Genomic DNA, 88,174 nt, shown 5'->3' with positions numbered 1-88,174 from the left:
GCCATCGTGCGGTGTCGTCTTTCTGTGTGAGTTCTTGGTCGTTCTCACTGACCATCGCACGATGGCTCACCCCGTCGCGGTCACGACGCCGCGGGCCCGAAAGACCACCACCCCGCGGGACTCCAGGGGGCGAGCAGCCCGGCCCGATCGCCGCCGAGTACGTGGATGGCTGGCGACTCCTCGCCCGTGAGTCGGCGACCGATCCGGTGCCACAAGTCGCGATCGGTAATGTGCCGACGGCTCTTTGATGCTTGTTGAGCGACGACCTGCATGTCTGTCTGTCGAGCTCCCGGGGCTGGCCCGCTTGCCGCCTTCGAGTGCCACATCTCTAGTCTGACGCGCCCCACTGTGCTGATCTCGATCACGAGGTGGTCGGCGATCTCACCGCCGCCGTCGTTGAACAGGACCCACCGCCGCCGGTCACTTGGTGACGGGTGAGCGAGCAAACGCGACTCGACTGCATCGTGGATAGAGTCGTGGCGACCTGCTCTTTTCGTTTCGCGTTGAATATCGATGCCCGTCCATTCCCAGGGGAGGAAATTGATCGCGTCAGGAAAGAATGTTTCGACGTTGCTCGGATGGTAAGTCACTCCGCCGGCCGCAGTCGTTCCATCTAGGAAGTAGATGGTGGGAGGGTTGATGGTTAGGAGATCGCCGAGAGCAGACTCCACTCCCGACATTCGTCTGGCCGCCGCGGATTCGAAGTGTGTGGTGAACCGGCCCGTGACGTCCTGCGCCCCTTCCCAGATCGTATTTGACTCATCGCGGCGGTCGATCACCCGCAGATGCACGTGGTCGACAGTCGCCGGCCGCGCGGGGTCAATCTGGAGCTCAAGTGTTTCGATCGGTCGACCGTCGGTCAACGTCCAGCCGCGGTTGAGGATGCTCGGACTAAATTCGGCCTGGATTGCCTCGACACTTGGAAACTCCTCAGTCCGCATTGCTCTGGCGACGTTGGGTAGTAGTGGCCCAGACATGGTCGAACGTGGAAACCAATAACGACTGGCGAGTTCGGTGGAGAATGCCTCGTACTCCCTCAATCCGAGGTAGCGCGTCTCCCAGTACTTGGACTTTCCGGCCGCCATGCCCGCGGTAACTGGGCGGCCGCTTGCCGCTGCTTCCACTTGTGCCATGGCGTGCCCGAGTGCCCGACTGTTGGTATCGGCCTCGCTGATTCCTCGTTCGATGCCGCTCCCGGCGAACATGGCGTAGGAGGGCGTGCCCGCCGTTCCTGCATACGTGTTTCGCACGCCCACCGATGAAACGGAGATGCGCTCCAGACTGTCGAACGCATCTTGCAAGAAAGCCGGATTGCTGTTGCGAAGCTGACTGGTAGGGTCGAGCAATTTCATCAGCGCGGACATCACTCGTTTGTCCTGGCTGTTGATAAACAGGAGATCTCTGCGGTCGGTTTGTGGTCTTTGATGCCAGCTAACGACATGCAGATCGAACACCGGGCGAGTGAGGCCGTCGTCATTGATGTACCACGAGGGTGTTTCGAGTCGACGTGTCAATACCACGAGTTGGGTTGACGCGGCGTTGAGCCCCGAGTAGACGACGGTTTGGGCCGCGAAGACGGCACCGACCTCGAGTTCTTCCGGAACCGCCCCCAGGGTGAACGAGGGGACCCAACCACCACCCTCGGGCGCCTCGTACAGTACTGCCCTAGCGAGCGGGTTGATAGCTGTCAGCGAGATGTTCGCGGGAGACTCCGGGAACTCCGAGAGATATTCTGCGTCAAGTCTTCGGGCGCGTACAGGCTCGTCAATCAACTCCGGTAGCACCTCGGCCCAGTCCGCGTCTTCCTTGTAAAGTTCGCGTAGCGCCCCCTGGAGTGCGGGATAAACGTCCTCGTCGTGCACCGTCACGAGGACGGATTCTTGAGGATGGCTGCCGCTCGCTCGTGCTAGGCGACCAATGAACTGCATGGTCGCTGGCACCGATTTATGCTTGTCGTGATACCCCACGATGCGAAGGCTCGGAAGATCGAAACCTTCGGCAAGCATGTCGACGGTGATCACAGCCCGAAGGGACTCGTCGCGCCAGGCGTCGATGATGCGTCGTCGATCCGTTTCTCCAACTCCGTTCGTCAAGATCTCGCTAGCCAACCCGTGGGTTGCGTAAAGGGTCTTCAGCTTCTCGGCGCGGAGCACGCTCTTGGCGCGAATCAGAATCGCGCTGTTCGCGTGCTCCGGTCGATTCGCGGCGGCGACTACCTCGACAGCAATCGCAGCGTCTCGTGAATCGATAGTCGATTGCGGGCCGGCGGCGAGGATGCGTGGCTCGATCCGCTGGTAGATGCCGTCTGCCATTGCTAGGCGGAGCGGGTAGTGGAACGCATGCGTTCCCGGCAGCGGCTTGCCGTCGGTTCGTCTAGGGGTTGCAGTCAGTAGGACGGCTCGCGCGTCTGGGTAATGCTCCAGGATTGACTGCCATGTTTTCGCCGGTGAGTGGTGGGCTTCATCGATGATGATCAGATCGAAGAAGCCCGAAGGGGGAGCTTCTCCTTCCGCGAAGTGTGACGGGCTGATCGAATTGGGGAGTGCGACCACGACGTCTGCCGTCTCGAGCGCACTCCAGTCGATCGACCGTCCTTTAAGTTCCTCTACGATCGGGCGGAAGGATGCGGTGACCGCACCGATCCGACGCAACACGTCTTCGCTCCGGAAGTTCGCCGCAAGTTGAGACCTCAGTTCGGTGCTTGGTACGACGACGAGCACGCGGTGTGCTCTCGCCAGGTACGGTAGCGCGGTCGCAACCCCGGTCTTTCCTGATCCAGTGGGCATCGAGACCAGCAGCCGCTCCACGGGGCTCAACGTCCAATGAGCAATGACGGCGGAGATAGCGCCCAGCTGTGGATTCCTCCACGCCGGCTGCTCGGGCCGCCCGATGAACGAGAACGTCGAATGCTGGGTTTCGTAATGCGACTCCCTGGGCATGGCCAAACAGTAGCGGTGGTGGCCGTCAGTAAGCGGCATTGTCGCCTCATTGCCCTGGCTCTAGCCCCTATCGTGACACCGCCCAAACTGTCGTAGCTGCTACCGTCACCGCATGGGGAGCGCGCACGAAGAGATGGTGGTGTGCCTGAAGGTCGATTTTGACGGCAGCGGATATGGGGCTGTCGTCAATTCGCGCAGAGTGAACATAGTAGGTGGGCCCGCGGAACTGTTCGAAGGCGCGCTCGTCCGCGCCCTTGGGCGACCTGATCATGGCGCGAAGTTTCACGTGATCGTGCGGGGGGCCGATGGCCGTTCGTCGCGCTGGCTTGGCGCAATCGATGAGCACGTGACGCTCGGCGACATGGTGAGATTCGCTGACGGGGACGTCGTTCACATCGACCTCGGTGGGCGTGGCGGCGGTGGGCTTCCGCTGCTGTGGGACGTCATTGGAGGGGTTTCGACGCTCGCATGGCTCGTGCAGCTAGGGCTTGGCGCGAACGACCGGATAGAGGCCGCGCGATACCGTAACTCGAGGACCGCGGCACGCGAGTGGGTGGATGCAGGCGTCGACGCCGAGCCCTCGATGGCTCTGAGGGTGTTCGTCTGCGAAGAACGGGACTGGGATCGTCGTGCATTCGACCGTCGGTTCGCGCTTGATCACGCATCTGGCTCTGCCCTCCTGCGGAAGTTGGGCTACCGGAAGGTGGGCAACGATCCCGAGGTGTGGTCCGAGGGAGATTGATGCCCACGCGAGGCACCGTCGCTGCGGCGTCTCCGTCCGGATGGTCTCGCGCTGGGGATCGGTGAATCCCGGAGTCGCAGGGTGCTGCGGCCTTCGGCGGGATCGAAATCCACCTCGCCGGTGTCGCGCGCGAGGTCGCGAATCGCCTGCGCGGAACGTCAACCGTCGAACTGGACCCGCCTCGAACTGGACGTTTCACGACGAGCCAGGCTCTCACTCGCGACCCACGGATCGAGTAGCCGTCACAACTGTGGGCCCCGTGGGGCTCGAACCCACGACCCGCGGATTAAAAGTCCGATGCTCTACCGACTGAGCTAGAGGCCCGTGGCATCCAGCCTACCGGCCCGTGCGGGATGGGTCGTGCAGCCGCCGGGGCGCGGGATGTAGGTGGGGTGCACCAAAGAGCGACGGCCGGACCCCCTCGCCTGGGGTCCGGCCGTCGCCGTCAGATCCGATCGTTCATCGATCGGTCGGATGCGTGATGATCACGCTCCGAGGATCACATCGGGGGCATCAGCACCGAGTCGATGAGGTACACGGTGGCGTTGGCGGTCTGGACGCCTCCGCAGATGACGTTGGCGTCGTTGACCTTGATCGCGTCGCCCGAACCCGAGACGGTGACTTCCTGGCCCTCGACCGTGGCCTGCGCGCCGTCGATCTGGTCCGGGGTCAGCTGGCCGGGGATCACGTGGTACGTGAGGATCTTGGTGAGCAGGTCGGTGTCGGTCTTCAGCGTCTCGATCGTGGCGGGGTCGATCTTCGCGAACGCGTCGTCGACCGGAGCGAAGACGGTGAACTCGCCACCGTTGAGGGTGTCGACCAGGTCCACGTTGGGGTTGAGCTGGCCGCTGACGGCCGCGGTGAGCGTGGTCAGCAGCGGGTTGTTCGAGGCGGCGACGGCGACCGGGTCAGCGGACATTCCCTCGACCGAGCCGGCACCCGAGGGGACGGCGGCGGCGTAGTCGGCGCAGCCGGGGCCGACGAGGTTGGCGGCCGGGTCCATCATGTTGGACGACGCCGAGGGCGACGCGGCCATCGAGGGAGCCGAGGACTCCTCGGTCATGGAGCCACCCGAGGTGGTGCCACCCGAACATGCGGTGAGAGCGAAGGCCGAACCCAGAACGAGGGCGAGACCGGCGACGACAGGCTTCTTCTTGATGAGCATGACATTCCTCCGAAATCGTTCGGACCGCGGCTGCGACCCGTTTAGGACACCCCGGTGCGGGGGGTGGTTCGCCGTGTTGCGGCGTACACAGGGTCTTCGGGACCCCGCGCCGTTCGGATTGCGAGTCGTCGCGAGATAGCGGCCGATCCGCACGCTGTGACGGAGGAAAAGCCTGGTCAGAGGGTTGTAAATATTCTTCAGAATGTTTTCTGGATGCCGTTCGGCGTCGCCGGGACGCCCACCGCGGGGGCGGCCGATCACGGTTGCGTACCTCATGCGCGCCACGCGCGCACGGGGAAGGGAAGAGTTCTTCTCGTACGGCATGCTGGGGTTCATGGTGATCGACGGTTTCTCTCTCCCCGATGACGGGGCGGACCACGTCGACCACGTCGGAGAATTGCTGCAGAAGGTCGCCTCGGGTGACCGGAACGCCTTCGCCGAGCTCTACGACACACTGTCTGCTCGCGCGTTCGGTCTCATCCTGCGGGTGCTCGTCGACCGGTCGCAGAGCGAAGAGGTGCTCCAGGAGGTGTTCCTGGAGATCTGGCAATCCGCCGCGCGCTTCACTCCGAACAAAGGTCAAGGAAGATCGTGGGTTCTCACGATCGCTCACCGACGGGCTGTCGACCGCGTGCGGTCGTCGCAGTCGAGTGTCGATCGAGACGTGCGCGCGGGCTTCCGGGATGTGGACGTCGCATATGACGACGTCTCTGAGAAAGTAGAACTCAAGATCGAAGGGCGGCGCGTCGTCGATGCACTGGCGACGCTTCCCGACGCCCAGAGAGAAGCACTCACGCTGGCCTACTTCGGTGGGTACAGCCAAAGCGAGATCGCTACCCTCGTCAGGGCGCCGCTCGGTACGGTCAAGACCAGAATGCGTGACGGATTGTCGCGCTTGAGAATCGAGATGGGGGTGGACAAGTGAACGAGAGGGATTTCGCCGACCTCGCTGCCGGTCACGCGCTGAACGCGCTATCGGAAGCAGACGAGCGCGCATACCAGGAGGCACTGGCGGGCAATCCGCACTGGTCCTCCCATGTCCGGGATGCCGCTGACGCCGTCGCCGCGATCAGTGCGACGATCGATCCCGTAGAGCCCCCGGCATCCGTCCGAGACTCGCTCCTGGCTCGCATCACCGACCTTCCGCAGAACACGGCGCCCGAACCGGTGTTCGACACCGCAGCCCTCGAGGACTTCGCCGCCGCAGGCCCCGCGCCGGTGGATTCGGAGTCCGAAGCGGCCAGCGCAGGCTCGACCTCGGGTTCGGGCTGGGGACCGCGTCGCTGGTTCACGCTCGCGGCATCCATCGTCGCGGTTCTCGCGCTGGGCTTCGGGGCCGTCACGGTCAGTCAACAGCTCACGCGTCCCGCCACCCTGATCGCACTCGAGCAGGTCACGACGGCCCCCGACGCCCAGTCGGCGACCGCGACGATGCCCGGTGGAGCCGTCGCGACGGCGCACTGGTCGGCATCCACCGGTCAGAGCGTGCTCGTGACCGAGGGCATGCCCTCGCTTCCCAGCGACCAGACCTACGAGCTGTGGTTCGTCCGGGACGACACTCCGATCGCCGCCGGGATCTTCGAGACGGATGCCGACGGTCGCGCGACCGCGATCCTGCAGGGCGACTTCCACTCGGGCGACATCATCGCCGTCACGGTGGAGCCTGCGGGAGGATCGCCCGACGGTACGCCGAGCTCGGCCCCCGTCATCGCGGTGGCCACTGCCTGAACGTCGGCCCTGCCCGGCCCGGGGCGAATCGCTCACGCTCTAGCCTGGAACGATGAGCGATTCCCCTCGCGAGTTCCACAAGCCCGTGCGGCGCCCCGCCGAGCTGTTCGACCGCCTCTTCGCCGCCGAGGACCCGGCCGAAGTGTCGCGTGTCGCGCACAGCACGGCTCAGGCCCTGTTGTCTCGTGTGCGCGCCGACCCGACCGTCGACGTGGTCGAGAGACTGGTCGCGTTCACCGACGATCACGGCATCGACGACATCGCCGAACTGTGGTCGCGGTCTCCCGCGCGCTCGCTGCCGGGGGCGCTCTGGCGGCTGTATCTGCTGCAGTTGATGATCCACGACGACGCGCCCACCGCGGCGCTGCTCTTCGAGCGCGGGCGCGCGGAGATGGCCACGGTCGACCCGGTCGTGGTCGGAGCGCCCGCCCCCGCCGGACCCGAGGAGCTCGTGCAGCTGATCGACACGATCCTGCGCGGCCTGTTCGAGGGAGACTTCGCCGTCGCCCTCGACCGCGCGGCGGCGTTCTGCAGGGTCCAGGCCTCGGGCTCGACGCATCTCGCCGACGACTACGAGAACACCGAGTCCGAACGCGCCAGCGCCCTCACCACGCGTGCCTTGCGCCTGTCGACCTATGCCGACGACTTGTCGGCCGCGGCGGCGCTGTGGCGGCGCGACGCGCTGACCTGAGCCCCGCGTGCGTGCGCGGCCGGGATACCGGAGGAGCGGCACGATACGACGGGACGTCGGCGATGCGCGCCGGAAAGAGAAAGTGCCGGGCCGCAGAACGCCTCTCGGCGCAAGGCCGCTCACAGCGGCAGAAGATGGAGCCCGGGGTTACTGCGGCCCGGCTATGGAAGTGTAACAAGGGCTGCGCCGAGGCATTCCCTCGGCCGGGCCGGTTGGCGCAACCCGGGCGTGTCGGTGGCAGGGCATAGGGTCGTTGCATGGCTTGGCGTTTCGCGCTCGTGATCGATCCCGTGGCATCCGACGTCCGGCGGGACGACCACGCCGACACCTTCACCGTCATCGATCCGACGGCTCCCGCCCTGCCCGTCGGTGAGCTCAGCGCCCAGCGCGGCGACGGGGTTTTCGAGTCGATCGGCGTCGTCGACGGGCACGCGCAAGAGGTCGAGCCCCATCTCTCGCGCCTTGCGCATTCCGCGCAACTGTGCGACCTGCCGGAACCGAACCTCGACCAGTGGCGCGCCGCGATCCGCCGCGTCTCCGCCGAGGCCGGCACCGGTGAGAGCGTGATCAAGCTCATCCTGAGCCGCGGGCTCGAAGACGGAGCCGCGCCCACCGCGTGGGTGACACTGGCCACGGCGCCCGACAACGCCCGTGCCCGCAACGAAGGCGTGCGCGTCGTGACCCTCGACCGCGGATACCCCCTCGAGGTCCCGAATCGGGCTCCCTGGCTGCTGCTGGGGGCAAAGACCCTGTCGTACGCGGTCAACATGGCCGCGATCCGCGAAGCGAAGCGCCGTGACGCCGATGACGCCGTGTTCGTCACGACCGACGGGTTCGTGCTCGAAGCGCCCACGGCATCCGTCGTCCTGCGCTTCGGCGACCGATTCGTCACCCCGGCACCGAGCGCCGGCATCCTGCACGGCACCACGCAGCTGAGCCTGTTCGGCCATCTGGAGCAGCGCGGCTTCGCGACCGCGTACGAGACCGTGGCCGTGGCCGACCTCGCGCGCGCGGACGCCGCCTGGCTGCTCTCGAGCGTGCGCCTCGCGGCGCCGATCGCGGCGGTCGACGGCGTGGCGAAGGCGATCGACCGCGCGCTCACCGACGAACTCAACGCCTACTTGCTGTCTCCGCGCGACTGACGCCGGAAACGACGATGGCCCCGCCGAAGCGGGGCCATCGCGGGGGAGCGCTGCTTACCCGAAGCGTCCCGAGACGTAGTCCTCGGTCGCCTGCACGGTGGGGGCGGTGAAGATCGTCGCGGTGTCGTTGTACTCGATGAGCTTGCCCGGCTTGCCGGTGCCGGCGATGTTGAAGAACGCCGTCTTGTCGCTCACGCGCGACGCCTGCTGCATGTTGTGCGTGACGATGACGATCGTGTACTGGTTCTTCAGCTCGCTGATGAGCTCCTCGATGGCGAACGTCGAGATCGGGTCGAGAGCCGAGCACGGCTCGTCCATCAGCAGGACGTCGGGCGAGACCGCGATCGCGCGGGCGATGCACAGACGCTGCTGCTGACCACCGGAGAGGCCGCCACCCGGCTTGTCGAGACGGTCCTTGACCTCGTTCCACAGGTTCGCGCCCTGCAGGGACTTCTCGACGAGCGCGTCGCCGTCGCTCTTGGAGAGGCGCTTGTTGTTCAGCTTCGCCCCGGCGAGCACGTTCTCACGGATCGACATCGTGGGGAACGGGTTCGGGCGCTGGAACACCATGCCGACGTGGCGGCGCACGAGCACCGGGTCGACCCCGGGACCGTACAGGTCGTCACCGTCGACCAGCACGCGGCCCTTGACGTGACCGCCGGGGATGACCTCGTGCATGCGGTTCAGCGTGCGCAGGAACGTGGACTTGCCGCACCCCGACGGACCGATGAAGGCCGTGACGGTGCGGGGCTGGATGTCGATGGAGACGCCTTCGACCGCGAGGAAGTCGCTGTAGTAGACGTTGAGGTCTTCGACCTCGATGCGCTTGGACACGGATGCCTTCCTGGGATCAGCGGGACTTCGGTGCGAACACCGAGGCCACGATGCGGGCGATCAGGTTGAAGATGACGACGAGGACGACCAGCAGGAACGCCGCGCCCCAGGCCTGGGCCTGAGAAGCGTCGATGTCCTGTCCCGGGAAGCTGTACGCGGTGTACGCCATGACGGGGAGGGTCTGCATCGGGCCGTCGAACGGGTTGGAGTTGAAGTTGTCGGTGAAGCTGGCGGCGATGAAGATCGGCGCGGTCTCGCCGACCACGCGGGCCACGGCCAGCACCACGCCGGTGATGATGCCGCTCGCGGCCGTGCGCAGCACGACCTTCACGATCGTCGCCGAGCGGGGCACCCCGAGGGCGAGCGACGCCTCGCGCAGGTCGGCGGGGACCAGGCGCAGCATCTCTTCCGTGGAGCGGATGACGATCGGGATCATCAGCACGCACAGGGCGATGGATGCCGAGAACCCGCTGAACGCCTTCGGTCCGACGATCAGCGCGAAGAACGAGAACGCGAACAGACCCGCGACGATCGAGGGGATACCCGTCATGACGTCGACGAGGAACGTGATCGTGCGCCGCAGCGGGTTCGTCGGCAGGGCATACTCGACGAGGTAGACCGCGGCCAGAACACCGATCGGCACCGAGATGAGGGCGGCGATACCGGTGATGATGAGCGTGCCCACGATCGCCTGGAGGGCACCGGGGGTCGCGACGACCTCGAGCGTCTCGGGGTCGAACGCGCTGCCGCCGGTCTGGGTGATGAAGTTCCAGTTGACGACCGCGAGGCCCTTGGACACGACGGTCCACAGGGTCGAGATGAGCGGCGCGACCGCGAGGAGGAAGGCAGCCGTGACGAGCCCGCGCACGACGCGGTCGACCGCCTTGCGCCGGCTCTCGACGATCGAGGAGCCGACGCCGATCGCGATCAGGTACAGCAGGGCGGTCAGGATCAGCCAGCTCGGAAGGTGGAAGCCGCCCAGGAGCAGCTGCACTCCGGCGATGAGCACCGCGACACCGACGAGGATCGCCGGCTCGATGTAGGCGGGAAGGCGTCCGCTGGTCAGGGCGAGCGGTGCGGAGGCCGACGGCGCCTGCGGGGCGTTGGTGGTGGTCACGAGCGCTTCCCCTTCCGGCGACCCTTTGCCCCCGGGCCGGTCGCGCTGATGATGTAGCGGGCGAGGATGTTCACCGCGAGGGACACGACGAACAGCATCAGGCCCGTCCCGATGAGCGCGGAGCGCTGCAGGTCGGTGGCGATGGGGAAGTTCAGCGCGATGTTGGCGGCGATCGTCTGCGAGTTGTATCCGTCGGTGAGGACGAGCACCGAGTAGATCAAGCTCGGCGAGATGATCAACGCGATGGCCATCGTCTCGCCGAGGGCGCGACCGAGGCCCAGGAGCGTGGCTGAGACCATGCCGCTGCGGGCGTAGGGGAAGACCGACAGGCGGATCATCTCCCACCGCGTCGCGCCGAGCGCCAGAGCGGCCTCTTCGTGCAGTCGCGGGGTCTGCAGGAAGATCTCACGCGTGATCGAGGTGACGATCGGGAGGATCATGACCGCGAGCACCACGCCACCGGTCAGCATCGTCGAGCCGGTGCTGGACACGGGGCCCTGGAACAGCGGGATCCATCCGAAGTAGGTGTTGAGGAACTCGCCCAGCGGGATCAGCAGGGGGCGCATCACGATGATGCCCCACAGGCCGAACACGATCGAGGGGACCGCCGCGAGCAGATCGACGACATAGCCGAGCGCGCCGGCGATGCGGCGCGGGGCGTAGTGCGAGATGAAGAGGGCGATGCCGATGGCGACCGGCGTACCGAGCACCATGGCGATCAGAGCGGCCCAGATGCTTCCCCACAGGAGCGGTCCGACGTACTCCCCGAAGTTCGTCCACGAGCCGTTCTGGTAGCCGGCGAGGTCGCCCTCGGTCCAGTTACCCGTGATGGCGGGCAGGCCCTTGATGATCAGGAAGATCGCGACGCCCGCCAGGATGATCATGATCGAGACGGCGGCCGTCATGGACAGGCCCAGGAACGCCGTGTCTCCTGCGCGGCGCTTGCCGACGATGGTCGAGCGGGCCGCCGCGGGCGGCGCAGAGACGGTGTCAGCCACGGCTGACCTCGTGCTCGGCAGTGGTCATGGTGTGCTCCTCGGGTCGGGTTTCTCTCTGAGGATGATCGGGCTCAGCGGAAGCGTCGACGCGGACGTCGACGCTTCTGATCAGCCCGAACCGGCCCGCACGTGTGTGCGGACCGGTTCGGATCCGAGAGATGTTTACTTGATCGCCTCGAGGGTCTTCGCGGCGTCGGCGAGGACCGAGTCCGGCAGCGGAGCCGAACCGGCGTTCTTCGCCGCGACCGACTGGCCGAGCGTGCTGGTGACGAAGCCGAGGTACGACTTCACGAGCTCAGCCTGCTTGGTGTCCTTGAACTCGGTGCAGGTGATGGCGTACGAGACCAGCGGGATGGGGTAGGTCTCGGCGGTCAGCTTGCTGTAGTCGAACTTCTTCGACAGGTCGCCGGTCACGCCGTTGGAGGCGTCCACGGCCGCGGCCGCGAAGGTCGCGGTGACGGCCTCGGGGCTGTAGGGGATCGCGGTGCCGTCCTGGATGATGGCGGCGGCGTTGAGATCACCGATGGCCGAGTGGTCGGCGTAGCCGATGGTGCCGGTGCCGGCCTTGACGGCCTCGACGACGCCCGAGCCACCCTTCTGCTTCGACACGTTGCCCTCGATCGGCCAGTCCTTGCCCGCGGGAGCGGTCCAGACCGACGACTGGGTCGCGGCGAGGTAGTTGGTGAAGTTCTGCGTCGTGCCCGAACCGTCCGAACGAGCGACGGTGGTGATGGGGCCGGCGGTGAGCGCAGTGCCGTTGTCGGCGGTGATGGCCGGGTCGGACCAGTCGGTGATCTGCAGCGCGAAGATCTTCGCGATGGTCTCGCCGCTGAGCTTGAGCTCGGTCACGCCGGGGATGTTGAAGATGATCGCGACACCGTCGAGGTAGACGGGGATGTTGACGCCACCGTCGGTGCAGAGGGCCTGCGACTGCGTGGTCTGGTCCGCGTTGAGCGGCGAGTCCGAACCGGCGAAGTCGTACGCGCCGCTGAGGAAGTTGGTGACACCGCCGCCGGAGCCCTGCGACTTGTCGTAGTTGATCGTCACGCCCTTGGCGGTGGCGTTGTAGGCGGTGGTCCACGCGGCCTGCGCGTTGGACTGGGCGCTGGAACCACCGGCGGTGATCGTGCCGGAGAGGTTGGGGTCGATCGTGAACGCCACGTCCGAGGAGGTGGCGGACGGGGAGGACTCCGTGGTGCCGCCACTGGAGGAGGCGCAGCCGGCCAGAGCAAGAGAGGCCACGGCGGCCACGGTGCCCAGCTGGGCGAGTCGGGAGAGCTTCACTGTGTGAATCCTTCGCATGTCGGGGACACGAACCCGGTGCAGGGTTCTCCCGCACGTTAAACACCGACTCTTACCAGAGTGCGTTGCACGGGTGAACGGAAGGTGAACCAGGATGGCCCGTCCGGGGTGTTTTCCTGGCCGGTATACGCTTCACCTCCGTGACGACCCCCGCATTCTCCGGCCAGGAGCTGCTCGACCGCACGGGCGCCGCCGCGCCTCCGCGTACGCTCATCGACATCCTCTCCGACGTCGCTTCGCGGCATCCGGAGGCCTCCGCGATCGACGACGGCTCGGGTGCGCTCAGCTACCGCGAGCTGCTCGCGCGCGTGTGGCGGACCGCCGCTGCGCTGCACGGGGCGGGAGTGCGCCGTGGCGATCGCGTCGGGGTGCGGATGCCGTCGGGATCGAAGGAGCTGTACGTCTCGATCCTCGCCGTCATGGCCGCGGGCGCCGCGTACGTCCCGGTGGATGCCGACGACCCCGACGAGCGCGCCCGCCTCGTGTTCGGCGAGGCCGGGGTCAGAGGCATCATCGCGGGCAACGGTGAGTACGTCGGAGAGGACGACGATCTCGTCCGCCTCTATGACGGGGAAGCTCCGCACCCGAGCACGAGCGCCGTGCCGATCGTGGCGCCCCCGACCGTCGACGACGACGCCTGGATCATCTTCACCTCCGGATCGACCGGGGTGCCCAAGGGCGTCGCGGTGAGCCACCGGTCCGCGGCGGCCTTCGTCGAGGCGGAGGCGCGACTCTTCCTGCAGCCCGAACCGCTCGGTCCCGGCGACCGCGTGCTCGCGGGGCTGTCGGTCGCCTTCGACGCGTCTTGCGAGGAGATGTGGCTCGCGTGGGGGCACGGAGCCTGCCTCGTGCCCGCGCCCCGCTCGCTCGTGCGCTCCGGCGAGGATCTCGCGCCGTGGCTGCTGCGGCAGGGGATCACGGTGGTCTCGACCGTCCCGACCCTCGCGGCGATGTGGCCGGCCGATTCGATCGAGAACGTGCGCCTGCTGATCTTCGGCGGCGAGGCGTGCCCGCCCGAGCTCGCCGCGCGACTCGTCGCCGACGGACGCGAGGTGTGGAACACGTACGGGCCCACCGAGGCCACCGTCGTCGCCTGTGCCGCCCCGCTGGACGGGTCGCTCCCCGTGCGTATCGGCCTGCCGCTGGACGGCTGGGCTCTCGCGGTCGTGGACCCCGAGGGGCAGCCCGTGGCCGAGGGTGAGGTGGGCGAGCTCATCATCGGGGGAGTGGGCCTGGCCCGCTACCTGGATCCGGCCAAGGATGCCGAGAAATACGCGCCCATGCCGACACTCGGCTGGGAGCGCGCGTATCGCTCCGGCGACCTCGTGCGTTTCGAGAGCGCCGGCCTCGTGTTCCAGGGGCGTGCGGACGACCAGGTCAAGGTCGGCGGACGCCGGATCGAGCTGGGCGAGGTGGAGTCCGCGCTGCAGGATCTTCCCCGGGTCTCTGCCGCGACCGTCGCGGTGCGCACGACCGAGGCCGGAGTGCCCGTCCTCGTGGGCTACCTCGTGATGGAGGAGGGGGCCGAGCTCGACCGCGCGGCCGCCCGTGCGCTGCTGGTCGAGCGTCTCCCGGCCGCGACGATCCCCCTGCTCGGCGTCGTCGACGAGCTGCCGGTGCGGACATCGGGCAAGGTCGACCGTGCCGCGCTGCCGTGGCCGCTTCCCGGCATCGACGCTCCGGCATCCACCGATTTCTCGGACGACGAGGCGTGGCTCGCCGCGCAGTGGCAGGCGGTGCTCGGGCTGGCGGTCACCGACCGCAAGGCCGACTTCTTCGACCTCGGCGGAGGGTCGCTCGCCGCCGCGCAGTTGGTCTCGCGGATCCGCGCGCGCGTGCCGGAATTCTCGGTCGCCGACATCTATGACGTCCCGCGCCTGGGCGCGATGACCAAGGCGCTGGGACCGCAGCTGAGCGACGACGCTCCGGCGGCCTTCCACCGTCCGGCGCCGACGCCCCGGGCGACGCAGTGGGTGCAGACCCTCCTCGGTGTGCCGCTGTTCATCCTCTCGGGGGTGCGGTGGCTGCTGTACCTGCTCACCGCCTCGACGCTGCTGCAGCTCGTGCCGGGCTTCGAGGTGCTGCCTCGCGTCCCGTGGCCGGTTCTGGTGGTCGGTCTGCTGCTGTTCGCCACCCCCTTCGGCCGCATGGCGATCGCGGTGGTGTCGGCGCGGGTGCTGCTCGCGGGGCTCCGCCCGGGCGACTACCCCCGCGGCGGCTGGGTGCACGTGCGCCTGTGGCTCGCCGAGCAGATCGCCGCCCAGGTGGATGCCGTCGGCCTCGCCGGAGCCCCGTGGGTGTCGTACTACGCCCGGGCGCTCGGTGCCCGCATCGGCCGCAACGTCGATCTCCACGCCCTGCCGCCCGTGACGGGCATGCTCGTCGTGGGAGACGGCGCCTCGATCGAACCCGAAGTCGACCTCACCGGCTACTGGATCGACGGCGACCTCGTCCGCATCGGCGAAGTGCGCATCGGCGCCGAAGCCACCGTGGGTGCGCGCTCGACACTCGCGCCCGGCACCCGCATCGGTCGTCGTGCCGAGATCGCCCCCGGTTCGGCGGTGTTCGGTCGCGTCAAGGCGGACCAGGCCTGGGCCGGATCGCCCGCGGTCCGCGTCGGCGGCACCGCGAAGGGCTGGCCGACCGGTCGCCCGGCGGCACCCACCCGATGGCTGTGGGCCTTCGCCGCGTCGGCCGTCCTGCTCGCGCTCCTCCCGCTGTCGTCCTTCGCCGTCGGCGGTCTCGTCATCGCGCAGGGGATGCGCGGAGCGGACTCGCTCGCGGCGGCTGCCGGAGCGGCGTTCGCGTGGCTCGTGCCCGGGGTCGCCGCGACCGGCCTCGTGTTCGCGGCCTCCGTGCTGCTGCTCGTGCGCCTGTTCTCGATCGGCCTGGTCGAAGGGACGTTCCCCGTCCGCAGCCGCGTCGCGTGGCAGGCCTGGACGATCGAGCGCCTGCTGGACTCGGCGCGCACGATCCTGTTCCCGCTGTACTCGAGCCTGTTCACCCCCGTCTGGTTGCGGCTGCTGGGCGCGCGCGTGGGCCATGACGTCGAGGCATCCACGGTCCTGCTCCTTCCGACGATGACGCGCATCGAGGACGGGGCGTTCCTCGCCGACGACACGATGGTGGCGTCGTACGAGCTGCGGGCGGGGTGGCTGCGCGTCGGTCCCGTGCGGATCGGCAAGCGCGCGTTCCTCGGCAACTCCGGGATGGCCGCCCCCGGCCACCGGGTTCCCCGCGGCGGCCTGGTCGCCGTGCTGTCGGCGGCGCCGCTCAAGGCCAAGCCCGGATCCTCGTGGCTCGGTTCGCCCGCGGTCCGCCTGCGACGGCTCTCGGCCGAGGGCGACGCGTCGCGCACGTATCGCCCGACGCCCGCGCTGCGCCTGGCGCGCACCCTGTGGGAGCTGTGCCGGTTCGTGCCGGTCGTGGTGACGTGCGGAATCGGGCTCGGGGTGCTCTTCGCGCTCGCTGCCCTGTGGGAGACCGTCGGACCGGTCTGGACGCTCCTGCTCTCGGGCGTGGTGCTCCTGGCCGCGGGAGCGGTCGCGGCGGGCGTGTCGACGATCGCGAAGTGGGCGATCGTCGGTGTCATCCGTGCGGGGGAGCAGCCGCTGTGGTCGAGCTTCGTGTGGCGCACCGAGGTGTCGGACACGTTCACCGAGATGGTCGCCGCGCCCTGGTTCGCCCGGGCGGCGGCCGGGACGCCGGCGCTGGCGGTCTGGCTGCGGTCCCTCGGCGCACGGATCGGACGCGGGGTGTGGTGCGACAGCTACTGGCTGCCCGAGCCGGATCTGGTGACTCTGGGCGATGCATCGACGGTCAACCGCGGGTGCGTCGTCCAGACCCACCTCTTCCATGATCGAATCATGAGTATGGACACCGTCGAGCTCGAACCCGGTGCGACCCTCGGGCCGCACAGCGTGGTGCTGCCGGCCTCGACCCTGGGGGCGCACGCCACGGTCGGACCGGCGTCCCTCGTGATGCGCGGAGAAACCGTCCCCGTGGGTTCGCGGTGGAGCGGCAACCCCATCGGCCCCTGGCGCGCGGTGAAGGTGCGCGCCTACCAGTCGACCACGTGAGCGCGGTCGATCCGTACGCTCCGCACAGCGGCGACGCCGGGTACCGCGTCGAGTCGTACGACCTCACTCTGGGCTACCGCGTCCGCACCAACCGGCTCGAGGGGACGGCCCTCCTCGCGGCCGTCGCGGTGGAGGGACTCTCGGTCATCGCCCTCGACCTCGTGGGTCTCCGGGCATCGCGGGTGCGCGTGAACGGTGCGCCCGCGCGCTTCACGGCGGCGGCGGGGAAGGTGCGGGTGACGCCGGCGGCATCCCTCGCCGCGGGGGAGCCCTTCACCGTCGAGGTCGTGTACGCCGGGGCACCCGCCCCGCGGCGCTCGCGCTGGGGCGCGGTCGGCTGGGAGGAGCTCGCCGACGGTGCCCTCGTCGCCGGACAACCGATCGGCGCGCCGACGTGGTTCCCGTGCAACGACCGCCCCGACGATCGCGCCCGGATGACGATGAAGATCACCGTCGACGAGGGATACGCGGTCGCCGCCACGGGTGTGACGGGTGTCTCCACCCGCACCGGGGGGCGCGTCACCACGACCTTCACCTCGAGCGTGCCGACCGCGACCTACCTCGCCGCGGTGCACGTGGGCCGCTACCGGACGCGGCCGCTGGCCGGAACGGGAGTCGGCGTGGTGCCCGCCGTGAGCGTCACGGCTCCGGCGGCCCTCGCAACGGCCTCGGACCGGGCGTTCTCGACCGTGCCCGAAATGCTGCGGGTGTTCGACGGACTGTTCGGCCCCTATCCGCAGGAGGCGTGTTCCCTCGTGGTCACGGCCGACGAGCTCGAGATCCCCCTCGAGGCCCAGGGGCTCGCGGTGTTCGGCATGAACCACCTCGTGCCCGCCGCGCAGCGGCTGATCGCGCATGAACTGGCGCATCAGTGGTTCGGCAACAGCGTCGGCATCGGGCGCTGGAGCGACATCTGGCTCAACGAGGGGTTCGCCTGCTACGCGGAGTGGCTGTGGTCCGAGGCTTCCGGGGGGCCCACAGCGGACGCGTGCGTCCGCACCCACTACGCCCGCCTCGCGGCGAAGCCGCGCGACCTGCTGCTGGTCGATCCGGGCCCCGACGACATGTTCGACGACCGCGTCTACAAGCGCGGCGCTCTCGCGCTGCACGCACTGCGGAAGACGCTGGGTGATGCGGCGTTCTTCGACCTGCTGCGACGCTGGACCGCCGAGCACCGCCACGCCCTCGTGAGCACCGACGACTTCCGCGCCGCGGTGCGGACGGCGGGGGGACCGGATGCCGTCGAGGTGCTGTCGCGCTGGCTCGACCGCACCGAGCTGCCGCCGCTGCCCTGACATTCGGAGCCTGCGTCCTCCGGATGCCGCGCCGCGGAGCGCGCGCGAATCACCCAGGGTGTGTCAGCCTCGCGTGGGCAGCGCCACGGCGACGACGATCCCGGGCGGTCCGGGGACGTCCCACCCCGTCAGCGCGGGACCGTCGCCGACGCGGGCGCTCCAGTCCGCCCCGGCCGGGTCCGCTGCGAAACGGACGCGTGCGGGGTCGACGGTGAGCCCCCGCCCGTCGGCCTTGAGCACCGCCTCGACACGCGCCCACGACCGCGCGTCAGCGCCGGGGAGCACCCGTTCCAGACCCGTCACCGCGACCGGCACGGCATCCAGGCCCACGCGCGACGCCCCGGAGGCCGCCACCACGAGCGCCCATCCTTCGGCGTAGGACACCGAGACCGCGGCATCCGCCCCCGACACCCGGAGCCGGCCGTGGTCGCCCCCGCAGCGGGCGCACCGCGCGGCGAACGACGCCCCCGGGAGCAGCTCGGCCAGCAGGGCGCGGGAGACGGCGCGGCGGGCGGTGCCCTCGGGCACGCGACGCCACCGGACCTCGACCTCCGCGGGGAGGGTCACACGTGCGGCTCGTGCGTCTCGATCGCGACGATCCCCGACCCCGGGTGGGCGACCGGAACGTGCGCCACCGAGAACGCCGCCGGCTCGAGAGCCGACGAACTGCCCAGATACGAGCCCCGCATGGTCCCGGTGGCCAAGGCGAGCTCGTGCATGATGTCGGGCAGGACCGGACCGTGGCTGACCAGCACCACCGGCTTGCGGGCGCGTACGCGCTCGCCGACGATCGTCCGGGCGTCGCTGCGCCCGTTCTCCCACGCGTCCTGACTGATCGCCTCGGTCACCTGGATGCGTTGAGCGAGCGCCGCCGAAAGGGGAGTGACGGTGCGCACACAACGTTCGGCGGGGCTGGACACGATCCGCCGCACTCCGAAGGCCAAGAGCGGCCCGACGATCGCATTCGACTGACGGCGGCCGCGCGGGCTGAGCGGGCGCGCGGAATCCTCGGCATCCCACTCCTCTCGCGGCCGCGCCTTGGCATGCCGCAGGGCGACGATCGGGAACGTCGGGAGCGCCTGCTCATCGACGAGGCGGACGAATTCGTCGAGGATCTCGATGTCGACGGGGTAGCTGAGGTGCTTGCGCGCCTTCTTCAGGCCCACCCACTCGATCGCCGCGATCTCTTTGTTCGGCACGAACGTCGAGGTGCGCACCGCGGCGTCGGTGGCCTCGGCCGCCCAGTAGTGCACGATCTTCGTCCGCGAACTCGGCATCCGGTAGCGCGAGACGCCGACGGGCACCCCGAGCGAGACACGGATGCCGGTCTCTTCGCGGATCTCACGCACGGCGGTCTCGGCGAGCGTCTCGCCGGGATCGACCTTGCCCTTGGGCAGCGTCACGTCGCGGTACTTGGTGCGATGGATCAGCAGGACACGGAACTTGCCCTCGACCAGGCGCCAGACCACTCCGCCCGCGGCGTAGACGGCGGTTTCGGTCACCGGACCGCCCGCGAGCGCCGCTTGCGCTGGATCCGCGCCATCGTGTGCTCCTGCAGGTCGATCAGCGGCGTGCCGTCGGCCCCCACGCTGTGCCGGATCCACTCTCCTTCGGGGCGAAGATGCCACGAGCTCGTCGCGTCGTCCATCGCCAGATCGAACAGGTCGGAGAGCTCCTGGATCTGCTTCGGGTCCACCACGCGCACCAGTGCCTCGACGCGACGGTCGAGGTTGCGGTGCATCATGTCGGCGCTCCCGATGAACAGCTGCGGGTCGCCGTCGTTCGCGAACGCGAAGATGCGGGAGTGCTCCAGGTAGCGGCCGAGGATCGAACGCACCCGGATGTTCTCGCTCATGCCCTCGACACCCGGCTTGATCGAGCAGATGCCGCGCACCCACGCCTCGACGGGGACACCGGCCTGGCTCGCCCGGTACAGCGCGTCGATGATCTGCTCGTCGACCATGGAGTTGACCTTGATCCGCACGCCGGATGGCTTGCCCGCGAGTGCGTTCTGGCGCTCCTTCTCGATGTGGCGGAGGAGACCCTTGCGCAGGTGCAACGGGGCGACGAGCAGACGCTTGAACTTCTTCTCGATCGCGTAACCGCTCAGCTCGTTGAACAGGCGCGTCAGATCGCGGCCGACCTGGTCGTCGACGGTGAACAGGCCGAAGTCCTCGTAGATGCGGCTCGTCTTCGGGTTGTAGTTGCCCGTGCCGACGTGGCTGTAGTGCCGCAGACGGCCCTCTTCTTCGCGGATGACGAGAGCGAGCTTGCAGTGGGTCTTCAACCCGACGAGACCGTAGACGACGTGGACGCCGGCCTTCTCGAGCTTGCGCGCCCAGACGATGTTGTTCGCCTCGTCGAAGCGCGCCTTCACCTCGACCAGTGCGAGCACCTGCTTGCCCGCTTCGGCGGCGTCGATGAGCGCCTGCACGATGGGGCTGTCACCCGAGGTGCGGTACAGCGTCTGCTTGATGGCGAGGACGTTCGGGTCCTTCGCGGCCTGCTCGAGGAAGGCCTGGACACTCGTCGCGAACGACTCGTAGGGGTGGTGCACGAGAACGTCGCCCTTGCGGATCGCGCCGAAGACGTCGGCGCGACCGTTCTGCTCGGGCGGCTGGAACGGCAGGGCCGTCTTGGGCACGTGCGGCGGGTAGTGCAGATCGGGGCGGTCGATGCGCGAGAGATCGAACAGGCCGCGCAGATCGAGCGCACCGGGGAGGCGGTAGACCTCTTGATCGGTGATGTCGAGTTCGCTGAGCAGGAGATCGCGCGTGAGATCGTCCATGTCGTCGGTGATCTCGAGTCGGATCGGCGGACCGAATCGGCGTCGCAGCAGCTCGGCCTCGAGCGCCTGGATGAGGTTCTCGGTCTCATCCTCTTCGATCGTCATGTCTTCGTTGCGGGTGAGGCGGAACGCGTGGTGGTCGAGCACCTCCATCCCGGGGAAGAGATCGCCGAGGTGATTGGAGATGAGCTCCTCGAGCGGCAGGTACCGCACTCCGCGGCCGTTGCTGGGCACCTCGACGAAGCGCGGCAGCATCGGCGGCACCTTGAGGCGGGCGAACTCCTGGCGACCGGTCCGGGCGTTGCGGATGCGGATCGCGAGGTTCAGCGAGAGGCCCGAGATGTACGGGAACGGGTGCGCCGGGTCGACCGCGAGCGGCATGAGCACCGGGAAGACGTTGCGCTGGAAGTACTCGGTGAGCCGCGACGCGGAGTCCTCGTCGAGCGAATCCCAGGACACGACCTCGATGCCCGCGTCCGCGAGAGCCGGGCGCACCTGGTCGGTCCAGGCCGCGGCGTGCCGCAGCTGCAGACGGTGGGCCTCGGCCGAGATGTCGGCGAGGACGTCCAGCGGAGCCCGGCCCACGTTCGTCGGCACGGCGAGGCCGGTGACGATGCGGCGCTTCAGGCCGGCGACGCGCACCATGAAGAACTCGTCGAGGTTGCTGGCGAAGATCGCGAGGAAGTTCGCGCGTTCGAGCACCGGAACCGTGGGGTCCTCGGCCAGTTCGAGCACGCGCTGGTTGAACGACAGCCAGCTGATCTCGCGATCGAGATAGCGATGGTCGGGAAGCTGCTCGTCCGCGGCCTCGACGGCCTCGTCGAAATCGTCGTCGTCCGCGTCGCCCAGGCCCGCGTCGAGCACGTCGTGTTCGATCATTCCCTCATCATTGCAGGGGTCGGTGACACGCGCGTGAACGGAACCGCGCGGCGGGGATCAGGCGGACGGTGCGGGGACGGGCGGCTGCTCGTCCTCGTAGACGTTGAAGCGGTACCCGACGTTGCGCACGGTGCCGATCAGCTGCTCGAGGTCGCCGAGCTTGGCGCGCAGGCGACGGACGTGGACGTCGACGGTGCGGGTGCCGCCGAAGTAGTCGTAGCCCCACACTTCGCTCAGCAGCTGCTCGCGGGTGAACACCCGCGACGGGTGCGTGGCGAAGAAGTGCAGGAGCTGGAACTCCTTGTACGTCAGGTCGAGCGGCTTGCCGTGCACCTTCGCCGAATACGAGGACTCGTCGATCGTGATGCCGGAGGTCGAGATGCGCGAGGACACCTGCTCCGCGCTGCGGCGGCCCATCGCCAAGCGGATGCGCGCGTCGATCTCGGCCGGCCCTGCTCCCACGAGCACGACGTCGTCGACGCCCCAGTCGGTGGAGACGGCGGTCAGCCCGCCCTCGGTCACCACCAGGACGAGCGGTGCTTCCATGCCCGTGGTCGTGAGGATCTTGCACAGGGACTTGGCACCGACGAGGTCGACGCGCGCATCGATGAAGACGACATCGGCGCTCGGCGCGTTGACCAGCTGGGCCGGTTCGGCGGGGATCTGCCGCACGCGGTGGCTCAACAGCTCGAGCGCAGGCAGCACGGCGCTGCCGCCGGGGGCGGAGCTGAGTACCAGAAGCTGAGCCAAACGGACCTCCCAGTGCGGGCCTGCCGCACCCGCCCCATCTTAGGGTCAGCGGCGCGTTCGCACCGTCACGGCCTCGCGTGCGACGCGCCCCGGACATGCCCGGGCGCACGAATGGCCCGGGGTGCGCCATGATGGAGGGCATGTCGACCCCCGACCTCGCGCCGCGCCGCACGTTCGGCGGGATCGTCGCGGTCTGGGTGCTGGCCCTCGTGGCCGGCGTCGCGATCGGACTGTTCGTTCCGACGGAATGGCGCGCGCAGTGGATCACCGTCGCGCTCGGCGGGTGCGTCATCGCCGCGTTCGCGGTGCAGCTCTGGGGCGGGCGGTCGCAGGCGTTCATCCAGCGGGTCGCGGCCAGTGTCCTGGGCGCCCTGATCGTGTTGGGTCTGATCACGGCCGGGTTCGGTCTGGCATCCATCGTTCCCCGGTAGAGTTGGCCCATGGACCTCCTCGCGCTCGAACTCTTCTTCGTGGGACTTCTCGGCCTCGCTTCGCTGGCGATCGCCTTCGTCTCCGGAACGGTCATCTGGAACCTCTACCGCGGCCAGCGCTGACGAGCGCCGTCGTGATCGAGATCCCGACCGACCTCCCCGCCGACCTCGTCCCGCTCTCGTGGCTGATCGGCGTGTGGGAGGGCACCGGCGTCATCGACTACGAGGCCGATGGCCGCACGTTCTCCGGCGAGTTCGCGCACCGCGTGAGCTTCAGCCATGACGGCGGCGACTTCGTGAATTACACCGGTCACGCGTGGCTTCTCGACGGCGAGAGCCGTCGGCCCCTCGTGTCCGAGACCGGATACTGGCGCGTTGCGCGCCCGGCCGCCGACGCCGACGCCGGTCCGGCGCTCCTGCCGCCCACCGCGTCCGCCGCGGCCCGCACCGCCGACGACGTCGAGACGCTCCGCACCGCCGAGGGCGGCTTCCCCCTCGAGGTGAGCCTGGCCCACTCCGACGGCATCCTCGAGCTCTACCTCGGTCAGGTCCGCGGACCCCGCATCGACCTCGCGACCGACGCAGTCGTCCGCACCGCGGGGGCGAAGCCGTACGCGTCCGCGACACGGCTGTACGGACTGGTCGACGACCACCTGCTGTGGGCGTGGGACATCGCGGCGTTCGGACGCGAACGCGCGTCGCACGCCTCGGCACGCTTGGCTCGGGCGGAGTGATGGCGCCCCTTTCCGAGGTGCCCGGGGCCGTCGTCGACGATGCCGGACTGCGTCATGTCGGTGCCCCTCTCGCGGAGCAGCGACGCCTGGCATCCGGCTCCGCCCTCGCGCCCCTGGGCGATCGCCGCGTGCTGTCGGTCTCCGGTCCCGACCGGTTGAGCTGGCTCGACTCCCTGTCGTCGCAGGCGCTCACGCACTTGCCCCCGGGCGTCTCGACCGAGACGCTCATCCTCGACCCGCAGGGCCGCGTCGAGCACGCCGCCGCGGTCGTCGACGACGGTGAGACCGCGTGGCTCCTCGTGGATGCCGCTGACGCCGAGCCCCTGGCGGCGTGGCTCGGCCGGATGCGCTTCCGCCTGCGGGTGGAGGTGCGCGACCGCTCCGACCAACTGTCGGTGATCGGGGGGACGCGCGCGGCCGTGAGCGCGCTCGCCGCCGTCGCCCCGGCCGGATCCCCCGTCGTGTGGGTCGATCCCTGGCCGGACGTGTCGCCGGGCGGCTGGGCGTACGCCCGCGTCGAGGACCACCCCGGTGCGGAGCGCGATTGGGCCGAGGCCGTGGTGGATGCCGCGGAGTTCGACCGCGTCGTCGCCGCCGCGGTGGCGGGCGAGGTCGCTCTCGCCGGTCGGGACGCCGTCGACGCGCTGCGGGTCGCCGCGTGGCGTCCGCGCGTGTCGGTCGACGCCGACGAGCGGTTGCTCCCGCACGAGATGGACTGGCTGCGCACCGCTGTGCATTTGTCGAAGGGCTGCTACCGCGGTCAGGAGACCGTGGCGAAGGTGCACAATCTCGGGCACCCGCCGCGCCGCGTCGTCGCCCTGCAGCTCGACGGCAGCGACAGCGTGCTCCCGGCGCGCGGCGACGTCGTGCGCATCGGGGACGACGCCGTCGGCGCCGTGACCTCGGTCGCCCTGCACTACGAGGACGGGCCCATCGCCCTCGCGCTGGTCAAGCGCACCGCGGCGGCCGACGTGCCCTACGTCGTCGATACCGCCGACGGCCCGATCGCCGCCTCTGCGGAGACGGTCGTGCCCGCCGACGCGGGCGCCACGGCCGGCGTCCCGCGCCTCCCGCGCCTGGGCCGTCGCCGCTCCGCGGAATGACCGACGAGGATTCCTCGACGACCATCGGGGTCGTCGTGCCACGGTCGCGCCTGCGCACGACCCTGCGGCGTCGCCTGGGCCGCGTCCGCGAGTCCCTTCCCGCGATCGTGCAGATCGTGGTGGCCGCCACCGCCGCGTACGCGTTCGCGCACGCGGTCCTCGGACACCCCGTTCCGTTGCTGGCGGCGACCGTCACCGTGTCCAGCCTCGGCCTGGTGCGCGACGCGCGTCCGTGGCGGGTCGCCGAGACCGTCGCGGGCATGCTCGTCGGCATCCTGCTCGCCGAGCTGGTGCTGCTGATCGCCGGTGCCGGCTGGTGGCAGATCGGACTGGCGATGCTGATCACGCTCCTGGTGGCGCGATTCCTGTCACCGCAGCCCGGTTTCGCCCTCGCCGCGGTGGTCCAGTCGCTCATCGCACTCGTGCTCGTCACGGGCGTCCCTTTCGTGCGGCTCCTCGACGGTGCGGTCGGGGGAGCGGCGGCGCTGCTGGTCACGGCGCTCATCCCGCGCACGCTCCGCCGCACCGAGCTGCGCGACGCCGACGAGCTGTTCGACGCGTTCGACGTGGCCACCGCCACGATCGTGCGCGCCCTCCGTCGCGGAGACCGCGCCCGCGCCGACCGCGGTCTGGAGCGGGCCCGCGCTCTCCAGACCTACGTGGACGCCTGGAGCGGCTCGCTCGAGTCGGGGCAGGAGGTGGCGCGCATCTCGCCGTTCCTCCGGCGCCAGCGCACCGAGCTCGACCGGCACGCCCGCGTCCGTGCCGCGATGGATCTCGCCACCCGCAACCTGCGCGTCGTCGCCCGTCGCGCGGCGTATCTGTGTGCCGACGGGCAGCCCCGCGCGGTGTCGGCCGACCTCCTCGGCGAGATCGAACGCGGCGCGGGGCTCGTTCGTGACGCCCTCGACGACGTGGCGATGGAACCGGCCGCCCGTGCCGCGCTCGCCGCGCTGGCCGCGCGTCTGGATCCGGCCGCGATCCTGCCCGACGGCAACATCGGCGAACTCAACCTCATCTCGGCGATGCGGCCGCTCACCGTCGACCTGCTCGTGGCGACGGGGATGCCGTCCGCCGAGGCCCAGGCGCTGCTGCCGCGGGTCTGAGAGCCTCAGGGCGGCGCGACGGCGCTCCAGTCGACCCCGACCTCGCCGAGTCGCCAGCGCGAGCGTCCCCGCACCGGCCATCCCGCGGCCGCCAGCGCCTCGACGGAGGTGCGCCACCGGTGGACGGCGCCGAACGGCGCGACCGCCGCCGCCCGAACCCACTCCCGCTGCAGCGCGGCGACGAACTCGTGCACGCCTTCGCCGGGAACGTTGCGGTGGATGAGCGCCTTCGGGAGGCGCTCGGCCAGGATCGCGGGATCCTCCAGACCCGCGAGCCGGAGCGACACGGTCAGCGTTCGGGGTGCGGCATCCGGGCCGACCTCCACCCAGGTCACGACGCGCCCGATCTCGTCGCACGTGCCTTCGACGAGGATGCCGCCGGGAGCCAGCCGCCCGCACATCCGCTCCCAGGCCGCGGCGACGTCGGCCTCGTCGTACTGCCGCAGTACGTTCATGGCCCGGATGATGGCCGGACGCCGACCGTGCGGCATCGGCACCTCGAATCCGCCGACCGCGAAGTCGATGCCCGTAACCCCCGCAGCCTGGGCGCGCGCCCGCGCGACGCGCTCGGGATCGATCTCGAGGCCCCGCACCGTGGCATCCGGGCGCACACGCGTGAGCCGCGCGTGCAGCTCGAGCGGGGTGACCGCGCTGGCGCCGAACCCGAGGTCGACGACGAGGGGGTCGTCGGCGCGGCGGAGCACGGGATGCCGCGCGATCCAGCGGTCGACCCGCCGCAGCCGATTGACCCCGGTCGTGCCGCGTGTCGGGCGGCCGACGGGGGAGGGACTCACTCCGACATGATGCCAGGCGCACGCTCGGGGACGACCGCACGGCGTCGCTAGCATGGAGTCATGCCTCACACGCTGATCCTCCTCCGCCACGGGCAGAGCGAGTGGAACAAGACCAATCAGTTCACCGGCTGGGTCGACGTCCGGCTCACCGACCAGGGGAAGGCCGAGGCCCAGCGCGGCGGCGAACTCCTGAAGGAGTCCGGCGTCCTGCCCGACGTGCTGCACACCTCGGTGCTCAGCCGTGCGATCCAGACCGCCAACATCGCCCTCGACGCGGCCGACCGTCTGTGGATCCCGGTCAAGCGCACGTGGCGCCTCAACGAGCGCCACTACGGCGCTCTGCAGGGCAAGGACAAGGCCCAGACGCTCGAAGAGTTCGGCAACGAGCAGTTCATGCTCTGGCGCCGTTCGTTCGACGTGCCGCCGCCGCCGCTGCCCGCCGATGACGAGTACAGCCAGGTCGGCGACCCGCGCTACGTCGGCATCGACGGCGAGGTGCCCGACACCGAGTCGCTGAAGATCGTCATCGACCGCATGCTCCCGTACTGGCACAGCGACATCGTCCCCGACCTGCAGGCCGGCAAGACGGTCCTCGTCACCGCGCACGGCAACTCCCTGCGCGGCCTCGTCAAGCACCTCGAGGGCATCAGCGACGCCGACATCGCCGAGCTGAACATCCCCACCGGCATCCCGCTGGTCTACCGTCTCGACGACGACCTCGCGCCGCTCGGCCCCGGTGAGTACCTCGACCCCGAGGCCGCCGCCGCCGGTGCCGCCGCCGTCGCGGCGCAGGGCTCGAAGGGCTGACGAGCCGCAACGCGAGAGGGGGTGGATGCCGTGGCATCCACCCCCTCTTCGTCGTTCTGCGTCAGACGACCGGGATCGGAGTCTCGTCGTCGGCGCCCGCCCAGTCGCCCGTGGCGAGGTAGACGACCTTCTTGGCGACCGAGACCGCGTGGTCGGCGAAGCGCTCGTGGTAGCGGCTGGCGAGCGTGGCGTCGACCGTGGCCGTGGCCTCGCCCTTCCACGAATCGCCGAGGACCTTCTCGAACACGCTGACGTGCAGCTCGTCGATGTCGTCGTCGTTGTCGCGGATCTCTTCTGCGATCCGGAGGTCCTGCGTGCGCAGGAGCTCGGCGAGCTTGCGCGCGACCTCCACGTCGAGCTCGCCCATGCGCGTGAAGGTGCTCTTCAGGCCCTTGGGGATCGCCCGCTCGGGGAACCGCGAGCGCGCGAGCTGCGCGATGTGCTCCGCCATGTCGCCCATGCGCTCGAGCGAGGCGCTCACGCGCAGAGCGGTGACGACGATCCGCAGGTCGCGGGCGACCGGCTGCTGGCGGGCGAGGATCTCGATGGCGAGCTCGTCGAGCGCCAGTGCCTTCTCATCGATGATCGCGTCGGCCTCGATGACCTCCTCGGCGAGGGCGACGTCGCTCGTGCCGAACGCGCGCGTGGCACGGTCGATGGCGACCGCCACCAGGTCGGCGATCTCGACCAGTCGGCCCTGGACGTCCTCGAGGGACTGATGGAATACTTCGCGCATCGCGGTACCTTCCTCGTCGGCGGCACGGCACACAAACGTTCCGCGACCCTCGAGGGATTCTTCCCAGCGAAGGTTAACGAGTGGTGCTGTGACAGTGAATAGTAGCCTCTCGCCACCGCCCTCCCCGTCTGAACGGACGGTGACGCCCGATGGGCGGCTCTACGCTGGTGCCATGGATCAGACGCAGCTCTCGCTGCTCGCGCTCCTCGTGGGAATCATTGTCGGGGGCTCCGTCGTGGGTCTCGTCGTGGCCGCGCAGCGCGTTCGCGACCGGGCGGCCGCCCAGGGCTCGTCGGTTCTCCCCGAGGGGGTGGAGTCCGTGCTCGGTGCCCTCGACGACCCCGCCGTCGTGTGCGACACGTCCGGCACGGTACTGGCGCTCTCGCCCGCCGCCGAGGTCTTCGGCCTGGATGCCGGCAGCGCGATCGCCGACGAGGATCTGCGCCGCGTCGCGCGCGAGGCCCGCGACAACGGCGCCGCCGTGAGCGAGAACTTGCGCCTCCGGCGGGGAGCCGCCCCCGCCGAGCCGCGCCTGGTCGCCGTTCGTGCCGCACCCGTCTCGGCTCGCCTCGTGCTGTTGGTGCTGCGCGACATCACCGAACGCGAGCGCGTCGAGGAGATGCGCCGCGACTTCGTCGCCAACACCAGTCACGAGCTCAAGACACCCGTCGGCGCCGTGAGCCTGCTGGCCGAGGCGATCGAGTCCGCCGCCGACGACCCTCCGCAGGTGCGGTACTTCTCCGGGCGCCTCCAGGCCGAGATCTCGCGGTTGTCCGCGCTCACCAATCGCATCCTGAGCCTGTCCCGGCTGCAGGCCTCGGACGAGCTCAGCGAGGTCCGCGACGTCTCGATCGACGAGGTCGTCACCGCGGCGATCGAGTCGCACACGATCCAGGCCGACTCGGCGCAGGTCACCGTCGTGCGCGGTGGCACGAAGGGCCTGTGGGTGCGCGGGGAGCCGCAGATCCTCACCGAGGCGCTCGGCAACCTCATCGCCAACGCCATCGCGTATTCGCCGCACGGGTCCAAGGTGGGCGTCGGGGTCAAACTCGACGAGAACGTCGTGGAGATCGCCGTCACCGACCGCGGTATCGGCATCCCCGAGAGCGATCAGCACCGCGTCTTCGAGCGCTTCTACCGCGCGGATCAGGCGCGATCCCGTCGCACCGGTGGCACCGGCCTCGGACTGTCGATCGTCAAGCACGCCGTGCAGCGCCACGGCGGCGAGGTGCGGTTGTGGTCGCGCCCCGAACGCGGGTCCACGTTCACCATCCGACTGCCCCGGTCCGAGGCACCCGACCTCGACCTCGTTCGTCCCAAGGCGCGTCGCAAGAGCCGCAAGACCGGCTCCGCCGCCCGCCCCGCACCCGTGAAGGGAGACACCGCATGACCCGCGTTCTGATCGTCGAGGACGAGCCCGATCTCGCAGATCCGCTCGCCTACCTGCTGCGACGGGAGGGGTACGAGGTCGAGATCGCCGAAGACGGTGCGCTGGCCCTCACCGCGTTCCGCGAGCGCGGTGCCGACATCCTCCTGCTGGATCTGATGCTGCCCGGGATGCCGGGCACGGAGGTGTGCCGTCAGCTGCGGCTGACGTCGCAGGTGCCGATCATCATGCTCACCGCCAAGGACTCGGAGGTGGACATCGTCGTGGGGCTCGAGCTCGGCGCGGACGACTACGTCACCAAGCCCTACTCGACCCGGGAGCTGCTCGCGCGCATGCGCGCAGTGCTGCGCCGCCGGAGCCCGGAGGAGTCCGACCTCGACGAGCGCATCCTCACCGGCGGTCGCGTGACCCTCGACATCGACCGGCACACGGTCTCGGTCGACGGCGCCGAAATCAACATGCCGCTGAAGGAATTCGAGCTGCTCGAGGTCCTCATGCGCAACGCCGGTCGCGTGCTCACGCGCGGCCAGCTCATTGACCGCGTGTGGGGGACCGACTACTTCGGCGACACCAAGACGCTGGACGTGCACATCAAGCGCATCCGGTCGCGCATCGAGCAGAGCCCGAGTGAGCCGTCGATGCTCGTGACCGTGCGCGGTCTCGGCTACCGCTTCGAGGCCTGACCCGCCGCACACGACGAAGGCGCCGACGGGATCCCGTCGGCGCCTTCGTCGTGTGCGGTCAGGAAGACGGCGTGGGCGTCGGCGTCGGGGTCGCCACCGGCGCCAGAAGACCCGTCGGCGTCGGGGTCGGCGCGAGCGGGCGCAAGTACTCGAGCGCGCCGTCGAGCACGGGCACCTGGATGAGGGCACCCTCGGCATCGCCGGACTGGAAAAAGATCGGGATCGTCGAGCCGGGGACGGCATCGATGCCGTCGAGCTGCAGAGGCGCGACGTCGTTCGCCAGGTCGCCGAGGCTGAGCGTGCGGCCGGCCGCGACGTTCACCGAGGCGCGGACGGCGCTGCTGCCCTCGCCGACCTCGAGCCGCAGCATCTGCGACTTCGTGGTGTCGTTGACGATGGCGGCGACGAAGTTGCCGACCGTGCCCTCTTCATCGGCCACGATCAGGGCGTTGCGCACCTGCAAGGGGCCCGACTCGGGCACGTTCACCCCGTCGGAGGCGGAGTAGTCGATGGTGGTCGCCTGGGGGGCAACGAGGTTGCATCCCGTCGTGCCCAGAACGACAGCGGCACCAACGGCCAGAGACGCGAACAGGCGCGATTTCACGGATCCTCCCGGAACGACAAACGGCATCCTGATCATCCTACGGGGTCCTGACGCGCCGCCCGCCCGCCGCGGGCCTCCTCGCGCGCGTGGAGGAGGGATCGTCCGGGGTGGGGCGGAACCTTAGCGCATCGGGCCCTGTGGTATCCTGGATGTTGCCGAAAGGACATAACTCCATGCTTTTTGAGGTTGGCGAGACCGTCGTTTACCCGCACCATGGCGCGGCCACGATCATCGAGGTCAAAGAACGCGTCATCAAGGGCGAGACGAAGAAGTACCTGAAGCTCAACGTCACGCAGGGCGACCTCGTCATCGAGGTCCCCGCCGACAACGTCGACCTGGTCGGCGTTCGTGACGTGATCGGCAAAGAGGGTCTCGACCGCGTGTTCGAAGTGCTGCGTGCCCCCTTCACCGAGGAGCCGACCAACTGGTCGCGCCGCTACAAGGCGAATCTCGAGAAGCTCGCTTCGGGCGACGTGATCAAGGTGAGCGAGGTCGTGCGCGACCTGTGGCGTCGCGATCAGGACCGTGGTCTCTCCGCGGGCGAGAAGCGCATGCTGGCCAAGGCCCGGCAGATCCTCGTCTCGGAGCTCGCCCTCGCCGAGAAGACCGACGAAGACCGCGCGAGCGTCGTGCTCGACGAGGTCCTGGCGTCCTGATCCCGCGCGCGGTTCGTCCGCGCGTCCGCGCTAGCGTGGTCGGGTGATTCCCTCACCCGTTCCGCGTCTGGCCGTCATCGTCGTCGCCGCCGGCTCCGGCACACGCCTGGCCGGCGGCGCTCCGAAGGCATTCGTCGGGCTCGACGAGCACACGATCCTGCGGCACGCGCTGCGGGGCGTCTTCGCCGCGCCGCGCGCACAGGTCGTCATCGTCGTGCCCGCCGGCTTCGAGGGTCCCGCCCTCACCGACGCCCGCGAGGCGGCCGGCGACCGGGCCGACCTGGTGTCGGTGGTGCCGGGCGGTGCCACGCGCCAGTCCTCGGTCGCCGCAGGGCTGGCCGCGCTCTGGGCCGACGTCGACACTGTTCTGGTGCACGATGCGGCGCGCGCCCTCACGCCCCCCGCGGTGTTCGAGCGGGTGGTGGCGGCCCTGGAACGCGGAGCCGACGCGGTGATCCCGGCCGTCCCCGTCGTGGACACGATCAAGCGCGTGGATGCCACGGGCGCGATCGTCGCGGCGGTGGACAGGTCCGAGCTGGCTGCGGCGCAGACCCCGCAGGGCTTCCGGCGCGGTGTCCTGGAGGAGGCGCTCGTCTCCGCCGACGCCGACCACACCGACGACGCCGCCCTCGTGGCCGCCGCCGGCCACGACGTGATCACGGTGGACGGCGATGCGACCTCGTTCAAGATCACCACGAGCCCCGACCTCGACCGCGCCCGAGCCTTGCTCTCGGCTCCGCTTCCGGCGGCCCACCCGTCCCCGCCGCAACGAACCCCGCGCGTGGGCATCGGCACGGACGTCCACGGCTTCGGTGGGGACGGCACGCTGTGGCTCGCTGGTCTGGAATGGCCGGGGGAGCCGGCGCTGTCGGGCCACTCCGACGGCGATGCCGTCGCGCATGCGATCGTCGACGCAGTGCTCGCGGCGGCAGGACTCGGTGACATCGGGACTCACTTCGGTACCGATCGGCCCGAGTTCGCGGGCGCGCACGCCGAGGCCTTCCTCGCCCACACGCGGAACCTCGTGGCGGCGGCCGGCTGGCGGATCGGCAACGTCTCGGTGCAGGTGCAGGCGAACCGTCCGCGGTTTGCGTCGCGCCGTGACGAGGCGGAGCGCGTCCTGTCGGCGGCCCTCGGGGGAGCGCCGGTCTCGGTGAGCGCGACGACCACGGACGGGCTCGGCTTCACGGGCCGTACCGAGGGTGTCGCCGCCTTCGCGACCGCCTTGGTCGTCCCGGTCTAGATCTCTCGCGTCATGAATGTCGACAGCGGGTCGGGGCGGTACGCCTCGAACGGCGGGCATTCGACGAACCCCTCGCTCGCGTAGAGGCCGCGCGCAGCGGCGAACTCGTCGCCGCTGCCGGTCTCGAGCCACAGGCTCCGGATGCCGCGTGCCCGCGCCTCGGACATGATGTGCCGGAGGATCGCCCGGCCGATGCCCTTCCCCAGGAACGCCTCGGTGACGCGCATCGACTTCAGCTCTCCGGCATCCTCGCCCCAGGCCGCCAGCGCGCCGATGCCCGCGAGCTCTCCCTCCACTCGCGCCGCCCAGAGCAGCGCGCCGTGGTGGACGAGAGCGTCCGCGTCGAGCGCGTGGCAGCTCTCGGGCGGGGTGTCCTCGAGCATGCCGGAGACGTGCGCGGTCACGAGGGCACGGGTGTCGGCGGCGGACAGGTCGTCAGGGTGGATCTCGAGGGCCATGCCGAGACACTAACGGCGGCGTGTTACAGGCACGGGTCGCCGTCAGGGGCGGCCGGTAGGCTTGTGCGGTGACCGTCCGGCTGTATGACACGAAAGCGCAGGCTCTGCGCGACTTCGTCCCCGTCGACCCCGCGAACGTCACCATGTACGTCTGCGGTCCCACCGTGCAGTCCGGTCCGCACATCGGCCATGTCCGCGCCGCGCTCGCGTTCGACCTGCTCCGCCGTTGGCTCGCGCACCGCTTCGGTCGGGTCACGTTCGTGCGCAACGTCACCGACATCGACGACAAGGTGCTCGCCAACGCCACCGACACCGAGCCGTGGTGGGCGCTCGCGTACCGCATGGAGCAGGAGTTCTCGCTCGCGTACGCCGCCGTCGGCATCCTTCCCCCCACCTACGAGCCCCGTGCCACCGCCTCGGTGACGCAGATGCAGGAGCTCATCGCCGAGCTCATCGATCGCGGACACGCCTACGCCGCCGCCGGCGACGTCTACTTCGACGTGCGGTCGTGGCCCGCCTACGGCGAGCTCACGCGCCAGAGCGTGGATGCCATGGAGTCCGCCGCCGACGCCGACCCGCGCGGCAAGCGCGACCCCCGCGACTTCGCGCTGTGGAAGGGCGCGAAGGAAGGCGAGCCGGCGTCGGCGACGTGGGCGTCGCCGTGGGGCGCGGGACGACCGGGGTGGCACATCGAGTGCTCGGCGATGTCGCGGCGCTACCTCGGGCCCGAGTTCGACATCCACGGCGGCGGCCTCGACTTGCGCTTCCCCCACCACGAGAACGAGATCGCCCAGTCGACCGCCGCGGGCGACGCGTTCGCGCGCTACTGGGTGCACAACGGTCTCGTGACCGTCGACGGGCAGAAGATGTCGAAGTCGCTCGGCAACTTCGTCCTCGCCGATGAGGTGCTCGCCGAGCGCGACGCGCGGGTCGTGCGGTACGCCCTCGCGGGGGCCCACTACCGCTCGAGCCTGGACGTCTCGGACCGCGCGTTCGAGGAGGCGGCTGCCGCCCTCGGTCGCATCGACACGTTCCTCGAAGCGATGGACCGTGTCGTCGACCCGGCCGGCCCGCGCTCCTTGCCCGATGCCTTCGCCGAGGCACTCGACGACGACCTCAACGTCCCCCGCGCACTGGCCGTGCTGCACGAGACCGTCCGGGCGGGCAACAGCGCGTACGACTGGAGCGGCGACCCTTCTGTCGAGATGGAGGGTTTTGCCGCCGACGTGCGCGGGATGGTCGAGTTGCTCGGGCTCGCCCCTGAAGACGCTGCGGCGACCGGAGCCATGCGAGGAGCGGCAGCGGCATCCGCCCTCGACGCCCTCGTGCAGGAGATGATCGCGCAGCGCGCCCGCGCCCGCGCCGACAAGGACTGGGCGGCCGCCGATCGCATCCGAGATGCCATCGTCGCCGCCGGAATCACGCTGGAGGACACTCCGGCCGGAACCAATTGGAGTATCGATGCCTAAGCCTGGACGCCCGGGAGCACGCAACCCCGGCAAGAAGAAGGGGCCCCTCAAGGGCACCGGCGGACACTCGCGCAAGGCGCTCGAGGGCAAGGGGCCCACGCCCAAGGCCGAGGACCGCGCCTGGCACGTCGCCGGCAAGCGCAAGGCGGCGCAGGAGCGCTACGCCGCCGCGGGCGGCAAGGGCAAGCCGGGCGTGCGCCCGGTCGGCTCCTCGCAGGGCCGCGGGCGTGCGAAGCAGGCCGATGACACCGAGACGGTCACCGGCCGTAACTCGGTGCTCGAGGCGCTGCGCGCGAAGATCCCGGCGACGGCGTTCTACATCGCCCAGCGCGTCGAGATGGACGACCGCGTCAAAGAGATGCTGTCGATCGTCACGCACCGCGGCATCCCCGTCCTCGAGGTCACGCGCCCCGAGCTCGATCGCATGGCCGGTTTCGACGGCGTGCACCAGGGCGTCGCGCTGAAGGTGCCGCCCTACGAGTACGCGCACCCGCAGGACATGCTCGAGAAGGTCGTCGATCGCGGGGACCTGCCACTGTTCGTCGCCCTCGACGGTGTGACCGACCCGCGCAACCTCGGGGCGATCATCCGCTCGACCGCCGCGTTCGGCGGACAGGGCCTCATCCTCCCGCAGCGCCGCTCGGCGAGCGTGAACTCCGCGGCGTGGAAGACCAGCGCCGGCGCGGCCGCGCGCGTCCCCGTCGCTCTCGCGGCGAACCTCACCGCGACGCTGAAGGACTTCAAGAAGCAGGGCGTCTTCATTCTCGGTCTGGCCGGTGACGGTGACGTGTCGCTGCCCTCGCTCGAGCTCGCGGACCGCCCCGTCGTGATCGTCGTCGGCTCCGAGGGCAAGGGTCTCTCGCGCCTGGTCACCGAGACGTGCGACCAGGTCGTGTCGATTCCGATCTCGACGGCGACCGAGTCCCTCAACGCCGGGATCGCCGCATCCGTCGCGCTCTATCAGGTGTCGACGCTGCGCAACGCCGGCTAAACGGCTCCACCGCCCCGCAGGAGGGCGAGCGCGTCGAGGGAGGGTTCGACCTCGCCGCGCTCGATGGCGTGCCCGACGGCGACGATCGCCTCGTTGACGGGAGTCGGGATGCCGAGTCGGCGGCCGGCCGCCACAACGGTGCCGTTGATGTCGTCGACCTCGCTGTGTCGGCCCTTGCGCCAGTCCTGGAGCACGGTCGTCGTCGCCCCGGGCACCGTGAACCGTTCGTAGAGGGCGTCGAGCATCGTCACGACGACGTCGGGTGACGCCGCGATCGAGGCCGGCGTGAGGCCGAAGATCGGCAGGACCCGGTGGTCCCCGGCGACCCGGAGGGCCTCGCGTCCGGCCTCGAGCATGAGGTCGCGCATGCCGGGCACCGCGATCGCGTCGACCATGGGGAGGCCGAGCGCGGCCGTCGGAACCAGGACCGAGGCGTTGCTGACGATCTTCATCCACTTCGCCGAGGCGATGTCGTCCACGCGGGCGACCTCTCCGGCGTGGGAGAGGACGTCGGCGACGTCGTGGCCGCGCCGGGCGGTGGCATCCACCGCGAACCACGAACGCTCGGGGTCGACGTGACGGTGGACGACACCGGGGTCGGTCATGGTCGAGGAGATCTCGATCACCGTTCCGACGCAGCGGTCGGCGCCGACGACGTCGGCGACGGTCTGCGTCGTCATGCCGTTCTGGACCGCGGCGATCGCGCCGTCCTGGGCGAGGTACGGCTCGATGAGCGTCGCGGCCCAGCGGGCGTCGTAGGCCTTCGTCACGAGCAGCACCAGGTCGAAGGTCTCGCGGAGCGTGGCGACCTCGCAGAGGTGCAGCGTCCGCGGGTGGACGTGGCGCGTTCCCGACGGCATCTCGATACGCAGACCGTCGCGACGCATGGCCTCGACGTGCGCGGGCCACTGCTCGATGAGCACCGGATCCAGGCCCGCGTCGATGAGATCTGCACCGATCGAGGCGCCGTTGGCACCGGCGCCCAGCACGGCGATGGACGGTGTGGACATCATGCTCCTTCGTTGGAGTGTGGGCGTACGTGGGCGAGGGATGTTGCGCCGATCATCCAATCCGACTGAACGGAAATCGCGCTCTTGCCTCTGCCTTGCAGAGAGTGTAAACCAGGAACGAACATTCTCGATGGGGAGAAGGCCATGACCGACACCACACCCGCCGCCGAGCAGTTCTCGGCAGATCGCCCGTTCGTCTTCCGCAATGCGACGGTGATCACCATGGACGAACAGGGCGTCCTCGAGGACGCCGACGTCCTCGTGATCGGCGGCGACATCGCCGCGGTCGGGCACCGTCTCGACGTGCCCGAGGGCACCCTCGAGATCGACGCCTCCGGGGGCATCGTCACCCCCGGTTTCGTCGACACGCACCGCCACATGTGGCAGTCCGCTCTGCGCGGCTACGGCGGCGATTGGGCGCTGAGCCAGTACTTCGTCTTCTACTACCTCAACTGGGGTGAGGTCTTCCGTCCCGAGGACGTGTACGCCGGGAACCTGCTCAGCGCGCTGGAGTCGGTCGACACCGGGGTCACGACGACGCTGGACTGGTCTCACGGACTGCGCACTCCGGAGTACGGCGAGGCCGCGCTGCAGGCGCTGCGCGAGATCCCCGGCCGCTTCGTGCTCGGGTACGGCAACTACCTCGGGGCGCCGTGGGAGTGGGCCAACGCCCCCGAGTTCCGCGACTTCGTCTCGCGCAACTTCTCGGCGCAGAACGACATGATGGGCCTGCAGTTGGCCTTCGACGTGCCCGGGGCCTCCGACTTCCCCGAGCGCGGCGCGTTCGAAGCCGCGCGCGAGCTCGGTCTGCGCGTCACGACGCACGCGGGCGTGTGGGGCGCCACCACCGACACCGCCATCACGCAGATGTACGACGCCGGGTTCATGACTCCCGAGATCTGCTACGTCCACTCCGCGTCGCTGAACGAGCAGAGCTACCAGAAGATCGCCGCGACCGGCGGCACCGTCTCGGTCGCGACCGAGTCCGAGCAGAGTGCGGGGCAGGGGTATCCCTCGACGTGGGCCATCCGCAAGCACGGCATCTCGGCATCCCTCTCGATGGACACGAGCGTGTGGTGGAGCGCTGACTTCTTCTCGGCCATGCGGGCGACCCTCAGCGCCGACCGCTCGCGCGATCATCTCGAGGCGCACGCGCGCGGGGAGACGATCGTGGCCAACCGGCTGCGCGCCGAGGACGTGCTGCGCATGGCGACGATGGGCGGCGCCCTCTCGCTCGGAATGGAGGACCGCATCGGCTCGCTCACCCCGGGCAAGCGTGCCGACATCGTGCTCATCAAGAACGACGAGTCGCCCGCGATGACCCCGATCCTTCACCCCTACGCGCACGTCGTGTACCAGGCCGGAACGGCCGACGTACACACGGTCGTCGTTGACGGCAAGGTCGTGAAGTACCAGGGCACGCGCATCGGTCTGCCGCTCGCGCCCGTCCGCGACAAGGTCGCCGCGTCGGTGGAGTACGTGCGCTCGAAGCTGGGGGAGCAAGCGTGGGCCGAGGGGATGCACCCCGAGATCCCCGTCGACGAGGAGATCGAGAATCCCTACCGCTACACCGACGGCGACGCTCATGTCGTCGCCCGCTCCGACGACTGAGAGGACCGCATGATCCTGCACGCCGCACTGTTCACCTGGAGACCCGAGGTCCGCCCGGAGGAGGTGGAGGCGCTGACGGGAGCGCTCGAGGAGATGGCGACGGCGTTGCCGATGCTGCGCGGCTACCGCTGCGGCACCAACCTGCGCCTGCGTCCGAGTCCCGCCGATTACGCCGTGATCGCCCTGGTGACTGACGAAGAAGCACTCGAGGCGTACCTCGACTCGCCGGAGCATGCGGCGGTGTACGCCGCGCACCTGTCGCGGATGATCGAGTCGCGCCAGGCCGTGCAGCTCACCGTGCCGGACGGGACGACCCTGTGACCGACATGCGGGCCGCGGTGCTGTACGGAGCGGGCGATCTGCGCGTCGAAAGCCGCGCTGTGCCGACGCCCGGTCCCGGAGAGGCGCTCGTCCGCGTGACGGGGTGCGGGGTGTGCGGATCGGATGCCACGGAGTACTCCCGGGGGCCGGTGCTCACGCAGCTGCCCGTCGTCCTGGGGCACGAGTTCACCGGAACCGTCGAAGCGGTCGGCGAGGGAGTCGACCTCGCCGTCGGAGCGCAGGTCGTGTGCGGCGCCGGGATCTCGTGCGGCGAGTGCAAGCCGTGCCGGTCGGGTCGGACCAACCTGTGCCGTCACTACCGGACGGCCGGGCTCCAGGTGGACGGCGGGTTGGCCGAATTCGTCCGCGTCCCCGCTGCCACACTGCTGGACGTCACGGGGTGGGGGCTGGCATCCGACACGCTCGCCCTGGCGCAGCCGATGGCCATCGCCGTCCACGCCGTCGCCCGCAGTGGACTGTCGGCGGGTCAGAATGCCGTGATCCTCGGCATCGGCGGCATCGGGGCCTTCTTGACCGTCGCGGCCGCGGCCGTCGGCGCACGCGTCATGGCGGTGGACCGTTCCGAGGCGCGGCTCGCCCTCGCGCGCGACCTCGGCGCCGAGCGGACGTTCGTGGCGGGGGAGAGCACCGTCGTCGCCGAGCTCGCCGCGGCAGGGTGGGAGGCCGACGTGCTGTTCGAGGTCAGCGGATCGCGCGCCGGCTGGGACGAGATCGTGGCGGCGGCCCTGCCCGGTGCGGTCCTGGTGCCGGTCGGCATCCAACGCGAAGACGTCCCCGTTCCGCTGGGATCGTGGACGCTGCGCGAGTACACGATCGTCGGGACCGTCGCCCACGCGATGGCCGCCGATCTTCCGCGGGCGGTCGAACTGCTCGCGGCTCGGGAGGACTGGACGGATGTCGCCGACGAAGTGCTCCCGCTCGACGACGTGGCCGAGGGTGCTCTCGGTCCGCTCACCCACGGCGGCGCACGGCAGATCAAGACGATCATCGACCCCACCGCGACGCGGCGTCGGTCCGCGCGTCACGGCGTGACGCGCTGAGCGCGGTCAGCGGTCGAGGTCGTCCATCGCCCGGAGGACGTCGACCGCTGACTCGATCGTCTCGCGCGGGGCGCCGAGCTGCTGCCCCGCCGACGGCATGGCCTGGTTCTGTTCGCGGCGACCGACGACGAACCAGATGCCGCGCGCGATCGCGTCGCTCTGGTTGACGTACAGGTGCGGCCGCACCGAGTCGAAGTGCAGGCTGTCGCCGGGCCGCAGGGTGAACGTGTCGAACTCCAAGCGCAGGGTCAGCTCGCCCTCGAGCAGATAGGCGTACTCCATGCCCGCGTGGCGCATCATCTTGCCCTCGACGGAACTGGACGCGCCGGGCTGGTACGTCACCAGCAGCGCGTCGGCGGGGCCGACGCCGGCGGCCAGGCGCTCCCACCGCACCCCGTTCTCCATGTCGAGCACGGCGTTGTCGGCGGCAGGCTGCACCGTCGGGTCGGCGAGCGCGGGTTCGGGCGCGGGGGCCGCGGCACCGGCCGCGGGACTTGCGGAGACCCCGAGGAGCTCGTCGATCGAGATGCCGAGATGGGTGACGATGGCGTACAGCGTCGACACCGACGGTTGGGTCTTGCCCGTCTCCACCTGGGAGATGAGACTGGCCGAGACGCCGAGTGAACTCGCCACGCTTCGCAGGCTCAGCCCCCGCTGCAGCCGCGCGTCCCGCAGTCTGCCACCGATGTCGTCGGTCATGTCGGCGCCTCCTCTTCCGAAGGCGGCGACTCCGATCATCGGGGTCCCGCCTCTTGGAGCACCACGCTACCTGCCGCTCTGCACACAGCGTGTGCGCCGCGCCTGAACACGGCGGGGCCTCACCCGATCCCGGGGACGTCCAGCAGGACGTCGACGTTGGCGGCGGAGCGCGTCATCCGGCCCGCCTCGATCTCGCGGGCGAGGCGGACCGTATGCGCGTTGTAGGGGGCTGCCTGCCCGGCGGCGGCGAGCACCGACACCACGAGGCCGTTCACTTCGTCGTACTCGGCGTGCCGGTCCTTCATCCAGTCCTGCAGCACCGTGGTCTTGGTGTCGGGAAGCGAGAAGCTGTCGAGCACCTCGCCCAACAGGTCGGAGGCGTAGCGATCGGGGTCGGTCACGGCCTCGTCGGAGAGGCCGAAGATCGGCACCAGTCGGCTCCCGTCGGCGAGGGCCGCGCGCGCCGCTTCCTTTCCGCACTCGATCATGAAGTCGTGGACGCCGGGGAGGGCGACGGCGGACGCGAGCGGGAGGTCGAGGATCGCGGAGGGGACGAGCTCCCCGGCATTGGCGACGAGCTTCATCCATTTGGAGGAGCGGATGTCGGGGGACACGTCGACGCGACCCGTGTGCGAGAGGACCGCTTGCACCTCGTGCTCCCGGCCGCGGGCGGCATCGTCGTACGCGCCGACGGCGAACCACGAGCCCGAGACCGGGGTCTGCCGGTTCACGATGCCGGGCTCGAACATGTTCGAAGCCACCTCGATGACGGCGCCCATGGTCCGGTGCGCGCCGACGGCGGCGGCGATGGCATCCTGGGTCATCCCGTTCTGCAGCCCGACCACGAGTCCGTCGTCGGCGACGTGGGGGGCGATGAGCTCGGCTACCCAGCGAGTGTCGTAGGCCTTCACGACGATGAAGACGATGTCGAACGGCTCCCGCAGCGTCGCGACCTCGCACAGGTGCAGGGGGTGGACGGGGGTCACGTGCGTCTCGTCGGGGAGACGCACCTCGATCCCGCGGGCACGCATCGCCTCGACGTGGGCGGGCCACTGCTCGATGTACGTCACGTCGAGCCCGGCGCGCAGGAGATCCGCGCCGATGCTCGCTCCCTGTGCGCCCGTGCCCAGCACGGCGATACGGGGGGTCGTTGTGTTCATGGGTCCTCCTCGACGCCATTAAAACGTTCGCTGCTGCTTTACAAATCTGGGAGCGACTGTACATTCGTGTGTAGTTCAGCACAACGTCGGGTCGAGGAAGACCCGAACGGATCGCGAGGGAGCGAGCAAGAATGCGCACACTCATCCGCAACGTGGCGGCGGCCACGGTCGATGACGACCTGGGGGACCTGACCCGCACCGACATCCTCATCGAGGACGGGGTCATCCGGGAGATCCGCCCCGACATCGCGGTCGCCGACGCCGAGATCGTGGACGGGCGCGACAAGATCGCGATCCCCGGCATGGTGGACACGCACCGGCACACCTGGCAGACCGCTCTGCGCGGCATCCTGGCCGACGGCAACATCCCCGATTACCTGCGCGGCATCCGGTTGCACATGGCTCCGCTCTACCGTGCCCAGGACATGTACGCGGGCAACTACGTGGGCGCCCTCGACGCGCTCAACTCCGGCATCACCACGATCGTCGACTACTGCCACAACATCCTCGACCCCGACGGCGCCCACGCCGCTGTGACGGGGCTCCGGGATGCCGGCATCCGGGCGCTCTACGGACACGGGCTCACCCCGATCACCACGAACACGTGGAGTCAGTCGCGGGGCGGGTCGGAGGCCGGATCGGATCCGGCAGCCCTGGCCACGCGGGCGCGGCTCGCGCGCGAGATCCGGGACCAGTACTTCGCGAGCGACGACCAGCTGCTGCGGTTCGGGATCGCGCCCCAGGAGCTGGCGATCGCCCCCGTGGCCGACGTGGCCGCCGAGTTCCGCCTCGCGCGGGACCTGGGGGCCCGCGTCACGATGCACGCCAATCAGGTCATGGTGCGTCAGCTGTTCCAGGACGTCGAAGTGCTGCACGCCCACGACCTGCTCGCCGACGATCTGCTCCTCGTGCACTGCACCTTCAACACCCCCCGCGAGTGGGAGCTGTTGAAGGACAGCGGCGTGACGGTGTCGGTGTGCGCCGAGACCGAGATGCAGATGGGCATGGGGTATCCGGCGATCAGCGAGGCCACCGCCTTCACTCCCGGGCCGACTCTCGGCATCGACTGCGTGTCGGGCAACGGCGGCGACATGGTCTCGCACAGCCGGCTGGTCCTGCAGGCCTCGCGCTATCGCGCCGATGAGCCGGGGTACGCGGAGATGCGGGCCCCGCAGGAGATGTCGTGGACGACGAAGGACGCGCTGCGATGGGCGACGCTGAACGGCGCGCGGGCCGCGGGGGTGGACCATCTCGTCGGTTCGCTCACCCCGGGCAAACGCGCGGACATCGTTCTGGTGGACATGTCGGGCATCAGCCAGGTGGGGTGGAACCGGGCCGACCCGACCGGGGCGGTCATCTCGCAGGCGCACGCCGGCTGCATCGACACGGTGTTCGTGGATGGCCGGATCGTCAAGCGCGGCGGCACACTGTCTCACGTCGACCTGTCGGCCGCGACGGCGACCCTCGAGCGCTCCCACGAGTACCTGTACGAGCGAATGGGCGGCGCGGGCTCCTTCATCCCGCAGCCGCCGATCGACATCCCGCTGTACCGCGAGCGCGCCTGAATTCAGCCCTGCTGGACGAACTGCACATAGTGATAACAAATACTTGACATGTTCAGTCTGGCTTTTTAGCATCCAATCAACGCACACCACCGGAGCGAGGACGCTCCGGTTCGACGAGGGAGTCACCACCACATGAGCGAGCGCACGCTGCTGCGGGGAGGGACCGTCATCACGGCCGTCCGCCCCGGCGAGGTCCTCACCGACACCGACATCCTGATCGGCGCCGACGGGACGATCGAGGCCATCGGACAGGGTCTGGATGCCGCGGGTGCCGAGGTCATCGACGTGCGCGGACGCATCGTGCACCCGGGCTTCGTCGACACCCACCGGCACACGTGGCAGTCGGTCGTCCGCAACCTCGCGTCGGACTGGTCGCTCACGGAGTACCTGGTGGGACTGCACTCCGGGCTCAGCAAGCACTTCCGCCCCGAGGACACCTACACCGGCAACTACCTCGGCGCCCTCGAGGCCCTCGACTCCGGCATCACGACCCTCGTGGACTGGTCGCACAACCTCGCGACCCCCGAGCACGCCGACGCCGCCGTCGCCGCCCTGAAGGACACCGGAATGCGCGCCGTGTTCGCGCACGGCGGCGGCGCCGACCAGTGGGGGAGCCTCCCATCGGCCAACCCGCACCCCGAGGACGCCCGCCGCGTCCGCGACGAGCACTTCGCCTCGAGCGACGGGCTGGTCACGATGGCGCTCGCGCTGCGCGGTCCGCAGTTCGTCACCCCCGAGGTCAACGTCCTGGACTTCCGGCTCGCGGCCGACCTCGACCTGCGCGTCACGATGCACGCCGGTGACGGCTACTGGGGCAAGTCCGGCCCGATCCACAAGCTCGCCGCCGACGGACTCCTGTCGGACCGCACCACGTACGTGCACTGCTGCACCCTCAGCGACGACGAGCTGCGGCTCATCGCCGACAGCGGCGGCACCGCCTCGGTCGCGCCCGACGTCGAGATGCAGATGGGTCACGGCTTCCCGGCCACCGGCCGTCTGCTGCGCGCCGGCATCCGCCCGACTTTCTCGATCGACGTGTGCAGCTCGAACGGCGGCGACATGTTCGCCACGATGCGCACCGCCATCGGGATGCAGCGCGCCCTCGACAACGCCCCCTCGGTCGACACCGGCGAGGTCCTCGAACGCATCAGCCTCACGTGCGCCGACGTCGTGCAGTTCGCCACGATCGACGGCGCGCACGCCGCGGGCCTGGCCGAGACCACGGGTTCGATCGCCGTGGGCAAGGCCGCCGACATCGTGGTCCTCGACGACCGTTCGCTCGCACTGACGCCGCTGAACAACCCGATCGGCAGCCTCGTGTACTCCGCCCACCCCGGTCTCGTGCGCGACGTTTTCGTGCAGGGGCGCCGGGTGAAGAAGGACGGCGAGCTCGTGGGGGTGGACCTCGGCCGCCTGAAGGCGGATGCCGAGTCCTCCCGCAGCTACCTGCTGGGCGAGATGCCCGAGGCGCGCCTGGACGGCACCTGGCACCCCACACTGGTGACGGCATGACCGACCTCGCCGCTCCCGCCCGCATCGCGCCGAAGGACCACGGTCCCACGGCGCGGATGGTCCTGGCCTGGCCGGGGACCCGCGCGCTCATCGCCGTGGCGGCGCTGTTCCTGATCAGCCCGGTGATCGCGCCGGGGAGCGTGGGGCCGACGGCGATCGTCTCGATGCTGCCGTTCGCGGCTCTCATCGCGATCGTGGCGGTCGGGCAGACGCTCGTCATCCAGCAGGGCGGACTCGACCTCTCCATCCCCGGCGCCGTCACGCTCGGAGCCCTCATCGTCGCCCGCTTCGGTGCGGACGACGCTCTGGGGCTGCCGGGGGCCATCGCCGCCGCGATCATCGCCACCGCCGCCTTCGGCCTGGCCAGCGGCCTCGTCATCACGCTGTTCGGTCTGCCGCCGCTCGTCGTCACGATCGCGGTGAACGCCCTGATGATCGGCACCGTGCAGGCGCTTTCGGGGGGCTTCGCCACCCAGAGCCCGGACGCCTTGAACCAGTTCGCACTCAGTCGGTGGGGCGGCATCCCGGTCCTGGTGTTCTTCGCGCTCGCGCTGACCCTGATCGTCCACGTCGTGCTCAAACTCACCCGCGTCGGTCGCCGGTTCGAGCTCGTCGGGGAGAACCCCCGCAGTGCCGCGAACCTCGGGATCGGCACGCGCGGATACACGATCGTCGCCTATGTGCTCTCGTCCGCGCTCGCCGCGGCCGGCGGAGTTCTGCTGGCGGGGCTCTTGCGCACGCCGACCCTCACCGCCGGCGACGACTACCTGCTGCCCTCGATCGCCGCGGTGGTCCTGGGCGGCACCGCGCTGACCGGCGGGCGCGGCAGCGTCGTGGGCACCGCCCTCGGCGCGCTCTTCCTGGCGCAGCTCACCCAGCTCGTCCAGACGTTCACGCAGGCCACCGCCGTGCAGAACATCGTCCAGGCGCTGATCATCGGCGTCGGCATCGTCGCCCAACTGCAACTGGGCGGCACCACCTCTCGCATCCGGAATCTCATGCGACGGCGCCCCGGAGCCTGACCGCAGCTCACCCCACCACCGCGACCCGCCCGGGTCGACGGGCGATCCGTCGCGCCCCTACACGTTCCTGCACACCCGATCACCCACTCGAAGAGGAGTACCCCCATGATCACCACAGCACCCGCACGGCGAGCAGGTCTCGCCGTCATCGCCCTCGGCGCGCTCGTGCTCGCCGGCTGTTCGTCCACCAACAGCGCCGGCGGCGGCACGGAGGGTGCGAACAACCTCACCGCCGACATCGCCGCCGGCAGCGTCGGGACGATGGACCAGTTCGCCAGCATCGCCGACATCTGCCCCGCCGACGGAGAGAAGGTGTCGGTGGGCGTCGTCGACGGCTACGGCACCAACACGTGGTCCAAGACCGTGCTCGCCGAGATCGAGAGCGAAGCGGCCAAGTGCGACGCCATCTCGGGCGTCGAGTTCATCGCGGGCCGCGGCGACCTCGAGGCGACCACGTCGGGCATCACGAGCCTGGCCGCCAAGGGCACCGACATCATCCTCGTCATCCCCGATGCCGGTCCCGGTGAGGCGCACCTCCCCGCCATCCGGCAGGCCACCCAGGCCGGGTCGATCGTGGTCAACTTCGCCTCCGACCCGCAGGGCACCGCCGGCACCGACTACCTCGACTACACCGACCAGATCCCGACGTTCGTCGGCAAGTCCAAGGCCCAGTGGATCGTCGATCAGCTCGGCAGCGCGGGCGGCAACGTCGTCTTCTTCGGCGGCCCCTCGGGCGCCCTGGTCTCGACGCAGGAGTTCGCCGGCGCCAAAGAGGTCTTCGACGCCAACCCGCAGATCACGCTCGTGAACACCGAGCCGATCTGGACGAACTGGGACCCCGCTCAGGCCCAGCAGGCGATGGCCGGCGTGCTCTCGCAGGGCCAGCCCATCAACGCGATCATCGCCGACTACGGCGCATCGGCCTCGGGTGTCATCCGTGCGTACGAGGCCGCGGGCCAGCCGCTGCCGATCCTCACCTCGACGGACGACAACTCCCTCAGCTGCGGCTTCGCCGACCTCAAGGCCAAGAACCCGGGCTACGAGCTCGCTACGGTCTCGTCGCGCACCTGGATCGGCCGCGTCGCCCTGCGCAAGGCTCTCGCCGCGAAGTTCGGTGGGAAGGATGCCGAGCCCTCGCTGTACGAACTCGCCCTGTTCGAGGACTCCACCGGCACGACTCCCGGCGCCGTGACCCCCGACAAGGCGTGCCTGTCCTCGGCGCCCTCCGACGCGACGCCGTCGACGCTGCTGACCGCTGACGAGATCACGAAGCTCTTCGGCTGATGAACGAGACCCCCACGACCGTGGCATCCGCACTCACTCTCTCGGGCATCACCAAGACCTACCCCGGTGTCACCGCGCTGGACGCGGTCTCGGTCGACATCGCCGCCGGTCGCGTGCACGCCGTGCTCGGCGAGAACGGCGCCGGAAAGTCCACCCTCGTGGGGATCGCGGCGGGGTCGGTGGTGCCGGATTCCGGCACCATCGGCCTCGCCGGCCGCGAGTTCGACCGCATCCGGCCCGCCGAGGCGCGCGAGGCCGGACTCGCCATCGTGTACCAGATCCCCGCGCTGGCGCCTTCTCTGAGCGTGGTGGATGCCGTGCTCCTCCTGCTCCCGGCGAGCAAGCGCCCCTCGCGCCGGACCGCCGCCGCGTGGGTCACGGCCCACTTCCAACGGCTGTCGCTGAAGATCGACCCGCACGCGTTGGTGTCGTCGCTGTCGTTGCGCGAGGCGCACCTGGTCGAGATCGCCGCCGCCCTGGCATCCGATCCCCGTGTGCTCGTGCTGGACGAGCCGACCGAGGCCCTCGGTCCCGAGGAGACGGCCTGGCTGTTCGCGCAGGTCCGGGGCCTGCTCGAGAAGGGCGTCGCGATCGTCTACATCACCCACCGCATCCCCGAGGTGATGGAGATCGGCAACGACCTCACGGTGCTCCGCGACGGCCGCGTCGTCGGCCGGGGCCTGGTCGCCGACTTCACCGCCGACGAGGTGGTCGAGCTCATCGTCGGTCGGTCGCTGGAGACGACCTTCCCCGACAAGCCCGCCGCCCCCGCCGCGTCCGTGGCGCCGGCGCTCGAGGTGCTGGAGCTCAGCGGCCCCGGCTACGACAACGTCTCGTTCTCGGTCTTCCCCGGGCAGATCATCGGCTTGGCCGGCGTCGAGGGCAACGGCCAGCGCCGGGTCCTCCGGGGGATCGCCGGTGGCGGCTCGACCGGGGGCCGTGTGCTCGTCGGCGGGCACGAGATCTCGACCCGCTCGCGCCGCTCGGCGGCCGCTGCCGGCGTGGTGTTCCTCCCCGGGGACCGCATCGGCGAAGCGATGTTCGGCAAGATGTCGATCCGCGAGAACGCCGTCGCCGGAGCCCTGCGCGCGGCGATGCCGGGCGGGTTCGTCCGCCGCAGCCGCGAGTACGAGTTGACCCGCGACGGTGTGGCAGGCCTGGCCGTCAAGACGCCCCACTTCGAAGTCCCGGTCTCGGCGCTCTCGGGCGGCAATCAGCAGAAGGTGCTGCTCGCCCGCGGACGCCTGGGAAACCCCAAGGTGCTCCTCGTCGAGGACCCCACGCAGGGCGTGGACGCCGGTGCCCGCGTGGACATCTACGCGTTCCTGCGCGAACTCGCCGCCTCGGGCGTCGCCGTCGTCGTGCTGTCCACGGATGCCGTCGAGCTCGAGGGTCTGTGCGACCGGGTCGTGGTGTTCTCGCGCGGTCGCGTGCAGACCACCCTGATCGGTGACGACGTCGACGAGCGCGCGATCACGGGGGCGGCGGTGCTGTCGTCCGAGACCGCGTCCGTCGAGGTCGCCGTGACCGCACGTCGTCCGCGTTCGCGCAGCATCCTCGCGGGAGAGACGCAAGCGGTGGTCCTGCTGGGGCTCGCTGTCGCGCTCTCGGTGGTGACGTCGTTCGTGTCGTCGGCGTTCCTCAGTCCCCTGAGCATCAGTCAGCTGCTGGCGGCCGCAAGCGTGCTCATCCTCGTCGGTCTCGCGCAGCTGGTCGTGGTCATGACCGGCGGCATCGACCTGAGCATCGGATCGGTGGTCGCGCTGTCGGCGGTGATCCTGTCGTTCTTCGCGCAACAGGGGATCGGGTTCTTCCTCATCGGCGTCGTCCTCGCCCTCGCCGCGGGAGCCGCGGTCGGGTGGGTCAACGGTCTGCTGGTGACGCGCCTCTCGCTGCCCCCGGTCATCGCCACACTCGTGAGCTCGATCGCCGTCCTCGGCCTCGCGCAGGTGCTCCGGCCCAGCCCCGGGGGAGCCGCCCGCGCGGACGTGCTCACGACCCTCGGCCTCGCGGTGGCCGGTGTGCCGATGATCCTGGCGTTGGCCGTCGCGATCGCGGTGGTCATGTGGTTCGTGATCCAGCGCACCCGCGGCGGACGCGCGCTGCGCGCCGCCGGCTCCGACCCCGTCAAGGCCAACCGCATGGGCGTCCGCGTTCCGCGCACCCGGCTGCTGGCCTCGGTCGCGGCGGGCGGGCTCGCCGCCCTCGCGGGGTTGGCCGTGTACTCGCGCTCCGGCATCGGCGACGCCAATGCCGCGCAAGCCCTCACCCTCACCTCGGTGACCGCGGTGGTCATCGCCGGCGCGAGCATCTTCGGCGGCTCGGGTTCCGCGCTCGCCGTGGCCGCGGCCGGGTTGTTGCTGCAGACCGTGACGAGCGCGCTGGCGTTCCTCTCGCTCGGCCTGTCGTGGCAGTACTGGATCCAGGGCGCTTTCGTCCTGTTCGCCGCCGTCGTCCCCCTCGTCATGGTGCTCGTGCGCCGCGGTCGCTCATCGAGGGTGCGGGCCGGCTGAGCGTCTCGGTCGCCCCGCATCCCATCGGAATCCCTCAGGCATCAGGAAGGCCATCATGAAGAACACCGGAACCACGGGCACCAACGGCGTCGACTGGGAGGCGCGCGTCGACTTCGACCGCCTCCGCGACGACCGCCTCGCGCGAGTGAAGGCGGAGCTGGAGCGCTCGGACCTCGGCGCGGTTCTCGCGTTCGACTTCTCCAACATCCGTTACATGACCGCCACCCACATCGGCACGTGGGCGATGGACAAGCTGATCCGCTTCAGCCTGCTCACCCGCAACACCGATCCGATCTCGTGGGACTTCGGCTCGGCGGCCAAGCACCACGCGCTGTACAACCCGTGGCTCGACGTCACCTCGTCGGAGATGGATGCCGATCCGCACGCGCCGCACGAGGGCACCACGCGCCCGCGGCTCGAGTCGGGGGCCCGGGCCGGCATCTCCACCCTGCGCGGTGCGTTCCCGCCGGATGCCGGGATCGCCGAGGAGGTCGCCCGAAAGATCAAGCGCGAGCTGGAGAAGTTCGGCGTCGCCGATCAGCCCCTCGGTGTCGACGTCATCGAACTGCCGATCCTGTTCGCCCTGCAGAAGGTCGGCATTCAGGTGGTCGATGGCCAGCAGGTGTTCATGGAGGCGCGGCGCATCAAGACCGGCGACGAGATCCGGCTCCTGACCCAGGCGGCCTCGATGGTCGATGCGGCGTACGAGGAGCTGTACCGGTTCCTGCGCCCGGGCGTCCGGGAGAACGAGGCGGTCGGGCTCGTCGCCAAGACGCTGTACGACCTCGGCTCCGAGTACGTCGAGGGTGTCAACGCCATCTCCGGAGAACGCTGCTCTCCGCACCCGCACGTGTTCTCGGACCGTCTGATCCGTCCCGGCGACCCCGCGTTCTTCGACATCCTGCACAGCTGGAACGGCTACCGCACGTGCTACTACCGCACGTTCGCGGTGGGGTCGGCGAGCACGAAGCAGAGGGACGCGTACACCCGGGCCCGGGAGTACATGGATCGGGCGATCGCGCTCGTGCGTCCCGGCGCGACGACCGCCGACATCGTCTCGGTGTGGCCGACGGCCCAGGAGTTCGGCTTCGCCGACGAAGAGGCGGCGTTCGCTCTCCAGTACGGGCACGGCGTGGGCCTGTCGATCTGGGAGAAGCCGATCTTCTCGCGGCTGGTCTCCTTCGATCACCCCGAGGAGCTCAAGGAGGGCATGGTCTTCGCCCTCGAGACGTACTGGCCCTCCGCCGACGGGTGGGGCGCGGCGCGCATCGAGGAAGAGGTCGTCGTCACCGCCACCGGGTGCGAAGTGATCACGAAGTTCCCGGCGGAGGAGCTGCTGATCGCCGGTCCCCGGTACATCGCCGTCGGCGGTCCGCTGAACAACCAGCGCGACTCGCAGTCGCACCTGAACACGACCTGGGGTCGCGGGGAGGCGTGATGGCGTCGGTCGGCTTCCTCGGCCTCGGTTCGATGGGGGCGGCGCTCGCGCGGCGCCTCGTCGACGCCGGGCACCGCGTCCACGTCTGGAACCGCTCGCGCGGGCCGGTCGACGACCTCGTCGCCGCGGGAGCCGTCCCGTGCGCGACGCCCGGCGAGGCGCTTGCGCACGACGTGTCGTTCTCGATGCTCGCGGATGACACCGCCGCCCTGGCCGTGCTGGATGCCGAGGCCGTGGCATCCACGACCGGCGGTGTCCATGTGAACCTGGCGTCGATCAGTCCGGCCGCCGCGGTCGAGTTGCAGCGCAGGTTCGCGGGGGTGGGTGCGCGCTACGTCGCCGCCCCGGTGCTCGGGCGGCCCGCGGTGGCCGCCGAGGGGCGGCTGAACATCCTCGTGGCGGGGGAGTCCGCGGTCGTCGCCGAGGTCGAGCCCTACCTGCAGCTGTTCGCCGCGCGCCTGTGGCCCCTGGGCGAGGAGCCGTCGACGGCGAACGCGGTCAAGATCGCCGTGAACTACGACATCATCCACGCCATCCAGGCGATGGGCGAATCGGTCGCGCTCGTGGAGGCGCGGGGCGTCGACCCCGCACTGTTCATCGAGATCCTGACCTCGACGCTGTTCGCCGGTGTCGTCTACAGCGGCTACGGCGGAATGATCGCGCGGCAGTCCTACGACCCGCCCGGGTTCGACGTCGCCCTCGGCGCCAAGGACCTGCGGCTGAGCGCCGAGATCGCGGCCGAGTCCGGCGTGTACTTGCCCACGCTCTCGGCGCTGACGGCGGTGTTCGATCGCGCACTCGCCGAACCGGACCTCGCACGCCTCGATTGGGGAGCGGCGGCCGAAGTCACCCGGCGGGGGCTCCTGTCGGCATCCGAGAACGAACGAGAAGGAGGTGCGGCATGAGCCGCAGGTATCTGGTGGTGGGCGGCACGTCCGGGATCGGACGCGAGATCGTCGCGTCGCTCGCCGCGGACGGCCACGAGGTGACGCTCACGGGTCGCGATCCGATCGCCGCCCAGGCGATTGCCGAAGAGATCGGACCGAACGTCCGCGGGATCGCGGTCGACATCTCGGAGCCGGAGGACATCGCCCCCGCGCTCGCCGGCGTCGGCGAACTCGACGGCCTCGTGCTCGCCGCGATCGAGCGCGACGCGAACACCGTGCGCGACTACGACATCGCCCGCGCCCGGCGCCTGGTGACTCTCAAGCTCGTGGGGTACACCGAGACCGTGCACACGCTGCTGGACCGGCTCGTGCCCGCGCGCTCGACCGGCATCGTGCTCTTCGGCGGCCGGGCGAAGGACGCGCCGTACCCCGGGTCGATCACGGTCTCGACCATCAACGGCGGCGTCGAGGGGCTCACGACGGCCCTCGCGCTCGAACTCGCCCCGCTGCGCGTCAACGCGCTGCACCCGGGCATCATCGGCGACAGTCCGTTCTGGGCCGGGAAGCCCGCGGGGGTCCTCGAGGGCTACTCGTCCCGCACGCCTGGCGGCGAGCTCGCGACGATGAGGGACGTGGTGGATGCCACCCGCTTCCTCCTGCACAACGAGGGCATCTCCGCGACCAACCTCTACGTCGACCGCGGGTGGCGCATCACCTGACGATCGCCGCGTCGCCGAAGATCTCGGGATGCCGCTCGAGCTCGATGCGCGTGCGGCGGATGTGCCGTTCCAGCACGTGCGCGGCCTCTTCGGCGTCGCCGCGGCGGAGTGCCGCGACGAGAAGTCGGTGGTCATGGTGCGCGGAGCCATCGTGTCGCACGTGCGCCGCGCCCACGAACGCCCTCCGGTAGTGGTGCGTGCGGTTCCACAGGCCCCGGACCGTGTCGCCGAGCATGACCGTCTGCGTGGGGGCGTACGTGGCGAAGTGGAACTCCCGATCCAGCCGCAGGAAGTCCTCGGCATCCGCCCGCTCCATGTGCGTGGCGAGGTCGTGGAGCAGGTCGAGATCGTTCGGGGTCAGCAGCGGCGCGCTCATCACGAGCAGCACCGGCTCGATGCGCTCGCGGACGAGGTAGAGCTCCTCGCATTCGGCGAGGGTCAGCCGCGACACCCACGCACCGGAGTTCGCGACGAGCGTGACGAGTCCCTCGGCCTCGAGGATGCGCAGGGCCTCGCGCACGGGGATGCGGCTCGTGGTGTGCCGTGCCGCGAGGTCCTCCTGGCGGATGCGGGTGCCCGGGGGATGGATGCCGCGCAGGATCTCCCCGCGGAGAGTGTCGGCGATCCCGGACCCGGCGCGGCCGTGGTCGCGGGCGACGGGGAGCACGCCGGTCATTCGGCGGGCCTTGCCGGATGCCACAGCAGCGTCGTCGCGTCGCGCTCGTACGCCTTGCCCTCGGGGAAGCTCACGAGCTCGAACTGCATCCCCCAAGGGGCCCGGAAGTAGATCCATCGCTGGCCGGCTGACGCCGCGCCGCTGACGACCGGGTCGCCCATGACCTCGACGCCGTGCGCGCGCAAGTACGCGACCGCGGCGTCGAGGTCGTCCACGTACAGGGCGAGGTGGTGACCGCCGATGTCGCTGTTGCGCGGGGGCGGGGCCTGTCCGTCGGCGGCGTCGTACGCGAAGACCTCGAGGTTCGTGCCGTTGCCGAGGCGGTAGAACCGGATCTCGCGGATGCGCGTACGCGGGTGCACGCCCAGCTGCCGCGTCATCCAGTCGCCTTCGCCCGCGCGGCCCGGGAGGGTGTACACCGGCTCGGCGCCCAGGACGCCCACCAGGAACGCTTCGGCCTCGTCGAGGTCGGGGACGGTGACGCCGATGTGATCGCTGCCGCGCAGACCGGGAAGTGCCATGGCCGTTCCTCCATTGGATCCATTGGCGCCTCTAGAGGTGCCCGTTATCAGTATCTCGCCACAAGGATGCCTTGTATTGGAGACAATCCGATCGTACAGTGATGATGAACATCCTGTATAGGTAGACGCAACGACGCGTGAGGAGCGACATGGCCAAGCGGAAACGGCTGAACACCGGTGTCGAGTGGGTGCAGCTGGAGACGACCGCCGCGGACTGGAAGGCCGCCGACCCGGAACTGCTCGGGACGATGCTCGGTCAGCTGCATCTCATCCGGGCCTTCGAGGAGGCGGTGCTCGACCTCGCGGGCGCGGGTCTCGTCCACGGTCCCGCGCACTCCAGCATCGGCCAGGAGGGCGGCGCCGTTGGGTCCATCGTCGGGTTGCGGGCCACCGACGCCGTCAACGGCTCCCACCGCGGGCACCACCAGTTCCTCGCCAAGACGCTCGAGTACGCCTCGGGCGGCGTGCTGGACCCGAACGCCCTCGTCACCCCCGACGTGCAGACGCTCCTCGACCGGACGCTGTCCGAGATCCTGGGCCTGGCGTCAGGCTTCTCCGGTGGCCGCGGCGGATCCATGCACCTGCAGTGGCTCGAGGCCGGAGCACTGGGCACGAACGCGATCGTCGGCGGCGGGGCGCCGCTGGCCACCGGTCACGCGTGGGCGCAGAAGCACGCCGGCACCTCGGACGTCTCGATCAACTACTTCGGTGACGGGTCCAGCCAGATCGGCTCGGTCCTGGAGTCGATGAATCTCGCGTCGACGTGGAAGCTGCCGGTGGCGTTCTTCATCGAGAACAACCTCTACGCGGTGTCGACCCGCGCTGACGAGGCGAGCGCCGACACCCGCTTCTCGGTGCGCGGTCAGGGCTTCTCGATCCCCGCCTGGCGGGTCGACGGCATGGACCCGCTCGCGGTGCACCTCGCGATGGGCGAGGCGCTCGAGCGGATGCGGGCCGGCGACGGTCCCGCGATCGTCGAGGCCGAGGTCTATCGCTTCTTCCACCAGAACGGCCCGTACCCGGGAAGCGCGTTCGGCTACCGGACCAAGGACGAAGAGGGGCAGTGGCGGGCGCGCGATCCGCTCGAGCGGATGGCCTCCGAGATGCGCCGCCTCGGGCTCCTCGACGACGCCGAGGCGCAGGCCGTGCGCGCGCAGGCCGTCGCCGCCGTCGCGACATCGGTCGCGGCCGTCGTGGAGCCCGACCCCGAGCGCCCCGGACGTCGTCGCATCCGTCCCGAGCTGTGGCCCGACCCGGCCGTCGTCGACACCGGCATCCGGGGCGACGCGTCCGAACTGGCCGCGCTCTCGGCCGCGGAACCGGCGCGGTGGACCGGCCCGTGGCGCGACGTGAAGTTCGTCGACGCCGTCGCGCAGACCATGGACCGGCGCATGGAGACCGACCCGCGCATCGTCGTGCTCGGTGAGGACGTGCATCGCCTGGGCGGCGGAACCAACGGCGCGACCAAGGGCCTGGTCGAGAAGTACGGCCCGGAGCGCGTCATCGGCACCCCCATCAGCGAGAACGGCTTCTTCGGTGCGGCGGGCGGCATGGCGATGGACGGGCGCTTCCGCCCCGTCGTGGAGTTCATGTACCCCGACTTCATGTGGGTGGCCGCCGACCAGGTGTTCAACCAGGTCGGCAAGGCCCGGCACATGTTCGGCGACAACAACACCGTGCCGCTCGTGCTGCGCACGAAGATCGCCATGGGTTCGGGGTACGGCTCGCAGCACCTCATGGATCCGGCGGGCATCTTCGCCACCCAGGCGGGCTGGCGCATCGTGGCCGCCTCGAACGCGGCGGACTACGTCGGTCTCATGAACGCCGCCCTGGCGCTCGAGGACCCCGTGCTGGTCATCGAGCACGTCGACCTGTACGGCACGCCCGACCGCGTGCCCGACACCGACCTCGACTACGTCATCCCGCCGGGCAGCGCCGCGATCCGCCGCGAGGGCGACGACGTCACGGTGCTGACCTACCTGTCGATGGTCGGACACACCCTCGAAGCCGTCGAGCAGACCGGGACGGATGCCGAGGTGATCGACCTGCGGTGGTTGGACCGGGCCTCGCTGGACTGGGACACCATCGGCGAGAGCATCCGCAAGACCAACGCTGTCCTCATCGTCGAACAGGGCTCACGCGGTCCGTCCTACGGGGGCTGGCTCGCGGACGAGATCCAGCGCCGGTTCTTCGACTGGCTGGACCAGCCGGTCGAGCGCGTCACGGGCGGCGAGGCGAGTCCGAGCATCTCGAAGGTCCTCGAGCGGGCGGCCATCGCCCGCACCGAAGAGGTCGTCGCGGGACTGGAGCGCGTGCGCGCCGCGGGAGGGATGAACTGATGGCCGTCGTCGTGCGGATGCCCGAGATCGCCACGGGAGCGGCAGAAGCCGCCATCCAGAGCTGGCTGGTCGAGGTCGGCAGCCCCGTGAAGGCGGGGCAGGCGATCGTCGAGATCGAGACCGAGAAGGCCGTCGTCGAGTACGAAGCCGAACGCGCCGGCGTCCTCGCCGGCATCCTGCTCCCCGCCGGGGATGCCGCCGCCGTCGGCGTGCCGATCGCGGTCCTCGCCGAAGAGGGGGAGAGCCTCGAGTCGGCGCTCGCCTCCGCCGGCGGAGGCTCCGGGGCACAGGAGGCCGCGATCGCCGCCGCTCCCGAGGAGGCCGCGGACGCCGCCGCCGCGGTGGCCGGACCCGCTGCCGCGCCTGCGGACGCGGACGCGCCCGCCGCTGCGGTGACCGGGCCCGCTTCCGCGCCTGCGGACGCGGACGCGGAGCAGCGCCTCTTCGCCTCGCCCCTGGTGCGGCGTCTCGCGCGCGAGCGCGGGGTCGACCTCGCGGACGTTCCCGGGTCGGGGCCGCGCGGCCGCGTCGTCCGCCGCGACCTGGACGCGTGGACGCAAGCGCGCGACGAGCGGCATCCGGATGCCGAGACGCCCACCGTCGCCCCGGCTCCGGTCGCGCCCGCCGAGGCCGCACCCGCTCCGACTGCTCCCGTCCCGGCCGGTGCCGCGTACGAGGACGTGCCGCACACCGGTATGCGCCGCGCGATCGCCCGACGGCTCACCGAGTCCAAGGCGACCGTCCCGCACTTCTACCTGCAGGCCGACTGCCGCGTCGATGCCCTGCTGGAACTGCGCGCGCGGATCAACGAGGGGCGCGAGCAGCGCATCTCCGTCAACGACCTCGTCGTCAAGGCGGTCGCCGGCGCGATGCGGGACGTTCCCGAGGCGAACGCCATCTGGACTGCGGATGCCACCCGGCGCTTCGCGAACGCTGACATCGCCGTGGCCGTCTCGGTTCCCGGCGGGCTGCTCACCCCCGTGGTGCGGCAGGCCGATCGTCTCTCGATCGGCGAGCTCGCCACCACCGTCCGCGATCTCGCCGAGCGGGCGCGGGAGGGGCGTCTGAAGCAGAACGAGCTCGAGGGCGGCTCGTTCGCGGTGTCGAACCTCGGGATGTACGGCACGACGTCGTTCTCGGCGATCATCAACCCGCCGCACGCCGGCATCCTCGCCGTGGGTGCCGCGACCCGGCGGCCGGTCGTCGATGCCGACGGCTCGCTCACCGCCGCGACGGTGATGTCGGTGACGCTGTCGGCCGACCACCGCGTCCTGGACGGCGCGCTGGCGGCGCAGTGGCTCGCGGCGTTCGTTGCGAGGATCGAGAATCCGCTGCAGATCCTGCTATGAATCACCCCGGATCTGGACGCACCGTTTCGCAACGGTGCGGGGAACCGGCACGCTGGGAGGATACGTCCGCGACCGTCCGCGGACCGGAGGAGAGGAACGCCCGTGCCCCGTATCGCCGTCATCGGAGGAACCGGCTACGCCGGTAGCCACATCGTCGCCGAAGCCGTCCAGCGCGGCCACACCGTCGTCTCGGTCGCCCGCTCGGTGCCCGCGGAGCGCGTGGAGGGGGCCACCTACATCGAGGGCACCGTCCTGGACATCCCCGGTCTGGTCGCCGAGCTCGAGGGTGTCGACGTCGTGGTGTCGGCCGTGGCTCCGCGCGGCGACATGCTCGGACAGCTCCGTCCCGCGATCGCCGACCTGGCATCCGTCCTGCCCGAGAACGTGCGACTGGGAGTCGTCGGCGGTGCGGGCGGATCGCTCGTCGCCGAGGGCGGGCCGCGCGTGATCGACACCGAGGGCTTCACCGAGGAGTACAAGCCCGAGGCGCGGGAAGCCATCGGCATCCTCGAGGACCTGCAGGCCGACACCTCGGGCCGCGACTGGTTCTACGTGCACCCCGCCGGTGGGTTCGGCGCCTGGGCGCCGGGCGAGCGCACCGGCTCCTACCGCGACGGCGGGCACGTGCTCGTCGTCGACGACCAGGGCGACTCGTTCATCTCGGGCGCCGATTTCGCCGTCGCCGTGCTCGACGAGATCGAGAACCCGCGCCACTCGCGCGACAACTTCGCCGTCGGCTACTGACACCACGCACGAAGGCGCCGCTTCCGGGTTCCGGGGCGGCGCCTTCGTCGTTCGTTCAGACCAGGTCGCGCCAGTCGACGACGTCGGTGTCGGTCGTGGGCACTTCTCCCGTCGCCGGGGCCGCGGCATCCGAGATCGTCGCGAGCGACATCGTGTCGGTCGGCGGGCCCATGACCGTCGCCTCGTCGCGGCGGTGGCTGAGCACATCGTCGATGTACGAGGTGACGACCTCGGCCAGGGGGACGGACCGGCCGCGCGCTTGCGACATGTACCAGCGGTGTTCGAGCACCTGGTGGAAGACCTCGGCGGGTTCGAGCTTGGCGCGGAGGTCGAAGGGGATCGCCATGACGATGGGTTCGAACACGCGCGTCAGCCACTCGTGCGCGACCATCTCCTCGTCGGCGCCGAGGCGGGACACGCGCGCGCGGAATTCGTCGAGGTCGTTCAGCAGACGGCGGGCCTGGTTCTCCTCCACGTCGAGTCCGGTCAGACGGAGCAGGCGACGCTGGTGATGGCCGGCGTCGACGACCTTGGGCTGGATGGAGACGCGCGTTCCGTCGCCGGTGGTCTGGATCGACATCTCACCGATGTCGAATCCCAGGGCGTTCAAGCGGTGCACCCGCTCGGTGATGCGCCACGACTCGTCGACGCCGAACGTCTCCTTGTCGGTGAGGGCGCCCCACAGCGAGTGGTACGACGACACCAGGCCGTCGGCGATCGCCACGGCATCCACCCCGCCCTCGAGGCGTCCACCGGCCTCGAGGTCCATGATCTCGCCGGCGATGTTGGTGCGCGCGATGTCGAGGTCGTGCGCGCGCTGCCCCGGGGTCAGACGGTTGCCGTGCAGCTCACCGGTCTCGGCATCCACGAGGTAGGCGGCGAACTCGCCCGCATCGCGACGGAAAAGGGTGTTGGACAGCGACACGTCGCCCCAGTAGAACCCCACGTTGTGCAGGCGCACGAGGAGCACTGCCAGCGCGTCGACCAGGCGCGTGGCCGTGTGCGGACGCAGCACCTGGGTGAACAGTGCGCGATAGGGGAGCGAGAAGCGCAAGTGGGCGGTGACCAGGGCCGCGGGCAAGGGGCGGCCCGAGGCATCCGTGCGTCCCGCGATCACGGCGACGCGGTCGACGCACGGGGCGTCCAGACGGTCGAGGTTGCCGAGCATGTCGTACTCGCGACGCGCCATCTCTTCGGTGGTCTCTTTGATGGCGACCACGCGTCCGGACAGGTTCGCGAAACGCACGAGGTGGCGGGAGATGCCCTTGGGGAGGGCCACGATGTGCGAGCTCGGCCACTCGGCGAGACCGGTCGACCACGGCAGTTGCAGAAGCCCCGGGTCTACGGTGCTGGCGGTGATGCTGAGGGATTCGGCCACGGTTCCTCCGGGAAAACGGGTGCGGCGCGGGGAGTCGTCGAAGACTCCCCGCGCCGCGACGGTGCGTTGGATCAGGCCGAAGCGATGGCCTTGTCGGTGAGGCGCTCGCCCGACTCGAGGTCGAACACGTGCACGTGACCGGGGACCGGTGCCAGCACGACCGTCTCGCCCGCGTTCGGGTGACGGCGGCCGTCGACGCGCGCGACGATGTCGGTGCGCTTGCCGTTGATCTCGGTGTGGCCGTAGAGGTAGCCGTCGGCGCCGAGCTCCTCGACGAGGTCGACGACGACCGACAGGCCGCGGCCGTCGGCCGGGGCGACCTGGATGTCCTCGGGGCGGACACCGATGGTGACCTCGCTGCCGTGCGCCTTTCCGATGACGTCGGCCTCGACGGGGACGACGAGGTCGCCGAAGCGCACGCCGCCCTCGGCCAGGTCGACCGTGAAGAGGTTCATCGCGGGCGAGCCGATGAAGCCGGCGACGAAGACGTTCTTCGGCTTCTCGTACAGGTCGCGCGGGGTGCCGACCTGCTGGAGCAGACCGTCCTTGAGCACCGCGATGCGGTCGCCCATGGTGAGGGCCTCGGTCTGGTCGTGCGTGACGTAGACCGTGGTGACACCGAGGCGGCGCTGCAGCGACGCGATCTGGGTGCGGGTCTGGACGCGGAGCTTGGCGTCGAGGTTCGACAGCGGCTCGTCCATGAGGAACACCTGGGGCTGACGCACGATCGCGCGACCCATGGCGACGCGCTGACGCTGACCACCCGAGAGGGCCTTCGGCTTACGGGTCAGGTACTCCTCGAGGTCGAGGAGCTTGGCGGCCTCGAGCACACGGGCAGCGCGCTCTTCCTTGCCGACACCGGCGATCTTCAGGGCGAAGCCCATGTTCTCGGCGACGGTCATGTGGGGGTACAGCGCGTAGTTCTGGAAGACCATCGCGATGTCGCGGTCCTTCGGCGGCACGTCGGTGACGTCACGGTCACCGATGAGGATGCGGCCGGAGTTGACCTCTTCGAGGCCGGCGAGCATGCGCAGCGACGTGGACTTACCGCAGCCCGAGGGGCCGACGAGAACGAGGAACTCGCCGTCGGCGACTTCGAGGTTCAGATTGTCGACCGCGGCACGAGTGCCACCGGGGTACAGGCGGGTTGCGTTGTCAAAGGTGACGGACGCCATTTCTTCTTCTCCTTCACCGGCAGGTACGTGCCGGACGATCCGTAGTGAATGGAATGAACGGGGGCGACCCCGAGCGCGCACGACGTTGGGCGCAGGGTCAGTATGCCATGCGTCTGGGCATTTCTCAGCCAGGCTTACTACCATCGGTGCTCGTTCGCCTACCCGTGCGTTCCCATCATCGTCAGCGGTTTCCGTCCGCGCCCGAGAGGTCCCATGTCCAACGACCAGACGCCGAATCTGCCCGCCGAAAGCGCTCGCCGTGAGGCTGTGCGCGAGAAGGCGCAGCAGGTGAAGGCCCGGCAAACGCGGGCGCGCATCGTCCGCCGATCGCTGGTGGCGATCGGAGCGGTCGCGGTCGTCGCGGTCGGTGCCGCGGGCGTCGGCTACGCCCTGTCGTCGCGGGACACGCGGTCGCAGGCGCTCCCGGATGCCGCCTCCAACGACGGTTTCGTCGTCACCGCCGCGACCGGCATCGCCGACCCGCTGGCCGACCAGACCGTCGACGGCAACGCCTCCGCCATGGCCGCCGAGGCCACTCCCACCGCGACCCCCACGCCGGCGCCCACGACGACGGCGGCTCCCGTCGACATCCGCGTGTACGTCGACTACCTCTCCACCGAGGCGCGCGAGTTCCAGCTGGCCAACGCCGAGCAGCTCTCCAAGTGGGTGTCGCAGGATGCCGCATCCCTGACGTACTACCCGGTGGCGATGCTCACCTCGAAGTCGAACGGCACGAAGTACAGCCTCCGCGCCGCCGGTGCCGCCGCCTGTGTCGCGACTCACGCGTCCGACAAGTTCTTCGTGTTCAACCACGAACTGCTCGTGAACCAGCCCGCGGTGGACTCCGACGGCTACAGCGACGAGAAGCTCGCCGACATGGCGCAGGGCGCCGGCGTCGGCGACCCCGACACGGTGCGCTCGTGCATCGAGGACGAGACGTTCACGTCGTGGGCGAAGGCGGCCACCGACCGCGCGATCAAGGGGCTGCCCGACACCAAGGGTCAGGCGCTCACCGCGACTCCGACCGTGCTGGTCAACGGCACCCCTTACGTGGGACGAATGGACGACCCCAAGGAGTTCGCCCAGTTCGTGCTCACCGTCGACAGCAACGCCTACTACTCCACGGCTACGCCCACCCCGACGCCGACCGCGACACCCGCGGGCTGACCGCTCCGAACGACGCCCCGAGCGTCGATAGACTGGCGGTCCCGCCGGCTTGGCGCAATTGGTAGCGCACCGTACTTGTAATACGGGGGTTGCAGGTTCAAGTCCTGTAGCCGGCACTTCGGGCGAGTGATCCTGGTGGATCAGCGCATTCCCACCCGCAACCACAACACCCCGTGCGCGGGGAGCGTCAGCCCGCCGGCCAGCGCGACGGGCCGTCCGGCAATGAGGTCGACGGCATCCGGTTCGAGGCCCGACAGGGTCAGGGCGTCGATCTCGACCGCGTGATCGGCGACGTTCGCCAGCACGAGCACCGCCGCGCCCGCGTCACCGGGGCGAAGGAACGCCACGGCCGAGTCGACGTGGGCGTCGAAGGCGATGAGCTCGTTGCCCGCCAGCTCGGGGGTTCCTCGGCGGACGTCGATCAGGCGGGTCAGCCGCGTGAAGACGCGGCCGGCGGCTGTCGTGGCATCCGTCCGGTCGGCGTAGTTCTGCTCGGGGCGGTGCGGGCGGTGCACCCACCGGCTGTCGCCGGCCTCGGCGGGATCATCGCGGTACGAGTAGTCGTTGAGCTGCGCGACCTCGTCGCCCAGGTAGAGCAGGGGGATGCCGCCGGTGGACAGGGCCAGGGCGTGCGCGAGGATCATGCGGTCCTCGCCACCCGCATCTCCGGCCTCGATCCCCGCGAGGGACGCCGTGGTTCCGGTGATGCGGGCGTCGCCGGTGCGCGCGTTCTCCTGGAACGGCACGCCGCGCGAGAACGACCCTTCGACGCGACCGACGTAGAAGTCGTTGAGGAAGCGCCGGTGCGGGTACCCCTGGATGCCGAGCTCGGCGGCATCCTCGTCGGCGAACGTCCAGCCGATGTCGTCGTGACTGCGGACGTAGGTGACCCACGCCGTCCCCTCGGGGAGCGCGTGGCGCCGTTCGAGCGCCTGCTGAAGGAGTCGCCCGTCGCGCGTCGCGAGCGCTTCCCACGTCAGCGCCATCTGCAGCGGGTTGTACGACAGCTGGCATTCCTCGGGTGAGATGTACGAGATCACCTCGTCGGGGTGAACGATCGCCTCCGACTTGAACAGCAGGCTCGGCGCCGCCATGCGCAGCACCGCGTTGAACGCCTGCAGGAGGAGGTGCGCCTCGGGCAGCGACTCGCACGCCGTGCCCAGGCGCTTCCAGATGAACGCCACGGCATCCATGCGCAGGATCTCGACGCCCTGATTGGCGAGGAAGAGCATCTCGCCGGCCATGGCCTCGAACACCGCGGGGTTGGCGTAGTTGAGGTCCCACTGGAAGTGGTAGAACGTGGCCCAGATCCAGCGCCCGTCGGGCAGCTGCACGAACGAGCCGGAGTGGTCGTCGGGGAAGATCTCGCGGGTGGTCTGCTCGTACGCGTCGGGCATTTCGCGGTCGGGGTAGATGAGGTAGAAGTCTTCGTACCCCGCCTCGCCGACGACGGCCTTGCGGGCCCACTCGTGCTCATTGCTGGTGTGGTTGAAGATGAAGTCGACGACGAGCGAGATCCCCGCGTGACGGAGTTCTCCGGCCAGCTCGGCGAGCTCCTCCATCGTGCCGAGAGCCGCGTTCACCCGGCGGTAGCTCGACACCGCGTAGCCGCCGTCGCTGTTGCCCTCGGGGCTCTCGAAGAGCGGCATGAGGTGCAGGTACGTCAGCCCGAGCTCGCGGAAGTACGGGATGGAGTCCCGGATGCCGCTGAGCCCGCCGGCGTACCGATCGACATAGCAGACACCGCCCAGCATCCCCTCGCCCTCGAACCAGTCGGGTGCGCTCGCCCGTTCACGGTCGACCGCCTTGAGCTCCTCGGGGCGTTCGGTCCACGACCGACGGGCGAGATCGACGACGGATGCCAAGCGCTCGAGGCCGTCGGGCCGGTCGCCGTAGAGGCGGCGGAAGAGGTCGTGCAGTCGGGGGAGGTGCACCTCGACGCCGGCGAGGAACTCGCGGTCGGCGTGCGACGCGGTGAGCTGGGCGAGGATTCCGGTCACGTCGTCGGAGCCGGCGTTGAGGTGAGGCACGGGGAAAGCCTCGCGCATCGGGCTCAGTCGGTCCGTACGGCGCGCGGAGCCGTACGATCGACGACGGCCCCGTCTCCCCGCGGTGCCGAGGAAGAGGAACCATGACTCAGCGCCGATCACCGGGGATCGCCGTCGTCGGAGCCGTGCTGATCGGGTCGCTGACAGCGTTGCAGGCCCGCATCAACGGTTCTCTCGGTGCCGAGATCGGCGACGGTATTCTCGCCGGCGCGATCTCGTTCGGCTCGGGCCTGGTCATCATGATCGTGCTCACCGCGGTGCTACCGGCTGGGCGGGCCGGGTTCCGTCGCCTGATCGCCGGCCTGGGAGACCGCACGGTCCCGGTGTGGATGGTGCTCGGCGGCGCTGCCGGAGCGTTCACCGTCGCCAGCCAGGGTCTCGCCGTCGCGACGGTCGGCGTCGCCCTGTTCACCGTGGGTTTCGTCGCCGGGCAGACGACGGGCGGTCTGCTGCTCGACAGGTTCGGCTACGGACCCGGGGGAGTGGTGCCCGTCACCATCCGTCGAGTCGTCGGGGCGCTTCTGGCGCTCGCCGGTGTGGCCGTGTGCCTGGCGGGGGTGCGGGTCGGCGGCATCCCTCTGTGGATGCTCATCGTCCCGGTCATCGCCGGCGCAGGCGTCGCGTGGCAGCAGGGCACCAACGGCCGCTTGCGCGTGCGGGTGCAGAGCCCGCTGGCTGCGACCCTCGTGAACTTCGCGGGAGGGACGGCCGTGCTCGTCGTCGCGGTGGCCGTGCACATCGCCCTCGTCGGCCCGCCGCGCGCGGCCCCGACCGATCCGTGGCTGTACCTCGGCGGCGCTCTGGGTGTCGTGTACATCTTCTTGTCGTCCGTCATCGTGCAGCGCACGGGCGTCCTCGTACTGGGACTCGGGTCGGTGGTCGGGCTGCTCAGCACGTCCGTGCTCCTCGACGCCCTGTGGCCCGCGCCCGCGGCCCCCTCAACCGGCGTCGCCGTCCTCGCCGCCTCGGTCGCCATCGCGGGTGTCGTCGTTGCGGCGGTCCCGTGGCGCCGTTCGCGCCGAGCCTGAACCGCATACACGACGAAGCGCCGCCGCGGTGCGAACCGGCGGCGGCGCTTCGGACGGGATCAGAGGCGCGCTTCGTCGGCCTTGCGACGCTTCTTGCCTCCCGGCATCCGCGAGATGTGCTTCGCGGCATCCACGGTCTTGCGTCGGGTGGGGCGGGACCGCACGGGCTTGCCCCCGACGTACAGCCAGCCGAGCAGGACCTCGCCCTTGCTCAGGCCGTGCGCCTTGGCGAGGGCCTTGCTGCGCGTGTTGTCGTCGGTGCGCCAGAACACGCCGAACCCGGCCTCGTCGAGCGCGAGGCTCAGCATATGAGCGACGCCCGAGGCCACCGCCTCCTGCTCCCACGCGGGGATCTTCTTCGACGAGACATCGGCGACGACGGCGATGATGAGCGGCGCGCGACGCGGCTTGGACGACAGGCCCTTCTTGCCGTCCGCCTTGTTCAGGGCGCGGGCGAGCACGTCGCGATCGGCACCGCGGATCTCGATGATCCGCCACGGCCGGAGCGACTTGTGGTCGGCGACGCGTCCTGCCGCGGCGACGAAGGCCTCGAGCTCGGGCCCCGTGGGGGCCTCGTCGGTGACTTTCGACCACGACCGGCGGTCGCGCATCGCTTCGAGCGCGCTCATGCCTCGTCGACGGGGGTGAAGCTCAGCGAGAGCGAGTTCATGCAGTACCGGTCGCCGGTGGGCGTGCCGAAGCCGTCGGGGAACACGTGGCCGAGGTGGGAGCCGCAGTTGGCGCACCGCACCTCGGTGCGCTGCATACCGTGGCTGTTGTCCTCGATCAGCTCGACCGCCTCGGGGCGCACCGACTCGTAGAAGCTCGGCCACCCGCAGTGCGAGTCGAACTTGGTGCCGCTCTGGAACAGCTCGGAGCCGCAGGCGGCGCAGGTGTAGAGGCCGGCGCGGCTTTCGTCGAGCAGCTCACCGGTCCAGGCGCGCTCGGTGCCGGCCTGTCGCAGGACGGCGTACTGCTCGGGGCTGAGTTCGGCCCGCCACTGGTCGTCGGACTTTTCGACGGCGTAGGTCATGGATGGTCTCCTTCGTCCCGTCCATTCTCTCCCGTCCAGGCTCGGCGATGCCCGTCGCGGCATAATCACCGGGGTGGACCAGGATGCCGTGACCGCCGTCGTCGACCGCTACACCCGCTTCGCCCGCGACGAGGCGCCCGGTCGCTCGCGGGTCTACGAGGAGTGGGCTCTGCGGGTCGCCGCGGATGGGGCCGTGGCATCCGTCCTCGCGCGCATCCCGGACACGCACCGCCAACCGCCGCTGGTGTTCGCGGTCCTCCGCCTGCTCGGAGCGCCGATGCAGACGGGGGACGTTTGGGCGGGATGGGTCGTCGCGAACGCGGACGCGATCGTCGCCGAGTGCGGGCGGCGGAGCATTCAGACCAACGAGCCGCTGCGCTGCGCGGCCTTGCTCCCGGCGCTGTCGCTCATCGACGGGCCGATCGCCCTCCTCGAGATCGGCGCGAGCGCCGGGTTGTGCCTCTACCCCGACCGGTACTCGTACCGGTTCCGCTCGGCCGACGGCGCGGCGACGCACCTCGACCCCGGGGACGGACGCAGTGCCGTGGTGCTCGACTGCGACGTCGAGGGGGAGCCGCCGCTGCGCCTGCCCGAGGTCGTGTGGCGCGCCGGCATCGACCTGCAACCGCTCGACGCCCGCGACCCCGAGGACCGTGCGTGGCTCACCGGCCTGGTCTGGCCGGGGGAGCAGGGGCGTCTGGAGCGCATCTCGGCGGCCCTCGACATCGCCGCCGCCGATCCTCCGGTGCTCGTCGCCGGCGACGGAGCCGAGGCCCTGCCCGCGCTGGCCGCGCGGGCGCCGCGCGATGCGACGCTCGTGGTGACCACCCCGGGCGTCTTCGCCCACGTCCCCCGCCGCCACCGCGGGGCGGTGATCTCTGCCGCGCGCTCCGCCGGCCGGTGGGTGACCTTGGATGCCGCGGGCCTCCACGACGCGTGGAACCGCCCTCCGGTTCTGCGGCCCGGCGGCTTCGCCCTCGCGCTCGACGGCGACGTCCTCGCGAGCGTCGATCCTCTCGGGGCCTGGGTGGCGTGGCATCCCGCATCGGCGCAACGCGCGCAGTAGCGTGACGACGTGCCTCTTTCGGACCGTGACCGCGCCTTCCTCGCCTTCGAGGCCGAGTGGCGCCGGCACGGCGGGGCCAAGGAAGAGGCGATCCGGGCCGAGTTCGACCTCGCTCCCGCCCGGTACTACCAGTTGCTGGGGCGTCTGCTCGACGACCCCGAGGCGCTGGCCCACGACCCGATGCTCGTCCGGCGGCTCCGTCGGCGCCGTGACGACGCCGCGCAGCAGCACCGCGCCCGGCTCGGCCGCGCCGCCGCCCGGTGACGGGCGTTCGGATACCGACCGGTAGCATCGTCCAATGGCCAGATCGACCTTCCCTCGGGATCGCTTCGACGACCTTCCGGCCGATGCGGGCCGTGTCGGTGCCCATCGGGCCGAACGTCCCCGTTCCCGCGGATGGGTCGTGTTCCTCTGGGCCGCGCTGGCCACCCTCGTGCTCGTCATCGTCGGGATCTTCGGCGTGCTCGTGGCTTCGGGGCGCATCTCGCTGAGCTCCGATCCCGCGCCGACGCCGACGGTGGAAGAGACCACCCCCGCGGTGATCGACACCGCCTACTCCGTCGTCGTGCTCAACGGCACGGCCGACGAGGGACTGTCCGGCAACCTCCGCGATCGCATCGTCGAGCTCGGCTGGCCGGGGGATGCCGTGCAGACCGGCGATTCCGACACGACCGACTTCGCCACCACGACGGTGTATTACCTGCGTCCCGACGACGAACAGGCCGCGCGCGGACTGGCCGATGCGATCGGGGGCGCGGAGATCTCGCAGAGCGACTTCCTGCAGCCCACGGACGACCCGAACACCCCCGACGACGAGAGCGCCGAGAAGCGGCTGGTCGTGGTCATCGGGCTCGATCGGGCCGCCGGCCAGCCCACTCCCTGAGCCCCGCCGCGCCGCGTGTTTCCGCGGCGTAAAAAGTTGGATGCCGCCGTGTCAACAATGGTCTCCGGGGCCGGAACGACGAGGGTCCGCGTGCTTACGATGACCTCGTCGTTCAGCAACAGGAGAGTTCGCATGGCCCAGGGCACCGTCAAATGGTTCAACGCCGAGAAGGGTTACGGCTTCATCACCGTGACGGACGGCCAAGACGTCTTCGTCCACTACTCGAACATCGAGATGACCGGATTCCGAGTCCTCGAGGAGGGTCAGGCCGTGGAGTTCACGGTCGGATCCGGGCAGAAGGGTCCGCAGGCGGAGTCCGTTCGCCTCATGGCCTGAGCCCCTCGCTCCCCGCCGCCGTGGCATCCCTCACCGGATGCCACGGCGGCGTCGTTCGTGCGGGGTCGGGGCGGCTTGCACTCCCCAGGGGCGAGTGCCAGAATGAGTTAGCACTCGCTTTCGTCGAGTGCCAAATTTGGAAGTCACCCGTCCGGGAGGGACGACACACTTATGGCAAAGATCATCGCTTTCGACGAAGAGGCCCGGCGCGGTCTCGAGCGCGGCCTCAACACTCTTGCCGACGCCGTCAAGGTGACCCTGGGCCCGCGCGGTCGCAACGTCGTGCTCGAGAAGAAGTGGGGCGCTCCCACCATCACGAACGACGGTGTCTCGATCGCCAAGGAGATCGAGCTCGACGACCCGTTCGAGAAGATCGGCGCCGAGCTGGTCAAGGAAGTCGCCAAGAAGACCGACGACGTGGCCGGTGACGGAACCACCACCGCGACCGTCCTCGCCCAGGCGCTCGTTCGCGAGGGCCTGCGCAACGTCGCCGCCGGCGCCGACCCCATCTCGCTCAAGAAGGGCATCGAGAAGGCCGTCAAGGCCGTCACCGACGAGCTGCTCGCCTCGGCCAAAGAGGTCGAGTCCAAGGAGCAGATCGCTGCGACCGCGTCCATCTCGGCCGCTGACCCCGCGATCGGCGAGCTCATCGCCGAGGCGATCGACAAGGTCGGCAAGGAAGGTGTGGTCACCGTCGAGGAGTCCAACACCTTCGGCACCGAGCTCGAGCTCACCGAGGGCATGCGCTTCGACAAGGGGTACATCAACCCGTACTTCGTCACCGACCCCGAGCGCCAGGAAGCGGTCTTCGAAGACCCCTACATCCTGATCGCGAACCAGAAGATCTCCAACATCAAGGACCTTCTGCCCATCGTCGACAAGGTGATCCAGGAGGGCAAGGAGCTCCTCATCATTGCCGAGGACGTCGAGGGCGAGGCTCTCGCGACGCTCGTGCTCAACAAGATCCGCGGCATCTTCAAGTCGGTCGCCGTCAAGGCTCCCGGCTTCGGCGACCGTCGCAAGGCGCAGCTGCAGGACATCGCGATCCTCACCGGTGGTCAGGTCATCACCGAAGAGGTCGGCCTCAAGCTCGAGAACGCCACCGTCGACCTGCTCGGCCGCGCCCGCAAGGTGATCATCACCAAGGACGAGACCACGATCGTCGAGGGTGCCGGTGACTCCGCGCTGATCGAGGGTCGCGTGACCCAGATCCGTCGCGAGATCGAGAACACCGACAGCGACTACGACCGCGAGAAGCTTCAGGAGCGCCTCGCCAAGCTCGCGGGTGGCGTCGCCGTCATCAAGGCGGGCGCGGCCACCGAGGTCGAACTGAAGGAGCGCAAGCACCGCATCGAGGACGCCGTGCGCAACGCCAAGGCTGCCGTCGAAGAGGGTGTCGTCGCCGGTGGTGGCGTCGCCCTGATCCAGGCGGGCAAGACCGCGTTCGAGACGCTCGAGCTCACCGGTGACGAGGCCACCGGGGCGAACATCGTCAAGGTCGCCATCGAGGCCCCGCTCAAGCAGATCGCGCTGAACGCCGGTCTCGAGCCCGGTGTCGTCGCCAACAAGGTCGCCGAGCTGCCCGTCGGACACGGCCTGAACGCCGCGACCGGCGAGTACGGTGACCTGTTCGCACAGGGCATCATCGACCCGGCCAAGGTGACCCGCTCGGCTCTGCAGAACGCCGCGTCGATCGCCGGTCTGTTCCTCACGACCGAGGCCGTCGTCGCTGACAAGCCCGAGAAGAACCCGGCTCCGGCCGGTGACCCCACGGGTGGCATGGACTTCTGATCCACGCTTCGGCAGTAAGGAAGGCCCCCTCCTCCGGGAGGGGGCCTTCCTCGTTCCTCGGTGCGGCGCGTCGGTGACGCACGCCCGACGTCCCTGGACGAGGTGCGGGAGCGCGTGGCACGCTTCGCGGGCGCGGGGAACCTGGGACCCGACGCAGCGCGGGCTCGGGGCCAGCGCGGGAGCGTGAGTAGCGCGGGCGCGGGCCGGCGAGGGCGCAGGGGCAGCGAGCGTCTGACAGAGAAGCCGACGGCGTCAGGCGGTGGCGTCGGGGAGAGGGACGTCGCTGAGGCGCTCGAGCGGTTGCGTCTCGATGAGCGCGTGCTCGCTCGCATCGCGACGTGCGGCGAGCGGAAGGGAGACGCGGAATGTCGCCCCGCCACCGGGGGTGTCGAAGACCTCGACGGTGCCGTGCAGGAGATCCACGATGGATGCCACGATCGACAGTCCGAGCCCCGAGCCGCCGGTCTCGCGGGTGCGCGACGTGTCGGCGCGCCAGAAGCGCTGGAAGATCTGCTCACGGATCTGTTCGGGGATGCCCTCGCCGTGGTCGATCACTTCGATCCAGCCCATGTCGGCCTCGGCATCCACCCCCACCCGCAGGCCGATCGGGGAGTCTTCGGGAGCGAAGCGGCGGGCGTTGCCGAGCAGGTTCGCCACGACCTGGCGCACGCGGTTCTCGTCGCCCAGGACGATCGGGGCCAGCCGCGGCACGGTGTGCGCTCCGGTGGTGACGGCGGAGGCACGAGAGGCCGACGCCAGCTCGCCGGGCTGCGCGGTCTCCGCGGCGTCGCGGGAACGTCTCCGCAGGCGCGAGAGAGTGGCCCCGGCGATCGCCATCGCGGACGTCGTGGGGGCCGTGCGACGCTTGGCCGAAGACCCCGTCGCGTCGTTGTCGGCTTCCTGTGCCGGCTCGAGCGACATCACCGGCAGCACGATCGCGTCCCGGCTCGTGGTGTCGTCGACTGTGACCTCGCGCTGCGGCGACGTGACGCGCAGGTCGAGGGCGGCATCGCGGGCGATCGGGCGCAGATCGAGCGTCGTGATCGCCACGTCCCGTCGCTCGTCCAGGCGCGCGAGGGCGAGGAGGTCCTCGACCAGCGCGCCCATGCGGATGGCTTCCTTCTCGATGCGCTCCATCGCCTGGGCGACGTCCTCGTCGGAGCGGATCGCGCCCATCCGGTACAGCTCGGCATATCCGCGCATCGTGACCAGCGGCGTGCGCAGCTCGTGGCTCGCGTCGCCGATGAATCGACGCATCTGTCGCACCGTGGCATCCCGCTGGTTGAGGGCACCGTCGATGCGGCCGAGCATCGCGTTGATCGCCGCCTTCAATCGGCCCACCTCGGTGTCGGGCACGATGTCGGTCAGACGCTGACTGAAATCGCCCGCCGCGATGTCCATCGCCGTCGTCTCGACCTGGCCGAGGCTGCGGAAGGTCAGCGTGACCAGCGCGCGGGTCAACAGGGCGCTCGCGATGAGGATCAGCAGGGCGACGAAACCGTAGATGCCGAGGTACGCGGCGACGATGCGGTCGGTGGGGGCCAGCGGTTGAATGACCATCTGGGTGTAGACGCCGTTGTAGCCGGGCACGACGAGCTGACCCACGCGTGCGAGGAAGTGCTGACCCGAGACCGGGTCCTGGAGTTCGATACGGCGATCGACCTGGCTGTAGGTCTGCTCGACGGTGAAGGTCTCGGGCAGTTCCGGCACCGTCTTCATCGCCGTGCCGTTGAAGAACGCCACGCGCTGGCCGTCCGGGCTGTACACCACGACCATCGAACCGATCTGCGGCGCGTTGTCGACCTCCGTGAACCGCACCTGGCCGTCGACCTCGTCGGTCACGAAGATGCTGTTCGCGATGTTTCCGGCCGCCTGCTGCGCCAGCTGCTCATCGAGGTTGTTGATCAGCGTGGTGCGCAGGAACACCATGGTCCCGATGCCCGCGGCGAACAGCCCCACGGCCAAGAGAGTGACCGTGACGCCGGTCACCTTCGTGCGAAGGCTCAGCCGGCGCCACCAGTGGGTCAGCGCGTCGTCGGAGTTCTCCAGGATGGGGCCCCGCTCAGGCGGTCTTGCCCGACTTCAGCATGTAGCCGAAGCCGCGCTTGGTCTGGATGAGCGGCTCCGAGGAGTGCGGATCGATCTTGCGGCGCAGGTAGGAGATGTAGCTCTCGACGATGCCGGCGTCGCCGTTGAAGTCGTACTCCCACACGTGGTCGAGGATCTGCGCCTTGGAGAGCACCCGGTTCGGGTTGAGCATGAGGTAGCGCAGCAGCTTGAACTCGGTCGGGCTGAGGTCGATCGAGACGTCGCCGACGTTGACATCGTGGGTGTCCTGGTCCATCGTCAGCTCGCCCGTGCGGATGACGGATTCCTCATCGGCCTGCATCGTGCGGCGGAGGATCGCCTGGATGCGGGCGACGATCTCGTCGAGGCTGAACGGCTTCGTGACGTAGTCGTCGCCGCCGGCGTTCAGGCCCATGATCTTGTCCTCGGTCTCGTCCTTCGCGGTGAGGAAGAGGATCGGGGCGGTGTAGCCGGCGCCGCGGAGGCGCTTCGTGACGCTGAACCCGTTCATGTCGGGCAGCATCACGTCGAGCACGATGAGGTCGGGTTCCTCTTCGAGGACCGCGGAGATGGTCTGGGCGCCGTTGGCGACGGCCCGGACCTGGAATCCGGCGAAACGCAGGCTCGTGATGAGCAGGTCGCGGATGTTCGGTTCGTCGTCCACGACGAGGATGCGCGGTGCTGTCATGCGCCCATTATCGTGACTTCACTCATGGAAGCGCTGGATATCGCGAGAAACGCCGCGCGCTGATATGGCTCACGCGGCCGCGGCGTCGATTCCGTCGGCATCCAGGATCGTGTACGCGTAGCCCTGTTCGGCCAGGAATCGCTGGCGGTTCTGGGCGAAATCCTGGTCGACGGTGTCGCGGGCGATGAGCGTGTAGAAGCTCGCCGTGTGCCCGGACTGCTTGGGGCGCAGGAGGCGGCCGAGGCGCTGGGCCTCTTCCTGACGGGAGCCGAACGACCCCGAGACCTGCACGGCCACGGATGCCTCGGGCAGGTCCACCGAGAAGTTCGCGACCTTCGACACCACCAGCAGCGAGATCTCTCCCTCGCGGAAGGCCTGGAACAGCTCTTCTCGCTCGGAGACCGGGGTCGAGCCGGTGATCTTGGGAGCGTCCAGGGCGTCGGCGAGCTCGTCGATCTGGTCGAGGTACTGGCCGATCACGAGCACCCGCTCACCGGGGTGACGGTCGATGAGTCGCTTGACGACGTCGATCTTGGCGGGCGCGGTCGCCGCGAGGCGATAGCGGTCCTCGTCGGCGGCGGCGGCGTACTCCAGACGCTCGTCGGCCGGAAGGTCGATGCGCACCTCGTAGCAGGCCGCGGGGGAGATGAAGCCCTGCGCCTCGATCTCCTTCCACGGCGCGTCGAACCGCTTGGGGCCGATGAGGCTGAACACGTCGCCCTCGCGGCCGTCCTCGCGTACGAGGGTCGCGGTGAGGCCCAGACGGCGCCGGGCCTGCAGGTCGGCGGTGAGCTTGAAGACCGGTGCCGGCAGCAGGTGCACCTCGTCGTACAGGACCAGGCCCCAGTCCAGCGCGTCGAGCAGAGCGAGGTGGGCGTACTTGCCGCCGCGCTTGGCGGTGAGGATCTGGTACGTCGCGATCGTGACCGGCTTGATCTCTTTGGACTGACCGGAGTACTCGCCGATCTCCTCGGGGGTCAGGCTCGTCCGACGCAGCAGCTCGTCGCGCCACTGCCGGGCGCTGACGGTGTTGGTGACGAGGATGAGAGTGGTCGTTCGGGTCTCGGCCATCGCTCCGGCGCCGACGAGCGTCTTGCCCGCGCCGCACGGCAGCACCACGACCCCGGAGCCGCCCTCCGAGAAGGACTCGACGGCCTGTCGCTGATAGGGCCGCAGCTTCCAGCCGTCCTCGTCGAGGTCGATCGGATGCGGCGTGCCGGGCGTGTACCCGGCGAGGTCTTCGGCGGGCCAGCCGATCTTCAGCAGCTCCTGCTTGATGTGCCCACGGGCCCACGCGTCGACGGTGAAGCTGTCGGGGGTGGGGTGGCCGATGAGCAGCGGAGCGATGCGCTTGTTGCGCGAGACCTCGCCGAGCACGGCGGGATCGGTCGAACGCAGCACGAGAGCGCCGTCGGCGTCGCGCTCGATGACGAGGCGCCCGTAGCGGCCCACGGTCTCGCGGATGTCGGTGCTCACCGAGGCCGGCACCGGGAAGCGCGTCCAGCGGTCGAGCGTCTGCAGCATCGCATCGGCGTCGTGTCCGGCCGCCCGCGCGTTCCACAGGCCCAACCGAGTGATGCGATACGTGTGGATGTGCTCGGGGGCGCGCTCGAGCTCGGCGAACACCGCGAGTTCGTGTCGCGCCGTCTCCGCATCGGGATGCGCGACTTCCAGGAGCACCGTGCGGTCGCTCTGAACGATGAGGGGACCGTCAGCCATAGCGTTCGATTCTACCCGTGCCCCGTGTGCGAGGTCGCCGGTGGGGCGACTCGTTCAGACGACCGGGCTGACTGCGTCGATGTGCGACAGGGGCAGGGTGCGTTCGACGTCCGCGGCGCGATCGCGGCCCCGGAGCCGTCCACCGCCCAGACCGGTCGCCTCGAGCCGGAACACCCGCGCCGATCCGTCGGGGAGCCGCACGGTGACGTCGACGATCGCGCGAGCGCGCACCGCCTGGTCGAGTTCGCGCTCGAGCCACGCGGCATCCGAATCCTCTCCGCCGGCCCGCAGACGCGAGATCAGGGGGCCATAGACGTCAGCCGGGTCTTCGGGTGTCGCGGTCGTGGCCATCTTCGCCCGCTCCACCGCCCGCGGGCGCCCCTCGTCGTCCACCGCCACGGCCGGGTAACGGGCGTCGCTCAGGGCCCAGAAGACCACATCGGCCGCGACGTGCGTGATCAGTTCGTCGCCCGAGCGGGCGAGGGCGACCGAGCGCAGCCCGGTGTCGACCTCCATCGCACGAAGGAGCGTCTCGTCGTCGGTCTGGACGGTGGTGAGACCGGATGCCGTGTCGGCGGCGACACGCACGCGTCCATGCTCAGCGGAGGTGCGTTCGATGACATACGCCAGCGGTTGGGGCAGGCCGGTCAGGGAGATTCCGGTCAGGAACTCCCGCAGACTCTCGGCGGTCTCGCCGCTCGTGATGGCCGCACCGATCGTCGCCGCGCTGAAGCGGTAGCTGGACGCCTGCGCCCGCGACTCGCGCGCCGCCATGCCGCGCAGCCGCACGTCGAGGTGCGGGGCCAGGGGGCCCGGGGCGATCGCGGTGAGGTCGTTCTGCAGGTACACGCGATCCACTTCGGGCGGAAGCAGGTCCCGCAGGGCCGAGACGTCGACATCGCCGCCGTCGGCGAGTCCTCGTCCCCACGGCGGGACCGCGCCGTCGTCGTCGAGCAGGCCCCAGGCGCGGAGCCGGTGCGTCCACCGTGCGGCCCGCTCGGGCCCGGCGGGATCGAACGGCGTCGCCCCCGCCCAGGTGGTCGGCGGCCTCCATCCGCCCGTGGGCGTTCGATATGCCCGGGGGAGTGCGTCGCGCAGCGCGCGGGCGGTGCTCGCCCAGCGCTCCAGGGTCGGCAGACGCAGCCATGCCCGCCCCGCGGCGGTGACGAGCCACGCGCGGCCGTTCGAGCCCAGCAGGCCCACGCGGGCTGCCGTCCCGACGAGGAGGTCGGCCTCTTCGGCCGAGCCTGCGGCTCCGGCATCGACGAGGCGTCGGCGTTCGCTCGCGCCGAGGGATCCCGAGCCGATCCGGCCCAGGGGAGCGTCCAGCGTCAGCATCAGGACATCGGCCAGCGCGGCGCTGTGGGTGAAGGCGGACTCGGCTGCGGCGTCGTCGTTCGAGACCGCACGAGCCGACGGTCCGGGAGGGACGTCGGCGAGACCTTCGGGTGCGGCCTCGCGCACAGCCGAGGCGACCGCGGCGTAGGGGACGCCGGAATCGTCGACGAGCGCCCGCTGCTGCAGCGCCCGCCGGGTGCCATGCTGCGCCGGGGTGCCGTCGATGACGGCGGCGACGAGCGCCTCCGCCTCCGCGCGGTCCAGCGTGGGCAGGGCGCGCGCCACCGAGCCGGCATCCAGGAGCGCGTCGGCGGCGTCGAACATGTCGCGCCACGTCGCGGATGCCGCGACATGGCGATCAGCGAGGAGCTGCGCGAGATCCTCGTCGCCGAAGGCGCTCAACGAGACCGCCAGTGCACGTTGGTCGGAGGTCTCGGGCACGTCAGCGTCCCTTGTTCGCGCGTGCCCTTCGCACGAAGCTCATGATGAGCACCGCCACGAGGCACGCGAAGGCCACGGGAGGTGCGACGTAGATCAGGACGCCGACGGTGGGCCAGACGCCCGAACTCATGTCGGCCCCGGCGGTGGAGCCGATGATCACGGCGAAGAAGCAGGCGATCGACAGGACGAGCAGACCCAGCGACATGAATGCCAGGATTCGGTCGACGCGACGGATCGGGACGTCGCCGTCGGGGGTGCGTGTGCTCATCGTCGTCAGCCTACTGCCTGGCGGGCGTGGCGTAGGCTGAGGGGCCGGGATCCGATCGGGTCCCGTGTTCCGCCGCGCGATCGCGCACACATTCAGCGAGGTGTCCATGCCCACCGGCAAGGTCAGGTTCTACGACGACGAGAAGGGCTTCGGCTTCATCACCACCGATGACGGCCAGGACGTGTTCCTGCACGCCACCGCCCTGCCCGCCGGGACCCCCGGACCCAAGGCCGGCACCCGTCTGGAGTTCGGTGTGGCCGACGGCAAGCGCGGTCTCCAGGCCCTCTCGGTGCGGGTGCTCGATGCCCCCGTGAGCTTGGCCAAGCGGTCTCGCAAGCCCGCCGACGACATGGCGATCATCGTCGAGGACCTCGTGAAGCTCCTCGACGGCATCGGCGGCGACCTGCGTCGCGGCCGTTACCCGAGTGGCGCTCACGCGAACAAGATCGCCGCGGTCCTGCGTAAGGTCGCCGATGACTTCGAAGCCTGAGCCCGCCGCCGACGAGCGCCTACTCGCCGCCCACGATCTGGCACTGGCGGCTCTCCGCGAGATCACCCCGGCCGATACCATCGGCCCGGCCGCCGGATACACCGTCGAAGAGGGCGGGGCCGTCTCCCTGCGATTCCACACGCGCCTCGCCGGCTACCCGGGGTGGTACTGGACCGTGAGCGTCGCCGTGGTCGATGATTCCGAGCCGACGGTGCTCGAGGCCGAGCTCCTGCCCGGTGAGGGCGCGCTGCTCGCTCCGGACTGGGTGCCGTGGGCGACCCGTCTCGCCGAATACCAGGCGGCGCAGGCGGCAGCGGCCGTCGCGGACGACGACGCGGATGACGACGACCTCGACGACTCCGATGACGACGACGCGGATGACGACTCCGACGACGATGACGACGATGACGAGGAGCCCCAGGCGCGGTTGCACGCGGGCGACCTCGACGGTGTCGACATCGACGAGTTGGACGAGACCGCCGACGACTCCGACGACTCGGATCCCGACGACTCGGACGACGACGACGACTCCGACAGCTCGGACGACGACGAGCGCGAACGCAGCTACTGACGCGCGTCGGGGCGGCGCGCGGTGGACGTGTCGCCGGCCCGGACGACGGAAGCCGCCTCGCGGGGCGAGACGGCTTCCTGTGCGCGACGGGACTCAGCCGCGGGGCAGGTGCTCGATCGTGTAGTCGATCGCCCCGATGAGCCGACGCACGTCGTCCGGTTCGATCGAGACGAAGGTCGCGATACGGAGCTGATTGCGCCCCAGCTTTCGATAGGGCTCGGTGTCGACGATGCCGTTCGCGCGCAGGCTCTTGGCCACCGCGGATGCGTCGACGGACTCCTCGAAGTCGATCGTGACGACGACCGGCGACCGGTCGACCGGGTCGGCGACGAACGGTGTCGCGACGGAGCTTGCCTCCGCCCACTCGTACAGCGCGGACGAGGACTCCGCCGTGCGGGCGCCGGCCCACGACAAGCCGCCGTTGTCGAGGATCCAGCCCAACTGCTCGTCGAGCAGAAGGAGGGTCGCGAGGGCGGGGGTGTTGAGGGTCTGCTGCAGCCGCGAGTTGTCGACGGCGTTCTTCAGGCTCAGGAACTCGGGGATGTAGCGCCCAGATGCCGCGATCCGCTCGATCCGCTCGATCGCGGCGGGCGACACGGCGGCGTACCAGAGTCCGCCGTCCGAGCCGAGGTTCTTCTGCGGGGCGAAGTAATACACGTCGGCCTGGGTCGCGTCGAAGTCGATGCCGCCGGCGGCGCTGGTGGCATCGATGACGGTGAGGGCGCCCGCGTCGGCCATGACACGGGTGATCGGCGCCGAGACGCCCGTCGACGTCTCGTTGTGCGGCCAGGCGTAGACGTCCACCCCTTCGACGGCCTCGAACGCCGTGCGTGTTCCGGGCTCCGCGCGGCGCACGTCGGGCGCCTGCAGCCACGGGGCGGCGGCGGCCGCGGCGAACTTGCCACCGAACTCACCGAAGACGAGGTTCTGGCTGCGGTTCTCGATGAGACCGAAGGCGGCGGCATCCCAGAAGGCGGTCGACCCGCCGTTTCCGAGGATGATCTCGTACCCCTCGGGCAGACGGAACAGCTGCGCGAGCCGCTCGCGGGTGCCGGCGACGAGGTTCTTCACCGGCGCCTGGCGGTGCGAGGTGCCCAGGATCGTGGCGCCGCGCGTGACGAGCGCCTCGAGCTGCGCACCGCGCACCTTGGAGGGGCCGCACCCGAAGCGACCGTCGGCGGGCAGGAGTTCGGTGGGGAGGTCCACGTGCGGCATGCGTCGATTCTAGGGCGGGGTTCGCACCCGCCCGCGCGTGTGTCGGAGGGGGTCGGTAGGCTGGGAGAACCGCCGCGAAGCCGAGGAATCCTCAATGACCGATCTCATCGATACCACCGAGATGTACCTGCGCACGATCCTCGAACTGGAGGAAGAGAACATCGTTCCCCTGCGCGCCCGCATCTCCGAACGGCTGGGGCACTCCGGTCCGACCGTCTCGCAGACGGTGGGGCGTATGGAGCGCGACGGCCTCGTCGTCGTCTCCGAGGACCGACGCCTCGAGCTCACCGACGACGGGCGGCAGAAGGCGGTCGACGTCATGCGCAAGCACCGTCTCGCCGAGCGTCTGCTCAGCGACGTCATCGGGTTGGACTGGGCCTACGTCCACGACGAGGCCTGCCGCTGGGAGCACGTCATGAGCGAGCAGGTCGAGCGTCGCCTCGTCGAACTCCTCGGACACCCGACCGAATCGCCGTACGGCAACCCCATCCCCGGCCTCGACCAGTTGGGCGACACGGCCAGTTCCACATTCGAAGAGGGTGTGGTGGGTCTGGTGCGCAAGCTGACTGATGCCGGTGCACCGATCTCCGGAACCGTCCGGCGTCTCGCCGAGCCGGCGCAGGTCGATCCCGAGTTGCTGCAGCAACTCAAAGCGGCGGGTGTTCTGCCGGGCAAGCGCGGGAACTACCGCTTCAACGAGGGCTACGTGCTCGTCGAGATGGACGGCGTCGATGACGGGCTGGAGTTGCCCGTCGAGGTCGCGTCGCACATCTTCCTCGTCGACGAGGCCTGAATCCCGTTGGCCGCCCGACCTGCGTCTGCCGGTCGGGCGGTGTGCGCATCCCGGACATCGTCTATACACCTCTGCCTCAGGCGTGACAGTTTCGTTATCTTCGGGTAGCCTCGGAAAGTCCACAGGCGAGAAGCCCGCCGTCGGACCCCTCGCGGTTTGCCTCACCGGCTCGTCGTCCGCAGAGGGTGAAGCCCGCACATCGTGCCCCATCGAGTGCTGACGAGCCAGCGTCCTGGACGCAGAGGCGCCGGAGGAAATTTGGCTGAACACATCGATCCCGCTGCGGACCTGCCCGAGGTTCCTGCGACGGGTCAGACTCGTAAGAGCGCGCGCGCCGCGGTCTCCCGACCCTCTCGTCGTCCCTCGCGGACGCCGGTCGTGACCTCCGCTGCCGTCGCTCGTCCCGCTCCCGCGCCGCGCGCGTCCTCGCCGTTCCGGCGGGGTACGAAGCCGCTGCGCAGTGCCGTCATCCTGTCGATGGTCGCCGGACTCGTCGCGACCGTCGCCATCCCCGCGTATGCGGCCACGATCCCGGCCGCCGAGACGATGACGCTGCAAGAGATGTCGGCCCCCGACAACCAGTCGCTCGTGGTCGCTTCCGGCGTGACGGCCGGCACGCTCGACCGCAGCAGCTATTCAGCGACCACCGCCGACGAGATCCAGAAGAAGAAGGATCAGGAGGCCGCCGCAGCGGCCGCCGCCGAACGGGCACGGCAGCTCGCCGCGAACGCGAATGTCGCCGTCTCGTCGGTCAACCTCAACATGACCGCCCCCGGCTCGGGTGAAGTGCGCTGGCCGCTGACCGGCTACACGCTCGGTCGCGGTCTCTGGGACTCCGGCTACCACCAGGGTGTCGACCTGCTCGCCCCCGGTGGGCAGCCCATCTTCGCCGCGGCCGCCGGTGTCGTGAGCACGTCGTCCGAGAGCTTCGGCGGCTATGGCGTCGGCATCGTCATCGAGCACGTCATCAACGGGCAGAAGGTCTCCACGACCTACGGCCACATGACCTACGGCAGCCGCCAGGTGCAGGCGGGGCAGACCGTCGCTGCCGGCCAGCTCATCGGCCTGGTCGGCTCGACCGGCAGCTCGACCGCGAACCACCTGCACTTCGAGGTGCACATCAACGGTTCCGTGGTCGACCCGTACGCCTGGCTGCAGCAGAACGCCGGCTGATTTTCACAACGACAGACGGCGTGCCGGAGACGATCGTTCTCCGACACGCCGTCTGTCGTTTCCCGGTGCAGCCGACCCCGGGCGTGTCGCCGTGGGTTAGCCTGTTCGCGACGTCGGGAGAACCGGAGGGAAAGCCGATGGACGCCATGCCTCGCATCCGCACCATGGATGCGCTCGGGCTGCTCGTTCTTCGGCATCGCATGAGCGGATGCCGCGGTCTCGCCGCGACCTCCGAGGCGCTGTCTGAATAGACAGCGCCTTTTTTCGTGCCCCTGCGCCTCTTCCGCCGCCGCGAGTCGAACATCCGAGAAGCCGTCTCGGCCATTCGAGAGGAAACGGAATGCGCACACTTGTGCTGAACGCGGGCTACGAGCCGCTCGCCGTCGTGTCGTTCAAGCGGGCCCTCGTGCTCGTGATGAACGAGAAGGCCACCGTCGTCGAATGCGTCGACGAAGATCCGGTCTGGGCGGCGGCGGGGACCTACGACCGTCCCGCGGTGATCATCCTGACGCGCTATGTGCGCGTGCCCGGGGCCCGTCGCGTGCCGGTGACCCGTCGCGGGGTCCTGCGCCGTGATGCGCACCGCTGTGGATACTGCGGGAAGGCGGCCTCGACGATCGATCATGTGCTTCCCCGCTCGCGCGGTGGCAAGGACACGTGGGAGAACCTCGTGGCGTGCTGCCTGCGCTGCAACAACGTCAAGGGTGATCGCACGCCCCAGGAGATGATGTGGGAACTGCGCCTGATCCCCGGTCCGCCACGCGGATCGTCGTGGACGGTGCGCGGGGTCGACAAGTCCGATCCGCGCTGGGAGCCGTATCTGGCACTGGCCGCGTGAGACCTCGCGATCATCGGCTCCGCCGGGCCGTGGCATCCGGAGCGGTGGTGTGAGGGAGGCATGACTCGTGCCCTGCTCGTCATCGACGTCCAGCGCGAGGATGCGACGTGACGGTCGTCCTGGATGCCACGCGCACCTTCGACCTGTCGGCGGAGGTCGTGGGGCTCGGGGTCGTCACGCGTTCGGCCGCCGAGCTGATGACCGCGACCGCCCTGGTGCTGCAGCAGGGAGGATTCGCCCGCATCGCGCGGACCGCCGACCTGGTCTGAGGTCGCGGAGGCGATGTCGGAGGGTGATCGTATCTTCGAACCACAGGGATTGAGAGTGTAGAACACATGTTCTAACCTGTGGGAGTGAGGGCGATCGTGCGAGACCAGGTGCAGGCCGTACCCGACATCCACGCGCTCCGCGATCGTCTCGAGCGCATGCAGGGTCGCCGCATGGACGCGCCGGTTCTGCCGACGCATCCCGCTTTCTCCTCGCTGCTGCCGGGCGGCGGTCTTCGTTCGGGCTCGGCGTACGCGATCGCCCGCTCGATGTCACTGCTGCTGGCGCTCATGGCGCGGCCCTCGCAGGACGGGGCGTGGTGCGGGGTCATCGGCATGCCAGAGCTGGGAGCCGAAGCCGCCGAGAAGTACGGTCTCGATCTCGATCGACTGGTCTTCATCCCCGACCCCGGACCCCGCTGGCTGGCGGTGACGGCCACGATCGCCGAGGTCCTGCCCGTCGTGGCGGTGCGTCCCCCGGCGGGGTCGACCACCGCGCGCGGTGGCACCGAGGTCACGAGACTCGCGGCCCGGTTGCGCGATCGCGGCACGGTCCTGCTGGTGCAGGGCGCATGGCCGCAGGCGGAGGCCGTGATCGACGTCGCCGATCCCCGGTGGGCGGGCGTGGGGCAGGGGCACGGCTATCTCGCCGGACGTGAGCTGACGGTGTCGGTCAGCAGCAAGCGCACGCCCACGGCCCGTCGCGCCCGCATGCTCCTCCCCGCCGCCGACGGATCGATCGAGATGCTCGGCGCACCGACCGAGAGGCTCGTCGCGCGCGAGCACGGGGGCTACCGGCAGAGGGCGGCGGGCTGATGCGCGAACCGACGCGCAGCCTCGTGATGTGGCTCCCCGACTGGCCGGTGCTGGCGTACCGCCGCGAGGCCGCACGGCCCCCGCGCGCCGACACCCCCGTCGCGGTGTTCGAGAACAACACGGTCGTGGCCTGCTCCGCCGCGGCGCGCGCCCAGGGGGTACGCCGGGGGCAACGTCGTCGGGATGCCCAGGCGCTGTGCCCCTCGCTCGTCGTCATCGCCGCCGATCCGGTGCGCGACGCGCGTGTCTTCGCCCCGGTCGTGGCATTGATCGAGGAGCGCGCCCCGGGGGTCCAGATCGTCCGTCCGGGGCTCTGCGCCCTCCGCGCGCGCGGACCGGCGCGCTACTACGGCGGAGAAGACGAGGCCGCGCGCACCCTCGTGCGGCTGCTCGTGGCCGAGGGGTTCACCGACGCTCGCGCGAGCGTCGCCGACGGTGTCTTCACCGCAGAGCACGCCGCCCGCGTCACCCGCGCCGACGAGCCCGTGCGCGTGGTGCCCGGGGGGCAGGCGGCCGCTTTCCTCGCCCCGCTTCCGGTGACCGCGCTCGAAGACCCCGACCTGGCGAGCCTGCTGGCGCGCTTGGGGGTCCACACGCTGGGGGAGTTCGCCGCCATGCCGGTCGAGCGGGTCCGGGAACGGTTCGCCGAGCGCGGAGCGCGACTGCACGCCCTCGCTTCGGGGCGTGACTCCCAGCCGGTGCAGCCGCGCACCCCACCGCCCGAGCTCCGCCGTGAGGTCGCCTTCGAGCCACCGCTCGAGCTCGCCGACCAGATCGCATTCGGTATGCGGGTAGCGGCCGAGGAGTTCATCGCGCGCCTGGGCGAGCAGAACCTGGTGTGCACCGAGGTGCGCGTCGTGCTTTCGGGCGAGCGCGGCGAACGCAGCGAACGCGTGTGGCTGCACCCCGGGTCCTTCGACGCCGGGGCCGTGGTCGATCGCGTGCGATGGCAGCTCGCCGAGGACGGTCGCGGCATCTTCGGCAGCGGTGTCGCCGGGGTCTCCATCGAGCCCGAGGCGGTGGACGAGGCATCCCACCATGTCAAGGGACTCTTCGGAGCCGGGCCTGACGAGAGGGTGCATCACGCGTTCTCCCGGGTGCAGGCCATGCTCGGCCACCGCGCCGTCGTCACCCCGGTCGTCGGCGGGGGGCGGTGGTTGGCGGAGCGTCAGGTCTTGGTGCCGTGGGGCGACCGCGCAGTGACGGCGAAGGACCGCGCCCGGCCCTGGCCGGGGAGCCTTCCCGATCCCCTTCCGGCGACGGTATATCCCGAACCCCGGCTCGTGGAGGTCACCGACGTCGCGGGGGCGTCGGTGACGGTGGGGGACCGCGATGCGTTGAGCGCGCCGCCGGCGATCCTCGACGCGGGCGGCCGACGCATGCGCATCCGGGAGTGGGCGGGCCCCTGGCCGATCAGCGAGCGCGGGTGGGATCCGCTGCGTCGACGGCGGGCCCACCGCTTCCAAGTGGTCGATGACGACGGGGGCGCGTGGCTGCTCGTCGTCGAAGAAGGCGAATGGCGGGCGGAGGGGCGCTATGACTGAGCGCCAGCGTGTGCCGGCGCCCGTTCTGCTCCTCGGCCCGGTGATCGCTACGGCACCGCGGTCGACACCCCGGGTGGGGCGCGCCTGATGGGCTTCCACAACCCCCCGGTGAAGTGGTCCGAGCTGGAGCGCGCGCTGAGCGACACGCGACGCCCCGTTTCGACCCCGCCGAACGGCGACGGCGGTGACAGTCCCGCGTGGTCGCACAAGCGTGGTCCGTACGTTCCCCCCACGATCGCGCGACCCGACGACGCCGTTCCGTACGCCGAACTGCACGCGCATTCGTCGTACTCATTCCTTGACGGGGCGTCCTCGCCCGAAGAACTCGTAGAAGAGGCCGAGCGGCTCGGACTCCACGCGCTCGCGCTCACCGACCATGACGGCTTCTACGGCATCGTGCGCTTCGCCGAAGCGGCGGAGGCCCGCACGGTGCGCACCGTCTTCGGCGCCGAACTGTCGCTCGGACTCGACGGTCCGCAGAACGGTCGGGCCGATCCCGCCGGTTCCCATCTGCTGGTGCTCGCCCGGGGCGAAGAGGGGTACCACCGACTCGCCGGCGCACTGACCCACGCCCAACTCTCCGGCGGAGAGAAGGGGCGACCCGTCTATGACCTCGCCGACCTGGCTCAACGCGCTGGCGGCCCGGACGATCCGCAGTGGGCGGTGCTCACCGGATGCCGCAAGGGGAGCGTCCGTCAAGCCCTGGCATCCGAGGGACCGGCGGGAGCCGCTCGTGCGCTCGACCTCCTCGTAGAGCTGTTCGGGCCCCAGGCCGTGTACGTCGAACTCATCGACCACGGCGGTCCGCTCGACTCGGCTCACAACGACCTGCTGGCCGCGCTCGCGGCCGACCGCGGACTCCCCGTTCTCGCCACGAACAACGTCCACTACTCCGCCCCGTCGAAAGAGCTGCTGGCCGCGGCGGTCGCCGCCGTGCGTGCCAACCGCAGTCTCGACGAGCTCGACGGGTGGTTGCCCGCGCACGCCGGTGCGCATCTGCGCTCGGGGGTCGAGATGGCGGCACGTTTCGCCCGCTACCCGGGGGCGGTCGCGCGCACGGTCACTCTCGCCGACGAGCTGGCCTTCCCCCTGCGTCGGGCCAAGCCGGCCCTCCCGAAGCAGGCCGTTCCCGAGGGGCACACCCCGATGTCATGGTTGCGGCATCTGGTGTGGGATGCCGTTCCCCGGAAGTACCCGACCCTCTCCGGCGAGGACCGCGACCGCATCGAGCGGGAGCTCGCCGTCATCGAGATGAAGGACTTCCCGGGCTACTTCCTCATCGTCCACGGCATCGTCGCCGAAGCCCGACGGCGCGGCATCCTGTGCCAGGGGCGCGGATCGGCGGCCAACAGCGCCGTGTGCTACCTGCTCGACATCACCGCGGTCGACTCGATCTTCTACCGCCTGCCGTTCGAGCGGTTCCTGTCGAGCCTGCGCGATGAAGAGCCCGACATCGACGTCGACTTCGACTCCGATCGCCGGGAAGAGATCATTCAGTGGGTCTACGAGACCTATGGGCGCGACCGCGCGGCACAGGTGGCCAACGTCATCCAGTACCGTCCCAAGAACGCCGTGCGTGACATGGCCCGCGCCCTGGGGCATTCGCCGGGGCAGCAGGACGCCTGGTCGAAGCAGGTCGAGCGGTGGGGCGCGACGCTCGAGACCGGTGCCGACCACGACATCCCCGACGAGGTCATCGAGTTCGCGTCCGAGCTTCTGAAGGCGCCCCGGCATCTCGGCATCCACTCCGGGGGCATGGTGCTCACCGATCGTCCCGTCGGTGAGGTCGTGCCGATCGAGCACGCCCGCATGGAGAACCGCACGGTGATCCAGTGGGACAAAGACGACGCCGCCTGGATGGGGCTGGTGAAGTTCGACCTGCTGGGCCTGGGGATGCTCGCGGCGCTGCAGTACTGCTTCGACCTGATCCGGGATGCCACGGGCGAGGCGTGGGAGCTGTCGACGCTGCCGAAGGAAGAGAAGGCCGTGTACGACATGCTGTGCCGCGCCGACTCGATCGGGGTGTTCCAGGTGGAGTCGCGTGCCCAGATGGGGTTGCTGCCGCGTCTGCAACCCCGGCGTTTCTACGACCTGGTGGTGCAGATCGCGCTCATCCGGCCGGGGCCCATCCAGGGTGGGGCCGTGCATCCTTTCGTGCGGCGAAAGCTCGGACAGGAGCCGATCACGTACGTGCACGAGAAGCTGCGCCCCGTGCTCGAGCGCACGATGGGGGTGCCCGTCTTCCAGGAGCAGCTCATGCAGATGGCCGTCGCCATCGGCAACTGCACCGCCGAGGATGCCGACCTGCTCCGACGGGCGATGGGCTCCAAACGCGGGCTCGAGCGCATCGACTCGTTGCGCGAGAAGCTCTACGCCGGCATGGCCGAGAACGGTCTGGTGGGGCAGGTGGCCGACCAGCTGTACGCCAAGATCCAGGCGTTCGCGAACTTCGGGTTCGCCGAGTCGCACTCGCTTTCGTTCGGGCTGCTCGTCTACGCCAGTTCGTGGATCAAGCTGCACTACCCGGCGGCGTTCCTCGCGGGGCTCCTGCGCGCGCAGCCGATGGGGTTCTATTCGCCCGCGACGCTCACCGCCGACGCGCGCCGGCACGGCGTGCAGGTGCGGCGGCCCGACCTGCGGCGGTCGGGTGTCGAAGCGGGACTCGAGCCCCTCGACGACGCGACGGGGGGAACGGATGCCACTCATCGCCGCCCCACCACGGGCAGAGAGGCTTGCGCGCACGCCGATCAGCCGCCGACGGGTGATTTCGACCGTTCGGCCCCCGACGAGTCGGAGGCCCACCGCCGCGACGGGGCGTTCGCCGTGCGGATGGGACTCGCCGGCGTGACGGGGATCGGGGCGAAAGTCGCCGAACGTATCGTCGCCGAACGCGAGAGCGGCGGCGCCTACCGCGATCTGCGCGACCTGGTGCGCCGCACCGGGCTCGTGACCGCGCAGCTCGAAGCCCTGGCCACCGCCGGCGCATTCGAGTGCCTCGGGCATTCGCGACGCGAGGCGATCTGGCTCTCGGGTCCGGCGGCGCTGGATCGGCCCGAGTTCCTGCCCGACTCGGTGGCCTTCGTGCAGCCCCCGCTGTTCACCGATCCCTCGAGCTACGAGGTGCTCGCTGCCGACCTGTGGGCGACGGGACTCTCCACCGACGACCACCCGCTCACGCACTTCCGGTCCGCCCTCGACGCGCGGGGCGTGCTCACTTCGCGCGAGTTGCGCACGGCCGAGACCGATCGGCGCGTCGAGGTCGCGGGGCTGGTCACACATCGGCAACGCCCGGCGACGGCATCCGGGATCACGTTCCTCAATCTCGAGGACGAGCACGGCCTCATGAACATCGTGTGCTCGGTCGGGGTGTGGAACCGCTACCGGCGGATCGCGCGGGAGTCTCCGGCACTCATCGTGCGCGGAATGCTCGAGAGATCGGTGGAAGGGGTCACCAACGTGGTCGCCGATGGGTTCACCGACCTGCGGGTGGGGGTTCTGCACACCTCGAGGGACTTCCGATGACCACGGCGGGCGTTACTAGACTCGGAGGACGCGCAGGCCGCACCGACGCACCACAGGGGGAACGACATGACCGACACGCCTCTCACGCCCGACGGCTGGTACCCCGACCCCGCCGGAGGCGGCGGGCTGCGCCGCTGGAACGGCAGCGCGTGGACCGACGAGGTGCGCCCGCCTGCAGACGCTCCGGCCGCTGCCGAGGCGCCGGCCGCTGCGGAGGCGTCTGCCGCGGAGTCCCCGGCCGCGGAGTCCCCGGCCGCTCCCGAAGCGCCCTCGACGACCGGGGCCGAGCCCGTGGCCGCGCCCGCCGCGGAGCCCGTGGCCGCGCCGTCCGCGCCCGCCGCGGAGCCCGTGGCCGCGCCGTCCGCGCCCGCCGCGGAGCCCGCGGTCCCGCCGGTCGCACCCGCCGGTGCTCCCGCGTACCCCGCCGCCCCCGCGTAC

General features: G+C 70.1%; 79 protein-coding genes and 2 tRNA genes. 50 read left to right on the top strand and 31 right to left on the bottom strand.

Translation table 11 applies throughout. The annotated features are described in order from the left end of the window. Positions 1-80: 80 nt before the first annotated feature. Entirely contained in the window at positions 81-2,978 is a 2,898-nt protein-coding gene (locus FE256_RS02890) for a DEAD/DEAH box helicase (RefSeq protein WP_138172726.1), read from the bottom strand. Positions 2,979-3,051: 73 nt separating this feature from the next. Here FE256_RS02890 and FE256_RS02885 point away from each other — a divergent pair, with 73 nt between their 5' ends. After that, positions 3,052-3,681, top strand: a complete 630-nt coding sequence (locus tag FE256_RS02885) for a hypothetical protein (RefSeq protein ID WP_138172725.1) — start codon at positions 3,052-3,054, stop codon at positions 3,679-3,681. 251 nt (positions 3,682-3,932) lie between these two features. Here FE256_RS02885 and FE256_RS02880 read toward each other — a convergent pair. Together FE256_RS02880 and FE256_RS02875 are read right to left on the bottom strand one after the other, a co-directional pair. After that, positions 3,933-4,005: transfer RNA gene (locus FE256_RS02880), tRNA-Lys, on the bottom strand. A 175-nt stretch (positions 4,006-4,180) separates the two neighbouring features. Beyond that, complete coding sequence (locus FE256_RS02875) at positions 4,181-4,846, bottom strand: fasciclin domain-containing protein (protein ID WP_138172724.1); 666 nt, start codon at positions 4,844-4,846, stop codon at positions 4,181-4,183. Positions 4,847-5,168: 322 nt separating this feature from the next. On the opposite strand from FE256_RS02875, the gene sigK reads away from it, so the two are divergent. The 4 genes from sigK (at position 5,169) to FE256_RS02855 (ending at position 8,407) form a co-directional block, all read left to right on the top strand. Next, positions 5,169-5,771, top strand: a complete 603-nt coding sequence (gene sigK / locus FE256_RS02870) for an ECF RNA polymerase sigma factor SigK (protein ID WP_171024160.1) — start codon at positions 5,169-5,171, stop codon at positions 5,769-5,771. Then, the gene (locus tag FE256_RS02865; RefSeq protein ID WP_138172723.1) at positions 5,768-6,574 is read left to right on the top strand and encodes an anti-sigma factor; all 807 of its coding nucleotides are present in this window, start codon (positions 5,768-5,770) and stop codon (positions 6,572-6,574) included. The genes sigK and FE256_RS02865 overlap by 4 nt, the downstream gene beginning before the upstream one ends. Positions 6,575-6,626: 52 nt before the next feature. After that, the gene (locus tag FE256_RS02860; RefSeq protein ID WP_138172722.1) at positions 6,627-7,265 is read left to right on the top strand and encodes a DNA-directed RNA polymerase subunit beta; all 639 of its coding nucleotides are present in this window, start codon (positions 6,627-6,629) and stop codon (positions 7,263-7,265) included. Positions 7,266-7,522: 257 nt separating this feature from the next. Beyond that, positions 7,523-8,407: an aminodeoxychorismate lyase gene (locus FE256_RS02855; protein WP_138172721.1), complete on the top strand. Its 885-nt coding sequence runs from the start codon at positions 7,523-7,525 to the stop codon at positions 8,405-8,407. A 54-nt stretch (positions 8,408-8,461) separates the two neighbouring features. On the opposite strand, the gene pstB is transcribed toward FE256_RS02855, so the two are convergent. The 4 genes from pstB to FE256_RS02835 all read right to left on the bottom strand — a co-directional run bounded on the left by pstB (position 8,462) and on the right by FE256_RS02835 (position 12,640). Next, positions 8,462-9,241, bottom strand: coding sequence for a phosphate ABC transporter ATP-binding protein PstB (gene pstB / locus FE256_RS02850; RefSeq protein ID WP_138172720.1), 780 nt, complete (start codon positions 9,239-9,241; stop codon positions 8,462-8,464). A gap of 16 nt (positions 9,242-9,257) precedes the next feature. Beyond that, positions 9,258-10,358: a phosphate ABC transporter permease PstA gene (gene pstA / locus FE256_RS02845; protein ID WP_138172719.1), complete on the bottom strand. Its 1,101-nt coding sequence runs from the start codon at positions 10,356-10,358 to the stop codon at positions 9,258-9,260. After that, positions 10,355-11,356, bottom strand: coding sequence for a phosphate ABC transporter permease subunit PstC (gene pstC / locus FE256_RS02840; protein ID WP_138172718.1), 1,002 nt, complete (start codon positions 11,354-11,356; stop codon positions 10,355-10,357). Before pstC ends, pstA begins: the two co-directional genes overlap by 4 nt. A 162-nt stretch (positions 11,357-11,518) precedes the next feature. Next, entirely contained in the window at positions 11,519-12,640 is a 1,122-nt protein-coding gene (locus FE256_RS02835) for a phosphate ABC transporter substrate-binding protein PstS (RefSeq protein WP_138172717.1), read from the bottom strand. A 158-nt stretch (positions 12,641-12,798) separates the two neighbouring features. On the opposite strand from FE256_RS02835, the gene FE256_RS02830 reads away from it, so the two are divergent. Together FE256_RS02830 and FE256_RS02825 are read left to right on the top strand one after the other, a co-directional pair. Next, positions 12,799-16,737, top strand: a complete 3,939-nt coding sequence (locus tag FE256_RS02830; RefSeq protein ID WP_138172716.1) for a Pls/PosA family non-ribosomal peptide synthetase — start codon at positions 12,799-12,801, stop codon at positions 16,735-16,737. Then, positions 16,734-18,032 carry a M1 family metallopeptidase gene (locus FE256_RS02825; RefSeq protein ID WP_138172715.1) on the top strand — a complete coding sequence of 433 codons (1,299 nt, stop codon included), beginning with the start codon at positions 16,734-16,736 and terminating at the stop codon, positions 18,030-18,032. The genes FE256_RS02830 and FE256_RS02825 overlap by 4 nt, the downstream gene beginning before the upstream one ends. A gap of 63 nt (positions 18,033-18,095) precedes the next feature. On the opposite strand, the gene FE256_RS02820 is transcribed toward FE256_RS02825, so the two are convergent. From FE256_RS02820 to FE256_RS02805, 4 genes are read right to left on the bottom strand one after another with little or no spacing between them, the layout of a single operon-like run. Beyond that, positions 18,096-18,599 (bottom strand): 4'-phosphopantetheinyl transferase family protein, encoded by a 504-nt coding sequence (locus FE256_RS02820; protein ID WP_138172714.1) that lies wholly within the window; start codon positions 18,597-18,599, stop codon positions 18,096-18,098. Continuing rightward, entirely contained in the window at positions 18,596-19,534 is a 939-nt protein-coding gene (locus FE256_RS02815) for an NUDIX hydrolase (protein ID WP_138172713.1), read from the bottom strand. Before FE256_RS02815 ends, FE256_RS02820 begins: the two co-directional genes overlap by 4 nt. Continuing rightward, positions 19,531-21,699, bottom strand: a complete 2,169-nt coding sequence (locus FE256_RS02810; RefSeq protein ID WP_138172712.1) for an RNA degradosome polyphosphate kinase — start codon at positions 21,697-21,699, stop codon at positions 19,531-19,533. The genes FE256_RS02815 and FE256_RS02810 overlap by 4 nt, the downstream gene beginning before the upstream one ends. A 57-nt stretch (positions 21,700-21,756) precedes the next feature. Further along, positions 21,757-22,449 carry a response regulator transcription factor gene (locus FE256_RS02805; protein ID WP_138172711.1) on the bottom strand — a complete coding sequence of 231 codons (693 nt, stop codon included), beginning with the start codon at positions 22,447-22,449 and terminating at the stop codon, positions 21,757-21,759. A 140-nt stretch (positions 22,450-22,589) separates the two neighbouring features. On the opposite strand from FE256_RS02805, the gene FE256_RS02800 reads away from it, so the two are divergent. From FE256_RS02800 to FE256_RS02785, 4 genes are all read left to right on the top strand, one after another. Continuing rightward, positions 22,590-22,880 carry a hypothetical protein gene (locus FE256_RS02800; RefSeq protein ID WP_138172710.1) on the top strand — a complete coding sequence of 97 codons (291 nt, stop codon included), beginning with the start codon at positions 22,590-22,592 and terminating at the stop codon, positions 22,878-22,880. Positions 22,881-23,014: 134 nt separating this feature from the next. Then, positions 23,015-23,614, top strand: a complete 600-nt coding sequence (locus FE256_RS02795; protein ID WP_138172709.1) for a nitrobindin family protein — start codon at positions 23,015-23,017, stop codon at positions 23,612-23,614. Then, positions 23,614-24,717, top strand: coding sequence for a CAF17-like 4Fe-4S cluster assembly/insertion protein YgfZ (gene ygfZ / locus FE256_RS02790; protein ID WP_138172708.1), 1,104 nt, complete (start codon positions 23,614-23,616; stop codon positions 24,715-24,717). Before FE256_RS02795 ends, ygfZ begins: the two co-directional genes overlap by 1 nt. Continuing rightward, positions 24,714-25,823, top strand: coding sequence for an FUSC family protein (locus tag FE256_RS02785; RefSeq protein ID WP_171024157.1), 1,110 nt, complete (start codon positions 24,714-24,716; stop codon positions 25,821-25,823). Before ygfZ ends, FE256_RS02785 begins: the two co-directional genes overlap by 4 nt. 5 nt (positions 25,824-25,828) lie before the next feature. Here the strand turns inward: FE256_RS02785 and FE256_RS02780 are convergent, their stop codons facing one another. Then, complete coding sequence (locus FE256_RS02780; RefSeq protein ID WP_138172707.1) at positions 25,829-26,617, bottom strand: class I SAM-dependent methyltransferase; 789 nt, start codon at positions 26,615-26,617, stop codon at positions 25,829-25,831. 60 nt (positions 26,618-26,677) lie between these two features. On the opposite strand from FE256_RS02780, the gene FE256_RS02775 reads away from it, so the two are divergent. After that, complete coding sequence (locus FE256_RS02775) at positions 26,678-27,424, top strand: phosphoglyceromutase (protein WP_138172706.1); 747 nt, start codon at positions 26,678-26,680, stop codon at positions 27,422-27,424. Positions 27,425-27,485: 61 nt separating this feature from the next. Here FE256_RS02775 and phoU read toward each other — a convergent pair whose 3' ends face one another. Continuing rightward, the gene (gene phoU / locus FE256_RS02770; RefSeq protein ID WP_138172705.1) at positions 27,486-28,160 is read right to left on the bottom strand and encodes a phosphate signaling complex protein PhoU; all 675 of its coding nucleotides are present in this window, start codon (positions 28,158-28,160) and stop codon (positions 27,486-27,488) included. Positions 28,161-28,332: 172 nt separating this feature from the next. Here phoU and FE256_RS02765 point away from each other — a divergent pair, with 172 nt between their 5' ends. Together FE256_RS02765 and FE256_RS02760 are read left to right on the top strand one after the other, a co-directional pair. Further along, positions 28,333-29,550, top strand: coding sequence for a sensor histidine kinase (locus FE256_RS02765; protein ID WP_138172704.1), 1,218 nt, complete (start codon positions 28,333-28,335; stop codon positions 29,548-29,550). Continuing rightward, a complete protein-coding gene (locus FE256_RS02760; RefSeq protein WP_138172703.1) occupies positions 29,547-30,230 on the top strand; it encodes a response regulator in 684 nt (227 codons plus the stop codon). Before FE256_RS02765 ends, FE256_RS02760 begins: the two co-directional genes overlap by 4 nt. Before the next feature lie 58 nt (positions 30,231-30,288). On the opposite strand, the gene FE256_RS02755 is transcribed toward FE256_RS02760, so the two are convergent. Next, entirely contained in the window at positions 30,289-30,861 is a 573-nt protein-coding gene (locus FE256_RS02755; RefSeq protein ID WP_252370879.1) for a DNA modification methylase, read from the bottom strand. Positions 30,862-31,007: 146 nt separating this feature from the next. On the opposite strand from FE256_RS02755, the gene FE256_RS02750 reads away from it, so the two are divergent. Both FE256_RS02750 and ispD read left to right on the top strand, forming a co-directional pair. Further along, on the top strand, positions 31,008-31,490 hold the full coding sequence (locus FE256_RS02750; RefSeq protein ID WP_056229249.1) for a CarD family transcriptional regulator: 483 nt from the start codon (positions 31,008-31,010) through the stop codon (positions 31,488-31,490). Between the two features lie 43 nt (positions 31,491-31,533). Further along, a complete protein-coding gene (ispD, locus tag FE256_RS02745; protein WP_138172701.1) occupies positions 31,534-32,733 on the top strand; it encodes a 2-C-methyl-D-erythritol 4-phosphate cytidylyltransferase in 1,200 nt (399 codons plus the stop codon). Here ispD and FE256_RS02740 read toward each other — a convergent pair. After that, the gene (locus FE256_RS02740) at positions 32,730-33,191 is read right to left on the bottom strand and encodes a GNAT family N-acetyltransferase (RefSeq protein ID WP_138172700.1); all 462 of its coding nucleotides are present in this window, start codon (positions 33,189-33,191) and stop codon (positions 32,730-32,732) included. The genes ispD and FE256_RS02740 overlap by 4 nt on opposite strands. Positions 33,192-33,259: 68 nt before the next feature. Here FE256_RS02740 and cysS point away from each other — a divergent pair, with 68 nt between their 5' ends. Beyond that, the gene (cysS, locus tag FE256_RS02735; protein ID WP_138172699.1) at positions 33,260-34,660 is read left to right on the top strand and encodes a cysteine--tRNA ligase; all 1,401 of its coding nucleotides are present in this window, start codon (positions 33,260-33,262) and stop codon (positions 34,658-34,660) included. Next, entirely contained in the window at positions 34,653-35,651 is a 999-nt protein-coding gene (rlmB, locus tag FE256_RS02730) for a 23S rRNA (guanosine(2251)-2'-O)-methyltransferase RlmB (RefSeq protein WP_138172698.1), read from the top strand. The genes cysS and rlmB overlap by 8 nt, the downstream gene beginning before the upstream one ends. On the opposite strand, the gene FE256_RS02725 is transcribed toward rlmB, so the two are convergent. Continuing rightward, positions 35,648-36,661, bottom strand: a complete 1,014-nt coding sequence (locus tag FE256_RS02725; RefSeq protein ID WP_138172697.1) for a ketopantoate reductase family protein — start codon at positions 36,659-36,661, stop codon at positions 35,648-35,650. The genes rlmB and FE256_RS02725 overlap by 4 nt on opposite strands. A 144-nt stretch (positions 36,662-36,805) precedes the next feature. Between FE256_RS02725 and FE256_RS02720 the strand changes: the two genes are divergently transcribed. From FE256_RS02720 to FE256_RS02710, 3 genes are read left to right on the top strand one after another with little or no spacing between them, the layout of a single operon-like run. Next, on the top strand, positions 36,806-38,272 hold the full coding sequence (locus FE256_RS02720) for an amidohydrolase family protein (RefSeq protein WP_138172696.1): 1,467 nt from the start codon (positions 36,806-36,808) through the stop codon (positions 38,270-38,272). A gap of 9 nt (positions 38,273-38,281) precedes the next feature. Then, entirely contained in the window at positions 38,282-38,593 is a 312-nt protein-coding gene (locus FE256_RS02715; protein ID WP_138172695.1) for a Dabb family protein, read from the top strand. A gap of 5 nt (positions 38,594-38,598) precedes the next feature. Next, entirely contained in the window at positions 38,599-39,654 is a 1,056-nt protein-coding gene (locus tag FE256_RS02710) for a zinc-dependent alcohol dehydrogenase (protein ID WP_252370880.1), read from the top strand. Positions 39,655-39,660: 6 nt separating this feature from the next. Here FE256_RS02710 and FE256_RS02705 read toward each other — a convergent pair whose 3' ends face one another. Next, positions 39,661-40,353 (bottom strand): helix-turn-helix domain-containing protein, encoded by a 693-nt coding sequence (locus FE256_RS02705; RefSeq protein WP_252370878.1) that lies wholly within the window; start codon positions 40,351-40,353, stop codon positions 39,661-39,663. Positions 40,354-40,472: 119 nt separating this feature from the next. Next, on the bottom strand, positions 40,473-41,513 hold the full coding sequence (locus FE256_RS02700) for a ketopantoate reductase family protein (RefSeq protein WP_138172692.1): 1,041 nt from the start codon (positions 41,511-41,513) through the stop codon (positions 40,473-40,475). Between the two features lie 131 nt (positions 41,514-41,644). On the opposite strand from FE256_RS02700, the gene FE256_RS02695 reads away from it, so the two are divergent. The 8 genes from FE256_RS02695 (at position 41,645) to FE256_RS02660 (ending at position 52,453) form a co-directional block, all read left to right on the top strand. Next, positions 41,645-43,078 carry an amidohydrolase family protein gene (locus FE256_RS02695; protein WP_138172691.1) on the top strand — a complete coding sequence of 478 codons (1,434 nt, stop codon included), beginning with the start codon at positions 41,645-41,647 and terminating at the stop codon, positions 43,076-43,078. A gap of 132 nt (positions 43,079-43,210) precedes the next feature. Further along, the gene (locus tag FE256_RS02690; protein WP_138172690.1) at positions 43,211-44,590 is read left to right on the top strand and encodes an amidohydrolase family protein; all 1,380 of its coding nucleotides are present in this window, start codon (positions 43,211-43,213) and stop codon (positions 44,588-44,590) included. Further along, positions 44,587-45,612, top strand: a complete 1,026-nt coding sequence (locus FE256_RS02685; protein WP_138172689.1) for an ABC transporter permease — start codon at positions 44,587-44,589, stop codon at positions 45,610-45,612. Before FE256_RS02690 ends, FE256_RS02685 begins: the two co-directional genes overlap by 4 nt. A 105-nt stretch (positions 45,613-45,717) precedes the next feature. Continuing rightward, positions 45,718-46,896: a substrate-binding domain-containing protein gene (locus FE256_RS02680; protein ID WP_138172688.1), complete on the top strand. Its 1,179-nt coding sequence runs from the start codon at positions 45,718-45,720 to the stop codon at positions 46,894-46,896. Then, positions 46,896-49,409: an ATP-binding cassette domain-containing protein gene (locus tag FE256_RS02675; protein ID WP_138172687.1), complete on the top strand. Its 2,514-nt coding sequence runs from the start codon at positions 46,896-46,898 to the stop codon at positions 49,407-49,409. Before FE256_RS02680 ends, FE256_RS02675 begins: the two co-directional genes overlap by 1 nt. Before the next feature lie 55 nt (positions 49,410-49,464). After that, the gene (locus FE256_RS02670) at positions 49,465-50,847 is read left to right on the top strand and encodes a M24 family metallopeptidase (protein WP_138172685.1); all 1,383 of its coding nucleotides are present in this window, start codon (positions 49,465-49,467) and stop codon (positions 50,845-50,847) included. Next, entirely contained in the window at positions 50,847-51,752 is a 906-nt protein-coding gene (locus tag FE256_RS02665; RefSeq protein ID WP_138172684.1) for an NAD(P)-dependent oxidoreductase, read from the top strand. Before FE256_RS02670 ends, FE256_RS02665 begins: the two co-directional genes overlap by 1 nt. Beyond that, positions 51,749-52,453, top strand: a complete 705-nt coding sequence (locus FE256_RS02660) for an SDR family NAD(P)-dependent oxidoreductase (protein WP_138172683.1) — start codon at positions 51,749-51,751, stop codon at positions 52,451-52,453. Before FE256_RS02665 ends, FE256_RS02660 begins: the two co-directional genes overlap by 4 nt. On the opposite strand, the gene FE256_RS02655 is transcribed toward FE256_RS02660, so the two are convergent. Together FE256_RS02655 and FE256_RS02650 are read right to left on the bottom strand one after the other, a co-directional pair. Next, positions 52,446-53,129 (bottom strand): GntR family transcriptional regulator, encoded by a 684-nt coding sequence (locus FE256_RS02655; protein ID WP_138172731.1) that lies wholly within the window; start codon positions 53,127-53,129, stop codon positions 52,446-52,448. The genes FE256_RS02660 and FE256_RS02655 overlap by 8 nt on opposite strands. Beyond that, positions 53,126-53,650, bottom strand: coding sequence for a VOC family protein (locus FE256_RS02650; protein ID WP_138172682.1), 525 nt, complete (start codon positions 53,648-53,650; stop codon positions 53,126-53,128). The genes FE256_RS02655 and FE256_RS02650 overlap by 4 nt, the downstream gene beginning before the upstream one ends. A gap of 149 nt (positions 53,651-53,799) precedes the next feature. Here FE256_RS02650 and FE256_RS02645 point away from each other — a divergent pair, with 149 nt between their 5' ends. From FE256_RS02645 to FE256_RS02635, 3 genes are all read left to right on the top strand, one after another. Continuing rightward, positions 53,800-55,989, top strand: a complete 2,190-nt coding sequence (locus tag FE256_RS02645; RefSeq protein ID WP_138172681.1) for an alpha-ketoacid dehydrogenase subunit alpha/beta — start codon at positions 53,800-53,802, stop codon at positions 55,987-55,989. Continuing rightward, complete coding sequence (locus FE256_RS02640) at positions 55,989-57,338, top strand: 2-oxo acid dehydrogenase subunit E2 (protein WP_138172680.1); 1,350 nt, start codon at positions 55,989-55,991, stop codon at positions 57,336-57,338. The genes FE256_RS02645 and FE256_RS02640 overlap by 1 nt, the downstream gene beginning before the upstream one ends. A gap of 102 nt (positions 57,339-57,440) precedes the next feature. Then, the gene (locus FE256_RS02635; protein ID WP_138172678.1) at positions 57,441-58,082 is read left to right on the top strand and encodes an NAD(P)-dependent oxidoreductase; all 642 of its coding nucleotides are present in this window, start codon (positions 57,441-57,443) and stop codon (positions 58,080-58,082) included. 55 nt (positions 58,083-58,137) lie between these two features. Here FE256_RS02635 and FE256_RS02630 read toward each other — a convergent pair whose 3' ends face one another. Together FE256_RS02630 and FE256_RS02625 are read right to left on the bottom strand one after the other, a co-directional pair. Next, entirely contained in the window at positions 58,138-59,460 is a 1,323-nt protein-coding gene (locus FE256_RS02630) for a DUF4032 domain-containing protein (RefSeq protein WP_138172676.1), read from the bottom strand. Between the two features lie 71 nt (positions 59,461-59,531). Next, a complete protein-coding gene (locus tag FE256_RS02625; protein WP_138172674.1) occupies positions 59,532-60,635 on the bottom strand; it encodes an ABC transporter ATP-binding protein in 1,104 nt (367 codons plus the stop codon). 213 nt (positions 60,636-60,848) lie between these two features. On the opposite strand from FE256_RS02625, the gene FE256_RS02620 reads away from it, so the two are divergent. Both FE256_RS02620 and FE256_RS02615 read left to right on the top strand, forming a co-directional pair. Further along, positions 60,849-61,802, top strand: coding sequence for a DsbA family protein (locus tag FE256_RS02620; protein WP_138172673.1), 954 nt, complete (start codon positions 60,849-60,851; stop codon positions 61,800-61,802). 43 nt (positions 61,803-61,845) lie between these two features. After that, positions 61,846-61,918: transfer RNA gene (locus FE256_RS02615), tRNA-Thr, on the top strand. Between the two features lie 24 nt (positions 61,919-61,942). Here FE256_RS02615 and FE256_RS02610 read toward each other — a convergent pair. Further along, the gene (locus FE256_RS02610) at positions 61,943-63,850 is read right to left on the bottom strand and encodes an amylosucrase (protein WP_138172671.1); all 1,908 of its coding nucleotides are present in this window, start codon (positions 63,848-63,850) and stop codon (positions 61,943-61,945) included. Positions 63,851-63,933: 83 nt separating this feature from the next. Here FE256_RS02610 and FE256_RS02605 point away from each other — a divergent pair, with 83 nt between their 5' ends. After that, positions 63,934-64,878, top strand: coding sequence for a DMT family transporter (locus tag FE256_RS02605; RefSeq protein ID WP_138172669.1), 945 nt, complete (start codon positions 63,934-63,936; stop codon positions 64,876-64,878). 59 nt (positions 64,879-64,937) lie between these two features. Here FE256_RS02605 and FE256_RS02600 read toward each other — a convergent pair whose 3' ends face one another. Together FE256_RS02600 and msrB are read right to left on the bottom strand one after the other, a co-directional pair. Next, the gene (locus FE256_RS02600; RefSeq protein WP_252370876.1) at positions 64,938-65,507 is read right to left on the bottom strand and encodes a nitroreductase family protein; all 570 of its coding nucleotides are present in this window, start codon (positions 65,505-65,507) and stop codon (positions 64,938-64,940) included. Continuing rightward, entirely contained in the window at positions 65,504-65,911 is a 408-nt protein-coding gene (msrB, locus tag FE256_RS02595) for a peptide-methionine (R)-S-oxide reductase MsrB (protein WP_138172667.1), read from the bottom strand. The genes FE256_RS02600 and msrB overlap by 4 nt, the downstream gene beginning before the upstream one ends. 73 nt (positions 65,912-65,984) lie before the next feature. Between msrB and FE256_RS02590 the strand changes: the two genes are divergently transcribed. From FE256_RS02590 to groL, 5 genes are all read left to right on the top strand, one after another. Further along, positions 65,985-66,977, top strand: coding sequence for a DUF2332 domain-containing protein (locus FE256_RS02590; protein WP_252370875.1), 993 nt, complete (start codon positions 65,985-65,987; stop codon positions 66,975-66,977). 9 nt (positions 66,978-66,986) lie between these two features. Next, positions 66,987-67,241 carry a DUF3263 domain-containing protein gene (locus FE256_RS02585; protein WP_138172664.1) on the top strand — a complete coding sequence of 85 codons (255 nt, stop codon included), beginning with the start codon at positions 66,987-66,989 and terminating at the stop codon, positions 67,239-67,241. Between the two features lie 34 nt (positions 67,242-67,275). Then, complete coding sequence (locus FE256_RS02580) at positions 67,276-67,860, top strand: LytR C-terminal domain-containing protein (protein ID WP_138172663.1); 585 nt, start codon at positions 67,276-67,278, stop codon at positions 67,858-67,860. Between the two features lie 132 nt (positions 67,861-67,992). Then, entirely contained in the window at positions 67,993-68,196 is a 204-nt protein-coding gene (locus FE256_RS02575; protein ID WP_138172662.1) for a cold-shock protein, read from the top strand. Positions 68,197-68,367: 171 nt separating this feature from the next. Next, on the top strand, positions 68,368-69,987 hold the full coding sequence (groL, locus tag FE256_RS02570) for a chaperonin GroEL (RefSeq protein ID WP_138172661.1): 1,620 nt from the start codon (positions 68,368-68,370) through the stop codon (positions 69,985-69,987). A gap of 252 nt (positions 69,988-70,239) precedes the next feature. Here the strand turns inward: groL and FE256_RS02565 are convergent, their stop codons facing one another. The 5 genes from FE256_RS02565 to FE256_RS02545 all read right to left on the bottom strand — a co-directional run bounded on the left by FE256_RS02565 (position 70,240) and on the right by FE256_RS02545 (position 76,508). Then, a complete protein-coding gene (locus FE256_RS02565; protein ID WP_138172729.1) occupies positions 70,240-71,916 on the bottom strand; it encodes a sensor histidine kinase in 1,677 nt (558 codons plus the stop codon). A 133-nt stretch (positions 71,917-72,049) separates the two neighbouring features. Then, the gene (locus FE256_RS02560; RefSeq protein ID WP_138172660.1) at positions 72,050-72,742 is read right to left on the bottom strand and encodes a response regulator transcription factor; all 693 of its coding nucleotides are present in this window, start codon (positions 72,740-72,742) and stop codon (positions 72,050-72,052) included. A 69-nt stretch (positions 72,743-72,811) separates the two neighbouring features. Further along, the gene (locus FE256_RS02555) at positions 72,812-74,461 is read right to left on the bottom strand and encodes a DNA repair helicase XPB (RefSeq protein WP_138172659.1); all 1,650 of its coding nucleotides are present in this window, start codon (positions 74,459-74,461) and stop codon (positions 72,812-72,814) included. A gap of 54 nt (positions 74,462-74,515) precedes the next feature. Next, positions 74,516-76,240, bottom strand: a complete 1,725-nt coding sequence (locus FE256_RS02550) for a helicase-associated domain-containing protein (protein WP_138172658.1) — start codon at positions 76,238-76,240, stop codon at positions 74,516-74,518. A gap of 1 nt (position 76,241) precedes the next feature. Next, a complete protein-coding gene (locus FE256_RS02545) occupies positions 76,242-76,508 on the bottom strand; it encodes a multidrug ABC transporter ATPase (RefSeq protein ID WP_138172657.1) in 267 nt (88 codons plus the stop codon). 106 nt (positions 76,509-76,614) lie between these two features. Between FE256_RS02545 and FE256_RS02540 the strand changes: the two genes are divergently transcribed. Both FE256_RS02540 and FE256_RS02535 read left to right on the top strand, forming a co-directional pair. Next, a complete protein-coding gene (locus FE256_RS02540) occupies positions 76,615-76,998 on the top strand; it encodes a cold-shock protein (RefSeq protein ID WP_138172656.1) in 384 nt (127 codons plus the stop codon). Continuing rightward, a complete protein-coding gene (locus FE256_RS02535; RefSeq protein ID WP_138172655.1) occupies positions 76,982-77,569 on the top strand; it encodes a DUF3027 domain-containing protein in 588 nt (195 codons plus the stop codon). Before FE256_RS02540 ends, FE256_RS02535 begins: the two co-directional genes overlap by 17 nt. Before the next feature lie 93 nt (positions 77,570-77,662). On the opposite strand, the gene serC is transcribed toward FE256_RS02535, so the two are convergent. Then, complete coding sequence (gene serC, locus FE256_RS02530) at positions 77,663-78,784, bottom strand: phosphoserine transaminase (protein ID WP_138172654.1); 1,122 nt, start codon at positions 78,782-78,784, stop codon at positions 77,663-77,665. A gap of 94 nt (positions 78,785-78,878) precedes the next feature. Between serC and FE256_RS02525 the strand changes: the two genes are divergently transcribed. The 8 genes from FE256_RS02525 to FE256_RS02490 all read left to right on the top strand — a co-directional run. Further along, on the top strand, positions 78,879-79,577 hold the full coding sequence (locus FE256_RS02525; RefSeq protein ID WP_138172653.1) for an iron-dependent transcriptional repressor DtxR: 699 nt from the start codon (positions 78,879-78,881) through the stop codon (positions 79,575-79,577). A gap of 378 nt (positions 79,578-79,955) precedes the next feature. Further along, entirely contained in the window at positions 79,956-80,750 is a 795-nt protein-coding gene (locus FE256_RS02520) for a M23 family metallopeptidase (RefSeq protein WP_252370874.1), read from the top strand. A 340-nt stretch (positions 80,751-81,090) separates the two neighbouring features. Beyond that, complete coding sequence (locus tag FE256_RS02515) at positions 81,091-81,588, top strand: HNH endonuclease (RefSeq protein WP_138172652.1); 498 nt, start codon at positions 81,091-81,093, stop codon at positions 81,586-81,588. 107 nt (positions 81,589-81,695) lie between these two features. Beyond that, complete coding sequence (locus tag FE256_RS02510; protein ID WP_212743463.1) at positions 81,696-81,857, top strand: hypothetical protein; 162 nt, start codon at positions 81,696-81,698, stop codon at positions 81,855-81,857. Positions 81,858-81,941: 84 nt separating this feature from the next. After that, the gene (gene imuA' / locus FE256_RS02505; RefSeq protein ID WP_252370873.1) at positions 81,942-82,670 is read left to right on the top strand and encodes a DnaE2-dependent mutagenesis accessory factor ImuA'; all 729 of its coding nucleotides are present in this window, start codon (positions 81,942-81,944) and stop codon (positions 82,668-82,670) included. Beyond that, positions 82,670-84,214 (top strand): DNA polymerase Y family protein, encoded by a 1,545-nt coding sequence (locus tag FE256_RS02500; protein WP_138172651.1) that lies wholly within the window; start codon positions 82,670-82,672, stop codon positions 84,212-84,214. Before imuA' ends, FE256_RS02500 begins: the two co-directional genes overlap by 1 nt. A gap of 87 nt (positions 84,215-84,301) precedes the next feature. After that, positions 84,302-87,736 (top strand): error-prone DNA polymerase, encoded by a 3,435-nt coding sequence (locus tag FE256_RS02495; protein ID WP_138172650.1) that lies wholly within the window; start codon positions 84,302-84,304, stop codon positions 87,734-87,736. Between the two features lie 66 nt (positions 87,737-87,802). Continuing rightward, the coding region (locus FE256_RS02490) for a DUF2510 domain-containing protein (RefSeq protein WP_138172649.1) at positions 87,803-88,174 on the top strand (372 nt) is incomplete at its 3' end.

The sequence above is a fragment of the Microbacterium sp. 5K110 genome (genome assembly GCF_005774735.1).
GTDB lineage: Bacteria > Actinomycetota > Actinomycetes > Actinomycetales > Microbacteriaceae > Microbacterium.
This window is presented reverse-complemented; position numbering and strand designations above follow the sequence as displayed.

Bases quoted from the DNA above. Each gene is read 5' to 3' on its own strand.
- FE256_RS02890 (WP_138172726.1), bottom strand. From the start codon at position 2,978: ATGCCGCTTACTGACGGCCACCACCGCTACTGTTTGGCCATGCCCAGG.
- FE256_RS02885 (WP_138172725.1), top strand. From the start codon at position 3,052: ATGGGGAGCGCGCACGAAGAGATGGTGGTGTGCCTGAAGGTCGATTTT.
- FE256_RS02875 (WP_138172724.1), bottom strand. From the start codon at position 4,846: ATGCTCATCAAGAAGAAGCCTGTCGTCGCCGGTCTCGCCCTCGTTCTG.
- sigK (WP_171024160.1), top strand. From the start codon at position 5,169: ATGCTGGGGTTCATGGTGATCGACGGTTTCTCTCTCCCCGATGACGGG.
- FE256_RS02860 (WP_138172722.1), top strand. From the start codon at position 6,627: ATGAGCGATTCCCCTCGCGAGTTCCACAAGCCCGTGCGGCGCCCCGCC.
- FE256_RS02855 (WP_138172721.1), top strand. From the start codon at position 7,523: ATGGCTTGGCGTTTCGCGCTCGTGATCGATCCCGTGGCATCCGACGTC.
- FE256_RS02810 (WP_138172712.1), bottom strand. From the start codon at position 21,699: ATGATCGAACACGACGTGCTCGACGCGGGCCTGGGCGACGCGGACGAC.
- FE256_RS02800 (WP_138172710.1), top strand. From the start codon at position 22,590: ATGTCGACCCCCGACCTCGCGCCGCGCCGCACGTTCGGCGGGATCGTC.
- ygfZ (WP_138172708.1), top strand. From the start codon at position 23,614: ATGGCGCCCCTTTCCGAGGTGCCCGGGGCCGTCGTCGACGATGCCGGA.
- FE256_RS02785 (WP_171024157.1), top strand. From the start codon at position 24,714: ATGACCGACGAGGATTCCTCGACGACCATCGGGGTCGTCGTGCCACGG.
- FE256_RS02775 (WP_138172706.1), top strand. From the start codon at position 26,678: ATGCCTCACACGCTGATCCTCCTCCGCCACGGGCAGAGCGAGTGGAAC.
- phoU (WP_138172705.1), bottom strand. From the start codon at position 28,160: ATGCGCGAAGTATTCCATCAGTCCCTCGAGGACGTCCAGGGCCGACTG.
- FE256_RS02765 (WP_138172704.1), top strand. From the start codon at position 28,333: ATGGATCAGACGCAGCTCTCGCTGCTCGCGCTCCTCGTGGGAATCATT.
- FE256_RS02760 (WP_138172703.1), top strand. From the start codon at position 29,547: ATGACCCGCGTTCTGATCGTCGAGGACGAGCCCGATCTCGCAGATCCG.
- FE256_RS02755 (WP_252370879.1), bottom strand. From the start codon at position 30,861: ATGCCGTTTGTCGTTCCGGGAGGATCCGTGAAATCGCGCCTGTTCGCG.
- FE256_RS02750 (WP_056229249.1), top strand. From the start codon at position 31,008: ATGCTTTTTGAGGTTGGCGAGACCGTCGTTTACCCGCACCATGGCGCG.
- FE256_RS02740 (WP_138172700.1), bottom strand. From the start codon at position 33,191: ATGGCCCTCGAGATCCACCCTGACGACCTGTCCGCCGCCGACACCCGT.
- rlmB (WP_138172698.1), top strand. From the start codon at position 34,653: ATGCCTAAGCCTGGACGCCCGGGAGCACGCAACCCCGGCAAGAAGAAG.
- FE256_RS02725 (WP_138172697.1), bottom strand. From the start codon at position 36,661: ATGTCCACACCGTCCATCGCCGTGCTGGGCGCCGGTGCCAACGGCGCC.
- FE256_RS02720 (WP_138172696.1), top strand. From the start codon at position 36,806: ATGACCGACACCACACCCGCCGCCGAGCAGTTCTCGGCAGATCGCCCG.
- FE256_RS02715 (WP_138172695.1), top strand. From the start codon at position 38,282: ATGATCCTGCACGCCGCACTGTTCACCTGGAGACCCGAGGTCCGCCCG.
- FE256_RS02710 (WP_252370880.1), top strand. From the start codon at position 38,599: ATGCGGGCCGCGGTGCTGTACGGAGCGGGCGATCTGCGCGTCGAAAGC.
- FE256_RS02705 (WP_252370878.1), bottom strand. From the start codon at position 40,353: ATGACCGACGACATCGGTGGCAGACTGCGGGACGCGCGGCTGCAGCGG.
- FE256_RS02700 (WP_138172692.1), bottom strand. From the start codon at position 41,513: ATGAACACAACGACCCCCCGTATCGCCGTGCTGGGCACGGGCGCACAG.
- FE256_RS02695 (WP_138172691.1), top strand. From the start codon at position 41,645: ATGCGCACACTCATCCGCAACGTGGCGGCGGCCACGGTCGATGACGAC.
- FE256_RS02690 (WP_138172690.1), top strand. From the start codon at position 43,211: ATGAGCGAGCGCACGCTGCTGCGGGGAGGGACCGTCATCACGGCCGTC.
- FE256_RS02685 (WP_138172689.1), top strand. From the start codon at position 44,587: ATGACCGACCTCGCCGCTCCCGCCCGCATCGCGCCGAAGGACCACGGT.
- FE256_RS02680 (WP_138172688.1), top strand. From the start codon at position 45,718: ATGATCACCACAGCACCCGCACGGCGAGCAGGTCTCGCCGTCATCGCC.
- FE256_RS02675 (WP_138172687.1), top strand. From the start codon at position 46,896: ATGAACGAGACCCCCACGACCGTGGCATCCGCACTCACTCTCTCGGGC.
- FE256_RS02670 (WP_138172685.1), top strand. From the start codon at position 49,465: ATGAAGAACACCGGAACCACGGGCACCAACGGCGTCGACTGGGAGGCG.
- FE256_RS02665 (WP_138172684.1), top strand. From the start codon at position 50,847: ATGGCGTCGGTCGGCTTCCTCGGCCTCGGTTCGATGGGGGCGGCGCTC.
- FE256_RS02660 (WP_138172683.1), top strand. From the start codon at position 51,749: ATGAGCCGCAGGTATCTGGTGGTGGGCGGCACGTCCGGGATCGGACGC.
- FE256_RS02655 (WP_138172731.1), bottom strand. From the start codon at position 53,129: ATGACCGGCGTGCTCCCCGTCGCCCGCGACCACGGCCGCGCCGGGTCC.
- FE256_RS02650 (WP_138172682.1), bottom strand. From the start codon at position 53,650: ATGGCACTTCCCGGTCTGCGCGGCAGCGATCACATCGGCGTCACCGTC.
- FE256_RS02645 (WP_138172681.1), top strand. From the start codon at position 53,800: ATGGCCAAGCGGAAACGGCTGAACACCGGTGTCGAGTGGGTGCAGCTG.
- FE256_RS02640 (WP_138172680.1), top strand. From the start codon at position 55,989: ATGGCCGTCGTCGTGCGGATGCCCGAGATCGCCACGGGAGCGGCAGAA.
- FE256_RS02625 (WP_138172674.1), bottom strand. From the start codon at position 60,635: ATGGCGTCCGTCACCTTTGACAACGCAACCCGCCTGTACCCCGGTGGC.
- FE256_RS02620 (WP_138172673.1), top strand. From the start codon at position 60,849: ATGTCCAACGACCAGACGCCGAATCTGCCCGCCGAAAGCGCTCGCCGT.
- FE256_RS02610 (WP_138172671.1), bottom strand. From the start codon at position 63,850: ATGCGCGAGGCTTTCCCCGTGCCTCACCTCAACGCCGGCTCCGACGAC.
- FE256_RS02605 (WP_138172669.1), top strand. From the start codon at position 63,934: ATGACTCAGCGCCGATCACCGGGGATCGCCGTCGTCGGAGCCGTGCTG.
- FE256_RS02600 (WP_252370876.1), bottom strand. From the start codon at position 65,507: ATGAGCGCGCTCGAAGCGATGCGCGACCGCCGGTCGTGGTCGAAAGTC.
- msrB (WP_138172667.1), bottom strand. From the start codon at position 65,911: ATGACCTACGCCGTCGAAAAGTCCGACGACCAGTGGCGGGCCGAACTC.
- FE256_RS02580 (WP_138172663.1), top strand. From the start codon at position 67,276: ATGGCCAGATCGACCTTCCCTCGGGATCGCTTCGACGACCTTCCGGCC.
- FE256_RS02575 (WP_138172662.1), top strand. From the start codon at position 67,993: ATGGCCCAGGGCACCGTCAAATGGTTCAACGCCGAGAAGGGTTACGGC.
- groL (WP_138172661.1), top strand. From the start codon at position 68,368: ATGGCAAAGATCATCGCTTTCGACGAAGAGGCCCGGCGCGGTCTCGAG.
- FE256_RS02565 (WP_138172729.1), bottom strand. From the start codon at position 71,916: ATGGTGTTCCTGCGCACCACGCTGATCAACAACCTCGATGAGCAGCTG.
- FE256_RS02560 (WP_138172660.1), bottom strand. From the start codon at position 72,742: ATGACAGCACCGCGCATCCTCGTCGTGGACGACGAACCGAACATCCGC.
- FE256_RS02555 (WP_138172659.1), bottom strand. From the start codon at position 74,461: ATGGCTGACGGTCCCCTCATCGTTCAGAGCGACCGCACGGTGCTCCTG.
- FE256_RS02545 (WP_138172657.1), bottom strand. From the start codon at position 76,508: ATGAGCACACGCACCCCCGACGGCGACGTCCCGATCCGTCGCGTCGAC.
- FE256_RS02540 (WP_138172656.1), top strand. From the start codon at position 76,615: ATGCCCACCGGCAAGGTCAGGTTCTACGACGACGAGAAGGGCTTCGGC.
- FE256_RS02535 (WP_138172655.1), top strand. From the start codon at position 76,982: ATGACTTCGAAGCCTGAGCCCGCCGCCGACGAGCGCCTACTCGCCGCC.
- serC (WP_138172654.1), bottom strand. From the start codon at position 78,784: ATGCCGCACGTGGACCTCCCCACCGAACTCCTGCCCGCCGACGGTCGC.
- FE256_RS02525 (WP_138172653.1), top strand. From the start codon at position 78,879: ATGACCGATCTCATCGATACCACCGAGATGTACCTGCGCACGATCCTC.
- FE256_RS02515 (WP_138172652.1), top strand. From the start codon at position 81,091: ATGCGCACACTTGTGCTGAACGCGGGCTACGAGCCGCTCGCCGTCGTG.
- FE256_RS02500 (WP_138172651.1), top strand. From the start codon at position 82,670: ATGCGCGAACCGACGCGCAGCCTCGTGATGTGGCTCCCCGACTGGCCG.
- FE256_RS02495 (WP_138172650.1), top strand. From the start codon at position 84,302: ATGGGCTTCCACAACCCCCCGGTGAAGTGGTCCGAGCTGGAGCGCGCG.